The organism is Sorangium sp. So ce367 (assembly GCF_051520455.1).
GTDB lineage: Bacteria > Myxococcota_A > Polyangia > Polyangiales > Polyangiaceae > Sorangium > Sorangium cellulosum_B.
Map to the genome: position 1 here is coordinate 173,015 of NZ_CP150334.1, position 115,343 is coordinate 288,357.

The window sequence follows — 115,343 nt, forward strand, 5'->3', positions numbered from 1 at the left end:
CACACCGAACATCCGGTCGCCGGCGGGCGCGGGGCTGAAGCGGTTGAGGGCGAGGCCGCGCGCCGGTCCCGCCTCCTGAGCGGACGCTGGCGCGGCCCACGCCGCCGCGGCTAGGGCGGCGGCGCCGCAGATCCATCGAGGGGGCAAGGGGGCTCTCATGCGCAGGATCACCTTGGGTGCTTTGGGCGAGCGGCCGTCGACTGCTCCGGCGCGCAGGCAAGTTGGGGGAAACTCGGCGTACTCGACGAGGAGGATCGTCGAGTACGCCGCGTTTCCCGGGCCGTCTTATAGGCTTCGCGGGACGCTATCGGTGGACTTTTCGATGGGCGGCCGTCCGAATTCGGATCGGCCTCGACAGGGCGGCTCACCTGCGAGCCGGCCTTCGCAGCGCGGCCTATGCAAGGCGTGTGCACGCGCCGCCGTCGCGTGGGGCGGGTGGTTTGTCTGGGATCTCGCGGCTCCAGCCGGCTCTGCGGCGGGCCGATTGAGGCCTACAGACATCAGCACTGCGGCCTCGGTGCGGCGGTATCGACGGGATCGAGCCGGGGCGCGCCGGCGCGCCCGGCCGGCGGGCTCTGCGGTGCTCGCGGCCCCGGCGCTGCGTTGCCGGAGGCCCGGGTTCACCGTGGGATCAAAAGTTCGTTCGGACGGTGCCGCTGAACTGAAAGATGCCAGGGTTCGAGCCGATCTTGCCAACGGCGGTGAACCTGGATCCTGGCGTGACGGCCAGCATGGGCGAGCGGAGCGCGTCGATCGGTGAGGTCGACTCGGCCTGGCTCGTCGCGTAGGGCGAGCTCCTCGTGATCTCTGCGCGGAGATACGAGCTGCCGCTCGCCACGACGGTCCTTGCCCAAGCCGCGTTGCAGCTCGCCGAGTACCGGATCACGATCTTCCCGACCGCGGTGGTGCCCGACATGATGTCGCTCGACGCCCGCGTGACCGCGTCGGCCTCGCACCCGGTCGCGCCAGGGTCCTGCCCGGTGCACGACGCGCCGTAGCAGCTGCCGAGCGCGGCAGCGGCCTCGCCGGTTCCCGCGTCCGCGCGAGAGGACCCGTGTCAGGCGCCGCCCGGGACTCGCTACGTCAGGCGCCGCGGGCTCATCCGGGGCCGCCGGTGGCTCGCGGTGGTCGGGCGCCGCGTCCGTCCGGGTCGTGTCGACTGGCGCATTCCGCGCGGGACGCGCGTTCCAGCGCTCCATCTCGTGGGGGCATCGATTACCATCGTCTCCGAAGGGCGGCTGCCACCGGCGACTCCAGACGACGGAGGTTTCGACGATGAACCTTTTCCCGGACGAGATGCGGCGGGATCCTTATCCCCTCTATGATCAGCTGCGGACCGGCTCTCCCGTGTTCCATGTCGCTCCGCTCGATCTCTGGATGGTCTTCGATTACGACGGGGTGAAGCGGGCGCTGACCGATCATGACGCCTTCAGCTCCGCGGTGACGCCTCCCACCGGCAAGGCGCCGGACTGGATCGTCTTCTCCGACCCGCCGCGCCACACCAAGCTTCGATCCATCATCTTGCGGGCGTTCACGCCGCGCTCCATCGCGGGCCTGGAGCCGCGCATCCGGGAGCTGTCGCGCGATCTCCTGGATCCATGGATCGAGCGCGGGGAGATGGACCTCGCGGCGGACTACGCGGGGCCGCTGCCCACGATGGTGATCGCGGAGATGCTCGGCGTTCCCTCCGAGGACCGGGCGCGGCTGCTGCGCTGGAGCGAGGTGATCGTGAACCTCAGCCACGCGATCTCCGGCGGCGAGGAGGCGGCGAGGGCCGTGAGCGAGCACGCCGTGGTGAAGGAAGAGATGAAGGCGTATCTGGCGGACCTGATCGAGGCGCGCCGGAGGGCGCCTGCGGAGGACCTCTTGACCCGGCTCGTCGAGGCCGAGGTGGACGGTGAGCGGCTGACCGAGGGAGACATCCTGAACTTCTTCCAGCTCCTGCTCGCGGCGGGCACCGAGACGACAACGAACCTGATCGACAACGCGATCTTGTGCTTCCTCGAGAGCCCGGCGGAGCTCTTCCGCCTCCGGGCGGCGCCCGAGCTCTTGCCCTCGGCGATCGAGGAGGTCCTGCGCCACCGCTCGCCGCTGCAGATGGTGTTCCGCGAGACGAGGCGCGCCGTCGAGGTGCACGGCCACGTGATCCCGGCCGGGAAGCTGGTGCTGCCCGTGATCGGCTCCGCGAACCGGGATCCACATCAATTTCACGACCCTGGCCGCTTCGACATCGGGCGTGACCCCAACCCGCACGTCGCGTTCGGCCACGGCATCCACTTCTGTATCGGGGCGGCGCTGGCGCGCCTGGAGGCGCGGATCGCGCTGCCGGATCTCCTCTGCCGGCTGAAGGGCCTCCGGCTCGCGAGCGACGAGCCGTGGGAGCCGCGCAAGGCGATCATCGTGCACGGTCCGGCGCGCTTGCCTGTCCGCTTCGAGCCGGGGAGGCGCGCCGCGGTGCACGCCGCGGGGGCGCACACGCCGTGCCCCGGGTGAAGGCGGCGCCGCAGGAGGCCTGCGACCACCTCAGGTCTTGTCCGTTCCGCTTGACTGCGCCATCAAGTCGTCCACGAACCGGCGCATCAGGCGCACCAGGTCGCTGAAGTCCTCCTCACTCCACGTGGCGAGGATAGGGGCCGCAAGCCGCTGACGCGCGGCGTCCAAGGCGTCGGTCATCTGCCGCCCCTTGTCGGTGATCACCGCCTCATGGATGCGACGATCGGCCGGGCTCGGTCGGCGTTCGATCAGCCCCAGGCTCTCGAGCTTCGCGACCTGGCGGCTGACGGTCGTGTAATCGCGCCCGGCTCGGTTCGAGAGCTCGACCACGCCGATCGGCCCGAAACGCTCGATCCCCACCAGCAGCCGAAAGAGGGCTTGATCCAGGGAGACGCCTGCCTCCGCGAGCAGCGCCTGATCGCGCTGCGGCTGGTTCATGAGCGCGACCAGATCGACCATGGCTCCGTGGAGCTCGCGGAGTCTCTTTTTTGCAATGCGTGTATTTTGCACAAATTTCCTTGACGCTCCGGAGGGCGCAGTTATATGCATGATACACATATCTGAAACGCGGTCCAAGAAAGCGGAGCTCGCTGTGGAATCTACTTTTTCGACGGATGTCCTGATCGTCGGCGCAGGTGCTGCTGGGTTGACCCTCGCCATCGAGCTCGCCCGCCGGGGCGTTGCGTTCCGGCTCATCGACAGGCAGGACGGGCCCTTTCGCGGCTCGCGCGGCAAGGGGATCCAGCCGCGCAGCCAGGAGGTGTTCGAGGATCTGGGCATCCTCGACCGCGTCGTTGCGGCAGGCGGTCTGTACCCACCCCCGCGGGTATATCGCGACGACGGAGGCTACGAGGAGTCGCAGATCATGGAGCCTCAGGACCCGACGCCTGGCGAGCCCTATCGTCTGCCGCTCCTTGTGCCTCAGTTCCTGACCGAAGCCGTGATGCGCGAGCGTCTGGCGGAGCTCGGGAAATACCCGGAGTTCAGCCGCGAGCTGAAGAGCTTCGAGCAGGATGGCGAGGGGGTCAACGCCCGCATCGCCGCCCCGGCGGGCGAGGAGACCGTCCGCGTCCGCTACCTCGTCGGAGCGGACGGCGGCCGCAGCGTGGTACGGCACGCGCTCGCGATCGGCTTTCCCGGCAAGACCCTGGGGGTGCGCGCGGTCGTCGCCGACGTCGTCCTGGAGGGACTCAGCAGGGCCGCCTGGCATCGCTTCAACGAAGGGTCCATGGAAAAGCAGATGTCGCTGTGCCCGCTCGCCGGCACCGACATGTTCCAGTTGCAGGCGCCGATTCCTCTGGAGGGTGATGTCGATCTCTCCGCGGAAGGCCTCACAGCGATGGTCACGGGCCGCACGGGTCGAGGCGACATCGTGATCCGCTCGGTCTCCTGGGCCTCCGCCTACACGATGAACGCGCGCCTCGCCGACCGTTACCGGGACGGGCGCGTCTTCCTCGCCGGCGATGCCGCGCATATCCATCCGCCGACGGGTGGGCAGGGCCTCAACACGAGCGTGCAGGATGCCTACAACCTCGGCTGGAAGCTCGCCGCCGTTCTGGCAGGCGCGCCGGAGGCGCTGCTCGCGACCTACGAGGAGGAGCGCCGGCCGATCGCCGCGGAGACGCTCGGCCTGACGACGAAGCTCCTGGACGCGGCGAAGCGAGGCGACATGCGCCGCGGACGCGAGGTGCATCAGCTCGATCTCGGATACCCGGAATTATCGCTGGCGATGGAGAAGCCGAAGCGCAGCGGCGGCATCGTCGCGGGCGGCCGAGCGCCGGACGCGCCCGTCCGCGGCATTGCGGGGATGCCGACACGGCTCTTCAAGCTCTTCCAGGGTCCGCAGTGGACCTTGCTGGGTTACGGGTCGGACCGGCTCTCGGCCGTCGAGCCGCGCCCCGGACTTCACATCCACGCCGTCGGGCCGCGCGGCGACATCGTCGATGATGGCGGCCATCTCCGCGCTGCTTATGGCGTGTCGCCCGGCGACTGGGTGCTCGTCCGGCCGGACGGGTATATCGGCGCCATCGTGTCGTCCGATCATGCACCGGCCCTGGAAGCCTACCTTGCCAGCGTCGGCCTTCCATCACGCGGATGACAGGTCGGGGCCGTTCATCGCGACAACGGCGCGGCGCCTCGCGTCCGGGGAGACGGAACATCGACCAGGGCACCTGGACGCCGGTACCACGCCAAGGCATCGGCGGGCCGCAGCGGCAGCCAGCGGCCGCCGAGCTCATGGGCCCGCGCCGCGCCGGCAGACGGCGAGGGCCATCGACGCCCGGCCCAGCTTGCCCGTGCTGGCATCGCCGGCCCTTCTGGTGCAGGATCCACCCATGGGCAAGCCCGCGCTCGACCTTTCCAAGCTCAGCGCCGACGAGAAGCTCGAGCTGATCGATGACCTCTGGCGAAGCCTTTCCTCCGATGACCTCCCCCTGAGCTCCGAGCTTCGCGTCGAGCTCGACCGCCGTCTCGATCGTCTCGATCTCGAAGGCCCCGCCGGTGTCCCCTGGGAGGACGTTCGTGCCGAGATGACCACCGGCGAGTCGTGAGCCGCGTTGTCTTCGTCGCCGAAGCTCGCTCCGAAGCCCTCGAGACCTTCCGCTGGTACGAGGAGCAGCGCTCTGGGCTCGGCGCCGTCTTCCGAAGAGAGCTGGATGACGTCATCAGGCGTATTCGGAGCGCGCCGCTCGCGTACCCGCCGCTGTACCGAGACGTCCGGCGCGTGCTCGTCGAACGGTTCCCCTACGCGGTGTTCTACCGGATCCTGCCCGACGCCATCGTGGTCGTCGGTGTGATCCATGGCCGCCGACATCCTCGCGAGTGGAAGCGCCGAGCGTGAGCGATTCCGGAATGCCAGTCGCCTGCCCGACAAGGCGTTACACCTGCGAGGCTCGCCTCGGCCACGTCCTCGCTGCCACCGATTTCTCGCCGGGCGCTCTCGCGGCGATCGAGCGCGCCGCGCGCCTCCCCCTCGCGGCGGGCAGCACCTTGCACCTCGTTCACGTGCTGCCAGCGCCGGCCTCGCCCGCGGAGGGCGAGAGCGCGGAGCAGGCCGCGCGTCGCTCGCTCGACGAGATCGCGGCCCGCGCCCTCGATGTCGCCCGAGGTGCGGGGAACGCAGGTCTACAGGTCTCCCCGAGCGTGCTCGTCGGCAGAGAGTTCGTCGAGATCATCCGTCATGCGCGCAGCCGCGGCGCGGAGCTGATCGTCCTCGGCAGGCACGGGGAGCGCCCGTTCCTCGATCTCCTGCTCGGGTCGACGGCCGAGCTCACCGTCCGTCACGCGGACACTCCCGTGCTCGTCGTGCAGCGACCCCCCGCCGGCGCCTACAGGCGGCCGCTGCTCGCCGTCGAGCTCTCGGACGTCGCGCTCCGGAGCGCCGCGCTCGCGACGAAGGTTATCGACCCCGAGGTGAGCCGCATCCGGGCGATCCACGCCTATCACGTGCCCTTCGAGGACAGGATGGCGCTCGCCCTCCCCTCGATGGAGTTCGCTGCCTACAAGGCGCGATACCATGACGACGCGCGCGCCGGCCTCCGGCGCCTCCTCGACTCGTTCGACGGGCTCGGCGTGACGTGGGAGTCGTCGGTCCGGCGCGGCGACGCGAGGCGCGCGATCGTCCGCGAAGCCGCGCGATGGAAGGCCGATCTCATCGTCATGGGCACGCACGGGCGCTCGGGGATCTCGCGCGCTCTCCTGGGCAGCGTGGCCGAATCCGTCATGCGCTCGGCGCCGTGCGACGTGCTGGTCGCGCGCCCCTCCACGTTCGTGCTGGAGCTGCCCTGAGCGGCGCGGCGGCGAAGCATGCTCCGGCGGCGCCTGGACGCGCGCGCCGGCTCGACCCGCCGAGGGCAAGACGGCGTGAGCGCTGTGAGGCGGTGAGACGATAGGGGGTTGGCTCTGCGGCCCCCTCGGCTAGGCTCCGCCGTCGCATGATGCCGGAAGCTGCCCTCACGCTGGCCATCCTCGGAGCCACGATCGTCCTGTTCGTGAGCGATCGCCTGCGGCTCGACGTCGTGGCGATGATGTCCTTGCTCGCGCTCACCCTCTCCGGCGTCACCACGGTCTCGGACGCGCTCGCCGGGTTCAGCAACCCTGCCGTGCTCATGATAGCTGGCCTGTTCATCGTGGGGGCCGCGCTGACGGACACAGGGGTCGCCGACTGGCTGGGCCACCGCCTCGAGCGCGTCGCGGGATCGGGAGAGGCGAGGGTGATGGTGGTCGTGATGGGGGCGACGGCGCTCCTTTCCGCCTTCATGAGCTCCACAGGGACCGTGGCGATCCTCCTGCCGGTGGTGGGGACCCTCGCGTTGAAGCGTGGAATTGCGCCCGCGAGGCTCCTCATGCCCGTGGCGTTCGCCGCGCACCTCGGGAGCAACCTGACGCTCATCAGCACGCCGCCGAACCTGCTCGTGAGCGACGCCCTCCGTGAGGCGGGGCGCGAGCCATTCCGCTTCTTCAGCTTCATCGTTCCAGGCCTCGCCGTGCTCGTGATCGGTGTGGCCTACGTCGTGTCGTTCGGTCGTCGCCTGCTCCCTGGCAAGGCGGACGCGGCGGACGCGGGCGCGCCGCGCTCGCTCACGCTGAACGATCTCGCGATGGACTACGAGCTCGGCACGTCGCTGCGCGCCTTGCGCGTCACCGCGCGCTCGAAGCTCGCCGGCCTCACGCTCGGCGCCGCGAACCTCCGCGCCGACTTCGGCGTGACCGTGGTGGGGATCGCGCACGACGGGCCTCGTGGCCCCTTGGCCAAGCGCGTCGTTCCGCACGCGGTGTTCGTCGTGGGCGACGAGCTGCGCGTGCTCGGGAGCGACAGCGCGATCGCCGCGCTCGCGGAGCGCTTCGCGCTCGAAGCGCTCCCGGAGCGCCCCGTCTTCTCGTTGCCCGACGAAGAGTCCATGTGTGAGGTCGTGCTCCCGCGGCGCTCCCGGCTGGCGGGACAGACCCTGCGGGAAGCCAAGTTCCGCGATCGCTATCGCGCCAACGTGCTCGCCATCCGCCGAGGCGGAGGATCGCTTCCGGTGTTCCATGCGACGCCCGAGCTGCGCGATCTCAAGCTCCGCGCCGGCGATACGCTCCTCGTGAAAGGGCGGCAGAAGCACCTGAGGAACCTCCGCGACGAGCGGCGGGATCTCGTGCTCGTCGCCGAGCCCGACGCGCCGAGCGCCGTGCTCGTCGATCGCGAGCGCGCCCTTGCCGCCGTGGGGGTCACCCTGGGGATGCTCGTCATCATGGCGTTCGGGTGGCTGCCCAACGTGGTCGCCGTGCTGCTCGCCGCGGTCCTCCTGGTGCTCGCGCGGTGCGTGCGCCCGGCGGACGCCTACCGCGCCGTGAACTGGGAGAGCGTCGTGCTCATCGCGGGGATGATCCCCGTCTCCACGGCGCTGGAGCGCACCGAGGCGATGGGGGCCGCCGTGTCCGCGGTCGAGCAGCTCCTCACGGGGGCGCGGCCCACGGTGGTCCTCGGTCTGCTCGTCCTCTTCACCTCGGCCATCGGGATGGTCCTCTCCAACACCACGACGGCCTTGCTCGTGGCCCCCCTCGCGGTCCGTCTGGCCGAGGCGCTGGGCCTCGCGCCAGAGCCCTTGCTCATCGGCGTCGCGTTCGCGTCTTCCGCGGCGTTCGCCACGCCGATCGCTTCTCCGGTGAACGTCCTGGTGATCGCGCCGGGCGGCTATCGATTCAACGACTTCACGCGCGTGGGGCTGCCCCTGCAGCTCCTGGTGCTCGCGACCACCGTCATCGTCGTCCCGCTCGTGTGGGGCTTCTGACCGCGGGAGGCGCCGCTTCAGGCCGCCCGGCGGCGCCCCGGGCGCGGGACGCGGCCCTCAAGGCTCCTTCTTCTTCCACTTCTTCTTTTTTGGCGGCGGCAGCTTCGTCTTTCGATATCCTCGGCGCGATCGTCCTCTGGACCATCGCCGGCGAGCCATTCATCCATGCCTGAACCCGTCATCCGCAATCCGATCCTGCCGGGCTTCAACCCCGATCCGTCCATCGTCCGCGTCGGCGACGACTACTACGTCGCGACCTCGACCTTCGAGTGGTACCCCGGCGTGCAGATCCACCACTCGCGCGACCTCGTGCACTGGCGTCTGCTCTCGCGCCCGCTCAACCGCGCGAGCCAGTTGAACCTGCTTGGCGACGGCGATTCGTGCGGCGTCTGGGCGCCGTGCCTGACGTATGCGGATGGCCTGTTCTGGTTGATCTACACCGACGTGAAGCGCTACGGCCGGACCACCGTCGGTGGGGCGTCCGGCGCGTCGATGCGCGACTTCCACAACTACCTGGTGACCAGCCCCACCATCGACGGCGAGTGGTCGGAGCCCGTTCATCTCAACTCGAGCGGCTTCGACCCCTCGCTGTTCCACGACGACGACGGCCGCAAGTATCTGAGCAACATGCTGTGGGACCACCGGCCCGGCCGCGCTCGCTTTGCCGGCATCGTGCTCCAGGAGTACTCGCACGCCGAGCGCAAGCTCATCGGGCCTGTCACGAACATCTTCAAAGGCACGTCGATCGGCTACACCGAAGGTTCGCACATCTACAAGCGCGGCGGCTTCTACTACCTGATCACCGCCGAGGGCGGCACGTACCAGGGCCACGCCGTCACCATGGCGCGCTCCCGTGACCTCACCGGCCCGTACGAGCTGCACCCCGAGACGTACATCCTGACCTCGCGCGCTCGCGCCGACGTCGCGCTGCAGCGCGCGGGCCACGCTGACCTTTGCGAGACGCCGTCGGGCGACGTGTACATGGTCCACCTGTGCAGCCGTCCCATCCCGAACCGCGGGCGCTCGACGCTCGGCCGCGAGACCGCGATCCAGAGGATGGTCTGGTCGGACGACGGCTGGCTTCGCACGGCCGATGGTGAAGGTGTCCCGCGCGTCGAGGTCGCGGCCCCCGGCCTGCCCGCGCATCCGTTCCCCGCACGAGCCGCGCGCGAGGACTTCGATTCACCGCAGCTGCCGATCGACTTCCAGTGGCTGCGCTCGCCCTACCCCGGCGAGCTGTTCAGCCTCACCGCACGTCCCGGTCATCTCCGGCTCTACGGCCGCGAGACGCTCGGCAGCCTGTTCCGCCAGTCGCTCGTCGCACGTCGCCAGCAGGCGCACTGCTACACGGCGGTCACGTCGGTCGACTTCGCGCCCGAGCGTTATCAGCAGATGGCCGGGCTCATCTGCTACTACAACGCGAGCAAGTTCCATTACCTGCACATCTCGCACGATGAGACGGTCGGGCGCTATATCCGGATCATGTCGGCGATTCCGGATGGGGTCATGGCGGACGCCTTCACCGCACCCGTCCCCATCCCGGGCACCGCGCCCGTGCACCTGCGCGCCGAGCTCGACCACGACCGGCTCTACTTCGCTTACAGCCTCAACGGTGCGGACTGGAGCTGGTTCCCGGAGCACCTGGACGCCAGCATCCTCTCGGACGAGGCCTCCGCGCCTGGCCTTCCCAACTTCACCGGTGCGTTCGTCGGCATGGCGTGCCAGGACATGTCGGGCGCCGGGCGCCCGGCCGATTTCGACTACTTCGAGTACCGCGAGCGCGAGTACCTGATCGACCCCAGGCGCCCGTAGCGTCACTTTCCCACGAGGGAGGCGGGTAAAGAACCTCGTTGTAGACCGCGGGTCGCTGGATCTGGCGTCGTGGCGCCCGAGGGGGTCGACGACGAGCGCTTCGCCGGAGCGCGAGGCGCGATCGGGCGCGCGCTCGCTCGGCTGAGCTCTCTGCAGCCCGTCAGGGTAGTGAGCGGGCCGGGGCCCTCAAGGCTCCTTCTTCTTCTTCCACTTCTTCTTCTTGGGCGGCGGGAGCTTCGTCTTGTTCGGGTCCTTGGGCGCCCACGGAACGCGCGTGTCGATCGGCAGGATGTCCTCGTGCGGCAGGGCGCGCTCGCCCTCGCGCTTCACAGCGAACGACGCCGAGACCACGTTGATCCTGTGCGCCCCGATATCGGACAGATCGCCCTTGGCGCGGAGCCCGACAGGGATGCAGAACCTCCTCTTTCGCTCTTCTTCATCCATGTCGCCCGCCGGCGGCGCCCCGTCGCCCGGGCCGCGCAGCTGGCCGAGCCGACTCGGGTCCTCCATCGCCAGCTGGAGCTGCTCGAGCACCTCCTCGGCGCACACGAGCTCCGGCTTGGGCTTCTTCTTGCTGCCGGACGGATACTGCACCTTGGACTGGACCTTGACCGTCACGGTCACCGGCTGCCGGTCAGGCCCCATCTGCAGCGCGCTCCCCGCGAGCGCGCCCTTGGCCCCGTCCACGATGCGATCCCACGTGGGGCCGTCCCCGGCCGACGCGCTCACCAGCCGGACGCCGAGGACCTGGCCGTCGGCGCCGAGCTTGACCTCGAAGGTCGCCCGCGCGTCGAGGGGCGCGGCCGAGGAGCGCACCATGTCCGCCAGGGTGCTCGCCACAGCGCCCGCGGCGGGGACGCTGATCCCCACGCTCTTGTCCTTGCTGTGCAGCGTCTCGTTCAGCACCGTGCCCGCGATCGCCGGATCCACGGGGCGAGCGCGCGGGGCGGCCGTCGGGGCGGCGCGCGGCGCGTCGGGGCCGGGGAGCACGCCGGGCACGCTCCAGAGGGGCGTCCCGAGCCCTGGCGCGAGCGCGATGCCCCCGCCCTCGGCGGGCGGTGCCCCGCCGTACTCGTCGCCGGGCGGCGCCGTCGCCGGGGCCCCCGGGGCCTCTGCGGTGGGCGCCGGGGCCTCTGCGGTGGGCGCGGGAGCCCCGGGCGCCTCGACGGCGGGCGCGGGGGCCTCGGCCGCAGGCCGGGCGGCGGCTCCGGCTTCGGGCGGCGCCGTCTCCGGAGGCGCCGCCTTCGGCTCGGCGGCGGGGGCGGCCGGCGCCGGCCTCGCGCGCTCCACCGAGGCGACCTTGGCCGCCGCGGCGCCCGGCGCGGGCGCCTGCGCCTTCTCGGCCGGCGCGGACTTGCCGATCTCGCCGGCCGCCTCCGGCTCGTCCGCGACCGGCTCGCCCCCGGCCGGCGCCGCGGTTGCGGCCTGGGGCGCCGGTGGTTCCAGCTCGAAATCGATGCCATCCACGATCGCGGACGGCTCGGCAGGGCCCTCCGGAGGCCGCTCCGGCGTCGGCGCGACGAGGATCGCGGCGTGCGCCGCGACCGCCATGGCCAGGGCCACGGCATCGCGCCCCCGCAGGGAGATGCTCACCGCCTCCTCGTGCCAAGGCAAGCGCGCATCGACCAGTTCTAGCACGCCCCCCGGCGCGCGGACCGGCATCCCCGGTGGTCCCCTGCCCACCGGCGTGCAAAGCACGATCGCGGCGCGGCGACCGCGAGCACGCTGCGCGGCCGGGGAGGCCGGTGTTTCGCTCCCCTCGTGTCGCTGCGCTGCGAATCGCGTGCCGGCGTGCGGTATCAGAGCACAGGCGTGCCCGGCGCGGCGTCCTCGATCGTGATGGTGCGGACTCGCCCTTCGACCTCGGCGGTCAGCAGCATGCCTTCGGACACGAGCCCTTTGCCGAAGTCGCGCGGCGGCAGGTTGCAGATGACGACGACCCGCTTGCCGACCAGCTCTTCCGGGGCGTAGCTCGCCGCGATGCCCGAGATGATGCGCCGAGGAGCGCCGTCGCCGGTGTCGACGCGCAGATCGAGCAGCCGGTCTTTCTTCTTCACGCGCTCAGCGCTCGTGACCACACCGATCCTCAGGTCCAGCCGGGCGAAATCGTCGAACGCCACAGGGCTCTTGCCCTGGCGCGCCGGCGGGGCGGCCACCTCGGCGCCGCCGCTCGCCGCGGGCGCGGCCTTCGCCTCCGGGGCGGCCTTCGCATCGGCCTTTCCCGGCTCGGCGTCCGGCCGCGGCGGGGCGAACCGGGCGAGCAGCTCGGCCTCTTTCTCCTTCTCGAGGCGCGGGAAGATGGGCGAGCCCCTGCGGAGCTTCTCGCCCGGCGCTCGCGAGGGGAGCGCCATCGGCCAGCGATCGCTGCCCTCCTCGAACGCGATCGGCGGCAGCCCGAGCTGCTCGCGCATCCTGCCCGCCACGACCGGCATCACGGGGGAGATCATCACGCTGATCGCCTCGAGCTGCTCGATCAAGGTCGCGATGATCGTCCCGAGGCGCGCCGGGTCCGTCTTCTTGGCCACCCACGGAGCGGCCTTGTCGATGTAGAGGTTCGCCGCGGCGATCACCGTCCAGATCGCGTCGAGCGCGCGCGTCGGCTGGTTCGCGTCGAACGCCGTCGCCGCGGCCGCCGCGGCCTGCCGATGCGCCCCGGCGAGCTCCTCCTCGAGCGGGCCCGAGGCCCCCTTCGCGGGCACCTCCTCGGCGAACGGGAGCACGCGATTCAGCAGGTTGCCGAGCGCGTTGCCGAGCTCCGAGCCATACCGCGACAGCACGTCCTGGAGGCTGAAGTCGCCGTCCTGACCGAACGAGATCGCGCGCATCAGGCAATACCGCACCACGTCCACCCCGACGTCCGCCGCGCCCGGGCTGCCGGGCAGGGCCGCCGCGGCCGCCTCGGAGAGGGCGGACGCCACCTCGACGGGGCTGATGGTGTTGCGGAGCGTCTTCGACATCTTCTGCCCGCTGTACGTGAGGAACCCGTGGGCGAAGACCTGGCGCGGCAGCTCCGCCTCGCCGTAGCCGGCCGAGAGCAGGAACGCAGGCCAGTAGACGGCGTGGAAGCGCAGGATGTCCTTGCCGACGAGGTGCACGTCCGCGGGCCAGAAGCGCGTGTTGTCCTCCGGCTCCCGGAGGGCGGTCATGTAGTTCGCCAGCGCGTCGAACCAGACGTACATGACGTGCTTCGGGTCGTCGGGGACGGGGATGCCCCATTCGAACGTGGTGCGGGAGACCGACAGATCCTGGAGCCCCTCGCGCACGAAGCTCACCACCTCGTTCAGTCGGCTCGCCGGCTGCACGAAGGTCGGGTTGCGCTTGTAGTAATCGAGCAGCGCGTCTCCGTACCTGGACAGGCGGAAGAAGTAGCTCTCTTCCTTGACGCTCTCGGCGGGCTTCTTGTGCAGCGGGCAGACGTTCCCGGGCTGCTCCAGGTCCTTCTCGGTGTAGTAGGCCTCGCACCCGACGCAGTAGAGCCCCTCGTAGTGGCCGAGGTAGATGTCCCCGCGCGCCTTGATCCGGCTCCACAGCTCCTGCACGGCCTTCTTGTGGCGCGGCTCGCTCGTGCGGATGAAGTCGTCGGGAGCGCAGCCGAGCTTCGGCCACGTGGCGCGGAAGACGGCGGCGATCTCGTCGGCGTGCGCGCCCGGCGCGACGCCGCGCGCCTCGGCGGCGCGCTGGATCTTGAGGCCGTGCTCGTCCGTGCCGGTGAGCATGCGGCTCTCGTGGCCGCGCAGCCGGTGGTAGCGGCACAGCACATCCGCGGCGATCGTCGTGTAGGCGGTGCCGAGGTGCGGGACGTCGTTGATGTAATAGATGGGCGTCGTGACGTAGAAGCGGCTCGCCATGGCAACGCCCTCTTAGCATGGGGCGCTCTCCCGCGGCGAGCCGGCGCGGCGCCGATCAGAGCAGCGCGTCCTCGGGGAGCTCGGCCTGGTGCAGGACTCCATCCGTGAACACCTGGCCGTCGATCTCGTAATAGAGCCGGAGCTGCACCCTGCGCGCGTCCGGCCGTGGTGACACCGAGCCGGGCGTCGCGGTGGATCCCTGGAAAATCTTGCCGGCGAAGCTGAACTGCTGGTTCGGGCCCCACCCGGTATACGAAAGCGGGATCGTCTCGGCGTGGACGAGCGCGTCGTGGCCGTCGAACACGTGGACATCGATCCATGCGCTGGCGCCCCACGCCGAATGGCTGACCCACGCGTCGAGGTCCAGGTGAATCTGGATGTCTGTCCCCGCGATCGGCCCCTGCGCGGGCCTCGGGAACGCGTAGACCTTCGAGACCCGAAAGGCCCGGACGTTCGTGATGTCGGGGCGCCGCTGCGCCCCCGCGCGGTAGAGGACCGGCTGCGCCGGGATCCGCGGCGGCGGGCCCCCCACGTCGAACCAGTAGTTGTCGCCGAAGCGCGTGTCCCACGCCTCGCACCGGCGGCTGGTCTGAGAGAAACCGTGGAACCAGATCTCCGCCTGGGTCGCGTCGTCGGGCACCGAGATCTCCAGGGCCGCGGGCCTGTGCGCGACGACGTGCCCGGGCGGGTTCCCCGGGGCCCGCACCTCCTCGACGACGCTCCCTTGCACGATCGCGCCCCGCGGGTGAAAGCGGACGTAGGCGGTGATGTCGCCGATCTCGGCGCCGCGCCACGTCGTGAAGCAGCGCGACAGGCGGCTCAGCTCATACTCGATCCTGAGCTTCCCCCCGCGCTCGATCGGACCCTGCTGCGCGTGCTGCCAGTCAGGCAGGAACTGGAGAACAGCGGTCGTTGCCATGGGACCCTCCTTGCATGGACGCGTAGCCAGGAACGGGCAGCCGATGCAAGCGGGACGACGTTTCGGCCGGCGTGAAGGCCGATCGCGCGCCGGTTGATCGCGCGGTGCGGTTTCAGGGGGGCGTGACGGCGGATCGCGTCCCCTCGGACGGCAGGGACCCGGACCGGGCCCAGCTGTCAAGCCCCGGGCCTGGGGAGCTCGCCGCCGGCGCGCGACAGGCCTGGGGACGAGACCGCTCAGGAGTTCGCCCGGAGCGCGGCGAACTCGCCTGGATCGTGGATGGTGGGGGGATTGGTCCCGCCACCGATGAAGTCTTCCGTCCGGTCGTACATGCCGAAGTGGGTCACCGGCGCCGAACCGCCCGGCGCCGGGAAACCATCCGCGCCCGCCTTGACCCCGAGGGCGTTCATCAGGCTGCAGAAGTACTTGTTGATCGGCGCGTTGGCGAGCGACGGATCGGTCCCCGTCTCCTGGGAGATCGCGTCGACCCGGTCCGACGTGCCGTCGGCACACGTGATCTCGCTGTTGCCGGTCGTGAGATCGGGCGAGCCGTCATCGACGTTCACGGCCCAGCCGGTCTTGAAATAGCCGCCGGCGCTGCCGGCCTGGATGATCGGCAGGTTGTTGAGGTTGCGGGCGCAGCCGTCCGACGCGTCCTGGAACCAGACGGCCGCGCAGCTGTCGAGGAGCGTCCCGTCGCCCTCGTCGATACCGTTCAGCTGCCCGACGAGGTGGGCGAACTTCCTCGCATAGTAGTCGTCGATCGTGAGGATCATGTCGATCACACCGGGAACGCAGGTGCCCGTCATGCCCGCGTGGTCCAGGCGACTCGCGAGACCGGCGGCCTCTTGCGTCAGGCCGAGCCCCTTGAAGCTGTAAGCCGCGGGGTACTTCAGGAAGATGACGGGGTTCGCGTTGCAGGCCGCCGCGAGCACGGCGAGGTTCGAATAGAGGTCGGCTCCGTCCAGGCTGTCCGAGATTCGCTGCGTCAGCTTCTCGGAGTACGAGACCGTGCTCGTCAGGTCGATGTTTTCTTGCGTCACGCCGAGCGCCGTGGCGAGGGACGTGTTGCACTGCGAAGGGACCACAACGTTTCCTGTCGCGTGGAGGAGCTCCTTCCAGGCTGCGAGCTTCTGCTTGTCGGAACGGCTCATGTCGAACCGCTCGAGCGTCTGCAGATCCTCCCTCACGATGTCGAGGATGCTCTTGCCGCGCATCGCCGCGTAGGTGTCCGGAGACGTCGGCTTCCCCGCCTCGAAGAGGCCCGTGAGGCTGCTGAAGGCCTGCTGCGCGTCGAGGCCCTTGAAGAGGGTCTCGGCGGCGGAGTAGGAGATCGCCGACTGAGAGTTGTCATTCCCACCGATCGTGTTCATGAGCAACGGAGTTCCTTGCGGGCTGAGCTGTCGTGCGATGACGTGGTCCAGCGAGGGACCGGTCGGCATGGCGTAGAACTTCGTCGCCGTGTTGAAGCTGAACGGGTCGTTGCTGTTGGGAGTGACCGGGTGGCAAGTGAAGTACGACCCGTTCACCTGCGTGTTTTCATCGTTCCCCTGCCCCCGAACCATCGTCGCCGTCCACTCGTTCATCGCGCGGATGCCTCGGGGCATGATGAGCTTGTCGACGTAAGGCGCGAGGTGCTTGAGCGTCGTCGACTCGAGGTCCGCGGCGGTGAGCGGGCCGTGGGACTTCTTCGGGAACCACCGCGTCGTGATGCAGCCATAGTGTGTGTACATCACGATCAGCCGCTTCGGCGGTGTGGCCGGCTGCGCCATCACGGAGCGGTCGAGGATCGAGCCGAGGAACGGCGCCGCGACGCAAGCTCCGCCCAGCCCCCGGAGGAAAATTCTTCGGCTCACGCGCTTTGTCATGGTCGTACTTTTCCTGCCTCAATGGATTGGACGCACGGTTGACACCCGGAACGCCCTCCGGATGCCCGCGTTCGCCACCTCTCCGTCAGCCCTACAATGCCCGCGGACTCGTGAACCTATTTGGATTTCGCTCGGCCGGGAGCGTTCTTCGCGCGGAAGGATGCCCCGCGCGTCACGGGCGACAGCGACGCCGGGAAAGAGCTCGTCGCGCGGCGGGGGGCGGCGGTAACTGGCGGCCAGCGCGACGCTTCGCTGCTTGCGATGCTAGGTTGAGAGCATGACGATGAGGTCGAATCGCGCCCTGTTTGCGGTTGCCGTCTCTGCGTTGCTGGGCGCATGCGGTGGGGAAACAGCGCCCTCCAGCCCGGAGGCGGGCGGGACGACGGGCTCGCCCGCCGGCGGTACGGGGGCAGGCGGCGTGGGCGCGAGCAGCAGCGCGACCGGGGGAGGGACGGGTGGCGCGGGCGCGAGCAGCAGCGCGACCGGGGGAGGGACGGGCGGCGCGGGCGCGAGCAGCAGCGCGACCGGGGGAGGGACGGGCGGCGCGGGGCCCGTGCAGCTCACGGGAGCCGTCGAGAAAGGGCCGTTCGTGGTCGGCTCGTCGGTGGTGATCTCGGTCCTCGGTCATGACCTGACCCCGACGGGACAGACGTTCATCACGGCGACGGGCGACGACCTTGGACATTTTGAAGTGGCTCTCGCTCACCCCGGTCCGGTCTCGATCGTGAGCGAAGGGTTCTATTACAACGAGGTCACCGGCCGCCTCTCGGGCGCCCCGCTGACGCTGCGCGCGCTGTTCGACGTTGCCGGCGATGCGCCGGAGCAGACCGCGTACGTCAACCTGATCACGCACCTCGGCTACGAGCGGGCCAGGCGGCTCGCCGAGGGCAGCGGGGATCTCGCGGCTGCGGTCGAGCAGGCAGAGGGTGAGCTCCGCGCAGCGCTCGGCATCGGCCCGGCAGGCTTCGACCCCCACGCGGGCGGCGTCGAGATGAACGCTCTCGGGGGCGACGGCGACGCCAATGCGTACCTCCTCGCCGTCGGCGCCGTGGTGCTCAAGGCAGCCCTCCTCGAGGCGGGTGAGCACGGCTCTGTCGACGCGACGATGCAGGAGCTCGTGAATCAGCTCTCGCTCGATCTGGCGAGCGACGGCGCGCTCGACCCCGCGCTCGTCGCTGAGCTCGCCGGCGCGGCCTCGGCGCTGGATCGCTATGAAGTGAAGGATCTCCTGGGCGAGCGGCTCGAGGAGCTGGGCTCGACCGCCGAGGTGCCGGACATCGACAGGTTCTTCGACGAGGATGGCGACGGTATCTACGACGCCGAGGATACCTGTCGCCTCGTCCCGAACCCGAGCCAATCGCCGCTGAACGCGGTCTGCTCGGTCAAGAAGGTCCGCGTCTCCGAGCCCCTCGAGGGCGGCAGCCTGACCGAGATCTTCGTCCGCGACGCCGATCAGGACGGCCGCGCCGACGTCATCCTCGGCAATGTCGGCGGGGGCTCGGGCGAGGGGCTGGGCGTGATGCGCGGCAAGGGGACGGGGCGGCTGGAAGAGCCCGTCTGGGCGCTGCCGCCCAGGGATTACTACGCCGCGGCGGTCGTCGCCGACTTCAACGAGGATGGCGATCCCGACGTCGCGGCGGAGGTGTGGGGCCTGTCGCTCGCCGTGGGGGGGCCGGGAGCGACGTTTCTGCCCGCGGTCGAGATCGATCCGGCGAGCGCGCTCTGTCTGGCGACCGCGGATTTCGACGGGGATGGGCATCAAGATCTCGCATCCGGCGGTGCTTCCGAGGTGACCATTTTCCTGGGGGACGGCGCGGGCGGGTTCGTGGCGGCAGCGACGGTGCCCGCCGACTCTCCGGTTGCGCTCGCCGTGGGGGACTTCGACGCCGACGGCAACGAGGATCTGGCGGCGGCCCACTGGGACCAGAGGAAGGTCAGCGTCTGGCTCGGCGACGGGGCGGGGGGCCTCGATTCACCGACCTCCTTCGCGATGCCTTCCAAGGCATCGTCGGTGTCCGTCGGGGACTTCGACGGCAATGGCGACCAGGACCTGGTCGTGGCCATGCTCGACGGGAGGCTGCGCGTGCTCGTCGGCGACGGCGCGGGTGGCTTCACTCAGGGGCCCGAGCACCAGGTGTCGGCGAATCACCATGCCAGGACCGCGATGGCCGACTTCACCGGCGACGGGAGAGACGATGTCGTCGCGAACTGGGCCATGGACGGCGTGATCCACCTGGTCGTGAGCGAGGGGACGGCGTTCGGCGAAGATCACACCTTCGACGAGGCGAACAGCCGGGAGGGCCTGTCTCTCGGTGTCGGCGACCTCAACGGGGACGAAAGGCCCGACGTCGTGTACGACGACGGCGAAGCCGTGACCGTGCTGGTCATCAATCTCTGAAGCCGCAGGCTGGCTGCTTCCCTCCGCGAGGCCGACGAGCTCGTGCTCTCCGCGGGCCGGGGCGCCGTGTAGAACGCGAAGGCAACGGGGAGCGTCGATCTCGTGCTCGGCGGTGAGCTCGATCCGGCGCCGCACCACCGGTCGCCCTTGCGATCCGTCCACACTCCGAAAAGCGTGTCCGGTTTGATCGTTCCTTCATCGCCGGGTCGAAGGGGCTGTCTTCACGCCGCCGCCTGCGGGGCGTAGCATGCGTATGGGCGCGTCGACTCCGGGGGCAACCTGCCTTCGAGCGCTGCGCCGCGACGTCACCCAACCCGCATCGAGAGGTCTCATGAGTTCTCCGACCGCCCAGCCCGCCGAGAGCTACAACCCCTACGAAGCACCCAAGGCAGACGCGTCCGCGGCGCTGCGACCGGAGGAGCGCTCGCGGTTGCGGCTCGCGAGCGGCGACAGGCGGCTCGTGAACCTCGTCGTCGATTACATGGGATTGATGCTGTTCACGTTCCTCGTGGGCGTGATCTTCGGGCTCGTCGGAGCCGCCGAGGTGTTCGAGCAGGCCAACGATACGTTGCTCGGCCTCGTGATGATGTTCGCGTATTATGCCTCGACCGAGGCGATCTTCGGCGCCACGCTGGGCAAGCTCGTCACGGGCACGCGGGTCGTGATGGAGGACGGCAGTCGCGCCGGCCTCGGTCGGATCGCGATCCGCACCCTGTGCCGGTTCATCCCCTTCGAGGCGTTCACGTTTCTAACGCGGCGGGGCGGCGCGCCCGTGGGTCTGCACGATCGGCTGTCGAAGACCCGCGTCATCCTCGTGCGCGGCTCTGGCGACGCACGTTGAGAGCCGGCGCGCCGAGCTCCTGTGGGGACAGACCGTGTCTTCGGGGGGCGGCGGCGTGCGTGGTGCCCGTCGCGAAAATTCAATCGTCTCGCCGTGGCCTCACGGCGTTCTCGGCGAGTGCTCTCGTCGCCTCGCGACGGGGCAGGTCAGGGGACGGCCTGCTTGCGAATGCGAGCGAGAGAACGTGAGCACTGGAGGGCCATGGCGCCGAACCCGAGAAAGCAGACACCCACGTCAGACCAGCTCCGGAGGTCGAGGGCTTCGACGCGCACAAGCAAGAGGTACGCGAAGGCGAGGTTGGCCAGCGCCCAGGCAACGTTCACCGCCGGCGGCGACAACCCCTTGAACGGCGGTGATGCGAACGGGGTCTGCAACGGTTGGCCGGAGACGCCCGCGATCAAGTGGGGGAGCGCATTGGCGAGGAACGCCCCACCGAAGAAATACGCGAAATAGACATACCAGGGCATGGAGATCTCCTCGAGCTGTTCGAGCGGAGACGGCTCTCGCACCAAGAAGTAGGTTGGGCGGCTTTCGCACGCAAGGAAGAAGACAGGGCCACCTCGGACGGAGGATCGACGACCGCTGCGTCTTGTGGCGGGGGATCCTACGGCGAGGCCACCACGACGCAGCGGCGGTGTTCACCGGCGCTGCGGGCGGAGCGCCCGGGTCAGCGCAGCGATTCCGCGGGCGCGCCACCTGTAGGCCGTGCTAACCGGCGCGTCCTGCTGCTCGGCGGCCTCCTCCATCGACATTTCGAAAACGTCGTGAGCCGCGATCACCGCGCTCTCGTGCTCAGGTAGCTGGTGCAAGGCTTCCAGGAAGGCTCGACGCATCTCCTCGCGCTCGAGGGCTTGCTCCGGAGTCGGTGCCTCGTGTGATGCGTGCGGCGGGGCCGCAACGATCTCCTCGCGCCGCATCCGGGCACTCTCGAGGTGATGGCGGACGCGATGATAGGCCAGCGCCCGCAGCCAGACACGAAGCGCTTCCGCGGGCTGCACGTCCGGGTCGGGTCGGTAGCGGCCCTCTTCGCTGGACTCCCACGCGGCGAGGAGGACGTCTTGCGCGAGGTCGTTGACATCCTCGCGTGTCGCCCGGGTACCTCGAAGGTAACGTGCGATGAGGGCGCGGACGAGGCCCGCCTGCATGCCGAGATCGGCGGACTTGAGGCGTTTTGGTGCAAAGCCTCGATCGCGAACGATGATCGCGATGAAAAAGACGATGAACTGAGCGAGCGTGAACGCTACGGCGTCCGTCGCCATACCGCCACCCCCTGGACAGGAACGATCGTGATGTACAGCGCAATCAGCATCGACTGCGCGAGATCCCAAGTCGTGAAGACGCCGAAGCGGTACGGGCCCGCGAGCATCGACAGTTCTGTGAGGATGATCAGGCCCGCAGCGACGTGGTGCACCTTCGTCCGCTCCCTCCCGACGAACCACCGGAGCAGGCATCCGACCGACACGCACAGCGCCGCGAGCTGCAGGGCGAGATAGGCCCTGCCGAGGAGCTCACCGCGGAAGGTCGGGTATCCCGCGGCGAGGACTGCGACCGCCACGACATAGCCCGCGAGCACGCCCCACGGTCGCCGCCGTCCGAAGATCCACACCGCGAGCGCCGCCACCCCGGCCATCCAGCCGACGAACAAGGCGGACTCGACGTGGCCAGCGACGCGAACCCAACCCGTGAAAGGGGCTCCCCCGAGCTCGGCCCGTGCTGGCTGCAAGACGTAGAGCCGGACGATCCGGCGCACGACGTCGGAGGCGACCCCGTACCCGAGGAGCCATGCGAGCGGGCGGTGCTCGGGGCGATGTCGCGCGACGACCAAGGCCAGGGCCGCCGACAGGACGGCAAGGCCGTACAGCGAGGGGATCACCCCGCCGACGGTATGCGGGGCTTCGTTGCGGGCCAAAAACCGCGCTCCTCCGGTCCAAGAGCACGGGAGGTGTCCGGGAGCGCTCGCGCCTCCTACGGCTTCCGAGGGCGTCGGCGCGGGCGCTGGAGGGCTCGGGGGAGCACGGCGGTCCCGAGGCCGACGAAGACGAGAAAGTGCTGGAAGAAGCGGGCGAGGTTCAGCGGGTCGGGCGGTTCGATCGGCATGGCCGGAAGGCTACCAGCGCCCCGCGACTGACGTCGTCCGCTTTCTTGGCCCGGCGGGTCGACCTGTGGCACGCGCGCGTGCGCGCGAGGGGGTCGGCGCAGTGTCAAGTGGAAGATCGCGCCCAAGCGACGGCCTTCACCGCACGCTCGTCTCGACGGCGCCGCGGCCACCGGCCGGACGAGCAGCGCGCGGAGACTACCAGGCCTTCCGGTGGATGGGTGACGATTTCGTGAGAGAAGATCGGACGCATCCGTAAGCGGCACCAGGGCGAAAAAAATTCTGAATCCTCCATGGGCCGAACGATTTCCAGCGCTCGCAGCGATGCTCCCCAGGCCCCACCTCGCCCCTGTCCCCGCCGCCAGCCCTCACGCGCGGAGCCGCGACCAGCCAGCCCTCCGGTGTGAGGCCGTCGCTGCGGTCGTTGCCACCGCGCGGCGCGCCGGTACAGGAGGATGCGATGAGACGAAGGGGCGGCGGACACGCCAGCGGCCCCGCGGTCGCCGGAGGGACGAACGGACGGGGAGCTCATTTGCGCCCTTCAGAAGGGCTAGATGCGTACTCTCGACGCGCTTATGCGCGTGTACCGCACGGATGTGCTCCGGTATGCCATGCGCGTTTGCGTCTCCCATGACGACGCCGAGGACGCCATCCAGGAGACGTTCCTTTGGCTGGCCTCCACGACGTGGGTCCCCAGTCGCCTGCCGCTCTCGCTGAGAACGGCGAATGTCGTGCTGGTGGCATGCACGTCCAATCCGATGACGCTCTTCATCGGCGCTCTCCGCGTGCCGTCCCGGGTGTCCGGATCGCAGAACGGACGCGACCGGTGGTATGCTCGCCAGGATGTCGGAGCCGCCTCCCCAGCAGGAACCTAAGGGCAAGGCGTTCGAGCGCCTGGTAGCGGCCGTTCAGAAGGCTATCGGCCCAGATGCCCAGCGGATCGAGTGGGATCGTCGGCTAAAAGCGAAGAGCGGTGTGCGTCGTCAGATCGACGTGGTTGTGCACGTCGGCAACGAGACGACCAGCGCTCTTATCGCCCTGGAGGCAAAGGACCGAGCAACACCGGTCAGCATCGGCATGGTGGGCAACTTCTACACGGCCGTGGATGGCGTGGGGGCCACGAAGGGCATCCTCGTGTCCAGGATGGGGTACACGAAAGATGCTCTGCTGGAAGCACATTATCGGAATATTGATGCCTATGAGCTAAGGCCGGTCGAAGAAAAGGATTGGGAAGGGCACGCCAGAGAGATTCGCTTCATCGTACAAGCGAAGAAGCTCATCTACGATCAAGCTGAGATTGTGCTCGCCAACGGAGAGCGCCACCCGGCAAGCCCTGGTGGAATGACCATCCTAACCAGAGAAGACGGGGGCAACGCGTTCTTTAATCGTGTGGTCAACACATGGCTACTGAAAAATGCGTGGCGGGAGGACGAACCCATCGAGGTGGTTCCCCGGCAGCACCTTACCTATTACATGAGTGCTGAACCGTCACAGGTCGTTTCCCTGCGATGCATTCCGACATACATCGCTGGCATGCAGGTCGAGAGCATCTTGACTAACCCTGCAGATTGGGTGCTCTGCAAGTGCTTCCCAAACGGTGAAGTCGAACCGGAATTCTTCTTCGAGTACGCGGAGCTCCAACAGGTGGCTGATGAATTCAAGCGGCAACCCAGGACGTCGCGCATCACCACAGAGCCAAGAAAGCGGAAGCCTGACTCGTCGGACTCCTGAGCCTTAGCCTCGCGGCGATTCGCGGCAGTTTCGCCCTCCCAGTCGCCAGGCGATGCCCCGGGGCCAGATCCACGGGGTCCGACGTAGATCGCCGTTGGGCCGGGACGGGCCTCGTCTGCCTGCATTGGCACGGCGTCGCTGGTCGCGCTCAGCCACGTCCGCCCGGCCGACCTTGAGAAGAGGCCCACCCCGCTCCTCGACGAGCGGTCGGTAAACCTAGGGCGTGAGATCGATCATCGATTCGGTGCCCTTCAGGGTCACGGAGATCTCCGCACCCAGGCCCGCCCCGCCGGCGAACGCCGGCGCATCGACGCGCACCGCGCACGTCCCGTCGGCGATGACCTCCGCGGAGCGGGTCAGCATAACCCCGCGAGGGACCTCGCTGCTCTCGCAGAACTGGCCATCGACGCAGGCCTCCGGCGTGGAGGACCTCACCTCGAAATCCTCGGTCCTCGCCTCGCTGCACAGCGGAACACCGCCGGACGCGAGCCCGGAGATCACGGCGACCACCCGGTTCCCCCTGCGGTGGAACCCGTCGAGCGTCTCGCCGTCCACGAGGGCCCTTTCGCCCCCCGCGACGCCCGGGATCGCGAACACCACGTCCATGGCGTCGATGCGGGCGGCAGGGATCACCGAGATCTCGCGCGATGCGCCGCCGTCGGCCGCGGTGATCACGACGCTGCCGTCCCCTGTCGCGACGATATCGGAGGGCGCGCCCCCCTCGCGCACCCGGAGCCCCACGCCGGTCCCCACCACGTCGACCGCCGGGCGCTCGACGTTCTGTGGAGAGAAGCGCAGGCCCGCCGCGTCGAACGCCGCCGTGGTGATCGGGAGAGGCCGGTTCGACTGGATGACGGCGCTCGCGCCGCAGTGGGCCGGTGTCTCGATCTGCCAGCGCGGGCGCGCCGCCTGGACGGTCATCAACAGCGTGACGGGGAGCTCGCGGGTGTCGTCGTACGCGGAGCACGCGTCGAGGCCGCCCTCCGGCACCGCGAGCACGCCCGAGACCTCGAAGGTCGATGTCCCCTCCTCGCTCACGCGGACGGAGAACGTCGTGGGCCCCGTCTGCTCGACGGCGATCGCACCCTGGATGGCGCCTATCTGGTCAATGGTGATCGCGCCCGGGATCGGACTGCAGCAGCAGCGCGGGTCGACGACCGAATCCAGCGCCATCGTCACGGAGCTCGGATAGTCGGGCCCGATCGCCAGCGCGGCCTGGCCCTCCACGACCACGCGCGTCCGCGTCGAGCGCTGGTCGCTCGCGATGTAAGCGCCGGACAGCGTCGATACCGTGCGCGCCGGGAGCGAGAGCGCCGCGACCTCGCTGGTGTCCGGCTCGACGGGGCCGGGGCAGAGCGGGTTGGGGTTGTCACCATCGTCAGGGAGCGGCTCCTCGACGCCCGTGTCCGACCCGGAGGGCACCGGCTGGCACGCGAGGCCAGCGCTCATGAACAAGAGAACCTGGAGTAAGCCTCTTCGCATGCCGTAGAAGTAACAGACGTAACCTGCGGAGAGAGGCAGCGGCAAGGTTGCGACCGGGCGATCTGTGAACGGCATTCACAGATCTTCGTCTCCGCAGGTGGATTGTCCGTCGCGCCGCCGAGGGTCACCTTGCGGCGCGTGACGGGGCCTCTTGCCGGTCCCGCAGAGGAGCAACACCATGCATGCCGTAGGAGTCCACCGCTACCTTCCCATCGAGCACCCCGAGAGCCTGCTCGATCTCCAGCTGCCGGAGCCGGCGCCGAGGCCGCGCGATCTGCGCGTGCGGGTGTGCGCGGTGGCCGTGAACCCGGTCGACGTGAAGGTCCGCGCGCCGAAGCCCCGGGTCGAGAACCCGCCGCGCGTCCTCGGCTGGGACGCCGCCGGCATCGTCGAGTCGGTCGGCGCGGACGTCACCGTGTTTCGGCCGGGAGACAAGGTCTATTACGCCGGCAGCATCGCGCGGCCGGGCAGCAACGCGGAGGTGCACCTCGTCGACGAGCGCATCGCCGCGCCGATGCCGCGGTCGCTCGGGTTCGCCGACGCGGCGGCGCTGCCGCTCACCTCGCTGACCGCGTGGGAGGGGCTCTTCGAGCGCCTCAACGTCGACCCCGAGGGGCGCGACGCGGGGAGCGCCGTGCTCGTCCTCGGCGGCGCCGGCGGCGTGGGCTCGATGGTGGTGCAGCTCGCCAAGGCCGCAGGGCTGCGGGTCGTCGCGACCGCCTCGCGCGAGGAGAGCCGGGCGTGGGCGCGCTCCCTCGGCGCGGACGTCCTCGTCGACCACCGGGCGCCGCTCCGTCCGCAGCTCGAGGCCGCGGGGATACAGCACGTGGAGCTCATCTTCAACACGCAGAGCACCGAGGCGTGGTGGGACACGATGGCGGACCTCGTGGCGCCGCGCGGGCGCATCGTGGGGATCGTCGAGGCGAAGGCGCCGCTCGATCTCGGGAAGCTCATGTCGAAGAGCGCGACCTTCGCGTGGGAGCTGATGTTCACGCGGTCCCTCTACGAGACCGCGGACATGGCCGCGCAGCGGGCGATCCTCACGCGCGTGGCGGCGTGGGTCGACGAGGGGCGGGTCCGCACGACGCGCCGCGAGCACTTCGGCCGGATCAGCGCGGCGAACCTGCGCGCCGCGCACGCCCGCATCGAGTCGGGGCAGGCGGTGGGCAAGCTGGTGCTGGAGGGGTGGGGCTGACCGCGAGGCGCGCCGGGCCGCTGGCTCACCTGCCACAGGGTGTCACGTGACACCCTCGTGGCGATGTGTCACCCGCGGCGCTCCTGGCCAGCGGCGCGTGCAGGCGCCCGAGGGCGCGGCGCGAGCACCTCCGCGCAGCGGAGGCGGGCGGCGCGCGGCCGAGACGAGGCTCAATCTTCGCGGTTCGGCGCGAGTTCGCCTCTGGCCTGCCCGTTGCTGAGGTCCCTGCGCGAGCGAGCCGTCGAGAGGAATCGACGGCCGCGCCACCCCAGGAGAACTCGCCATGATGTTCGAACGACATGTGCTCATTCGCCGGACCTTGATCGCCGCTGCCCTCGCGTTGCCCATCGGCGCCGCGATCGCCGCGAGCGCGCCGAACGACGCGGTGGCCGGCTGCCAGATCACGGTGCGCGTGCACAACTCCGGCAGTCGGCCGTTCACGGTCGACTGGGACGAGAGCAAGGTGAAGGTGTCCGGCGGCACGTGGGACAAGCTCGCGAAGACCTCGTCCGAGTCGGTCGGCGCCGGTCAGACGAAATCGGTCGTCTATGGGGCGCTCTTCAACTGCGGAGCGAATCGCCGGTATCAGATCCACACGACCCGGGGCGGCGACGAGGAGACGACCTACTTCCCGGGCGTCAGCGACTGGACGACGAGCCAGTCGCCCACGATCAACATCTCGATGTGACGCTGCCTCGAGCGCGGTCCGTGCCTCTCGCGCCGTGGGTCGACGTCAGCGGGCGAGGAGCGCGATCGCGTCCTGGATCCCGGCGTGGGTCAGCCGCACGCGGACGTCGACGCGGGCCGCGCCGGATCCGAGCACCTCGGAGGTGACGGCGAGCGGGACGGCGACCCCGCCGCGCGCCGGCAGCGCCGCGAGCGCGGCGAGATCCCTGGCGGCCTCGTCCAGCGCCTCGGGCGTGTCGCCGTTCGCCGCGAGCAGCGTCAAGCCGACCAGCGAGAAGAGCCCGCCGGCCAGCGTCCCGCGCCTCCGCAGCACCTCCATGTCCGGCGCCGCGCCGAGCGTGCCCTCGTCGCGCCCCGGATCCACCGCGACGCGCAGCCGAGCCACAAGGGCGGCGTCGTCCTCGCTGATCCCGAGCCACGTCCGCTGGCCGGCGGGGACGACATAGAGGTGGGTCGTGTGCGCGGGCGGGGCGTCCTTCGTGAGCGGCTTGGAGCGGAGCTCGACGTGGAGCGTCCCCGCGGGCAGCGAGGCGGGCGCGCGGACGATCGCGTGCGTCGTGCTCTGCTTGTCCTCGTCGTCCTTCTTCGGCTTGCCCGAGGCCTGAGCGGTGTTTCCGTCCTTCGGCGCGCTCCTCTTGAACCTGTCGAGCTCATCGCCGCGCTGGAGGAGCTCCTTCACCCCCGAGATCCAGGTTTGCGCCGGCTCCTCGACCGAGGCCAGCACCCACCCCTGGAGCGCGAGGCGCGCCGCCTTTCGCGCGCGCGGCGCGCCCTTGTCGCGCTGGTAGGCCGCGAGCGCCTTCTCCGCCGCCGCGCCGTTTACGCCCGCGCCGACGACGAGGGGGCCGCCCGTGAGGGCCAGGGTCTCGAGGCGAGCGAGGACCTGATCGAGCCGCGGCCCGTCGTAGCCGTCGTCGATCATGTCGTCGCGCAGCGCCTTGAAGACGGCCTCCCGCAGCGGGGTGAGCTCGGCGCGCGACGCGCCCTGCGTGTGGAAGGCGACCGCCGTGTCGGCCGGGAGGCGGAAGAACGCCGGCGGCGGCGCGGCGTCCTGCGCCGTGGCCGGCGCGAGGGCCAGCGTGAGGGGCGAGCGCCGGCCCGCGAAGCGCAGCGTGAGGCCGACCTCGACGTCCGCGCGGCCCCACGTGAGGTCGACGTTCAACCGCTCGATGTCGCGCAGGAACCCCGCGGCGAGCTCCTCGCCCAGCGCCCCGGCGCGGCCGTCGTCCTCGTCCGCGTCGCCCGCGGCGCTCGCCTCCTCCACGGCCTGGCGGAGGGTCCGATCCGAGAGCTCGATCCGCGCGTCCGCGTCGAGCGGCTCCCGGGCCACGACCTGGACGAGGTAGGCCGCGGCGGCCTCGATGTCCTCCACGTCCTCGCCGCAGAGCAGGCGCGCGCCGTCCCGCCGCTCGCCCGGATCGAAGGCGCAGGCCCAGGGCGGCGCCTCCTCGTCGGGATCGGCGTCACGCGCGCGCTCGACGCGCAACAGGCCCGGGTGCTCCTCGAGCTCCTTGAGCACGAAGCGATCGGCCAGCCGCGGCACCTCCTGCTCCGCGACCGACAGGGAGGCAACGGCGTGAGCGCCCGTGGTGCCCAGGAAGGCGACGTCGATCGGCCTGTCGAGATCGACGATCCCGGCGAGGTCCGGGCCCACCGCTCCCTCGAGCACGCTCGTGGGTTCCGTCGAGCCCATGGTGAACACGAGCGCGCTGCTCGGCACGAGCTGCGCGGCGTTGGCCCAGGTCCGCTTCGGATGGGCGATCCTCAGCACGAAGGTGAGCTCTGCCGGCGCGCTCGCGGGCTGCGCCGCCACGACCGCGGGCGCGGCGACGGCGGGGCGCGGCGCCGCGGGCAGCGGCGCGACGGGAGCACGCTGGGGAGCCGAGGGGCCGGCGCACGCGGTGAGGAGGGCGATCGGGAGGAGGGCGGCGCGCTTCATGGCGGCGCCGATCGTCGCGCTCGAACCGGGCCCCTGGCAAGCGGGGTGTCACTTCGGGAGCTTCATCACCGTACCTGCGGCGCTGTTCGTCCAGTAGACGCTTGTCGCGTCCACGGTGATGCCCAGCGGATGATCTTGCCCCGTCGCGAGCGTCTCGGGATCGCCGCCTCCGATGGGCACCTTCTTCACGGTGCCGTCGTCGTTCGTCCAGTAGACGCTCTCGGCGTCGATCGCGAGCTTCCGCGGGTTGCGCTGCCCCTCCGCGAGCGCGAAGGGGGGGCCGCCCTCGAGCGGAGCCTTCATCACGGTGCCTCCGTCATTGGTCCAGTAGACGGCGGCGGCGTCCACGGCGATGTCCTGCGGCTTGACCTGCCCGTCCGCGATCGCGCTGGGGGCGCCGCCCGCGACAGGCACCTTCATCACCGTGCCTCCTTCGTTCACCCAGTAGACGTGGGTCGCGTCGACCGCGATGCCGAGCGGCGAGTCTTGCCCCTCCGCGAGCGCGACCGGGGCGCCTCCCGCGACGGGCACCTTCATGACGGTGCCCTGGTCGGCGCTCGTCCAGTAGACGTTCTCGGCGTCGACCGCGATGCCCATGGGGTATGTCTGTCCGTCCGCGAGGATCGTGGAATCGCCCTCGTACGTCGCCATCATGATGATCTCGAGGCCTGAGTCGGTGAAATAGATCTGGCCGGAGGGGTCGAGCGTGATGCTCTGGGGGGCGAAGGGGGGGTCTCCCATGAAGAGGAACTCCGCATTGCCGCCGCGGACAGGCACCGTCATCACCTGTCGAGCGACGGGATCGACCCAGTACGCCGTGGTGTCGTCGACCACGATGTCCGTCGGCTCGACGCCGCCCGACGCCAGGAGGAGGGGCTGGCAGCGCGACGCCACGCACGGCGCTCCCAGGCAATAATGGCCGCAAGCGCCGCAGTGCTCCGGATCGGAGGTCTTGTCCGCGCAGGCGCCGCCGCAGAAGGACAGGCCATCCTGGCAGCCGGGCGCGTCGTCGCCTCCGGTCCCCGCCGCGGCCACGGCGACGCCTCCGCCCCCGCCGGAGGTCCCCGAGCTCGCGGCGTCGGAGCTCCCAGGAGCGAAGTCCCGAGCTTCGGGGCTACACGCGGACAAAGCAAGCACACTCATCAGCAGGAAGCGGTTCATGGCGCATAGTGTACACGGAACGCGGGAGCACGTCGGCAAGCCTCCCTCGGAGCGCTCGTGCTGTTCGCTGCTGTCGGGCGCTGTCGTATCAGCGGGCCAGCGCGACGAGCGACTCGGGCATGCCGAGGTCGACAAGGGCCGGCCGCACGAGGGAGAAGAGCTCGAGCCAGACGCGATCGAACGCCGCCTCGAGCGGCGTCGCGGCCCGCCTCGATACCGACCGGCGACGTTCGATGAGCCCATCTCCGGCGCGGCACCGGATGCGCCGGACAGGAGCGTCGTCGAGCGCCCACCGCTGGAGCTCCTCGGGGAGCTCGCTGAGCGCGCCGCTGAGCCTCTCGAAGGCTTCCGGGGTCAGCGAGAGATCGTGGCGTGTCCCGGTTCGCTCCTCGGGGCCCGACGGCCCGATCCAGTGGCACCTCACCGCGCCATGGCCGCTCACGCGCAGCGTGGCCTCCCAGCCGGCGAGCGACGCGGAGAAGCCGGGGACGAACGCGAGGTCGATCTCCATGATAGAGCGGGCGGGTGCCGTGAGGCGCGGGCCTCAGCGCGCCGGAGTCATGCCCGTGTCGTCGAGCGCCGGCCAGGCTGGCCGGAGCGGGAGGACGAGCGCATCGAACGGCGCGGGCAGCGATACGGAGGTCGCCGCGTGCAAGCAGAACTCCCGGCCGGGCCCGAGCACCATCTGGCGCATCCACAGGCCGGCGCTCGCTTGCTCCAGGATCGGCGTGAGCCGGGCGAACAGCTCACCGTAGGACACGCCGTCGGGCTTGCCGAACCAGTGGGCGTAGCCGGGCGCGTTCAGCGCAACCCCGCCCCGCAGGCGATACAGGCCCCCGGCCCCGCCGCCGGCGACCGCGGCCGCCGCGTCGTGCGGCGCCGAGCGGCTGGCGGAGACCGCGGCCTCGTTCAAGGCGCCGAGCGCACCGAAATCGTGCACGAGGTACCAGTCCTCGTAGACGTCGCCGCCGCCGGCCGCCCACGGGGCCCCGGAGAGCCCGACGCTGAACGACCGGAGAAAGTCCGGCGCGGGCGCTCGGGCGAGCGCCGCGTGGAAGGCGCGCTGCCGGCGCTCGTACTCGCCCGCGGCGGCCTGCGGTTGCCTCCAGTGCCAGAACACATAGGCCAACATGGACTCGCTGTTCCCTTCCGCGGGATAGCTCACGTCTTCTCCGATGCCGGATGCTTCATGTTCATGTAAACACCGCCGGCTTCAAGCTCATCCAGCATCTGGCGGAGGCGCTTCTCCCTGGTCTCCTGCCGCTTCGCTTGATTGATCCACCCGACATAATCGTTCTGCTGGTAGGCAGGGCGCGCCCTGTAAGCATTCATCAGGCCACGCTCGTTCAGCGCGGTCTTGACGAAGTCGGGGATCGGGTGCCTGGGCCGTCTCAGGCCTGACGGGTCGGCGCTCATGGCTTCCTCGTTATACCGATGCACGGCGTGGAGGTGAAGCGGAGGGCCGTGCCCCTCGCCGCTCGGGGCTCGCCCCGGGCGATCACGGGCTGGGCGCGGCCCTCGTGGTCGATGAAACTTTCACCGCCGTGGGGCGTCTCAGCTCCCCGGAGGTTCCGCCCGATGCCCAGACGTCGTGGTCTCTTCCTTGCGTTCTCCCTTCTTTGTCCGGCGCTGCTCTCCGCCGGGTGTGCCCAGCCGATCGACGCTCCGGACACGACCGCGTACGTGCTGCTCGATCCCGCGGCGCGCGCTCGCTGGACCGTGGCCAGCGACGGCTGGCAAGGGGCGCCGATCCTGCCGGTCGCCCTCGACGTGGAAGAGACGGCCGTGCTGCGCGGCCCGGAGGGCGCGCAGCGGATCGCGCTGCGCGCGGGCATGCTCGCGCACGTCCGCGGCGTCGAGGGCGAGATCCGATGGCTCGCGCTGGGGGAGGAGGCGCGGGACGACCGCCTGACGCTGCACGCGAGCAAAGCGGCCGCGGCGGCGCTCGCGGCGCTCGTCGGCGGCGAGATCTCCCCGCGCCGCGACGGCATGTGGACGCTCACAGCGCCGGATCTGCTGGAGCGCGGCTCCTTCCTCGATCCGCCCGAGGGCGTGATCGAGGCCCTGCCGGACGCGCAGCGCGAGCCGGGCGATCCCGCCGCGTTCGCGCCCTCGGCGGCGCAGGACGCCCTGGACGCGCTCGCCGCGGTGCCTGCGGCCGCCAGAGGCGGCGCGCTGGAGCCTGGCAGCGCGGAGGCAGAGCTGGTCGGCCTCTACGCCGCGGGGCTGCGGACGCTCCTCCTGGACGCGTCCGGGGGCTTCACGCTCGAGGACCGCTGCTCCGGCGAGGTGGTTGCGACGGGCGAGTACTCGGCCGCGGGCGATCACGTGGTGCTGCGATCCGCGGGGGCGGCGCCGATCGTGCTGCGCCGGCACCAGGATAGGCTGGTGCGGCCGGGCTGGGAGGCCTTCGCGCCGCTCGCGCCCGAGCCCTCGGGGCGCGGCGAGGCGGAGAGCGAGCTGCTCGGGAACGGCGGTGAGGAGTGACCATGAAGCGCAGGCATTTGCTGGGAGCGACTGCAGCAGGGCTCGCGGCCACCGCGTGGCCCACGTTCATCCGCGACGCGTTCGGCGATGGCGCCGCGTGCGACGAGACGGGCAAGCCGGCGGCCGCCGCGGGGTCGCTGGTCCAGGTGTCGGCCGCGTTCCGCCGCGCCCGGCAGGCGAGCAGGGCGCTGCTCGTCTTCGTCATCCCCGCCGACGACAGCGCCAAGTGGGAGCGCGGCCACGCGTTCGGCGAGCTGCTCAACTTCGGCGCGGACGGGGATCTCGCCCCGCTCGCGGGCGTCGAGGTCGTCTGCGCGACCATGGCCGATCTGAAGAAGCTCGTGCCCGGCGCCGGCACCGGGGAGCCGCTCATGGTGGCTGTCAGGACCGACAAGGTGCCTGTCGTCGCGACGCAGCTCGACGTCGCGCTCCCGAGCTACGACGGAATGCGCCGCATGGCGTCCGGGGGCCGGGAGGAGCAGCTGAAGCACGACGACACGATCGCCGCGCAGCGGATCGGCGCGCTCGGGGCGCTGCTCCGGAAGGGCCTTGGCGCCGGCGCGGGCAACGTGGAGGCCCGGGCCGCGAGCGTGCGCGCGCGGCTCGTGAAGGCGCCGCCGGCGGGCGCGCACTGGGCGATCGCCAGCGGCTGCGGGATCGACGTCGAGGGGGCCAAGGACAGCGGGCTCATGGCCTGCGGCATGGGGCACGTGCCCTCCAAGTCACGGCGCTTCCTGTACTTCTTCTCGGTCGACGGGCGCGGGGCATCCACGCGTTGATCCCGGTCGGCCTCACGCTCCAGCCCGACGCGGCGTTCCTCGACCTGCTGGCCGAGGTGATCCTGCGCGACGCCGACTACTACGAGGTGGCGCCCGAGACGCTCTGGCGCGTGCCGGACGCCGCCGAGGCCGATCTCCAGGAGAACGGCTTTCACCGACGCTTCGCCGAGCTCGCGCGCCGGTCGGACCGGCCGTTCGTCGCCCACGGCGTCGGCTGGTCGCTCGGCGGCGCCTCGGCCGCCGACGCGGGCCGGCGCGCCCGCTGGCGCGCGGCCCTCCGGCGCGACCACGCGATCTTCCGGTTCCGCTGGTACACCGATCATCTCGGGATCAGCGCGCCCGCCGGGCTCTCGACCGGGCTGCCGCTCCCGATGCCCATGAGCGCGCACGGCGCCGCGGTCGCCCGCCGCGCGCTCCGGGCGATGCAGGACGTCGTGGAGGACGTCGGCGTCGAGAACAGCGTCAGCTACTTCGTGCTCGGCGACCCGCTGGACGAGCCGCGCTTCCTCGAGCGCATCCTGAGGGCGCCGCGGACGCACCTGCTGCTCGACCTGCACAACGTCCACACCATGGCGGAGAACTTCGGCTTCGATCCGGCCGAGTACGTGGCGCGGCTCGATCTCGCCCGGGTGATCGAGATCCACCTCTCCGGCGGCGGCCCGAGCGATCCGGGCTGGCTGCCTTCGGGCCGGGTGTTGCGGCTCGACGGCCACGACGACGCCGTGCCGGAGCCGGTGTGGCGCCTCCTGGACGAGGTCGCGCCTCGCTGCCCGAACCTGCGCGGGGTGACGCTGGAGCGCATGGAGGGCACGGTGCATGGCGCGGACGACGCGGCCGCCGTGCGGGAGGAGCTCCGCCGCGCGCGGCGCGCGCTCGGCCGGCGCGGGAGGCGCGGGTGACGCGCGCGGCCGGCGGCGGGGCCGCGGGGCGCGCGGCGCGTGGCAGGGCAGGGGAGGCCCGCGGCGGGGCAGGGGAGGCCCGCGGCGGGGCAGCGGAGGCCCGCGGCGGGGCAGCGGAGGGCGCGGCGGCGCGGCCGGCGCGGCTGAGCGGGGCGCAGGCGCACGCGCGTTACGAAGCGCTCGTGGCCCGCGCGATGACCGCCGAGGATCCCGTGGCCGCGCTGCGCGCCGCGGCCGAGGATCCGGCGCTGCCGCCCGCGCTCCGGAAGGCGCTGCTCGGCGCGGACGAGGACGGCGTGAGGATGTCGGCGCTGCTCGTGGCGCGGCTGCGCTTCGAGCGGCTCCTGCGCGGCTCGCCCGAGGCCGAGGCGTGGTTCGACCGCGATCCTGCGGAGTTCAGCGCCGCGTTCCGGCGCTACCACGCCGAGGTGCCGCCCACCGCGTTCTTCCCGCCGGGCGAGGCCCGCCTGTTCCGCCGCTGGATCGAGGCGCCCTCCGCGCCTGCGCGCGCCCGACGGCCCCGATGACCCGTGGGCGTCAGCAGCGCTTCCTCGCACCTCTGCCGGGCGTCAGCAGCGCTGCCTCGTCGGAGATGGTGAAGTTGACCCGGTGGATGCCGACGGGGTCAGCCGCCTCGTCGGCGCAGCTCGGCCTCGAGCTCGGCGATGCGCCGCTCCGCTGTCGCGCGGGCGGCCTGCTCGGCCTCGGCGCGGCGTCGCTCCGCCTCCTCAGGGGTCAGGACGAGCTCCGCCCCGTCGGGGGTGCGGGCGAGACGGAGCGCCGCCGGCTGGCCTGCGGCAGGGACGATGACCCAGTGCAGATTGAGCACGGTGCACGGGCTGCGTTCCCCTTCGACGACGCGCTCGATCAGATCGTCGTCGATGCGATCCCAGACCCGCAGCCGCTCTCCTGGCGCGGCGTCAGGATCGAACGCGACGAGCTCCAGCACGCCGAGCTCGTGGTACTTGCGGAGCTTGTCGGCCCACGTCTGCGGATCCGAGTCGTGCTCGCTCACGATCTCGACGGCGAGCTCAGGGGCACCACGCTCCCACGTCTTCCAGGAGCCGAACGGCGTGTCAGGGGTGTCGAGCCGGACAAAGGCGTCCGGCGCCAGACACCGGCTCGGATCCGACGCGGACCAGTAGACGAACTGGTCGGATCCGATCGACGCGCGATCCGCGAAGGTCTTGAGCACCACATAGAGCAGGGTCCTGATCTCGAGGTGGCGCTTGGTCTCCGGCACGAGGGCCTCTTCCGGGAAGTGGAGCGGGGAAGGCGCGCGAACGTGGCGGAGCCGGCGCGCGAGCGCGGCGTGCTGCATGGGGAACAGTATCCACACGCCGTGTGTGTACGTCGACCGCGACCCGGCTCGGTTTGCTCGCTTCGTCAAGATCGCCTCGAGATCGTCGCGGCGCGCGCCGGTGTAGCCTGGCAGCGTGCGCCCCCGCCGCCTCCGTCACGCCCTCGCCCTCGCCGCGCTGGTGGCCAGCGCCGGCATCGCCGGGTGCTCGTGGTGGCCATCCGAGGGGCCCTCCGCGGCGCGCCAGGATGTCGGGAGGGCAGGGGGGCGGCCGCCCGCCGCGCCGCCCTCTCCGGCCGCTTCCGGCGGCTTCGCCGCGGGAGGGCCGCCGCCCACCGCCGCGCCGCAGGGAACCCCGCCGCAAGCGCGGCCTCTCCTGCTCCTCACGGACCCTGCCGTGCTCGCCGAGCTCGAGGCCGCGGGCCTCGACTTCGGCACGGTGCTCACGGGCGCGCCGCGCGCGCCGGCCTCGCTCTCCGCGCTCTCCCGCACCGCCGAGCTCGGCTCGATCGCGCGCGTGCTCGCCGACGACCTGCGGCAGGTCTAGCGCGCCGATCCGAGGAGCGGGACGAGCATCGCGCGCCACGCGCACCGCCTCTTCGACGAGCGGTGGCTCTCGGCCGAGGGCGCCCGCTTCGAGCTCATCGGCGTGGTGAACCGGATGGATCGCCGCCCGTTCGACGCCTCCGCCTGTGGAGAGACCCGCCTCGTGTACCGGCTGGCCTACGCCGCGAAGACCCCGGCCGGCGCGGCAGGCAGCGCGGCAGGCGCCACGTCCGCTGCGGGCGCCTCCGTCGCCACGCCGGCCCCCGCCGCCTCCTCGCGCCTCCCGATGACCGTGTCGTTCGAGCTGCTCGCCCCCGCCGGCGATGCTCGCGCGTGCCGCCGGCTCGCGCAGGCCTGGTCGCGCGCCGGCGCGCTCTCCGGGCCGGATCTCGTCCGCTTTCTCACCTCGCCCGAGGGCCCGCTCGCCCCGGGCGCCGCCGATCGCGCGCACCTCGCGCGGCTCGTTGTGAACCTGCAGAGCGTCCGCTGGCCCTCGACCGTGCGCCCGGATCTCGGCGGGCACGCGGAGTACGTGCTCCGCGCCTTCCGCTGGGACGCCCGCGCCGGGCGCTACGCGCCGCTCGCCCTCGAGAACACGCCCGACGTCGCCAGGCTCTCGCGCGACCCGGCGCGGCGCGAGCGGCTCCGCGCCTGGCTATCGGCCCCCGAGAACCTCGCGCGCCTCGACGAGGGCACGGCGCTCCTGCCCGAGGAGTTCCTCGCCACGAAGGCGCTGTCGGCGACGCCCCACGGGCTCGCGCGCCGCGCCAACCGGCCCTTCCGCGTCCTGTTCGAGCCCCGCGACTTCGCCGGCGTCGACTTCGGCGGCCTCTCGCGCGTCCGCTCGCCGGAGGGGCTGCTCCGGCGTCTCGATCAGATGACCTGCCCCGGGTGCCACCAGAGCGGGTCCGTCGCCGGCTTCCACCTGCTCGGGCAGGAGCCCCCGGGCCGCGTCCACGACGCGCTGTTCACCGTCGAGTCCGCGCACCTCGCGGGTGATCTCCCGCGCCGGCGGGCGGTGGTCGAGGCCGTCGCGCGGGGCGCCGCCCCGGACGACGAGGTGCCGTATCCGGAGCGAGGCGACGGCGCGCGCGGCGGGTATGGCGCGCGTTGCGGGCTGGGCGACCCGAGCTTCGCGGGCTGGACCTGCGCGGAAGGGCTCGTGTGCTCCGCGTACGACGCCCCTCAGGAGGACCGCGCGACCGTCGGCGTCTGCCTGCCGGCGGCGCCGGAGGTCGGCGACCCGTGCCAGGTCGGCGCCGTCGTCCCCCACGCCGACCCGCACCGCGATCGCGCCGCGGCGGCGCAGCCCGGGGCGTGCCCGCTCGCGGCGGTGTGCAACACGAGCCCCGTCGGGTTCCCCGGCGGCATGTGCACGAGCAGCTGCGTCGCGCTCCCGGAGGAGGGCGTCTGCGGCGCCATCGCCGTGCTCGACCCGTTCAACCGCTGCCTCGCCCGCGGGACGGTGTTCACCGAGTGCCTGAGCCGCCACGTCACGCCCGCGGGCCTGCGGCGCTGCTCGAGCGAGGCGCCCTGCCGCGAGGACTACGTGTGCGCCAGGACGAGCTCGGGCGAGGGCGCCTGCATCCCGCCGTACTTCCTGTTCCAGCTCCGGGTCGACGGCCACGCGGTGCCGTGACCCGCCCGGCGCTCCACGGCGCCGCCGGCGGGGGGAACGGCGCGTCTTCGGGCTGGAGATCTCGATAGAGCCCCAGGACCCCCGGAAGATCCCCTGCCTGCGCCCCACGGACGATGCCGTCCAGCATTGCCGAGTCCGTCCGCTCATCGCCGCCCCGCCGCATCTTCATTCGATATCACCGGGCCCCGGACGACAGAAGTCCTGCCGGTGCGCTGCGAAACAAAGTCCTTGCTCGAGTCTATCCGTTATAGTAGACGTTTGTCCTATAAAACGGACGCAGCGAATTGAAGCCGCTGTCCGCTCCTTTCCTGGCCTCGTCGGCGCTCGAAGCGCGCGCGTCGCCGGAAGCTCGACCTCACCGTCTCCGCTTCCGGGGCGATCCGCCGCGATCTGAGCGCACAGGCCGATTCTCACGGGTGCCTGACCGCGAACGCCGCGGCGGGCGGACGCGAAGGTCCACGCAACGAACGGAGCTGAACGCCATGACCATTGATTCTCATGACAGCGATCCCAGGAGCGATGCTTCGACTCCCGACGCCCCGAAGCCCGTGGGCTCCGAGGGCGCCGCAGGGCGGCCGGGGGCCGAGAAGGTCGCAGGCCGGCGCGCCTTCATGAGTGTCGCCGGCTCGCTCGCCGTGGGAGGCGTCCTCGCCGCGAGCCCCGGTGTTGCCAATGCGGCGCGGGGCAGGGGCATCGACGATCTGCTCGACGGCATCGATTCGTCGCGCCGCGATCCGCGCGTCTCGCCGCTCGATCATGAGCTCCGCCTGCGCGCGTTGCGCGTGCGCGTGGAGGCCGCGGTCGACGATTTCGAGGAGCCGATCGCGCCGCACCCGGACAACGGCGACGAGGCGCGCTATCGGAACAAGATCGGGACGGACACGCGCGGCCTGCCGCACGACGCGCGAGGCGAGGTGGATCTGGCCGCGTACCGCGTCGCGGCGAGGGCCCACGCGTCGCGCGAATGGGACGATTTCGAGGCCATCCCGCTCGGCGGCACGCGCAAGTTCGTCAATCCGATCGGCACGCTCGCCGTCAGCCTGATCGGAAAGACCCCGGCCCAGATCGGCGTGCCCCCGGCCCCCGCGCTGGCGAGCGCGCAGAAGGCCTCCGAGGCGGTCGAGGTCTACTGGAAGGCGCTCCTGCGGGACGTGCCGTTCGAGAGTTATGCCGACAGCAGCGACGTGGAGGACGCGCTCGAGGAGATCGACCGCCTGTCGGGCTACACCGGCCCACGGGTCGGCGGCCGCGTCACGCTGGACACGCTGTTCCGCGGCAGCGTCACCTACGTCGATCCCCGGGATCGCTCGGGCAGGACGGCCAGGCACGTGGTTCCTCCCGGCGTGCTCGACGGCCCTTACATCTCGCAGTTCCTCCTGCGGGACATCCCCTATGGCCCGCAGGTGATCGGGGGCGCGATCCGCACGGCGCTGCCGGGCAACGACTTCCAGACCGATCACGCCGAGTGGCTCGCGGTGCAGAATGGGCGCGCTCCCACCCGGTCGATCGCCTTTGACCCGGTGCGCCGCTACATCTCGACCGGGCGCGATCTGGCGGAGTACGTGCATGGCGGCGCGTCCAGCTTCTGGGGCGCAGCGTTGCTCCTCGGCGCGGCGCGCAGCGCGAACCCGAACGCCCCGGGGGGCATCGCGGCCCCCCTGAGCCCCACGAACCCCTATCTCACGTCGGAGACGCAGGCCACCGCGGCCGCGACCTTCGCGCTCGCCTACCTGCAGGGCCTGCTCCCCTTCGGCACGTCGCGCGCGATCCGCGCCGCCTACTGGCAGAAGTGGTTCGTGCACCGCAGCATCCGCCCCGAGGCGTACGGCGGGCTTGTCCACCGCCGGCTCGCGAACGACGCGCGAGAGTACCCGCTGCACGACGACATTCTGAGCTCGCTGGCGGTCGAGCTGACATTCGACACGTTCGGGAGCTACCTGCTTCCGCAGGCCTTCCCGGAGGGCGCCCCGATCCACGGGTCCTATCCGGGCGGCGCCGCCGCCATCGCGGGCGTCAATGTGACGCTCCTGAAGGCCTTCTTCGACGAGGACCATGTCATCGAGGATCCGTTCGTCCCCGATCCGGCCGACCCGACCCGGCTCGTTCCGTACAGCGGGCCGCCGCTGACCGTCGGCGGTGAGCTGAACAAGCTGGCGACCAACGCCGCCTTCGGGCGCAACTGGGCGGGCATCCACTGGCGCACGGACGCGGCGGCGTCGCTGGCGCTCGGCGAGGAGGTGGCGATCAGCCTGCTCCGGGACGAGCGACGGACCTTCCGCGAGCCGTTCGAGGGCTTCACGTTCACCCGGTTCGACGGCACGCGGGTCACTGTATGAATCGACCCCTCGCCGGCGTCTGAGCCCGAGGAGGCCAGCGGCAGCTCAGGGGCAGAACACGATGTCGTAGTCTTCCCCGGCGCAGGCGGCCATCGACTCCTGATCATCGCCGGACCACGAATACGCGTCCTTGCATTGCTCTTCGAAGTACGTGGCCACGGGGTTCGCGGAATCGTCCCGGTCAGGGCTCACGCAGGAGATCGTCGCGCCGCCCGCGTCCTTGTAGCGACCCACCTCAGGGCACGCTGCGAGCAGGCTCGTCGGGCACGACAGCGTCCGGCAGTCCGGCAGGCCGACGGGCACGATCGCCATCGGGAGGTTGTGCGCGTCCACGTGGCTGATGTTGTACCAATCGAAGTCGTTGAAATCGGTGTTGAGGGTCATCTCGGCCAGCGTGTGTCGGCCGCCGCCGGGGTCCGACCCGGCGTATGCCCAGTAGCGCAGGGACGACAGCGGCTCCTTGCTGGTGCCCACGTCGCGGCACGCGAACTGTCCCGGACCGAGCTCCCCGCCGTCGATGAGGCTCCCCAGGAACTGGAGCGGCTGGTCGCACTTGTTGACGAAGGCCAGGGTGGTCTTCCCGTCACCGGGGGTGCGGCAGTCGACCTCGCCCGGAGTGACGGGCGGCTGGCCTGTCGACGCGCTGCTGGCTTCGCTCGACGAGGCTCCGCCGCTCGCGCTGGACGCGGCGCTGACCGAGGTGGATCCGCCGCCCGTCGCGCCGGAGGACGTGTCCTGCTCGGGGGACGCGCAGCCGGCATCGAGCAGCGCCATGGCGAGCAGCGCGGCCGCAGCCTTCCTGTGTTGCGACATGATGGTCCTCCTTGCGGACTCGGTGGTGGAAGGAGGATGAGGATACCGAAAGCCTCGTTCACCGAGAAGCCGTGTCCTCATCGCGCCGCGAGCAACGACCAGCCCGGACTCGGCACCTCGGGTGCCATTCAGGGCGCCTGGCAGGACACGCGGTGGATCGGCTCCTCTTTCCCTTCACCGACCGTCACGTAGTCCCATCCACCGGGAACCCACGTGATCGCCTCGGCCTGCTCCTCGTCGGGCGACGGCAGCACGCAGGGCGGTTCGGCCAGCGCCTGCGCCACCGTCTGATCCGGTGTCATGGGGTAGTAGAACACGTGGGATGAGGTGCGCAGCAGCACGCCCGTGCCGTCCGGGTGGACGTCGCCGCTGGTGAAGCGCGCGCTCCCGGCGGGCGGCTCGATGGAGCCCGTCCGGACGAGCGTCGCCGGCGCGCCCGCGGCGGGCAGCGCAGGCAGCTCGTAGACGCTCGAGGTGCCCTTGTTGACCTTCGTCACGATGGTGAGCGCTCCGGTGGCGGGGTGGATGAGCAGCGTCTCCGCGTCGTGGTCTCCGTCGGGGTACGAGAGCACGAACACCTCGGCGGTCGAGGCGAGCGGCCCTCCTCCGAGCGTGTCCGGCTCCGGCACGCCGTAGATCGTGTAGCTGTCGCGCTCGCCGTCGTTGTCGCCGATGTCCGCGAGGAAGAGGCAGCTGCCCACGCCCGAACGGCAGGGTCCGCGCGCGATGTCCTCCCAGTCGACCGCGGCCGCGCCGGCCACGGTCACCTCGGCCCGCAGCGCGCCGCCGAACCCGATCGCGAAGAACCTGGGGTCATCGCCGTGGTCGTTGTGAACATAGAGCGTGTCCGGGTGCAGCCCGCTGGCGATGACACCGGAGCACTCGTCGATGTCGCCCGGCGGGAGCGCGCCGATTCGCGCGGCCCCGGTGCAACGAGGGCAGCCCGTCTCCCGCACCTGCGGTGGATCCGAGGCCCCGCAAGCCGACAGGAGCAGCGAGAGCGCGAGCGCCGCCGAGCGCCATGCCAAGGCACCTGGCGCATTTCCGCCAGGCGGACGGGACGCCCGAATGCGAGGCGGCAGCGGCCGCGGGGCGCGGAGGATCTCGATCGCGGACGTCGGTGACAGGCGCATCGCGGTTCGGTGCAGAGAGAGAGTTGAACGCAAAGGCGCCAAGAGCGCAAAGACGCAAAAATGCTCTGTACTCATTTTTTTCTTTTTGCGCCTTTGCGCCTTTGCGTTCACTCTCTCTCTCCGGATTCCCGGCGCGCGGAGCTAGGGCGCCGCGTTCTCCGCCCCGGGGGTCGGCGCCGTGGTCGCGCCGTCGCCGGTCAGGTCGGGCAACCTGCCCCACGTCTCTCCATCGGCTGCCGCCTCGATCGGGTACTCGAGCCGGGCGAGCACCTCGTCGCTCTCGGAGATGAGGTAGACGGTCTCGCCCCTGGAGGCGCTCACCTTCCAGGTCGCATAGAAGCAGCTGCTCGGTCCGCCGTCCGGCAGGCATGCGGTGTGGGGCCCAGGGCCGTCCTCGGGCAGCTGGTCGCCGAGGATGAGCAGGTACGCTCCCGGGGCGAGCTGCGTGCCTTCGGGGAACCTGAGCGCGTCGGCCGTGTTGCACTCCCCGCTCTCGTCGGAGTCGCACAGGCCGAGCCCGCCGAGGTCGGCCGAGCCCGGGCCCGGGTTGCCGAGCTCGATCCAGTCGCCGCCCTTGGCCGAGATCTCGTTCACCACGACGGTCGTCGTCGCGGTCCCGCCGCCCGTGCCCCCTTGGCCGTCGCCGCCTGCGCCGCTCGAGCTCGAGCTCGAGCTCTGGGAGGTGGTGGTCGCGCCCGCGCCGCCCGTGCCGCCCGTGCCCGGCGTGCCCGTGTCCCCGGGCTCTTCGCTCGAACCGCAGCCTCCCGCGCAGAGCGCAGCGAGGCAGAGCGCGGCATATCGAAATTGTCCCATCACGATGTTCTCCTCGGCCCCAGCACACGGCGATCCCGGCGGTGTGTCAACGGTGTGTCGACGGGCGGCGCGCGCGGGCTCCCGTTTGCGACCGCCCCCGCCGTGGACGCGCGCGTCTGCACAGCGCGCCGCCGCGCCCCTCAGCGCGCGCGTGCCCCGTGGTCCGCGATCACGCTCGCCACGCAGCAGGTCAGCTTCTTCCCCATGCCGAGGTGCAGGAACTCGTTCGGACCGTGCGCGTTCGATTGCGGCCCGAGCACGCCGGTGATCAGGAACTGCGCCTCCGGGAACTTCTCTCCCAGCATCGCCATGAACGGGATCGTCCCGCCCTCGCCGATCCCCATCGCCGGCCGGTCGAAGAACGTCTTCGACGCCTTGCGCACCGCAGCCTCGAGCCAGGGCGCCGTCGCCGGCGCGTCCCATCCGGCCGACGGCTCGCTCACGTGGAACCGGACCTCCGCGCCGTAGGGCGGGTCCTTCTCCAGGGCCTCCTTCAGGGCCGCCGCCGCCTTCCGCGGGTCGAGGCGCGGCGGCAGGCGCATCGAGAGCTTCGCCCTCGTGAACGGGCGCAGCACGTTGCCCGCGCCCGCGATGGGCGGCAGCCCGTCGGCGCCCGTCACCGAGAGCGCGGGGCGCCAGGTGCGGTTCAGGAGGAGCTCCGCCGTGTCGCCGGTCACCGGGCACGCGCCCTTCACCCACGGCAGCTCGCACACGACCGACTCGCCCAGCACGTCGGCCGCGGCCCGCGCCTGCGCCGCGCGCTCCTCCGGGATCTGCACGTGCAGCGCGTCCACGAGGACGCGCCCGGTCCGCTCGTCCTCGATGCGCGACAGGAGCTGCCGCAGGATCCGGAAGCTCGAGGGCACCACGCCGCTGCCCACGCCCGAGTGGACGCCCTCGCGCAGGATGTTCACGTCGAGCGTGCCCTGGAGCAGCCCGCGGAGCGACGTCGTGGTCCAGAGCTGGTCGTAGTTGCCGCAGCCGGAGTCGAGGCACACGACGAGGCTCGGCTTGCCGATGCGCCCCGCGAGCGCGTCGATGTAGGCCGGCAGGTCCGGGCTGCCGCTCTCCTCGCAGCCCTCGATGAGGATCACGCAGCGCGCGTGCGGGATCCCCTGCTCGTGCAGCAGGCGCAGCGCCGCGAGCGACGCGAAGGCCGAGTAGCCGTCGTCGGCGCCGCCTCGGCCGTAGAGCTTGTCGCCCTCGCGCACGGGCTCCCAGGGGCCGAGCCCCTCGCGCCACCCCGTCATCTCGGGCTGCTTGTCGAGGTGCCCGTAGAGCAGCACCGTGTCGTCGCGCGTGCCCGGCACCTCCATCAGGATCACCGGCGTGCGGTTCCCGATGCGCACCACCTCCACCGTGAGCCCGGGGATCGGCTGCGCCTCGCACCAGGCCGCGATGAGCGACGCCGCCCTGTCCATGTGGCCGTTCTCGCGCCAGGCGGGGTCGAAGGCGGGCGACTTGTTGGGGATGCGGATGTAGTCGTGCAGCGCGGGGACGATCTCCTGCTCCCAGCAGCGCTCGCAAGACGCGACGGCTTCACGCTCGTTGAGCTTCGTCAGCATGAACCTCTCCAGGGGCTTGAGGACGGCGGCGATCTCCGGGGATCGACTCTACAGCGCCCACGACGTGGGTGTACCGCGGACATGGGGGGTTGACATCCTCGACGTTCCAGAGCGCCCAGGCGAGGAGCGCGGGGCCGGCGAGCGGGCGCGGCGCATGGACGGGCGGACTCAGCAGGCTCTTCCGGTGTCAGGGCCGCTTCTCGAAGGTCACTTCCGGGTACTCCGGTGAGGGACCGTCGAGCAGCGGGGCCGCTTCGCCGCGCACGTGCGCCTGGACGAAGGCCCGCGTGTACGCGTTCGTGATCTCGACCGCGCGGGCCGGATCGAGCGTGCCCAGCAGCTCCGGGAGGACGCCTTCGCCAAGGAAGTGCTCGACGACGACCGGCAGGTCCGAGAACGTGAGGTGGGCGGCGTCTTCGACCCGCGCCCGGTAGCCTTGGCCGTTCAGCGCGTTGTAGGTCTCGTCGATGCTCGGATCGTCGGGGTGGTCCGCCGCGAGCATGATGAAGAAGGGCTGCGCGAGGCCCCTGCCGCCGGCGCCGTCCTGCGGCCCGAAGAGCCTGCCGTCGATGTCGAGGCCGGCGTCGAAGCGGTCGTCGCGGGCGCATACCTCGGCGGCCATCGCGCCGCCGTAGGAGTGGCCGAGCACGCCGATCCGCTCGAGGTCGAGCCGGCCCGTGAGCAGGCCGCCCGGGTCGTCCTGCGCGGCGGCCGTGAGCTCGTCGAGCACGAAGAGCGCGTCGTCGGCCCAGACCGCGACGTGCTCGCCCATCGCCTGAGTAAAGGCCTCGATCTCCTCCTCCGACGCGTCCATCGCCGGCGTCAGGACGACCGAGCCGAAGGGCACGGCGCGGCCGTCGGGGAACACCGTGAGCTCGCTGTCGTAGGTGTGGCTGATGGCGGCCACCACGAACCCGTGGCTCGCCAGGTCCTCGAGGAGGCTCGTGTAGTCGGCGCGGAGCATCCCGAACCCGTGCGAGAAGAGGAGCACCGGGTGCGGCGCGCCGTCCTCGGCGACCGGCACGCCCATGCGCGCGTGCGTGAGGATGCGCGCCTCGAAGCCGTCCTCGGCCGGGAGGCCGCCGGTCGTGCGCCGGCTGTCGCCTTCCTCCGGCGACAGGTACGGCGCGAGCTGCCCTGTGCCGCAAGGATCGGCCGGGTAGAAGAGCTGCACCATGAGCTCCCGGCGGTCGTCGGGATCTTCCGTCGCCTCTTCTCCACGCGCGCTGTCGGTGAGGGCGCGGATCTGCGTGCCGACCGGGTGCGGGCCGGTCGGGCGGGGCAGCTCGAGGACGCCGTCGGCGGGCGCCTCGTCGCCCCAGCCGGCGCAGACCGGATCGCCCTCGTGCGGAGGCACGGCCTCGTCATCGGCGCAGCCGGCGACGAGCGTCGAGGCGGAGAAGGCTGCGAGCAGGCAGAGGGCATGTCGAGAGACGTCGCTGTGGAGCATGCGCGCATCGTTCTCACGCCCTGGCCAAGACCGGCGCGGCGAGCACGATCGTGGCGCGGAAGGACCGCGCTCGGCAGATGCAAGGCTCGGCCTGACAGAAGCCGCAGACCCCTGTAGTATCGGTTACGTGCGGGCAGCTCTGGAGGCGTGGCGCGGCCGAGTCGCGGCGCCATGCGGACCAAGACAGCGGAGCGGGTGAACGAAGATGGAAGAGCTCGAAGAAATAGCGCTCGCCAGGAGTGAAGACGCGCACGACATCCTTCCGTTGATGGTCGCCTTCAACGAGGCCGAGGGCATTCCCTGGAGGCCCGAGGCCATGATTCCCGCTCTGCACCGTGTGCTCAACGACAAGGACCTCGGGCTGATCCTGGTTGCGCGTGTCGGCGCGCGTCGCCCCCTCGTCGGTTATAGCCTGGCCACGTTCGGGTATGATCTCGAGTTCGCGGGGCGTGATGCCTTCGTGACAGAAATCTTCGTGGAGCCTGGGTCCCGACGGCGGGGCCTCGGGCGGACCCTGCTGGAATCGACCGTACAACACCTGCGGGAGCGCAGCGTGAACGCCGTCCATCTCATGGTCCGACCGGACAATCAGCGAGCGATCGCTTTGTATGAGGGGCAGGGGTTCAAGGTCTCGCCGCGGATCATGATGACCAGGGAGCTGACCCCCTGACCGAAGACGCAGTTCAACAAGGTGTTCCATCGGGCAGCGCTTCGCGCCCCCGCTGAGCGCCAGATCATTCGCCGGAGCCTTCCAGATGCTCGAACACAGCCCCGCATGGCCGCATGGCGAGATACAGGACGCATTCCCAGAGGTCTTTTACGTCGTGGGTACGAACAGGACTCACCACGCCGGGATCGATCTCCAGACGAGCCGCACGATGACCGTGCTCCGACAGGACCGAGACCTCACGCTCGTGAACACCGTGCGCCTGACCGAGGAAGGGTTGCGCCAGCTCGACGCCCTCGGCCAGGTCCGCCACCTCGTGCGGCTCGGCGCATTCCACGGCCGAGATGATCCCTTCTATCGCGATCGTTACGGCGCCGCCCTGTGGGCGCTCCCCGCGGCGGTGGCGGCCGACGGCCGACCTGCCGACCGAGCGCTCGCAGCAGGGGGCCCGTTCCCGGCTCACGGAGGCATTGTATTCGTGTTCACGACCGCGCGGTTCCCTGAAGCCGCCGTTTTGCTCCCGCGGGAGGGCGGAATCCTCATCACGTGTGATGCCGTCCAGAACTGGTCACACGTCGATCGCTTCTTCTCCGAAGAAACGGGCGCGCTGTTCGTCGCTCAAGGGTTGATCGGCGCGGCGAACATCCCCGCGACCTGGCGAGAGGCGTGCGCCCCCGATATTTCAGATTTTCGCCGCCTGGCCGATCTGCCGTTCCGCCATCTCATCAGCGCTCATGGTGAGCCGCTTCGGGACGACGCCAAGAGGCTACTCCAGGCCCGCATGGACGAAGTATTTGGCCCGCGAGAACAGGAGCCTACGTGAGGCCGGTGACGCTGCCGACAAGCCGTCGCGGATGACGCCCTCCGACGCCACGCTCGGCCTGGCACCGGCACCTGAACGACAGTATCGCCAGAGGCATCAAGGAACGCAATGCACAGCGCACAAGCATGCTACCGTGAGCTCTATGACTCGCTCCTCGAGTACGACGGTGGCTCGCTCTACCCGGACGTGCTCGCGCCCTGGCTCGAGGCGAACGCCGGCGAGCGGACCTGGCTCTGCTCCTTCGCTTCCCGGCGCGGAGGCCCCATCCCGTCCGTGGACGTCGAGGACCTGTGGCGGCTGTATGCCTTGAGTCGCGTCAATGACACGTTGCTGCTGCGGTTTCAGCGCGGGACGGCGGACGGATCGGACTGGCCGGGGCCGCTGATCTCGCAGGCCGAGTATGTCGCGTTCGCGGAGGCGCTGGGGCTCACCATCGTCCAGACGTCCTCGTTCTCGCCGTTCCATCACGAGATCGTCGCGGTCGAGTACGCCGACGACCGCCGTCAGCCGGTATCGCTCGTCAGCTGCTCCTGGCCGTGCCTGATGCTCGGTGACATGCTCTTTTCTCGGGCCGGAGCGCGCGTGTGCGGCGGCAGCGATGTCATCCGCAAGGACATCGCGGAATCATCTACCATGTACTGGGCGTACCGGCGGAAGAACCGCCCCCAGCAGGACCTCTCCCATGGCTGGGGCAGCAACTCGCAGTGGCGCACCGCCTTCCGCAGGGACTATCACTCGGGCCAAACATTGTACTACAACGTCGATGGCAAGCGCGATCTGAGCACGCTGGCGTCAACGGTCGAAGATGACGATGGCCTGACGCGGGAGGAGCGCGTCGAGCTGCTCACCAACCGCTGTTTCATCTTCACGATGAAGCCGCACGATGATCTGTGGCCCTATGATGACAGGCTACAGCTCGAGGGGTGATGAGAGCTTGTTCGCATGTCGGGCATCTGGATCAAGCTGTCGGACAGGGTGGTGGCCTCGGGGCCGAGAGCGTGACGGACAGGCTGCATGGGGCTCGCTCGGTGGACCGATCCGCCAGGGCTGTGCGCCGAGGACCCGGAATAGCTGATTTCCTTCGCGCACACGGCGATGCTGGTGGAGAGACATCCGTGATCAGTTAGCCAAACTAAGCGTCATGGGACTATTTGACATCGTCATCGCCCGAGCGGACTGCCCCAGCTGTGGATATTTCCAGGAGTGGCGCGTCCAGTACAAGTATGGCTACTGCTGGCAGCACGAGTACAGGATCGGTGACCGAATCTGTTGGTTCGATCCGCCGGGGCGCCCGGCGCCGCTCAGCGATGATGGAGAGAACGTGGGCGGGCTCGTCACAGTCCCCGGGCTCGTCGAGAGCGGCTGCTCGAAATGCGGCCTTGGCGACGGCGCGGCCCTCTGGTTCCGGGACAATGTTGTTCATGCGATAGAGATCACGCTCTCGGAAGTCGGCGGCGAGCCCGAGCGGCTCGAACCTTCCTCTGCCTGGATGCGCTTCTGGTCACGCCGCGTGGCAGGCAGTGCGAACGAGGATCGCCTCGAGCTGAGCTGCCGTGGCGATCGGTGGACCGTGGTCATCGCCGACGGGGCGGGCGGGCTCTCGGGCGGTGCGGCCGCCGCCCGCTCGGCGACGAGCGCGATGGCGGCGCTCGGCGCCGAGACGGAGCTCGACCCGGACGGCTGGTGCGAGCGCCTCAGCCTGCTCGACCGTGAGCTGGAAGCGGAGCCCAGATGTGGCGAGACGACGCTCGTCGTGGTCCAGGTGAGCCGAGGCGAGCTCTGGGGCGCCAGCGTGGGGGACTCTGGTGCGCTCCTCGTCACGCCCGACGGACCGATCGAGCTGACGGCGGGGCAGCGCCGCAAGCCGCTGGTCGGCAGCGGCGCGTGCAGGCCTGCGATCATTCCCCGCCAGCCGCTCTCGGGACGCCTCCTGGTCGCCACCGACGGCCTGCTGAAGTACACGTCGCTTGCGACCATCAACGCTCTTGCGCGTACGGGCGACGTGACTACGGCGGTCGAGGCGTTGATCCAGGCGGTGACTCTTCCGTCCGGCAACCTGCAGGACGATGTGGCGGTGGTGCTGGGCGAGCGCGTCGGCTAACCCGGCGCCGCTTCGCTGCGCTGCAGAATCGCGGTAGCTGAGCGGAGGGGCACCCTATCATGGCTCGGCGTCTCGCACGTCGGCGCGCCGCCATGGCACCTGCGTCGTCGGAGCGCGGTGTCCACGGGCAGCGCGCCCGGTTGTCCGGCCGGCGCTCAGCCCTGCTTGCGGGGGGCCTTGAGCGAGAGCTTCAGCAGCACGTCGTCGCGGATCAGGTCGTCCTGCTTGCCCGGATAGACGATGCCGAAGTCCTTGCGGTTGATCACGAACTCCGCGCTGCCCGAGACGGCATCGGCGCCCTCGGTGATGGTCGCGGGGAAGGTGAGCGTCTTCTTCACGCCGTGCAGATCGAGCTCGCCGGTGATGGTGTGCGTCGCGCCCTTCTCGCCGCCGGCCTTGATCTCGGTCGAGGTGAACGTCGCCTTCGGGTACTTCTCGACGTCGAAGAAGTCCGGCGACTTGAGGTGGCCGTCGAGCTTCTCGGCGTCGCTCTTCACCGACGACGCGTCGGCCTCGACGGTGAGCTTGCCGCCCGCGGCCTTGCCGCCGGCGAGCGTGATCGAGCCCGAGATCTTCTCGAATTTGCCCTCGTGTTTGCCCGTGACCTTCGAGCCGACGAAGCCGATGGTCGAGGCGGCCGCGTCGAGGGGCAGCGTCTCGGCGGGGCCCGAGGGCGCGGCGGCGGCCTGGGTCTGCGCGGGCGCGGCGGTCGAGATGGTCGCCTTGGGCTTGTCCTTGGTCGGATCTTCGCACCCTACGAGCGAGAGCAAGAGGGCGGCGGGGAGGGCGATGCGAGCGAAACGAGCGGTGAACATGAGAGACAATCTCCTTATTGGTCAGCCAAACTGCACAGAACGTTTCGTGAACGAGCCATAGGTGAGCCCCGTGATGGGGAACTGCACAGGCTCGCTCACGTCGATCGACGCCCCCATGGCGGCGACGACCGGCACGAAATGCTCGTGGGTCGGGAGCGCCATCCGCACGCCCGGCGCGCGGGCGCGGTACTCGATGAGCGCGCCCACGTCGCGCTGCGAGAGGACCTCGGCGCACCATGCGTCGAACTCCGTGGCCCAGGGCTGCGCGACCGCATCTCCGCGCCAGTCTGCCGCGCGGAGGTTATGGGTCAAGAAACCGCTGCCGACGATCAACACCCCCTCGTCGCGGAGCGGCGCGAGCGCTCGCCCCATCTCGAGGAGCGGAGCTGGAGAGAGCGTCGGCAAAGAGATCTGGAGCACCGGGACGTCCGCGCCCGGGTACATGCAGACGAGCGGCACATAAGCGCCGTGATCGAGCCCGCGGCGAGGAGCCTCGGCGACCGGACCCAGCGGGCCGAGCAGCTCCCGGACGCGCCGCGCGAGCGCGGGGGCGCCGGGCGCGGGGTACGTCACCTGATAGTACTTCTCGGGGAAGTTGTAGAAGTCGTAGACGAGGGGCACGGCCTCGGTGGCGCCGAGCGTGACCGGCGCGTCCACCCAGTGGGCCGAGATCATGAGGATCGCCGTGGGGCGCGGCACCGCCTGCGCCCAGGCGGCGAGCTCGGCGACCCACGCGCGATCGTCGAGCAGGAAGGGAGAGCCGTGCGCGAGGAACAGGGCCGGCATGCGCCCCTCGCGCGCCTTGTGCTGGGTGTCGGACATCGAACCTCTCTCGGCCGCGGTGGACGTGGCGCTCGACGCCGGAGCCGCGCCGGGCGCGGTCGACGTCGAGCGCCCGCAGGCGCCGGCGATCGGTGCGGCCCCGCCCGCGGCAAGGAGGAGCCTTAATGCAGCCCGGCGATCCATGATGAGTTCACCCTAGGTCGTTTCCGGGAGTGGTACAATGACCCTGAAATGAAACGCCAGGTTGCAGAAGCGGAAACGATCGACGCGAATGTGAGCGATTTGCGGGCCTTCTGCCTGGTGGTCGACCTCGGATCGATCACGGCGGCCGCGAGGACGCTGGGCGAGACGAAGGGCAGCGTCAGCCGCCGCATCACGCGCCTGGAGCACGCGCTCGGGGTGGAGCTGCTCCGCCGCAGCCCGCGGCTCGTGCAGGCCACCGAGGACGGCCTCGCCTACCGGATGCGCGTCGGCCGGGCGCTCGAGCTGCTGGAGGACGCGAACGTGGCGGTGCAGCAGGCGCGCTCGAGGCCGCGCGGGCACCTGCGCGTGACGGCGCCGTTCGATCTCGGGCTGAGCATCCTGGCGCCGCTCTCGGCCGGCTTCGCGGAGCGCTTCCCCGAGATCTCGCTGGAGCTGCTGCTCACCGAGGCGCTCCTCGACTTCGACGCCCACCAGGTCGACGTGGCCCTGCGCGCGACCTCGAGCCTCCCGGACTCGTCGCTCATCGCCCACAAGCTGCAGCACATCGAGGTCGGCCTGTTCGCGGCGCCCTCCTACCTCCGCAAGCACGGGGCGGTGCGCCGCCCGGAGGACCTCGCGGGGCACCGGCTGCTGCTCGCCCAGACGGCGCGCGGGCACGCGACGATCGCGCTCTCGGCGCGCGACGGCCGCGATCGCGCGGAGCTCCGGGTGCGCGCGGCGATCTCGGCCTCCGATTTCTCGTTCTGCCGCGAGGTCGCGCTGGCCGGGGGCGGGATCGCGCTGGTCCCCGCGATCAACGTGCGGGGCGACCTCGACGCGAAGCGGCTCGTGCCCGTGCTCAAGGACTACGCGATCCACGGCGCCGCCTCCCTGTACCTCGTCCACCCGGGGACGCGCTTCCTGCCGTCCAAGATCCGCGCCTTCCGCGACTATCTGCTCGACGCGTTCGGCGTCCAGGGGCGGCGCGAGGCCCCCGCCGCGGCGCGGTAGCGGGCCGCCCCCTCCGCGCCTGCCCCCGCCGGAGGGAGGCTGGCCGTGCTCGCGCCGGAGCAGCGGATCACCACCGGCTGTTGCTGGGGAAGCAACGCGGCCTTGGCCCGGCCGCCACGCGGCCGGCGGGCGCCGCGCGAACGCGGGCGCGGGCCGCTGGACGGCGCCGTCCACGGGCGAGCGGCGCGGCGGCATGGGCGTTGCTGGTCATGGCGAGACGATCCCGAGGAGGGGCCGCGAGCCATCGGCTCGGAGAGGCCCATCCCGGCGTCTCCCGAGCGCTCCTCTCCCCCGCCGGCTGGGCGGCGGGCGGGGCGGCGCCTGGGCATCCGCGAAACGGCACCGCTTCCAGCCGCGCACCGAGGTCCATCTGCGCTCGTTCATCGACAGGATTCGCTCACTCGCGACGTTCGCGGCGCTCTCCGCGCTTCCTGCGCTGATTGCCTCGTCCGGGTGCAAGCGCGACGGCGAGGCGAGCGCCGCTGTCACGCTCGCCCCGGACGCCCCGATCCCGGCCGAGATCCCGCGCGAGACGCGGCTCAGCATCGGTGATCCGACGGTGCAGAAGCAACTCCAGCTCTCCGGCGACATCGACAGGCTGCCGTTCCGCGTCGACTGGCAGAACATCAGCGGAGGACCGCAGACCATCGAGGCGTTCCGCGCCGGGGTGCTCGACGCGGGCGCGGTCGGCGACACGCCGCCCATCCACGCCACCTTCACCGGGGTCGACGTGAAGATCCTCACCGTGCAGGTCCGGGAGAAGCCCATCTACGAGCTGGCCACCGCGCCGGGCGCGCAGGTCGCGTCCATCGACGACCTCCGCGGCAAGAAGATCGCGTATTCGCCGGGGCAGGCGCAGGGCGCGCTCGTGCTGCGCGTGCTGAAGAAGGCCGGGCTGTCGCAGAAGGACGTGACGCTCGTCCAGCTCGGGAGCACCGAGTTCAAGGAGGCGCTCACCAGCCGCCAGGTCGACGTCGCGCCGCTGTCCGGCGTCACCCTGCTGCGTTATCTCAACGAGTACCGCGCCGAGGGCGCCTCGTCGATCGCGCACGGCGTCCGCGACAACCTGGGCTTCCTTCATGTGCGCGCCGAGGTGCTCAAGGACGCTCACAAGGCGGCCGCGCTGGTCGACTATGCGAAGTGGCGGGCCAGGGCCCAGCTGTGGGCCTATGCGCACCCCGAGGCCTGGATCGAGGCGTATTACGTCAAGGATCAGGGCCTCTCGGCGAAGGAAGGGCGATTCCTTATCGAGGCCGCCGGCAAGCCGCAGGTTCCGCGCGACTGGTCCGAGGCGATCGCGCTGACCCAGGAGACCGCCGATCTGCTCGCCGAGGCCTCCGGCCAGAAGCGGTTCGAGGCCAGGACGATCTTCGACCTTCGATTCCAGACGATCGGAGCGGAGGTGGCCGGCGCCGCCGAGGGCGCCGGACCGACGGACCGGCCGGCGACGGCCGACAGGAGCACTCCATGACGACCGCACTGCCCACGAGCGCCGCCTCGCCGCGCCTCGCCAGCTTCCCGGATCTCACCGCGACCGCGGACGTCTCCGCGCCGCCGTCGGGCGCCCCGACCGGCCGCCGCGTGTCCGGCCGCCGCTTGCGGCGCCGCCTGGGCCCGGGGCGGCGCATCCCGTACGGCCTCGCGCTCGGCCCGGCGCTGCTGCTCGCGCTCTGGGCCGCCGCCTCCGCGACGGGCGCGCTCGACGCGCGCGTGCTCTCCGCGCCGTGGACCGTTGTGACCACGGCCCACGAGCTCATCGCCGACGGGCGGCTCCTGTCCAACCTGCTCACGTCGGCGCAGCGGGCCTTCCTGGGGCTCGCGCTCGGGGCCGGCCTGGGCACGGTGCTGGCGCTCCTTGCCGGGCTGACGCGCGTCGGCGAGGCGCTGCTCGACGGGCCGGTGCAGATCAAGCGCGCGATCCCGACGCTGGCGCTCATCCCGCTGCTGATCCTCTGGTTCGGCATCGGCGAGCAGATGAAGGTGCTCACCATCGCCCTCGGCGTCGTCATCCCGGTCTACGTCCACACCCACGCGGCGCTGCGCACCATCGACGCGCGCTACGTGGAGCTGGCCGAGACGGTCCGCCTGACGAGGTGGCAGTTCATCCGTAAGGTGGCGTTGCCGGGGGCGCTGCCGGGCTTCCTGATGGGCCTGCGGCTGGCGGTGACCGGCGCGTGGCTGGCGCTCGTCGTGGTCGAGCAGATCAACGCCACGAGCGGCATCGGCTACATGATGTCGCTGGCGCGCTCGTACGGGCAGACGGAGATCATCCTCCTCGGCCTTGTCGTGTACGGGCTGTTCGGCCTGGCCTCCGACTCGGCCGTGCGGCTCATCGAGCGAAAGGCCCTGTCATGGCGCCGCATCCTGGCCGGCTGACGGCGGCCCCGCCCGCGGTGCGGATCCGCGGCCTGGTCCGCCGCTTCGGCGCCCGCGTGGTGCTCGACGGGATCGACCTCACGATCGAGCGGGGCGAGTTCGTGGCGCTGCTCGGCCGCAGCGGATCGGGCAAGAGCACCCTGCTGCGGGCGATCGCCGAGCTGGACGACGAGGTGACCGGCTCGGGCGAGCTGCACGTGCCGGACAACCGGGCGGTCGTGTTCCAGGACACGCGGCTCCTGCCGTGGGCGCGGGTGCTCGACAACGTGATCCTCGGGCTCGATGTACCGCAGGCCCGGGAGCGCGGCCTGGACGCGCTCGCGGAGGTGGGGCTCGCCGGGCGGGAGCGCGCGTGGCCCGTCGAGCTGTCCGGCGGCGAGCAGCAGCGGGTGGCGCTGGCGCGGTCGCTTGTGCGCGATCCGGAGCTCGTGCTGGCCGACGAGCCGTTCGGCGCGCTCGACGCGCTGACCCGCGCGCGCATGCACGACCTCCTGCGCGAGCTGTGCGCGCGGCACCGGCCGGCCGTGCTGCTGGTCACCCACGACGTCGACGAGGCGATCGCGCTCGCCGATCGGGTGCTTGTGCTCGAGGGCGGCCGCATCGCCGAGGAGCGGCGGATCGATCTGCCGGCGCCGCGCCCGCTGCGCGATCCGCGGTTCCTCGCCCACCGCGAGTCGCTGCTTTCGGCGCTGGGGGTCGCGCCGGGCGCGGCCGCTGCCGGAGATCCTGACGCGAACCCTGAACTGGAACGGAGTTCCCCGTGACCCAACGACCCGGACAGCTGCATCTCAACGCGTTTCTCATGAGCGTCGGCCACCACGAGGCCTCGTGGCGCTTGCCGGAGAGCGATCCGTTCGCGAACACGAGCGTCGCGCACTTCAAGAACCTGGCCCGCATCGCGGAGCGGGGGAAGCTCGACTCGGTGTTCCTCGCCGACAGCCCGGTGCTGTGGAACAACGTCGGCCGCAGGCCGGCCGGGACGCTCGAGCCGACGGTGCTGCTCGCGGCGCTCGCCGGGGTGACCGAGCACATCGGGCTGATCGCGACCGCCTCGACGACGTACAACGAGCCGTTCAACCTGGCCCGGAGGTTCGCCTCGCTGGACCACCTCAGCGGGGGTCGGGCGGGCTGGAACATCGTCACGACGGCGGGCGTGGACGCGGCGCGCAACTTCAACCTGGATGAGCTGCCGGCGCACAGCGACCGGTACGCGCGGGCGGCGGAGTTCATCGATGTGTCGCTGAAGCTGTGGGACAGCTGGGGCGACGACGCGCCCCTCGGCGACAAGGAGAACGGCGTCTGGGGCGATGACCGCAAGATTTACCCGCCGCGGCACGTGGGGCGGTACTTCAAGGTCGAGGGGGCGCTCAACGTGCCTCGCTCGCCGCAGGGGTATCCGCTGCTCGTGCAGGCCGGCTCGTCGGACGACGGCAAGGAGCTGGCGGCGCGGTACGCGGAGGCGGTGTTCACGGCGCAGCAGACGCTGGAGGACGCGCAGCGGTTCTATGTCGATCTGAAGGGGCGTGCGCGCGCGCTGGGGCGCGATCCGGGGTCGATCAAGATCTTGCCGGGGATCGTGCCGGTCATCGGCGCCACGGAGGCCGAGGCGCACGCGCTCGACGCCGAGCTCGAGCGGCTCATCAAGCCGGAGTACGCGAAGCGCCAGCTGGCGCAGACGCTGCGGGTGAAGCCGGAGGAGCTCGACCTCGACGCGGAGCTGCCGCGGGATCTTCCGAGCGAGGATCAGATCGAGGGGGCGAAGAGCCGGTACACGCTGATCGTGAGCCTGGCGCGGCGGGAGCGGCTGACGGTGCGCCAGCTGATCGGGCGGCTGGGCGGCGGCCGCGGCCACCGGACGTTCGCTGGCGCGCCCGAGCAGGTGGCGGACGCGATCCAGCACTGGTGGGAGCAGGGGGCGGCCGATGGCTTCAACGTGATGCCGCCGGTGCTGCCGTCGGGGCTCGAGGCGTTCGTCGAGCACGTGGTCCCGATCCTGCAGAAGCGAGGGCTGTTCCGGACGGAATATGCGGGGAAGACGTTGCGAGACAACTATGGGCTGCCGAGGCCGGCAAACCTCAACCCCGGTCGGGATCTGGTCGCGGCGGCAGAGTGATTTGTATTACAATAAGCCTCAACCTCGGTCGGATAAACCTCAACCTCGGTCGGGAAACGGACCGGGCAAACCTCAACCTCCGTCGGGATCTGGTCGAGGCGCAGAGTGAGATAGGCCACAATTGGCAGCGGCGCCGGTCGGGGAATGAACCGCGGCTGAACCCAACCCCGGTCGGGTCGAACCGCCCCGGTCGGTGAACCCAACCCCGGTCGGGTCGAACCGCCAACCCAACCCTCTTCAGGGGCCAACCTCGGTCGGGGATCGACCCGCAACCCCGCTCGGGCTGCCGGCAAACCCAACCCCGGTCGGGGCGAACCGCCAACCCAACCCCGTTGCTCGCCCTTTCCCTTTCGTGGTGTGCTGAGGCGCATGCTCGCCTCGAAGCTCGTCGCGGTCCTCTCCGCATGCACCCTCGCGCTGGCCGCCGCCGCGACGGGAGGCTGCACCGCCTCGGACGGTGACGCAGAGCCAAAGGCAGACTGCTCGCTGCAGGGACAGAACCAGTTCCTGTTCGAGCTGATGAAGGACGCCTATCTCTGGTACGACGGCGTACCCGACCTGGACTACCGGGCGTATCCCTCGCCCGAGGCGCTGCTCGTGGATCTCGTCACCGAGCCGCGAGACCGCTGGAGCTACATCTCGACCAAGAGCGTCGACGACGCCTTCTTCCGGGAAGGGCAGACCCTCGGGTTCGGCATGCGGTGGAGCTTCGACGAGGAGGACAGCCTCCGGCTCGCGCTGATCCAGCCGGGCTCGCCTGCCGGAGAGGCCGGCCTCCGGCGGGGCGACGCGGTGGTGGCGATCAACGGGATCGACGTCGAGCAGGTCGTGAGCGACGACCTCTGGGAGGAGCTCGCGGGCCCCGACGAGGAAGGGTACGAGATGTCGCTGACGATCGAACGCGCGGACGCCGAGGCCTTCACGGTCGCGCTCCGGAAGGCGTGGTATGGCATCACCACGGTCGTGAGCCCGCGTGTCCTGCAAACAGGGTCCGCGACCGTCGGATATCTCATGCTCACCACCTTCATCGAGCCTTCGGTGAGCGAGCTCGACAGCGCCTTCGCGCTGTTCAGGGAGAGCCAGGTCGACGAGCTGGTGCTCGACCTGCGCTACAACGGCGGTGGGCGCCTCTCCGTCGAGAGGCACCTCGCGAGCCTGATCCACCGTCCGGCGGAGGCCGGCGCGCTGCTCGACATCACCGCGCACAACGACAGGCACCTCGACTGGGACAAGCGGGAGACGTTCGACGACCTCGACCAGCCGCCGCTCCCCCTGTCCCGGCTGGTCGTCATCACGTCCGGCGGGACGGCCTCCGCGAGCGAGTCGCTGATCAACAGCCTGCGCGCCTACATGGACGTGAAGATCGTCGGCTCGACCACGCATGGCAAGCCCGTCGGCATGTACGGATGGGACAACTGCGACATGGTCGTGCACCCGATCGCGTTCCGGGTGCTCAACGCGAAGGAAGAGGGCGATTTCTACGATGGCCTCCCCCCCGACTGCGCCGCCGACGACACGCTCGGCGCAGAGCTCGGCGACGCGGGCGAGACGTGCCTCGCCGAGGCCCTGCACCTGCTGGAGCACGGCGCGTGCTCGACCGCGGCGCAGCCGGACGGGGCGGGCGAGCGCCGCGCCTCGCCGCCGCGGGAGATCCCGTGGCGCGGCCTCCACCGCGAGGTCGGCGCGCTCTGAGGCGCGGCCGCGCCTCAGAGCGCGGCGCGGTGCGGTCGAGCGCGCCGGCCGCGTCCCGGCGCGAAACACCGCCGCTCCCGGCTTGACACCCTGAGCGGCTTGACGGAGATTCCTCCGCCATAGCGGAGACTGGGCCGCGGCCAGGAGGGAATGTCATGAGCCTGCAACTCGGAAGCATCGCGCCTGATTTCGAGCAAGAGTCCACGCACGGGACCATCCGATTCCACGAGTGGGCCGGGAGCTCGTGGGTGATCCTGTTCTCCCACCCGAAGGATTTCACCCCGGTTTGCACGACCGAGCTCGGCGCGGTCGCCAATCTCAAGGCGGAGTTCGACAAGCGCGGCGTGAAGCCCATCGCGCTCAGCGTCGACGACGTCGACTCGCACAGGCGCTGGTCGGTGGATATCGAGGAGACGCAGCGAACGAAGCTGAACTACCCGATCCTCGCCGACGTGGACCGGAAGGTGTCGGGCCTTTACGGGATGATCCACCCGCAGGCGAGCGACACGCTCACGGTGCGCTCGGTGTTCGTCATCGATCCGAACAAGAAGATCCGCGCGACGTTCACGTACCCGGCGAGCACGGGGCGCAACTTCGACGAGATCCTGCGCCTCATCGACTCGCTCCAGCTCACGGACAGCCACTCCGTGGCGACGCCCGCGAACTGGAAGGACGGCGATGAGGTGGTGATCGTCCCCTCGCTCCAGGACCCCGCCGTCCTCGCGCAGAAGTTCCCCAAGGGGTACAACGCCGTCCGCCCGTACCTGCGCCTCACCCCGCAGCCCAACCGCTGATGCGGCGTGGCGCCGCCCGCGCGCGGCGAGGCGTCGACGCGTCGACGCGACGCCTCGCCGCGCTCGCGCTCGTGTTGCCGGCGGCGTGCTCGGGCGCGCCCGCGCCCGAGGCGCTCGGGGCGAGCGGCGGCGGGCCGAAGCCGGCGGCGCGGGCCGCCGGCGCCGGCTGGAAGCTCGTCCACCACGAGACCTTCGATGCGCCGTTCCAGGAGCCCGCGGCGTGGACCGAGGATCGGTATGGCGACGAGAGCCCCTATCACGTCGATGTCTTCGACGAAGATGGTGAGTTCTTCTCCGCGCGGGGCGGCGAGGTGTTCCGGGAAGGCCTGCGGAGGTTCCGATCGTTCCGGAAGTCCTTCACCTATGGCGAGGGCGGCTGGCTCACGGTCGAGCTGTATGGCCGCGACAGCGACCGCGACGGCGTCCCCGAGACAGGCGGCCGCTTCGAGGCGGCGGGCGGCAAGGCGAGGCTCGTCTCCACCCGCCATTACGACGGCGCGATCCTCCGCTCGACCGCGCCGCTGCCCGCGCGGTACCGCGTGGAGGTGACGGTCTCGAACATCGACTTCGGCGGCCTGCGCGAGGGCAGCTGGACGCACGGGGGCAAGACCAACGGCTACGACGGGGACGAGCTGGCCGACCCGTGGCGGTTCAGCGATCGCAGCACCGCGCCGCGGTCGGCGACATTCGATAACGGTGTTTACTTTCTCTGCATCACCGATTACCCGCGGCCGGCCCCTCACAACAACGTCTTCATCCATCACCACCGGAAGGTCGTGATGGACACGGACAGCAACTTCGGCGAGGACGGCCCCTGGTCGCAGGTCTGGAACCCCTCGACCGGCCGGGCCGAGCAGGACGGATCACGTTATGTGAGCATGATCTGGCTCCGCGGCGACGCGTTCGGGAGCCCGTGGACCGGAAATGGGTTCACGTCGTACACCGCGGGCGGGTGGAAGGACGGCCCCATCTTCGTGGACAAGTACCTCGACAGGGAGGCTTACGTGGTCACCGTCGAGCGCGACGGCCGGGGTTATGCGATGTCCGCGGCGGGCAGGTTCCACCACGGCGGCAGCACGACGTACGCCGCGCGGAGGGAGTTCCGCGAGCCGCCGGTGACGTGGCACTACAACCAGCGCCCCGACGAGATCGAGGCGGAACACCCCAACGAGACCGTCGATTTCGGCAAGACCTTCGAGACCTGGCCGGCGGGGTCGGCCTACCCGGATCACTTCTTCTTCGGTGATCCGCACATCAACTATTACGAGGGCACCGCCGAGTTCGACGACGTGAAGCTCTACCTGCCGGATGACGGGTAGCGCCCGCTCCGGCGGGCGGCGCTGGCCGGGCGCGGCTCCAGCAGCGGCGGTCTCCCCCAGACGAGCCGACCCGGAGCCTCCGGTCGAGCGCGTTCACTTGGGCGTGCACCCCGGCGAGAGCTTCAGGAGCGGTCCCGATGTGCAGGAGTCCAGGCCGAGCCGGAGGTCGGCCACCAGGTGATCGAGCGCCGACAGCGGTGCAGGCGCTCCAGCGTACTCGTAGAGGTGCGACGTCTCGAGACCACCGCGGCGCAGGCGCACCGATGTTGCGCCGCCGTCGGCGCAGTCAGGGCAGCCGTAGCGGCCGTCGAGGGCGACGCCCGAGAGCGCGTCCTCGATCTCGTCGAGCTTTCGCGCGCCTTCGTCCGTCAGCGTCGCCAGGTTCGAGCGGGGACAGCCCTGGTTGCGCGTGCAGGCCGTGAGCGAGAGCTCGACGCCGTCGCGGGACACCGTCGTGACGCACTCGCCGGCGCAGAGACCGAAGGAGTATTTCGTGGAGAGCCAGATCCCCTCGGCCTCGGACGAAGCGCCGAGCGACTGTTGCTCAGGCGCTGCCTCCTCCTCGGAGCCGAGAGCGCAGCCGGCGGCGAACGGAAAGCTAGCGACCAGCGCAAGGACCTTGAAGAGCGTGTTCGGTTTCATGCCGGCGCCAGACGGCAACCGCTGTGCCACGAGCCAGGACGCCGCGTGTGGCTCCGGTGCGGGCAGCGTCCTGCGGCCGGGCAGAACAAGACTGCACGCCCGCCCGGTTGCCCGAGGCAGGCGAGCTCGCCGGAACGCGGCGTGCGGCCTGACTCAGCCTGCGCAGCGACATGAACGTCAGACCTCGCACTTCTCGCGAGCGAAGCGGTGCTGATCCCACGGCAGCTCGATGCGCTCGCCGGCAGGCGTCTCCACGGTGACCGGCGCTGCGCCGAGCGCGGCGACGACGTGCATCTCTTCCTCACCCGTGTTCGCGATCTGGTGCGGGACGCCCGCCGGCACGATGAGCGTCGAGCCCGGGCCGAACGTGAGGGCCGCTCCATCGATCTCGCATGTCCCGGAACCGCGGAGGACGACGATCACCTCCTCACATGCGTGCCGGTGACGCGGCGTTTGCGCGCCCGGCGCAACGGTCTGCATCCACACCTCGAGCGTCCGGAGGCCGTCGCGAGGGCCGGCGAGGGTCTGGTGGGCGAGCCCGGGCAGGCTGAGCTTCTCGATCGAGGCGATGTTCAGGACAGTCATGGCTTGATCCTCCACGGCAGCGTCGGGCGCGGGTCTGCCCAGCGCGACAGGCCGTCGCGACAGGCCGCCCTGCTCGCTGGATACGGCAGCCCTCCGCCTCCGTTTCGCTGGCCGAGCCGAAATGTCGATGCGGCTCCGGGGGCCGGGCGCGGGCGATGGCCGCCCCGACGTCGCCGCGCGCCGGCGTCGGCTCAGCCGGCCGCGGCCGCGACGATGTCGCGCACGAGCGCGGCCACCTCGTCCGGCTGCGACAGGAACGGAGAGTGGCCCGCGTCGAGTCGCCGCACGTCCCTCGCGCGCCGCGACATCGCCTCCTGCGCGAACACCGGGATGGCGTTGTCGCGCTCGCAGATCACGTAGGTGGAGGGCAGCTCCTGCCAGGCCGCGGCCCCCAGCGGCTCCGCGAAGGACGCCCTGGACTGGGGCCGCAGCGCCGCTGCCGCGGCGGCCGCGACCTCGTCGCTGCAGTCGTTGTAGAAGATGTCGCGCGCGCGGTCGGGCATCATCGTCCGGCCATCCGCGGAGGTGATCCACCATGGCGGCTCCTGGCCTCCGATCGCCGAGAGCAGGGATTCCCCCGGGCCGAGCATGAACGCGCACACGTAAACGAGGTGGGCGACGTTGCCCGCGCGGGCCGCCACCTCCGTGACCGGCAATCCCCCGTAGGAGTGCGCGACCACGACGGTCTCGCCGGGCGCCTCGGCCAGCGCCGCCCGCACCGCCTCCGCGTCCCCCGCGAGGCCGCCCGCGGCGGGCCCGACGCTCTGCAGCTCTGGCACCCGGACGTCGAGCCCGCTGGCGAGCAGCCGACACGCGACCTGGGACCAGCAGGACGGGCTGTGCCAGGCGCCGTGGACGAGTACGACCGATGAGATCTTGCGCATGTGCTCCTCTCCTCCGCAGCTCACGGCGGGACCGAAGACGCTATCCGACCCCCTCGAGCGACACCAGCGCGCGTCGCCCGCAGCGCTGAGCCCGCTCCCCCCGCGTCTCCGCCTGCCCCCGCGCGCCGACGTCCGCCACGCCGCGGGGATCCCGCGGCGCCGCGCCGCGCCGCGCCCTCGACCGAGGCACGGGATGGAGCTATACCAATAATCGGAACGTCATTCCGAATAGTGGAACGAGCATGGAGCGATCCGGGACGGTCGACAAGGCGGTGCGCGCCCTCGAGGCGCTGGGCGAGGGCGGCGGGAGCGCTTCGCTCTCGGAGCTCGCGGGGCGGCTCCGCATGCCGAAGGCGACGCTGCACCGGCTGCTCGCGTCGCTCGCCGCGCACGCGCTGGTGGAGCAGGACGGGGAGGGGCGCTACCGGCTCGGCGTCGGCCTGATCCGGCTCGGGCTCGGGGCGCAGGGGCTCGACGCGGTCGCGCGCGTCGCGAGGCCCGAGCTGGAGCGGGCGGCGCGCGCCTTCGGCGAGACGTTCTTCCTCGTCGCCGCGCGCGCCGGCAGGCTCGTCGTGCTCGACAAGGCGGAGGGCACGGGGCTCCTGCGCGCGGCGCCCACCGTCGGGGCCGAGGTGCCGGTCGACGTCACCGCGAGCGGCCGGCTCTACCTCGCGCACGCGCCGGAGCTCGTGGGCGCCGCGGGCGCGGACCCGGCCATGCTCCGCGCCGCGCGGCGCGCCGCGAAGCGCGGCTACGACGTCAACGAGGGCGCGTGGATCGACGGGCTCACCGTCATCGCGGCCCCGGTGCTCGCGCGCGGCGGCCTGCACGGCTGCGTCGCCTGCGCCGCGGCCGCCCAGAGCCTGCGCGGCGATCGTCGTGACGCCGCGGTGAATCACACGCGCGACGCCGCCGAGCGGGTCGCGCGCGCCCTCCAGGGCGAGGGCAGGAGGTGAACGGCATGAAGACATGGATCGATGGGCGGATCGTCGACGCTGCGGACGCGACCGTGAACGTGACCGATCACGGGTTGCTCTACGGCGACGGCGTGTTCGAGGGCATGCGCGTCGCGGCGGGGCGCGTCTTCCGGATCGAGCGCCACCTCGCGCGGCTCGAGATCGGCGCGAGGGCGCTCGGCATCGCGCTCCCGCGCTCGCTCGACGGGCTCCGCGCCATCGTCGAGGAGACGGCGCGCGCGCACGGCCAGCCCGAGGCCTACGTGCGCCTCGTGGTGACGCGCGGCGTGGGCCCGCTCGGCGTCGACCCGACGACCTGCGAGCGGCCGGGGCTGTTCTGCATCGTGGGGGCCATCCGCCTCTTCGACGACGAGCAGCGGCGGCGCGGCCTCGAGCTCATCACGTCGAGCCACAGGAGGCCCAACGCGGACGCGCTCGACATGCGGATCAAGAGCCTGAACTACCTCGGCTCCGCGCTCGCGAAGCTCGAGGCGAGGCAGCGCGGCGCCGACGACGCGCTGCTCCTGAACGCGCGGGGCCACGTGGCCGAGGCCTCCGTGGCCAACGTGTTCGCGCTCCGCGGCGACGTGCTCGCGACGCCGCCGGCGACCGACGGGTGCCTCGAGGGCATCAACCGCGCGGCCGTCATGGAGCTCGCGCGCGGCATCGGGCTCACGGTCGTGGAGCGCTCGATCGGGCGGCTCGACCTCTTCGCCGCCGACGAGGCGTTCCTGACCGGCACCGGCGCCGGGGTGATCGCCGTCCGGAGCCTCGACGGGCGCACCATCGGCCGCGGCGAGCGCGGCCCCGTCACGGCCCGCCTGACCTCGCTCCACCGGCAGCTCGCCGAGACCGAGGGCACCCCGTTCATCGCCGCGCCCGGCGACCCCGGTTGAACGAAGGCGCCGGTTAACCGGTTCATTTTTGCATTAATCGGCATGCCGGCTCGCCCCTGATCCTGCGAGCCCTGGCCGCCGCGCGGGAGAGCGCGTCAGCTGTCGCGGGCGATCTCCGCGAAGACGCCGCGCAGCCAGGTGTGCGCCGGGTCCTTCGCGTGCCGCTCGTGCCACACCTGATCCACCGAGAACCCGCCGAGCTCCACGGGCGGCTTCATGACGTGCAGCTCCTCCATCTCCGCGAACACGCGCGCGATGCGCTCCGGCACGGTCAGCACGAGATCGGTCTGGGCCACGATGTGGGCCGCCACGAGAAAATGCGGGATCTGCAGCGCCACGCGGCGCGAGAGCCCTCGTTCGGCGAGGACCTCGTCCACCCGGCCTCCGCCCTCGCCGCGCGGGCTGATGAGCGCGTGCGGCAAGCTCGTGTACGTCTTGAGCGTGAGCTTGCCCCGGACCGCGGGGTGGCTCCTCCGCACGACGCACATGTAGCGCTCCTCGATGAGCCTTTGCCGGTAAAACCCCGCGGGCAAGGCGGGGAGCAGGCCGATCGCGAGATCGACCTTGCCTGTCTCCATGGAGCTCCACATCTCGCTGTCGTAGGGGCGCGCGACGAGGTCGATGAAGGGCGCCTCGGAGACGAGCTTCTGCACGAGCCGCGGCAGCAGGATGAGCTCCACGTAATCGACGGTGGCGACGGTGAACGAGCGGCGCGCCGTCGCGGGCTCGAAGCGCGGGCTGCGCGCGACCGTCGCCTCGATCTTGGCGAGCGCCTCGCGGATGGGGCCGATGAGCTCCTGCGCGCGCGGCGTCGGGATCATCCCCCGCGGCGTGCGCACGAGGACGGGATCGTCGATCAACACGCGGAGGCGCCCGAGGGCGTGGCTCATCGCCGACTGGCTCAGCCCGACGCGCGCCGCCGCGCGCGTGACGCTCCCCTCCGCCAGCAGGGCGTCGAGGACGACGAGCAGGTTCAGGTCGATGGAAGCGAGATGCACGGGATGCATGGGGCCCATGCTACTAATGAGTTGGAAGGGCGCCATCGGCTGACCTAAAGGTTGGCCATTGAGCCGGCACGGTCACTGACCTCACCGAGAGCGGTGGGGGGATGCCGCCGGCCTCCGCGCCCATGTCCCGCTTCGATCTCCCGAGCACGCCCGCGGAGCCGGGCTCACGGCTCCTCCTCGCGCCCGCTCCGCCCGCCGTCATGGCGATACCCGGCGATGCCGCAGGCCGATCCGCCGGGGGATGTCGTCTCGTGGTCCTGTTTGTAAAGGTTCGTTAAGAAGTCAGATTTGTGCTGCGAACGTTTGTGAACGTTGCCATGTCTGGTCCGGTCCGCTAAGTAGTCGCCGCCTGAGATCGCCTGTGGCGCGATCCCCGTAAGGGGTCGTATCGAGGCGGAGCGGCCCGAGCGCGCTTGTCGCATGGAGCGCGCGAGGACCGGGCCTCGAGCACTCCGGAGTGCCTCCAAAGCCGCGCGGATGGCCTGGATCGGCCATCTCGCCCGCAGCGCCGGCTGCCGGCCATCGGCGTGGCGTCAGGTCGGTTTCATCTGTGTTTCCGCGGCGCTGCCGCCGAACGGCGCGCCGCATCCATGAACGCCGTGGTTCGAGATCGGTGTCGAACAACCGTAACAGGAAGAGAGAGCGTCATGCCAAGTCCGAGATTGAGTTCCTTGATCCTCGCTCCCATCGTCTCTGTTTCTCTCCTCGCCTCGTGCGCGCCGTCCGCGCCGGAGTCCGCGCCGGAGGGCGAGGGCGAGGTAGAAACCCTCGGCGCGGCGTCGAGCGCGCTCACGGCTCAGCAGCGGCTCGCGGCGTGCGACCAGGATCCTCGCGTGATCGCCGGGCTCGTCACGAGGGAGATCTGCGCGGGCGCCGACATCTTCTTTCGCGAGACCTTCGAGGGCAACGGCCGCTCCTGCGGGACGTGCCATCCTGTCGGAAACAACTTCACGATTGACATCCCCTTCATCGACGCTCTGCTCGTCGATAACCCGCTCGACCCGCTGTTCGTCTTCGAGCAGGACCCGGGGCTGACCGATCTCGAGACGCCCGAGCTGAAGACGCTCGGCCTGATCCGCGAGAACATCGACGGCTTCGACGATCTCGACAACAAGTTCTCGATGCGCGCGGTCCCCCACACGCTCTCGCTGGCGACGAGCATCACGCCGGACCCGGTGGACGGGATAACGAGCCCGCCGGTCCATCGCACGGGCTGGTCGGGCGACGGCGCCCCGGGCACCGGCTCGATGCGCGAGTTCCTCACCGGGGCGGTCACGCAGCACTACCCGACGGATCTCGGCCGCGAGCCGGGGGTGGCCTTCCGGCTCCCGACGGAGCAGGAGCTCGATCTGACGCTCGCCTACCAGATGAGCCTCGGCCGGACCAACGAGCTCAACCTCACGCAGGTGAACCTCGCCGATCCCGAGGCGAACGAGGGGCGGCAGGCGTTCCTCGACCCGGCGCGGGGCCGCTGCAACGTGTGCCACTCCAACGCGGGCGCGAACCACCTGGACACGGGGCGCAACCGCAACCTGGACACCGGCACCCGGAAGGCCCCCGCGACCGGCACCATCGGCGCGTTCGACGGCGGCTTCGGCGGCTCCGGGCTGGCCTCGCCCAACATCGATGTGCTGGACATCGGCTTTCTCAACGGGTTCGGCGACGGCACGTTCAGCACCCCGCCCCTCATCGAGGCCGTGGACACGCCGCCGTTCTTCCATACCAACGCCTTCGGGAACCAGATCGAGGGCGCGGTGGCGTTCTACCTGTCGAACTTCTTCAGGGATTCGCCGGCCGGTCTGGAGCTCGAGGCGCGGTTCGGCAGCCCCGTCCAGTTCCCCAATACCGACATCAACAAGATCGGGCGGTTCCTTCGCGTGCTGAACGCGGCGTTCAACCTCGACATCGCAAGGCAGCGCCTGAACGCCGCCCAGGTGCTCGTCCAGCAGTTCCACGACACGCGCGCCGACGTCCAGAAGCGCCTGATGGAGCTGGCCGAGGCCGAGATCGACGACGCGCTGGAGGTCCTCGACGCCGGCGGCACGCCGCTGCACCCCGTCTCCACCGATCGCCTCCAGCTGGCGAAGACCGAGATCGCGGCGGGCCTCTCGGCGGCGACCTGGTCGCAGCGCCAGGGCCGGATCTCGAACGCGATCTCGCGCGTCCAGAACGCGCGCGATCAGTTCGGATCGAACATCAACTTCCAGCTCGGCACGGGCAACCTGATGTACTAGCGGAGCGCCAGGAGCCCTGTCAGGGCGCTGGCCCGGCGGTCCAGGCGACACGCGGGCCGCGCCCCGGGGTTCGTGTCCCCGCGGCTGGCGAACGCCGCACAAATCGGTAGCTTACGGGCCCCGGCATGGCCGGAATGCCAGGTGCCCTGCGCTGATGTTGTCCGGTTCACGTCCTGATGTCGTTTCCCTCGCTTCTCCTGAAACAGGGCGCTCCCGCGAGGGCGGCTCGCTCCTGCTGCGGCTCCTCGGGCTGAGCTGGGCCTACCGGGGGCGCGTCCTCCGTGTCCTCGGCTACCAGATCATCCTGCTCTCGCTGGGGCTCGCCGGGCTCGGCCTGACCGGGCTCGCCATCGACATCCTCCGCCACCGGCTCGATCCGTCGATCCACCTCCCCGAGCTGCCGGCCGGCCTCGGCACGCTGGTCGACGCCGAGCGTGAGCCCATGCGCGCGGTCCTCTCGATCGGCGCCGCCATCCTCGCGATGGCGGCCGCGCGCGCGGTGATCAACTACGGTTACGCGCTCTCGGTGGGCTACCTCGTCCACATGGAGATCGTCCCGGATCTCCGGGCGCGGGTGTACGACAAGCTCCAGCGGCTGAGCTTCCGGTTCTTCGACGCCAACAAGAGCGGCTCGCTCATCAACCGCGTCACCGGCGATGTGCAGCTCGTGCGCTCCTTCGTGGACGGGGTGCTGCTCCCGAGCGTCATCATGGTCCTGTCGCTCGGCGTGTACGTCGCGTACATGCTCCGCGCGCACGTCCTGCTGACGCTCGCGTGCCTCGCCCCGACGCCGCTCCTCTGGATCGCGAGCACGCTCTTCGCCCGGTGGGCGCAGCCCGCCTACCTGCGCAACCGGGAGCTCGTGGACCGCATGGTCCTGAGCTTCACGGAGGGGCTGCAGGGCATCCAGGTCATCAAGGGGCTCGGGCGAGAGCGCGAGGCCCATCGCCGCTTCGACGAGCGCAGCCGCGAGGTGCGCGAGCAGCAGCAGGAGACGTTCCGGACCGTCAGCGTGCTCAGCCCGACCATCGATCTGCTCGGGCAGATCAACATCGTGATCCTGCTCGGCATGGGCGGGCTGCTCGTCACGCGCGACCGGCTGACGCTCGGGCAGCTCGTCGTGTTCGCCGGCATCCTGCAGCAATTCTCGGGGCAGATCGCGAGCATGGCGACGATCGTCAACACCGCGCAGCAGAGCTTCATCGGGGCGAAGCGCGTCTTCGAGGTGCTCGACACCCCCGTCGAGATCACGAGCCCCGAGGCGCCGGCGCGCCCCGCGCGGGTGGAGGGGCGCCTCGTGTTCGAGCGCGTCACGTTCGGGTACGATCCGGAGAGGCCCGTCCTCCACGACGTCCACCTCGACGTCGCGCCCGGGCAGTTCGTCGCGGTGATCGGCCCGACCGGCGCGGGCAAGAGCACGCTGCTCAGCCTGATCCCGCGCTTCTACGATCCGACGTCGGGGCGCGTCCTCCTCGACGGCATCGACCTCCGGCGCCACGACCTGGACCAGATCCGGCGGCGCATGGGGGTCGTCTTCCAGGATAACTTCCTCTTCAGCAACACGGTGGCGGCGAACATCGCGTTCGGCGCCCCGCACGCGACGCGCGAGCAGATCGAGCGCGCCGCGGTCATCGCCTGCGCCCACGAGTTCATCCGGGAGCTGCCCGAGGGCTACGACACCGAGCTCGGCGAGGCGGCGGCCAACCTCTCGGGCGGCCAGCGGCAGCGGCTCGCCATCGCGCGCGCGGTGCTGCTCGATCCGCCGCTGCTCCTGCTCGACGACCCGACAGCGGCGGTGGACGCGAGCACCGAGCGCGAGATCCTCGACGCGATCCTCAGCGCGACGCGGGGGCGGACGACGATCATGGCGACGCACAGGGCGCACCTGCTCCGCCGCGCGCACCAGGTGATCGTGCTCGACCGGGGCCGCATCGCCGAGCGGGGGACCCACGAGGAGCTGCTCCGGCGGCGCGGCCACTACGCGAGCGCCCTCGCGCTGCACGACGCCCACGCCTCCGGGGCGCGGGCGGACGACACCCCCTCGCGCCGCGCCGCCGCGGCTGCGCGCCCCGCCGAGGACCCGGCGTGAGCCGCGGGGTCGACGCGCCGAGCCGCCCCGCGACGGCGTCGAGGACGGCCCGCTCCGCGGCCGAGGCGGCGCCGATCGACGCGCGCCTCGGCCTCGCGCGCGTGGCGCTCGAGGACGAGGCGGACCAGCACCACCGCACGCTCGATCTCGGGCTCGCGCGGCGGGTGTTCGCCTTCACCCGCCCGTACGCGCGCAAGCGGAACGCGCTCTTCGCCCTCGTGGTGGTCCGGTCGATCCAGCTCCCGATCCTGACCTGGGCGGTCGGCGCCATCATCAGCGGCCCGGTGGCCCGGCGCGACGAGCGCGCCACGCTGCTCGCCGTCCTCGGCTTCGCGGCGCTCGTGCTCTTCACCGAGATCGTCTTCCACTACCGCGCGCGGCTCGCGCTCGAGCTCGGCGAGGCGGTGGTGTTCGACATGCGCGATCGGCTGGAGAGCCACCTCCTGCGCATGCCGATGCGCTTCTTCGTGAAGACGAAGGTGGGGCGCCTCATCGGCCGCATGACGTCCGACATCGACGCGCTCCGGGTGGCCGTGCAGGACGTCGTGTTCGTGAGCACGGTGAACCTCGGCACCATGGCGGTCGCGATGGCGCTGATGGCCCACGCGCACTGGCAGCTCTTCCTCGTGGTGGTCGCGATGGTCCCCGTCTTCTGGGGGCTGATCGTCTATTTCCACAAGCGCCTCGGGGCCGCCCACCAGCGCGCGCAGGAGAGCTTCACCCGCGTGACCGCGACGCTCGCCGAGTCGGTCACGGGGGTGCGCGTGACGCAGGGCTTCGTGCGGCAGGACATCAACGGCGGGCTGTTCCGCGCGCTGATCTTGGACCACTCCCGCTACAACATGGATGCGGCGCGCCACTCGGCGACGTTCCTCCCGCTCCTCGAGTTCAACGGGCAGCTGTTCCTGGCCGTCCTCGTGGTCGTCGGCGGCTATCAGGCCCTTCACGGCGCGATCGAGCTGCACGTGCTCGTGGAGTTCTTCTTCCTCGCGAACCTCCTGTTCAACCCGATCCCCGTCCTGGGCAACCAGTACAACCAGGCCCTCACGGCGATGGCGGGCGCCGAACGGCTCTTCCGCGTGCTCGACACGGCGCCCGACTGGCCCGACGAGCGCGGCCTCCCGGCGCTGCCCCCCGTGCGCGGCCGGGTCGCGTTCGAGGGGGTCCACTTCGCCTACGATCCGGGCAAGCCGGTGCTCCACGGCGTCGATCTCGTCGCCGAGCCGGGGCAGATGATCGCGCTGGTCGGGCACACGGGCAGCGGCAAGACGTCGATCCTGAACCTGCTCGCGAAGCTCTACCTGCCGACGGCGGGGTCGATCACCGTCGACGGGCACGATCTTGCGGCGACCTCGTCCGCCTCGCTGCGCGCGCAGCTCGGGCTGGTGCTGCAGAGCAACTTCCTCTTCAGCGGGACGGTGCTCGACAACGTGCGCCTGGGCAACCCCGCCGCGACCGACGTGGAGATCCGCGACGCGGCGCGGGGCCTCGACGTGCTCGACATGCTCGACGCGCTGCCGGACGGCCTGGGCACCGAGGTCGGCGAGCGCGGGACGGCGCTGTCGCTCGGGCAGCGGCAGATCGTGTGCTTCCTGCGCGCCATGGTCGCCAATCCGCGCATCGTGCTGCTCGACGAGGCGACGAGCGCCGTGGACGCGCTCACCGAGGCCCGGCTGCAGGCGGCGCTCGGGAGGCTCTTGCGAGGGCGGACGAGCTTCGTTGTGGCCCACCGGCTGAGCACGATCCGGCACGCCGATCGCGTCGTCGTGCTCGACCACGGTCGGGTCGTCGAGCAGGGGACCCACGCGGAGCTGCTCGCGCGCGGGGGAGCGTTCGCGGCGCTCCACCGGGAGCTCGTGAATGAGGGGCCGGCCCCCGTGGAGGGGGCGCGCGGCGTCAGAAGGTCAGGCGACCTCTAGACGGACGGGGACGTTGTTGCGGGTGGCGTTCGAGTAGGGGCAAACCTGGTGCGCCTTCTCGACAAGCTGCTCGGCTTGCGACCGCTCCAGGCCCGGCAGCGCGATCCGAAGGCCGATGTCGAGGCCAAACCCGCCCTCGGAGCGCGGGCCGATGCCGACGGTCGCCGTCACGGTGGCCTCGGCCGGAATGCGGGCCTTCTCCTGCGCGGCCACGAACTTGAGAGCGCCCAGGAAGCAGGCCGCGTAACCCGCCGCGAACAGCTGCTCCGGGTTGTTCCCCTCGCCGCCAGCGCCGCCGAGCTCCTTCGGAGTCGAGAGCTTGACCTTGAGAGCACCGTCGGCAGTGGCAGCGTGGCCATCGCGGCCGCCATTGGCCGTGGCTTGTGTCGTGTACTTCACGTCAACAGGCATTGGAGCGTTCCTTTCGTGGCGATGAGCCCGGTCACGGGCAGCGCGTCCCCGCCGGGCACGGCCCGACCGGGCAGCGCCGTTCGGGTACGCTCCCATAGTGCCCACGCTCCTCCCGGGCAACCGCGGGAGGAGACGCCACCCGGAAATCACGTCCGGCATCGACCGCGCGGCGTCATCCGCCTGTCATCCGCTTGCAGTCAGCTGGCAGTCCGCTGACTGCAAGCTTGCAGCTCACCGGCCAGCCCAGGTGTAGCTCAGCGCGGAGACGTCGGGCGCCCCGACCGGTATCTCCCCTGTGAAGCCGAGCGTGACGAGCTCGAGGCGGTTGCCGAATGGATCGTTGAAATAGAGCGACGCCTGGCCCGGTGGACCGAGCCGCGTCGGGCCGTACGTCGGCACCGAAGCGGCATTCAAGCGCTCCTTCCACGCGAGCAGCTTCCCAGGCGCGACCCAGAGCGCGCAGTGCGGATGATCCGCCTCGCGGGGCGGCTGCCCGATCGGCGACTCGAAGAGGTCGAACCGCGGGCCCCCGGCGAACACGACCGAGAGGTGGACCCCCCGCGCGATCTCGTCTGCAGGACGCCCCATCCGCTCGAGGAACGGGACGTCGACCCGCATCACCACGCGCGCGCCGAGCAGCCCGACATAGAACCGCTCGGCCACCTCGAGATCGGCGCACGGCAGCGTGAGATGATCGACCGCGCGCAGCTTGCCGCCCCACGGCGGAAGCAGGCGATACGCAAGGTGCGACCAGGCGAAGAAGAGACGCATCCCCACGCCTATCGCCTTTCGCTGGACCCGGGCGGCGAGCGGCGCGGTGGTGAGCTCGAAGGACATCATGCATTTCCTCCATGCGATGGAAGTCAATCAATCAGTTGATTGACAATACGGGACGGCGGCCGGACGGTCAAGGCGCGCGCCGCGGGCGCTTGCTGGGACCGGAGAAAACCTGTAGCTTTGCGCGGGCTTGGCGAAGACGAGACACGCCGCCTCGGCCAGCAAGACCTCGGCCACGGAGCTCGGTGCAGCGCGGCGGCGCGACCTGCTCGACGCGGCGTATACGCTCATCGCCGAGAAGGGCCTCGAGGGGCTGCGGACGCGCGACATCGCGGCGCGCGCAGGGGTCAACATCTCGACGCTGCACTACTATTTCGGGACGAAGGACGAGCTCCTCGCGGCCATCGTCACGCACGTGACGGACAAATTCGTGGAGGCGCAGCGCCGCCCGGCAGGCCAGGGCGCCGCAGGGCCGGCGGACGCGCGCGCGATCCTGAGAGCGCACCTCGAGAGCGCATGGCGCACCTTCCAGGACACTCCGCACCTCACGGCCGTGCTGCAAGAGCTCTCCGTGCGCGCGCAGCGCGACCCGGCGGCGCGGACCGCGCTGAGCGCCGTCCACCAGGAGTGGAACCTCGCTGTCGAGCACCTCGTGCGGCAAGGCGTGCGCGGCGGACAGCTGCGCTCCGATCTGGATCCTCGCGCCGCGGCCCGCGTGGTCACGTCCTTCATCATCGGCGCCATGACCCAGCTCGGGATCAACGCCGAAGCGTTCGACTTTCACCTCGTCTCGGGCGAGCTCGAGCGATGGCTCGCACCCGCAGAGGGCAAGCGGGCGCGCAGCCGCGGGTGAGCGGCTCGACAGCCGTCGAGCGACGCAGAGGCGCTCCCCGCCTCCTCACGTCAGCTCGAGCGCGCGTCGATGCGCGCGTCCGCGCGGCTCACCGCGCGCCCTCGGCGCCGCAGCGCGAGAGCGCGTAGCGCAAGGCGCTCTGGAGCACGCCGAAGGTCTTGAACCCTCCATCCGCCGCGCCGAGCTCCGTCATCGTCCGCGCGATCTCGGGCGAGATCCCGGAGACGAGGCAGCTGCTGCCGAGGAGGTTCGCCGCGCGCACCACGGCGAGGAGGTGCGCCACGGTCGCGGCGTCCACGGCATTCACGCCGGTCAGGTCGAGGATGGCGAAGCGCGCGCTCGTCCGCACGATCTCGGTGAGGAGCCGCTCCATGATGTCATTCGCCCGCCCGGTCTCCACGGTCCCGATGATCGGCAGCACGAGGACCCCCTCCCACGCCTGGATGATGGGCGTGGACATGGCGCGCATCGTCTCCTGCTGCCGCCGCATCAGCGCCTCGGCGCGCTCGCGCTCGGTGTTCTCCGCCGCGAGCAGGCGGTTCTTCTCCTCGAGCTCCTCCGCGTGGATCGCCCGGCGCTGGAGCGCCTCCCTGAGCTCGGCCTCCAGCTGCTTGAAGGGCGTGATGTCCCTGATCGTGATCGCGACACCGTCGCTCAGCGGGATGACCTGATGCTGGAACCACCGATCCTTGTGCGCTGGACTCTCGCTCTGCTCCTCCTCGAGGAGCCGCTCGCCGGTCCGAACGACGCGCGCGTACTTGTCCAGCTGCTGGCGCGCGGCGGGCGAGAGCTCGCTGAGCCGCTTGCCGACGATCTCCTCGCGGAGCATCGACATCCCCGCGAGGGCCCTCTGGTTGGCGTCGGTGATCACGAAATCAACGAGTGTCCCGGCCTCGTCGAACACGCTCCGGAGCACGAAGAAGGCGTCCAGGCTCCCTTCGACCGCCGCCCGGAACCGGGACTCGGCCTCGAGCAGCGACTCCTCCGCGCGCTTGCGATCCGTGATATCGCGAGCGACGAAATAGACGAGCTCCTCCTCCGGGTGAACCGACGAGTTCCACTCGATCCACCGGTAAGAGCCGTCGCGACACCGGTAGCGGTTCGTGAACGTCACGCTGCCGCTGCCGCCGAACACCTGCGCCGACTCGGCCAGCGTGCGCTCTCGATCGTCGGGGTGCACGAAGTCGATGAACGGCGTCGACAGGAGCTCTTCGCGCGAGAACCCGAGCGTGCGCTCCCACGCCTGGCCAACCCGCTTGAAATGCCCGTCAAAACCGGCGGTGCCGATCAGATCCACGGACATCTCGAAGAAGCGGCCCAGCTCGTCCGTTTGCCACGCTTGATTCATGGTAAATTCCACCGCTACCAGATCCGGGGGCCATGATCGAGCCTCTGGCGCGACGCGAGGCCCAGCGCTGCGGACGAGCCTGCCAACGGTCGGGGGGCGCCTTGGATGACCGCTCCTGGTCAGTCGCCCTCAACGCCTGAAGGAGAGAGCCCCCGATGAAGCACAGTGCCATGCTGGTTTACCCGGGCTTCACGGCGCTTGAGATATCGCGCTAGCCCGACCGGGCAGGTCAGCTCGTCCGGTAGGCGCGGTAGAGCTCGTCGCGCCACGCGACAAGGTCGTCGTAGCGATCGCGCAGTTCGGGGTCGGAGAAGCACCGGCGGCTGGCGGCGCCGAGCTTCAGCTGGGCGGGCGGCGCGACGTTCACGAGGACCTGGCTCATCGCGATATCCGCGAACGTGAAGCGGCCGAGGAGCGTCCGCGGCGCGTCTCCGGACGGCGCCGCCCGCGCGAGGGTCTCGCGGATCTCCTCCAGCACGGCGACCTGCGTCTGCCGGTGCGCCTCGCCGTCGGTCTTGTCGCCTTCGTACTTGCGGAGGGTGCGGGCGACCCCCAGCGCTCCCAGCCGTGAGGCGAGGGGGCGGAGCGCGCGGCGGATCGGCCTCGGCGCCATCTCGGCGAGCGCCTCGTCGTCGGCCAGCATGCGCGTCAGCGCGCGGGCGCGCCCGGCGGAGAGGCCGCGCTCCGATAGGTCGATGAGCCGCGCGATGTCGGCCTCGTGCTCGACAGGGAACAGGGTCGGTCCCGCGCCGCGCCCGTCTGCCCAGCGCGCGATGTCGGCCGAGTCCCCGAACACGCGCCCGTCGTCGGTGGTGAGCACCGGCACCGAGACACGGCCCGTGAGCCGGCGGAGCTTCACCCGGAGCGCCGGCTCACCGACGAGCGGCTGGTAGTGCCGGAAGGTGTAGGGGACGCGCCGGACGTCGAGCGCCCAGCGGGCCTTCTCCGTCCACGGCGAGAAAACGAGGCCAAGTAGCTCGGTCATGGCGCCGGCAGGCTACCACACACGGCCGCGCGCCTCCGGCCGATCGCTCGCGGGCAGAGGGCGCGGCCCGTCGGTGGGCCCTTGGCTCACCGAGAGCGATCTCACGGGCAGGCGTCGGTCTCGTCGGTCCCGTCGGTCTCCACCCAGATCGACTCGAGATCGTCGAACCCCTTGAGCCGGAACGCGCCCGCTCGGCGGAAGTCCGCGCGCGACGGGTCGGGGAGCGCGGCGGCCGCGGAGCGCGAGAGCGTCACGCGGCCGGGGCGCGGCAGGCCGATCCCGGAGCTCGGCTCGTCCGCGCGATCTTCCTCGGTGACCGCCTCGATCCGGAAGAGCCGGTGGACCTCCCTGCCGATGACGTCGTGATCGCTCATGCGCACCCAGCCCCAGTGGACGACGAGGCGCAGCTGGGCAGGGTCGTCGACGGTGCCACGGAGCATGCGGGCCGCGTCGACGGCGCGGGCCACCGTGGGATAGACCGCGAGGTACCCATCGCCGGTCCCCTTCAGCAGGCGCGGGTTCGTCGCCCCTCGGAGGGAGCCGCGGAGCCGGTGAAGGTGGTCGACGAAGCCGGTGTCGCCGATGCTGCGGATCATGTGGGTCGACCGGACGATGTCGATGAGCAGCATCGCCACCTCCGCCCGGTCGGTCGGCTCCGTCTCCTCCCGCCGCTCGTCGGGGAAGAGCTCGAGGAGCGTGAGGTGGAGATCGTCCCAGTGGATTCGCTCGAGGTGCGCGCTGAGGCGGGCGAAGGTGGGGGAGGCGGCGATCGCCCGCCGCGCGGCGTCAGGGCCCTCGCCGTCAGCGACCTCTGTCGAGAGGCGGTCGAGGAGGGAGAACACCGCCCCGCCGATCTCCTCGTCGGCGTCCGGGCGCCGGAAGAGCTCGCGCTGGACGTCGACAACGAGATCCCAGTGGCGGGGCCAGGGCTCCCCGTGGCCGATGATCACGTGGCGGATCGCGTGGAACCGGCCGCCGCCGGGGAGCGGCTCGATCAACGCGCGGAGGGAAGGGTGGAGCAGGTAATACCGCGAGCGCGGCAGCTCGTGGCGCGAGCCGGCGACGGCGTCGTGCGGCTGGCGAAAGCGCTGGACCTGGCGCTCGGCCCCCGGATCGGCGCCGAGCACCCCGAGGAGGCCGCACTCGAAGAGCTCGCGGAAAGGGTGGTAGACGTCGTCGGCGTTCCTGCCGTGGGCGTCGTAGAACGCGCGGTCGACCTCATGAAACCTGCACCAGACCTCGACCACCTCGTCGTGGGTGAGGACGTCGCAGGGGAGGAGGCCGAGGAAGCGAGCCCGCTTGTCTCGGTGACAGAGCACCTCGAGGAAGACCCGCATCTCGTCGAAGATGTTGGCCACGAGGAGGCCGGCGCTCGTGCGCTGCACGATCTGCGTGAAGGTCCGCTCGTCGAGCGCCTGTCGGTTGCGCGAGATCTCGGAGGCGAGGATCACGAGGTCGCGCGGCCGCCCGAGGGTGTGGCGGTGGAGGAAGTCGAAGGTCGACTCGCCGCGGGCCGAGCGCCCCGCGCTCACCACGTCGAGGTGGATGAACTCGCGGAGCGGCAGCCGCTCGTAATAATACGTGAGCATCTCGAGCAGCTCGAAGAGCTCGTGCTTGGCGTAGCGGAGCGTCGACGTCGCGCCGTAGAGGTTGGTCTTGATGTCGGACTCGTAGGCGGAGAACGCCTCCTCGCGGATGGCGGCGAAGATCTTGACGTGCCGGTTGGCGTTCATCAGATCCCACGCGGCCTCGATCATGCCCGCTTGCATGTGGATCCACGCGGCCCGCGGGAGCCGCCGGAGCGCCTGATCGAGCTTGTCGATGAAGATGAAGACGCCGCTGTGGAGCGAGCGGAGCCGCCGCTCGAGCGGGCGCTCCATCGCGTCGACGACCTGGTTGATCTGGCGAACGGTCAGCGAGAGCAGCTCCTTCAGCACGATCGTCGGCTCGACAGGCCGGCCCTCCAGGAGCCCGCGCAGGCTCCGGGGGAGCGGGGCCAGATCCGCGGGATCGCCGGCGCCGGCGGCCGCGGACTGGTAGGAGACGATCGACATGCGGAAGCTGAAGCTCCAGAGCCGCTTGCACTCGTGGAGGCCCGACATGAGGTCGCGCCGGGTCTGATCGACGCTGGGCAGATCGCCCATCAGATCGAGGTACGGCCGCCCTTCCGGGATGAACTGCACGGCGGCGTGGCGGCGCTCGCGGCCGGTCGCCGCCAGGTAGATCTCGCTGAGGACCGAGCGCTTGTACGTGAGGAGGAGGGTCTTGCCGAGCCCCTTGCTCCCCGAGACAAAGTGCTTGTTGGCGCTGTCGAGGAACTCGCGGACCACGGCGTTCTTGAAGGTCAGGTCCTTGAGGGCGCCGATATCGATCTGGTTGGCGTCCGAGGCCCAGCTCTGGTTCGTGGGGAGATCGGTCGGCGCGGGCCGGGGCTGGGGCGGCTCCGGCGGGCGCTCGGCGAGCGCCCGGAGGGCCTCGATGAGCTCGCGGGCGGAGGTGAACCGGCGGTCGAGGTCGCGGTGGGTCGCCCGGGCGAACCAGGCGTCAAAGCCGCTCGGGACGTCCGCCAGCCGCGACGGCGGGGCCGGGACATCGAAGCAGATCTTGTGGACGAGCTCGAAGAGCGACTCGCCGCGGAAGGGCCGTTGCCCGGTCATGCACTCGTAGGCGATGACGCCGAGCGACCACAGGTCCGCGCGGAGGTCGACCCCACGGGCGTCGGCGATCTGCTCCGGGCTCATGTAGCTCACCGTGCCCAGGGTGGCGCCGGCGTCCGTCTGCGGCGCTCCCTGGGGGTCGAGCCCGAGGTCACCGAGCTTGACGATCCCGAAGTCGAGGACCTTGCAGAGCGGTCCATCGTCGTCCTCGACGAGGAAGACGTTGGCCGGCTTGATGTCGCGATGGATGATGTCCATGCGGTGGGCCTTGGCGATCGCGCTGCAGACATCGCCCAGGATCGCCTTCGTCTCTTCATAGGAGAGCGGCCCGCGGGCGATCCGCTGGGCCAGGTCCTCGCCGCGAAGGAGCTCCATGGCGATGTAGGGCACCTGCGTGGCTGCATCGACGTTGAAGTCGAGGAGCTGCACGACGTTCTTGCTCCGCAGCTTCGCCGCTGTCTGCGCCTCGCGGAAGAAGCGGGCGCGCGCCCGCTCCGTGCCGACGATCGCCGGATCCATCAGCTTGAGCGCGACCGGCTCGCCGAGGCGAAGATCGGTTGCCCGGTAGACCCGGCCCATGCCTCCCTTCTTCAGGAGCTCGTCGATCCGGAAGTGCTGGCCGACGACATCCCCCGGGCCAACGCTCCTGGCCCCTGTCGAGTCGCTCCCGCGAGCGGATGGCTTGGTGGCCTGGTGCGGACGGCGGGCACTCTCATCCGACATGTCGCCCAGCGTACCAGCCTTGGCGCCTCAGGAGAACCTGCGCGCCCGCGCCGCCCGTTTTTCCGTCGTTTACGCCGTCCGGGGCCCGGAGATCGGCATACCCCGTGCAGTCCCAGCGCCCCATGCGCTCCGGTGAGGCCTGGCTCCGGTCTTGTGATCTCCGGCGCGCGGGTCGCGATGAGCAGTTCGAGCGCATACCGCGCCGTGGGCCCGCGTCGGCGCCAGCGCGTCGAGCGGTCGTCGCGGGAGCAGGGTAGCCGCGAAGGGGGAGGTGCGTCCGTGCGAATCCATCATCTCAACTGCATCTCGACCTGTCCGGTCGGCGGCGCGCTGATGGACGGGCGGACCCTGGGGCTCCGCGGGAGGCTGACGTGCCATTGCCTGCTCCTCGAGACGGAGAGCGGCCTGGTCCTCGTGGACACCGGGCTTGGGCTGCTGGACGTCTCGATGGCGAGGAAGCGGCTCAGCCGGTTCTTCCTCTTCCTCGTGCGACCGGAGCTTCGCGCCGAGATGACCGCGCGCCGGCAGATCGAGCGCCTCGGCCTTCGACCCGAGGAGGTCCGCCATATCGTGCTCACCCACCTCGATTTCGACCATGCCGGAGGCCTCGACGACTTTCCTGGAGCGCAGGTCCATCTGCTCGCCGACGAGCGTGACGCCGCGGTCGCGCGGCGGACGCTCCTCGACCGGATGCGCTACCGGCCGGCTCAGTGGTCGACGCAGCCGAGCTGGATTGCCTACCCCTCGGGCGGTGGCGAGCGCTGGTTTGGCTTCGAGGGCGCGCGGCCGGTGGGTGGTTTGAAGGACGAGGTGCTCTTCGTCCCGCTCATCGGTCACACGCTGGGCCACGCTGGCGTGGCTATCCGGAGCGACGGCGGCTGGCTGCTCCTCGCCGGCGACGCCTACTTCTATCACCGAGAGATGGACCCGGTTCGGCCGGCGTGCACGCCGGGTCTGCGTCTCTATCAGTTCATGATGGAGAAGGACCGCGGCGCGCGGCTCGAGAACCAGCGGCGGCTGCGCGCGCTGCGCGAGGAGCGCGGCCACGAGGTAAGGCTCGTGTGCTCTCACGACGTCGTGGAGTTCGAGCGCATCACCGGACGAAGCCATGCTGTGCCGGCCGGAGCGGGGAGGGGCGTGTCGGAGCCGCCGCTGTGGATCCCCGCTCCGGTCGCGGGCGCGCGCTGACCGCGCACAGCAGGCCATCTCCTCTCGGTAGGCCGCCTCCGAGGGCCGGGCGGCTCGTGGCTACGTTGCATCCCGGCGCGGCGCCGCGCCCACCGGAAGCGTGAAATGGAACGTCGTGTGGCCCTCCTCGGGGCTCTCGACCCAGATTTTGCCGTCGTGGGCCTCGACCAGCCCCTTCGCGATGTACAGGCCGAGGCCGAGGCCGACCACGCGCTCCTCCTTCGCCTTTCCCCGGAAGAAGCGTTCGAACAGGAGCGGGAGGTCCTGGGCCGGGATCCCGCGGCCGCTGTTGCGGATGGAGATCTGCACCGCGTCGTCGCGCCGCTCCAGCGCCACCTGTATCGGCGTCTCTGGATCACCGTATTTGACGGCGTTGGAGATGAGATTGCTGAGCACCTGCTCGACGCGCCCGGCGTCCGCGTGCACGATCGGGATCTCCCCGCGGCTCTCGACGTCGACAGCGCGCTTCTCGGTCTCGCTCTCCATCCGCTCGACGACCGCCTCCACGAGCGCGCGCGGGTCGATGGGGGCGCGCTCGATCGCGAGGCGACGCGACTCGATCTGGGAGATGTCCGTGAGATCGGAGACCATCCGCCCGAGCCGCTTGGCGCTCGCCAGGATGTGTCCCGCCCTCGTCTTCACCTCGGTCGTGACCTGGGGCTTCCGTTCGAGCTGGGTCGCGTAGCCGATGATCGTCGTCACGGGCTGCTTCAGGTCGTGCGCGACGACCGACGTCCACTCTTCCTTGAGCCGCTCGAGCTCCTTGAGCCGGGTGATGTCGTCGAAGACGACGACCGCGCCGAGCAGCTTGCCGTTCCCGTCGACGATGGGGCCGGCGCTCGCGAGCACCGCCAGCATGCTGCCGTCGGCGCGCCGGAGCGACAGCTCCCTCGAGCTCGTGACCTCGCCTCGCAGCGCGCCCGCCGACGGCTGCTCCTCGTCCGTGAGGGGCTCCCCGTCGGGGAGGCACAGGCACCATGCGCCCGGGAGCCCGGGCGGCGAGTCTGTCCCGGCGAGCTCCTGGGCGCGGCGATTCCGGGCGATCTGCGCGCCGGAATGGTCGAGGAGGAGGATGCCGACAGGCGAGCGCTCGATGACCGCGTGGAGCCAGCGCCGCTCGGCAGCGAGCTGTCCGAGGAGCTGGTCGCGCTCCTCGTCGGCGAGCTTCTCCGTGGTGACGTCGCGCGAGATGCCGATCCCGGCGATCGGGTTTCCGTGCTCGTCGTGCTGGATCGTGATGTGGGTCGAGACCCAGCGGGTCCGGCCGCTCCTGTCGATGATCCGGAAGGTGAGCCGGCCGCCGGCCGCGGCCATGTGCTCGACGAACGCATGATAGCGCCCGACGTCCTCGGGATGGATCAGGGTGACGAACAGCTCAGGGTTCTCGTACCAGGCCGCGGGCGGATAGCCGGTGTGCTCGAGGACGGCGGGGTTGATGTACTCGTAGCCCCCCTCCGGGCCGAGCCGTATATGGAAGATGACGTCGCTCGCGTGCTCCGCGATCAGCCGCAGGCGCTCCTCGCTGAGCCGCAAGGCGCGATCGGCGCGCCGCTGCTCGGTGACGTCGAGGGCCGTGCCGATCATCCGCAGCGGAGAGCCGTCCTCGGCGCGGATCACGTCCGCCTCGGTGTGGAGGCAGCGCTCTTCGCCGTTCGGGCGGACGATCCGGTAATCGACGCAATAGGGCAGGGTGCCCTGGAGCGCGAGGTCGACGGAGCGTATCACACCCTCGCGGTCCTCCGGGTGGATGCAGGCGAGGAACCGCTCGTACGTGAGCGCGCCGGCGTCGCGGGACAGGCCCAGCATCCGATAACACTCGTCGGACCAGAGCAGCTCGTCGCTCGGAATGCGCCAGTCCCAGTTGCCCAGCTTCGCCAACCTCTGCGCGCGGGCGAGGCTGTCCTCGCTCAGCCGGAGCGCGGCCTCCGTCTGCCTGGCTTCCGCGAGCGTTGCGTGGAGCTGCTCGCGCGCGCGCTCGAGCTCGTGGTTCTCCCGCTCGAGCTCGTCGATCCGTGCGCGCTGGGCGTGGAGCTCGGGGGCGGCGAGCGCCATCCCGAAGAGGCTCGACAGGGCGCCCGCGATCTCGACCAGCTCGGCCTGCGGGGGGGTGGGCTGCGCCGTGGCGCAGAGCAGCACCGCGCGCAGGGTGCCGGCGAAGGCGATGGGGATCGCGAACGCGCGGGTGCAGCCGCAGCGTCGGCGCAGATGGCCGGCGTCCAGGAGCGCGTCGGCGCTCTCGTCCTCGGGCGCGACCTGCGCGACGTTCGAGCGGGCGGCGGCGCCGGCGAGGCTCGGGGCGTCGAGCGGCAGGCGCCGGAGGGCGTCCAGCGAGCCCGCGCTGCCGCCCGCGGAGGCGACGAGCCCGAGCGTGTGCGGCATCTGCGCGACATCGTAGAGGCAGGCGATGTCGACGTGGAGGAGGCGCGCCGCCGCCGCCACGAGCGCTTGCTGCGGACTGTCATCGCCGGCGCGCGAGGGGGCCATCGACGCGTCGGTCACGGCGCGGGCGAGCGTGTCGTCCGACGCCGGCGGATCCCCGCGGTGTCGCTCCCTGGACGGTCCACCCCGTTCGGCTCCGCGCCCTCTGTCGTCGCTGTTCAATCCGCCCCTCGCGCCTTCTACCCGGATCCTGGTGGGCGCGAGGCGAGACTATCACGAGCCTTCGCGCCGCAACCTGGTTCACGAGCCTTCGCGCCGCAACCTGGTTCACGCGGCCGTCCAGGGCCCGGGCCGGTGCAGACCGGCGGCGGCTGTGCCGCGCCCGCGCTGGCTGAGGACGCCGGGGAGGAGATGCGGCGCGCCGGGAGGCGGCTACCGGGCAGCGTCGCTTTCTCGTGGCGAAGGCCAAGCACCCTCGCACCTCTCGAAGTGCGTGGGCGATTTGCATACTGACGGTAACCTCTCACCGTCGCTGTAGGGGCCGAACGCCGTCGCGCGCACCCGGGCGTGCGGAGGTGGCATACCTCGGTTGCGCCGCACAGGCGCGCGGGCTCTGGCTCTGTGATGGCCAATCACACCGGGACAGGGGCATTCCGGTGAACCATCGAACCGAGAGCCGCGCTTCCACGCGGGGGTGCGGAGGCGCAACCCATGATTCACGCGATGCAGGAAGACCCCGGCGTTTGCGCGGCGAGGTTTCAGGTGGCTTTCATCCTCCCCCACTCAGAAGGGTCTTCGCGACCCGTCGATGCCATACGGCCGGGCGACATAGATGCGCAAGAGAAAACGTGAATTACAGTGTGAGCGTTGGGCGGACCCGACCCAGGTTGGCGGCCCGGCTCCTGTGGACCGACCAGGTGCAGCGGATCCGATACCGGTTGGCGGCGGTGGTAGTGGTCTCGACCAGGTTGCAGCCGGACTAACCGCAACCCAGGTTGGGCTAGGAGAGGAGGGCTAGGAGTAGCAACGGCTCCCGCTCGGGTGGCGGACCGCCAGGCGGCCGCCACCCACGAAGCTTGATCGAGCAGCGAAATGATTGACGAAAATCCCTGGCACGGCGCTTGTCTTATTGCGCCTGTCATGAGCCAGCCCCGCGAGATCGCTGCCGGAGCCACCTACCTCATCACCCGTCGCGTCCTGCGCCGGCACCTGCTCTTCCGCCCCGATGTGGCAATCACCCAGCTCCTGGTCTACGTCCTCGCGGTGTCGACCCGCCGTTACGGCATCGAGGTCCATGCGCTCTGCGCCATGTCAACGCATCTGCACCTGGTCGTGACCGACTCGAGGGGCGTCCTGCCGCGGTTCTTGCAATTCTTCCATCGCATCGTCGCGCTCGGCACGAAGGTGCTTCGCGGGTGGGAAGGCCCGGTGTGGGACCACGAGGCCACGAGCGTGGTGCGGCTGCTGACGCGCGCGGCGGTGGTGGAGAAAATTGCTTATGTCATGGCGAATCCTGTCGCCGCTGGCCTGGTGCAGCATGCTCGCGAGTGGCCGGGCGCCAAGGTGGACGTGGACGACCTCGGTCGCGGCGTGCTGCGCGCGGCACGGCCTTCGGTGTATCTCGACCCGGAAAACCCGCAGTGGCCCGAGGAGGTGACGGTCTCGCTCGCGCTGCCGCCGGCCATCGAGGAGGACAGCGCGGAGGGCTTTCGCCAGGACGTCTCTGCCGAGCTCGAGCGACAGGAAGCCCGGGCCCGCGCGGAGGTGCAGCGGCAAGGACGTCACTTCTTGGGCGCCGAGAGAGTCAGCAAGGTGTCCCCTTACGAGCGCGTGACGAGCTTCGAGCCGCTGCGCGACGGAAATCCGACGTTTGCGGTTGGTCGCGAGCAGGGAGACGCGTGGCGAATCGCTGGTGCCGCTGTGCGTGCGTTTCGAACGTTGTACCGTGCGGCACTCGAGCGATGGCGTGCTGGCGTACGCGACGCCGTATTCCCCGCGGGGACGTGGTGGATGTGCACGTTTCACGGGGCCAGCGCGGCTGACGGCGTGCTCACGATGTAGAGCCACAGCGGCGGCGCTGCAGGAAGGCGGGCGGGACGGGCGAGGGCATCCGTGCCTTATCGTGGGGCCTTCCGTCTGGGACCGGCGGTGTGGACGGCCGAATCTCGTGCGGCGGTGTATCCGTGCCTTCGTACGTCTGCATGCGGTGCCGAACGCAGAGGAAGCGGCGTCAGGGGCAGAGTGCTGTACGCGATGGTTGGCCGAGCCGAATGATTCCTCTCGAAAGGTGGACCCATGGGATAGTCATTCCGGGGTGGGGCCGCCGCGCCCCGGTTGCAACGCAACCTGGCCGCATCGCAAGGTAGGTCGGTCGTTTTCGTCGTTTTCGGGCGCGGCGCAACCTGGGTAGGGTGGGTTATGCAGGCACGCGGACGAGGCGAATGATGATCGGACGAAGAGGCTTCATCTCCCGAAGGTGGGCGGCCGCCTCGCTGCGCATCAGGGCGCCCCTCGCCGGTGGCTGCTCGGAGGACTACCACTTCACCACGGTGCGCGTGAAGGCGCTCGAACCCGCGGCGCAGGTCGTCGCCGGTGCCTACCATACCTGCGCGATTCTCAGGAACGGTAATCCCGCGTGCTGGGGCACAACGACGCGGACCAGCTTGGCGACGTTTCTATCGGCTCGCTGAGTACCTCCCCGAGGTAGGTCTCGCTGGGCTCGTGGAGCGGACGACCCGTCGCTCGAGTTTACGTGCGTCGTGCGCGGTGCCGACACCGTGGTCTGCTGGGCGACAACCGCAGCCACCAGCTCGGCTCCGATCCCGAGGCCATCGTGAGGAGCGAGCCCGCGCTCGTCCGCCTCGTGCTCAACCTGGGTGGGTTCCCGGCGGGGTGGGTTCCCGGCGACGCGTGGTGCTGGGGAGAGGGTGCCGTCGGAGCTGCCCGCAAGGAGGGCGTGCGCGGCGCGATCGACGTTGCGGCGGGCCTTGGGCGTGCGCGGCGCGACCGACGTTGCAGCGGGGGCGTGCGCCACAGCTGCGTTGCGCTCGGCACGGGATAGGTGGCGTGCTGGGGTTGGAACCTCAACGGCCAGAGCGGCGGCGGGCCCATCGTCGACAGCGCCGACCAGGTCGTCGGCGTCACCCTCGTCGAGGGCGTCGCCGCTGCGAAGGCCGTCATCGCCGGCGGGCGCCACAGCTGCGCGCTGCTCGACGACGGCGGCGTCGTGTGCTGGGGCTCCAACCAGAGCGGCCAGCTCGGCTCCGAGGAGGCCAACCTGGTCTCCGCGCCGGTGCTGGCGGCGCTCGACGTGCGCGCGGTCGCCCTCGCTGCCGGGCGAGAGCACACCTGCGCGCTCGACGAGCAGGGCGGGGTGTTCTGCTGGGGCAGTGACAGCCAAGGTCAGATCGGGACCGGGCGACCGTGACGCGCGCCGTGTGGTTGCTCGCGGCCGTGGCAGGGATGGCCGGCACCCTCGCCCGGGCGCTGCTCTCGCCGATCCGGTGCGGTCCTTTCAGATGGATCTCGCCTTCGGCGCGCGCGCGGGCAGCGGCGTACGGGTCTTCGAGAGCAGGCTGTTTCTCGACTAGTGCGGGTAGTGCGGGTCTACCGGCCCCGACAGCGCGTCGTGGGTCCCCTACTTCTCCGCGGGCTCTCGGCTCGACCGACGTTGACAATCGCCGTGGCTTCGACGGCCAGGTGCGCGTCGCGCGCTACGCGCTCGGTCCCGAGCTCCGCGCCGGCTTTGTCGGCAAGAGCCGCACGATGAACCACCACGTCTATCTGGCCGTCGCGCCGGTCTACCTCTTCGCCGGGACGCTGAGCGACAGGCTCCCCGAGGCCGAGGGCGGCGCGCTCCGCGCGCGCCGCCCTCGGCCTCGGCCTGCCCGTGAAGTGGCGCATGATCTTCGGGAGCCGGGACGAGCGGCTGTGCGACGGCAAGGACGACTGCCTGCTCGTCGACGCCCTGCTCTTCCTCGTCCCCAACCACGTCGAGCTCGCGGTCGAGAACGCGGCCGGCTCGTCTCACTGGCTGGGCGGGGACGGTGGGGTACAGTTTCTGAAGCGCGCCGGCGCTTCCCGCGCCCTCACCCCTCGAGATAGGAGCCGAGCTCTCGCTGCCGCGAGCGCGTCCGGAGCTTCTCGAGCAGCTTCGCCTCGATCTGACGGATGCGCTCCCGCGTCAGCGAGAACGACTGCCCGATCTCCTCGAGCGTCTCGTCCTCGTTGCCGTCGAGGCCGAAGCGACGCCGCAGGAGCTCGCGCTCGCGCGGCTGCAGCGAGTCGAGCAGCTCGCGCGTCTGCTCGATCAGCCGGCGCCGGGCCAGCATGTCCGCGGGCGTGGGCTCGTCGTTGGCCAGCAGATCGCCGTACCGGGTATCTCCCTCCTCGCCGACGGGGGCGTCGAGGCTGAGCGGCTCGAGCGCGAGCTCGCTGATCACCCGCACCTTCTCCACGGTGAGGCCGCTGCGCTCCGCGATCTCCTCGACGGAAGGCTCGCGCCCCCGCTCCTGCACCAGATCTCGCCGGGCGCGCACCACCTGGCTTCGGATCGCGGTGAGGTGGACCGGCATCCGGACGGGCTTTCCCTGGTTGAGGATCGTCCGCTTGATCGCCTGCTTGATCCACCACGCGGCGTAGGTGCCGAAGCGGTGGCCGCGGCGGTACTCGAACTTGTCGGCGGCGCGGATCAGCCCGAGGTTCCCCTCCTGCACGAGGTCGAGCAGCGGGACGCCGAAGCGCTGGTGCTCCCGCGCGATGGCGACCGCGAGCCGCAGGTTCGCCTGGACGAGCTCGGACTTCGCCTGCGCGACGGCGCGCCGCCCCCGGGCGATCGCCGCGATCGTGGCCTCGATCGCGGCGCGCTCCGCCTTGTCCGCCTCGGCCGCTGCTGTGCGAAGGCTCCGCTCGATGCGCTCCTCGAAGGTCGGATCGAGGCGCAGCTCGGCGAGGCCTGCTGCGAGGCCCGCGAGGGCGGTCTCCACGCCGTCCTCGGTGATCTGCCGGCCGAGGAGCGAGCGGGCGAGAGTGAGCAGCTCCGCGAGCCGCTTCGCGGAGGCGTCCGCCTCGGGATCACCCGCGTCGGTCTCGCACAGCAGATCCCGGAGGCTCAGCGCCCCGACCTGGACGTCCTCCGCCGTCGAGGCGAGCTCGCGCAGCGCGACGGGCGATCGGACCCACGCCTCGAAGCAGGCGAGCGCGCCCGCCTCGATACGACGGCCGATCGCGACCTCGCCCTCGCGCGTCAGCGGCTGGCTGCCGGCGAGCGCCCTGAAGTAGAGCTCGGTCGCGCCGAGCGTGGCTTGCGCGCCGGCGGCCTTCGCGCGCCGAGCTGGCGCGCGCTCGCCCGCGCGTCCGCCCGCGGAAGCGATGGAAACGGGATGACTCGATTCGGACTCGCTCGTCGAGAGCGAGGGACGGAACCTCATTCAATGCGCTCCAGTGTTGCCGCTGCGTCGTACCCGACCGCGAAGGGTGTGAGGGGGCACGATCATCAATGCGCCTCGATATCCTAACCGCTGAGGACGTAAATAGGAAAACGAATCGACCGCCGACATGGCGCATTTCCACGGCGTTTTTCGGTGTTGTTGCCCCGCTCGGCGCGGCGCGTTCTCGTTGTCCTGGGATGGCGGCGCGCGCGTGTGCGTTGCCGGACGAGTGTACGTCGCCGGGCGAGCGGGCGCGTCCCGATCGAACGCGCTGTAGGGCGGAGAAGCGGGCGTTGGAGGGCGCGACGTGAGGGCGCTGGCGGAGGGCCTCGAGGGGGGGCGCTCTCGAACCGACACGAGCGGCCTCGGAGGGGGCACGGCGAGGTCGCGAGTTGCCGGGACCGCCCGGCGGGGGAGCGGGGCCGGTCGAGACCGGAGCGGGCGACCTCGGAGGGGGCGGCGCGAGGTCGCCATCTGTCCGGTGGAGCGGCCGCGACGGGGCGCATCGATCCGAGACGGCGGCGGACGGCAACGTCGGTCGGAAGAATCGACCCTTGCGCGCGGCGGCGCTGCTGCTGAGCCGCGCTTCGGGGCGATGCGCTTCGGGCACGACGCGGAGCGTCCCGCGCGCCGCTGGCCCTGCGCCGTCCGGGCAGCGGTTGCTATGCTCCACGCCCGCGCTGCCCTCCGGAGCGCGCAGTAGCCATTCCACCGAGGAGCGACGCGCATGATCCAGATCTTCGGCACGGCCAAGTGCAAGGCGACGCGGGCGGCGCAGCGGTTCTTCGCCGACCGGGGCATCAAGGTGCAGCTCGTCGATCTGCGCGAGAAGGGCCTCTCCAAGGGGGAGCTCGCGAGCGTAGCGCGCGCGGTGGGCGGCGTGCGCGCGCTTTACGACGCGGAGAGCGCGCGGGTGAGGGAGCGTGGCCTCCAGCACCTCGGCCCGAGCGATGCGCGGCTCGCGGAGCTCCTCGTCGACGATCCGCTCCTGCTCCGCACGCCCATCGTGCGCGACGGGACGCGCGCCTGCGTGGGCGCGGTCGAGGCGACCTGGAAGGCCTTCGCTGACGCCGCGAAGGGCGGGTAGCGGAAGGGCGGGCGAGGGGATCGGGGGAGGCTGGGCCCGTGCGCGGGCGGAGGCGGCCTCGAAGGGAGCGCGGTCATGCCGCGACTCGCGCCGCCGCCTCGTCGCTGGTGTAAGCGCAACGTTTGTGCCAACGCCGAGGCGGCAGTCAGCGCTCGGGGCGCCTCTCCTCGACGTGGTGCCGTCGACGCTCCACGCGATGCTTCTTCTTCGCCGGCTTCGCCGGAGTCACCGGCCTGACCGACGCCCCCGCCTTCACCGTTGCCCCCGCCCTCACCGAGGTTGCTGGCCTGACCGAGGTTGCCGGCCTGACCGAGGTTGCTGGCCTGACCGAGGTTGCCGGCCTGACCGAGGTTGCCGGCCGGACCGAGGTTGCCGGCCGGACCGAGGCCCCCGCCCGGACCGTCGCTGCCGGCCTGACCGTGGTTGTGCGGTGCACGTGGTGATGGTGATGGTGATGGTGGCCGTGTCGCTCGAAGCCGACGCGGTAGCGGACCAGGGCGCGCGGCTCGTCGCGGTAGTAGACCCAGCCGTGGTGCGACGGGTAGTACCAGCGGCCGTCCACATAGTAGACGTAGGTCCCGCGGTAGTACACGCGCGGGTAGGTCTCGACGTGGACCGGCGCCGCTGCGATGTGAACGACCGGCTCCTCGTACACCGCGAACTCCTGGTACGTGACGGTCGCATGCGCCGGCGCAGCGGCCCTGGTGTGGACTTCTGCCGCGCACCCGGTCGCGCCGAGGAGCGCGAGCGCAACGAGCGCGGCCAGCACGGCGAGCCTGCTGCTGCGCTGCTGAGCGCGCGCCGCAGCTCTGGGGGAGGAAATATCGAGGACTGGCACGTTCATCTCCATGGGGGTTCACAGGAGCAACTGCGGTGCCACCCGGCGAAGGGGGGGCGTGGCCGCGTGGCACCGCAGGGCGCCGCTCGCTGGTATAGCGCTTGCTGCCGTGCCGCGCATCGGCGCGACGGCGCCAGACTTGGATAAAGGAAGACGATCCCCATGAAACTTTCGAAGGTGCTCACCGGTCTCGCTGGCTGCGTCCTCGCCACTGCCTCGCTCGCGGGGTGCATCGTCGTCGATCATGACGATGACCACGATCACCTCATGCGCGGCTCGCTCACCGTCGCCCTGACCATCGACGGCAGCGACGACCCGTGGGCGTGCTTCGATCACGACGTGAGCGGGGTCGCGGTCAGCGTCGAGGACGAGGATGGCTTCCTCGTCCTCGACGCCGTGGGGGACTGCGATGATCTCGGCCTCACCATCGACGGCCTCTCCGAGGGGTACTATGACGTCGATGTCTGGCTCGTGGATTTCGACGGACACGCGATGAGCGACATCGTGCGCGTCGAGAGCGTCGACGTGTTCGACGGCGCCGACACGCTGGTGGAGGTCGATTTCCCGTGGACGTGGATCGACTCATGACGCGCGCGGCTCACCTGAGCGGCGGCGCGCAGGCGCCTACTCGCCCGCGATCGCGGTCACGAGATCATGGACGCCGTGATTGGATCGGGTAGGCGGGGTCGCGCTCGGGGAGCTCGGCGCTCGCGAAGGCCGCGAGCAGGCGCCGTCGCCGCCGCCCTGCGGGACATGAAGCCCTGTTACTGGGACTTCTGCGATTCCCCTTGCCGCTGCGCGTAGGCCTGGGGGCCTTGCTGCTGGCCGGGTTGCGGCTGGCCGAACTGGTCGCCTTGCTGCTGGCCGAGCTGGGCGCCTTGCCGCTGGCCGGGCTGCATCTGGCTGACCTGGCCGCGTTGCTGCTGGCCGCGTTGCTGCTGGCCGAGCTGGGCGCCTTGCCGCTGGCCGGGCTGCATCTGGCTGGCCTGGCCGCGTTGCTGCTGTCCGACCTGGGTGCCCTGCTGCTGTCCGACCTGGGTGCCCTGCTGCTGTCCGACCTGGATGCCCTGCTGCTGTCCGACCTGGATGCCCTGCTGCTGTCCGGTTTGCGCCCAGCCGAACTGCCCGCGTTGCTGCTGGCCGGGCTGGGTGCCTTCCTGCTGGCCGCGTTGCTGCTGGCCGCCTCCCTGCTGCTCGTGGAGCAGCAAGCAGAACAGCTGCTCGGCCTCGGTCAGGTGCTGCTCGACGTCCGCTCGCATCGCCTTCACGCTGGTTCGTATCCTGGCGTTCTCCGCGTTCGCGACGCCCGGCACGTCGAGGAGCTCGAGGGCGCGGCGATGGAAGGAGATCTGAGCCCAGATGAAGGCCGTGTCGAACTCGGCGCCTTCCTCCTCTTCCAGCGCTCCGCTCACCTCGGTCGAGCTCTCGTCGAGCTCCCGGCAGCGCGAGCACGACTCCATCTTCACACCTGAACCCCTCGAGCCCGCGCCGAGCTGCTCGGACTGGGCGTGCTCCTCGACGATCTGCTCGGCGTAGCGCTTCACATCCGGGGACTCGGCCTTGTCCAAGGCGATCTGCGACAGATCCACTTCCTTCTGGTGGATGAACGAGATCAGCATCGTGAGCTCCGCGTCCGACGGCTGCTGCATCCCGCTGCGCTCTCCGCTGCCTCCCTGCCTGTCGCCCTGACTGCCGATCTGTCCGCGGCCCCCTTGCCTGCCGCCTTGATGGCCGGCCTGCTCGCCGCACATCTGCCTGTCGCCCGCGCGCTGGCCGCCGCCCTGTCGGCCGCCTTGATGACCGGGCTGCTCGCGGCCTCCCTGCCTGCCGCCGGCCTGCGCTCCACCGCCCCTCCCGGCGCCTCGCGCGCCGTCTCGGCCCGTCTGTCCGTGGCTCCTGCCGTCGGGGCCCGTGCCGGTCCGCTCTTGCCCATCCCTTCCATCGCGATTCGCCTCGGCGTCATCGTCGCTGCCCATGCAGCCGCCGGCCCCCGCGAGGACAAAGCTCCCAGCGAACATGATCGCCATGAGGCGACCTGAACGATTGCCCATCATTGCTTGCTCCTTGGCCGACACCGGCGCGCTGTCGCGCTCACCTGCCGGTTATCGGCCCCGAACATCTGGGTTCGGGAAGCGAGGATGGTGAGCGAGGTGGAGCCCTAAGCCAGCATCGTCATTTCCCCGAGCGCCCCTGCGCCCCCTGCGCGATCGCGCCGAGAGTCGCAGTCCCGCTCGGCGTTGACCCAGACCCAGCCGGTGCGCAGCGGCCGGCCCGGCGATCGAGCGTGATCCCAAGGACCCGCTCGGGCACTCGGTCGCGCGAGGGCGCGCCGCCGCCGGCGCTGTCCGCCCGCGCCCGCGCCTGCGCGGCGCCGGACAAGCTGCCAGGCGGCCGGATCGCCACCAGGCAGCCGGGCATGCGCACGAGCGCCGCGCGCTGAGGAACCCGCCCGGCCGGGTCGCGCCGCCTTCCGCCGCGCCATCGATGCGCGTAAGCTCCGGCGACGTCCGACCGAGCGCCGCCTCGGCCCTCTGCCGAGGCGCCGGTCGCCGTCATCCTATGAGAACCTCCGCGCACAACGGCCCGTCTCCCGGGCCCGCCGCCCGCGTCGATACGACGGACATCGAGGCCCTGAAGCGTGAGCTCGAGCGGCTCCGCGCCGTGGGGTCCCGGGATCGCGGGTGGCTCGACGCCGTGCTCGAGCACAGCCCGCACGGGGTCATCCTCTGCGACGCCTCCGGGAAGCTCGTCCTGCACAACCGGGCGGCGGAGCGCATCTGGGCCGGCAGCGCCTCGACCGAATCGATCAACGACTGGACGCTGTATCGCGCCTTCCACGAGGACGGCCGCCCGTACGAGGCGAAGGACTGGGCCATGGCCCGCGCGATGTCCGAACGGCAGGTCATCGAGAGCGAGGAGACCCGGATTCAGCGCTTCGACGGGACGTATGGCATGGTCCTCGGGAGCGCCGCGCCCATCATCGGGCCTGGCGGCGAGCTCGAGGGCGGCATCTCGGTGTTCGCCGACATCTCGCGCCTCAAGCAGGTCGAGGCCGAGCGCGGCGAGCTCGCCGCGCAGCTCACGAGGCGGGTCGAGGAGCTCGATCGCCGCGCCCGGCTCACCCAGGCGCTGCTCGCGGTCAGCACCGCGCTGAGCGGCGCCGTGACGGTCGAGCAGGTCTCCGCCGCCGTCGTGAGCGACATCCACCGGGTGCTCGGCGCCTCGACGACGATGATGTACACGGCGGACGAGGCGGCCGGCGTCGCGGCGCTCGTCGGCCACTCGGGGCTCGAGGAGCAGCGCACGAGCCCCTACGCGAGGGTGCCCCTCGACGCCCGACTGCCGCTCTCGGACGCGCTGCGGGAGCGCCGCCCCATCTGGGTGGACACGAGGCAAAGCCTGCACGCCGCGTACCCCGAGCTCGCGGCCCTGCGGCCTGTCCGCGACGACGTGAAGGCGCTCGCCGTCCTGCCGATCGTCGCCCACGCGGCGCTGCTCGGCGGCCTCGCGTTCTCGTTCGCGAACGATCGGGCGTGGAGCCCAGAAGAGCGCGAGTTCCTCTTCAGCGTGGCGGCGCAGTGCGCGTCGGCGCTGGACAGGGCGCGCCTCCTCGAGCGGGAGCGCGAGGCCCGGGCGCGCGCGGAGATGCTCGCGGCGGAGCTCGAGCGGCAGCAGGCGACGCTCCGCCTCCTGAGCGAGGCGGGCGCCGCGCTCTCCGGCTCGCTCGACGTCGCGTCGCGGCTCACGCACCTGACCCACCTGGCGGTCCCCACCCTGGCCGACTGGTGCGCTGTCGACATGCTGAACGGCGATTCCATCGAGCGCGTGGCCGTCCACCACTGCGATCCCGCGAAGATCGAGCTCGCCGAGCGCCTCCGGGCGATGTCCCCGCCCCGGCCCGACGCCCCGGCGGGCGTGCCCGCGGTGATCCGCGCCGGTCGCTCCGAGTGGATGGCCGACATCCCGGACGCCGCCATCGAGTCCGCCGCGCTGAGCCCCGAGCACCTCCGCCTGATCCGGTCGCTCGGGCTGAGATCGTATGTCGTCGTCCCGCTCCGGGGGCGCGACCGGACCATCGGCGCGCTGACGCTGGTCCACGCGGAGTCGGGCCGCCGCTTCAGCCAGGCGGACGTCGCGCTCGCCGAGGAGCTCGCCAACCGCGTCGCCCTGCTGATCGACAACGCGAGGCGGTTCCAGGAGGCGCAATCGCTCATCCGCGCGCTGGAGCGGACCAACGCCGAGCTCGACCAGTTCGCGTACGTGACGAGCCACGATCTGAAGGCGCCCCTCCGGGGCATCGCGAGCCTCGCCCAGTGGATCGAGGAGGACCTCTCCGACAAGCTCACCGCGGACACGCGCCATCAGATGGAGCTCCTGCGCGGGCGCGTGCGGCGCATGGAGGCCTTGATCGAGGGGATCCTGGCCTACTCCCGCGCCACGAGGTTCCGCCAGAAGCCGGAGAGCGTCGACCTCGAGAGGCTGGCGAGGGAGGTGGTCGAGCTCATCGCCCCGAGGCCGCCCGCGCGGGTGACGCTCGACGTGCCGCCGGCGACCCTGCGGACGTACAGGGTGCCCTTGCAACAGGTGCTCATGAACCTCATCACGAACGGCCTCAAGCACGCGGGCCGCGAGGACGCGGCGGTCTCCGTGTCCGCCCGGGAGCAGGGCGACAGGGTCGAGGTCTCCGTGTCCGACAACGGGCCTGGGATCGCGCCTGCGTTCCAGGAGAAGGTGTGGGGGATGTTCCAGACGCTGCAGGCGAGGGACAAGGTGGAGAGCACCGGGATCGGCCTCGCCATCGTGCGAAAGATCGTGGAGAGCCGCGGCGGGCGGGCGTGGGTCGAGTCGGACGGCAAGAGCGGCGCGACGTTCCGGTTCACGTGGCCCAGGAGGGAAGAGGCGGAGGGCGCCGGGTAGTCGTCGCGCCCGCCGAGCTGCCCGGGAGCGCGCTGCCAGCGACGGAGTCGGGGGACGAGGTGCTCAGTTCGAGGGCTTCGGCATCTGGAACACCACGCCTTCCTCTTCGGCTTCCACGTTGTTGACGTTCCAGTAGATGGACCCGCAGTCGACGGCGATCTCGAAGAAGTACGGCTGCCCGGTCGTGAGGGTGATCATGTCCCCCATGCCGAGGTGCGCCCTCCGCACCTCGCCTTTCCCCTCGCTGTTCATGTAAACGGTCCAGTAGACGAACTCGTCGTCCACCGCGAGCGACTTGGCGACGGCCTGAGCGTCGACCGTGGTGGTGAAGGGCGGGGCGCTCGGCGCCGCGCTCGTCGCCTTGGACTGGACCGCGCCGTTGGTGTCGGTCACCCAGTGCACGACGCCGTTGGCGAGGACGAGCGTTGTCGGGTTGCCGTTCGTCTCCGCGAAGACCTCGGCGGTCTCGCCGAGCGGATTCCTCGTCTTGCGCAGGATCTGGCGCGACCAGTAGTTGGACCAGTAGACGTGCGTCGCGTCGACGGCGACGCCGATCGGGTGATCGTCGGGGGCGACCAGCTCGGCGACGGCCTGGCTGCCGTCGGCCTTGGCCCGCCAGATGGCTGCGGGCGTCTGCGTCGCCCAGTAGACGCTGTCGCCGAAGGCGGCGATCCGGCCGAAGGCCGTGACCGCCGGATCGCCGTTCTCCTGCAAGGGGACCTGCGCGATCTGGATCGGGCTGGAGCTCGGCGGCTCGATGGAGATCCCCAGCACGTCTCCATTGCTCCAGTTGGTCCACGAGAGCTGCCCGCCCGAGTAGGTGACCCAGGCGGTATCCCCGAAGCCGAGGGTGCCCGGGAGCGTGCGCGCGGCCCCGCCGTCCTTCGGGATGGCGACGATGGCCTGGTTGTTGGCCATGAGCACGAGATCCCGGGTGACCACCATGCCTTTCACGTTGGACCCGAGCTCCCCTTGCATCTGCGTCACCGGGCACTCCCCCACAACGCAGTTCGACGGGGGGCACGAGGGCGTGCCGCCGGCGCCATCGCCACCGTCGCCCCCCGCGCCGTCGCCCCCGTCGCCGCCTGTGCCGTCGCCCCCGTCGCCGCCCGACGTCGTCTGGGCGGAGCCTCCGTCACCAGGTCCGGTGCTCGTCGTCGAGGAAGCGGCGGAAGGCCCCTCCGTGCCAGGCTCGATGCCGAAAATGAGATTGCAGCCGGTGCCCGTCGCCGCGAGCGCGAGCAGGGCGCAGGGCAAAGCGATCTTGCTGTGCATGATGGAGTGTATACATCCCCGGCCACGCCCCCGGCGATCGCGGGCCGCCGTCTGGGGGCGACGCTTCCGTGCGACACCCGCGCTCACGCGAGCCGGCGGAGCTGCTCCAGCCGCCGCCGCGGCTCGATGTCGCGCCGCTTGATCTTCCCGGTCCTGAGCTCCTCGTAGGGCCCGCACACCGGCCGGTAATCGCACTGCGCGCACGCCCCCTCCGCCGGCATCGGCAGGAGGGCCGCCTTGTCGATCGCGTCTCCGATGATCCCCGCCACCTGGGCGGCCGCGTCGCGCGCCCGCGCGTCCAGGTAGATCGGCACCTCCGTGAACCCGCCGGCGGAGGTGCAGTAGTAGAGCCGCCCGGACTCGACCTGCGTGCCCGGGGGCATGAGCTTCTCCAGCGCGAGCGCGTAGAGGACCGGCTGGAGCGTGCCGCCGCCGCTCACGACCGCGTCGCGCGGCGCCCGCGCCTTGCCCGTCTTGTAGTCGGTCGCCCGCATCGCGCCCCACACGCTCCGCTCGACAAGGTCGATCGAGCCCCGGAGCCGGACGCCGCAGTCGAGCTCCACGGGCGCGTCCGAGCTCCCCGGATCGCGGGTGGCGAGGCGGCGCGGCAGCCCGAACGACAGCTCGAAATGGATCGGCTCCCAGTCGCGGTCCTCCGCGGCGCGCCGCAGCCACTCCCGGAGGTCGGCCCGCACCGACGCGATGCCGTCGTCCCAGACGCGCCGGATCGCCGGCGCGAGCTCGTCCGCGTAGCGCGCGGCGACGCGGTCGAGCGCCCGATCGAGCTCGGCCCGCGCCTCGTCGAGCGCTGGCAGGCCGAGCGGCAGCTTGCCCGCGTCGCGGAGGGCGACAAGCACCTCGTAGAGCACGTCGTGCACGAGCCGGCCGCGCTGGAGCGGGTCGAGCTCCTCGATCGCCTCGGGCGCCGGGCGCGGGGCGAGCTTGTGCACGGCGTAGAGGAAGAAGCGGTACGGGCACGCGGCGAAGTGCTGGAGGGCGGTCGGCGAGAACGACCTGCGCCCGAACGCGTGCTTCGCGAGCGCCTCGCGCGCCTCCGCGATCGGCTTGAACAGCCCGTCGGCGCTCGTCCAGCCGGGGATCCAGCGCCGCGCGCGGAACCGGAGCGCCCGCGCGAGGTGGGGGTTGGCGTTGAGCAGGTAGCGCGCGGTGCCGACCGTCTGCGCCTCCGGCAGGCTGAAGAGCGTCTCGAGGAGCGCGAGGTCGTGCTCGGCCGCGTCGATGGCGTCCTCGGGCCGCGCGGGCGCGGGCCAGCCGATGCGCGCGGCGCCGCCCTGCTCGGCGCGGCGCTCGAGCTCCCCGAAGCCGGGCAGCCTGCCCTCGGCCGCGCGCAGGAGCTCGAGGCCGTAGAACGAAGGCACTCGAGGGCGGGACTGATCCATGTCCACGCGCGGGTACGACACGACGAGCCGCTGTCGGGCCGCGCCGACCGCGAGCCGGAGCGCGAGGCGCTCGCGCGCCACGCGGTCGTCGCTCGTGTCGAGGCCCGAGTCGCCCCCGGCGATCGTCCGGCGGAGGGCGTCGCGGAGGATCGGGTCCTCGGTGACCTTCTGCGGGAAGATCCGCTCGGCGAGCCCGGGGACGAAGACCACGTCGAACGAGCGCCCGCGGGCGCCCTCGATGGGCGAGACGAAGAGGCGCCCGTCGCGGCGGGCGGCCGGTGGCAGCACGAGGTCGGTGAGGCGGCGCGAGAGGCAGAGGCGGATCTCGCCGAGGTCCACCGGGCCGACGTGCGCCATCGGCGCGAGCTCGGCGAGCACGGCGAGCACGCGCTCGGGCCGCCGGAGCGCGCGCGTCGCGAGGGCCGAGAGGCGGCGCTGCCACTCGCCGAAGGTCGCGCGCTCGCCCGCGCCGGGCAGCGCCGCGAGCAGCGGCAGCGCGAAGGCGCGGAGGGCCGAGAGGTCCGCGAGCGTCCGTGCGATGCGCGCGGCGTCGCGGTCCTCGGGGGCGCGGGAGAGCGAAAGCCGGAGCTCCCGCTCGAAGCCCGAGAGCCGCGCCTCCCACCGATCGAGTCCGCCGATCACCGCCGCGTCGACGAGGATGCGCTCCCAGCGCCGCGGCGCGCGCAGGGTGCCGTCGTGCACGGGCGCGTCGGGGCCCTGGGCTGTCGGATCGGGGGTCGGGGCTGTCGGATCGGGGCTCTGGCCTGTCGGATCGAGGTTTGGGGCTGTCGGATCGGGGGTCTGGGCGGCCGGACTGAAGCTTTTCGCTGGCGGATCGAACCCGAGATCTCCCCCCTCCATGTCGTCGTCCGGAGGCACCTCGTCGAAGCCGCCGCGCAGGAGCTCGGGGAAGAGGTCATCGTCCGGCGGCACCCAGCGGTCGGCCTCGGGCGCGGCCGGCGGCGGCTCGCCCGCGGGCGTCGCGTCGGGGACCTGCCCGAGCGAGAGGTACTCCGCGAAGCGCGACGCCGACAGGTGCTCGGCGGCGCACGCGAGCAGCGCGAGCAGCGCGCGGCCCGCCGGGTCGGGTTGCACCGAGCCCTGCGCGAAGTGCGCAGGGATCCCGGCCCGGCGCAGCGCCTCGACGAGGTGCGCGCGGTACTGCTCGGGCGCGCGCAGGAGGATCGCCATCCGCTCGAACGGCACGCCGCGGGCGGCCTCGCGCAGCGCGATGCGCGCGAGCTCCACGCACTCCCGGCTCTCGCCGGGCGCGGAGAGGATCTCGACCTCGTCGCCGAGCCCGGGGGCCTCGTCGGTCAGCGGGTCGAACAGGTGCTCCTGCAGGCGCGCGAGCGAGGTGCTGGGCGCGACCGGCGGCGGCTCGTCGCCCGCGCCGTCGTCTGCGCCGTCGTCCACGCCATTGCCCGCGCCGGCGCCGTCGTGCGCGGCCGAGACCGCGGTCAGCGAGACCCGCCGCGGCGGCGATCGGAGCGCCGCCTGCAGGTGGCGCAGCGACGCGGCGTCGCCGGCCGGCACGGTGGCGAGCGCGTCCGGCGAGCGCGCGGCGACGGCCTCGAGGAGCTCGCGCTCCAGCGCGAACCGCACGGGCAAGTCGAGCAGGAGCATCGGCAGCCCGAGCAGCGGGTGGCGCGAGCGGGGGTCGCCGTCGTCCGCGGCCCGGGCGCGCTCGGCCGCGAGGCGCAGGACGATCGCGCGATCGGCGAGCCCAGCGTCGTCCAGGGCGGCGTCGAACGCGTGGGCGATGCGGTCGAGATCGGCCGGCGCGAGCGCGTCCGGCGCGACGCCGGAGAGCCGCGCCTCGTCGAGCGTCCGCGCGACCGCGCGCGGCAGCCCGGGTCGATCCGCGACGCGGGCGAAGCGGCCGAGCAGCCCGTCCTGCGCGAGCCCGTCGAGGGTGCGCGCGCAGAGGGCCTCGATGGCGAGCGCGCTGGCCGGGACGAGGCCGCGCTCGGCGAGCGCCGGCATCGCGAGCGCGGCGGCGAGGCGCCCCAGGGTCAGCCGGTGCCAGCCGAAGGTGGCGCGGCGGCCGCGGATCGACGCGCGCGCGAGCTCGCTCACGGCCTCGACCGAGGCGCCGACGAGGAGCACGCGCTCCGCGGGGCGCCGGCGGCGCAGCCAGCCCACGGCCCGATCGATGCGGGCGGCGGCGCTGGGAGAGGTGATGACGGCGTGGGGCACGGGTGGCTCGGGAGGCGGCGGAGACCGCGGGGAGGTGATGAGCGACGCTTACGAGCTCGGCAGTCTGCCGTCGGCTGGCATCGCTCCGCTCAGGTCCGGGAGCACATCGGCGATCGATGCAGCGACGATGGCCCGCTCAAGCCACCGCTCCAGGAGCTCAGGATCCTTCTCGATCAGGATCCGCTTGCGCAGGATGTCCGGCACCGCGATGCCGCGAACCCGGAGCGCGGTCAGCACGGCACGCGCCGCCTCCTCGGCGCGCCCCTGGTTCCGCCCCTCGTCGCGGAGCTGCTGCGTGTACTCCTCGAACCAAGCCCGGATCGCTGCGCTCACATCGTCCTCCTCGTCGGTTGTGGGCTCCTGTTGGTCGAACCCGAAGTGTAACAGCAGCGGCACGGCGATGCTCTTCTCCCAGGCATCGCGGGGCAACGCCGCCAGATCCGCCACCGCTTCGCGAAAGCGGCGGCCCGAGCCGAGCAGCCGCAGCAGCAGGGTTGCGCGCGTCCGGGGCAGCTCCGCGAGCACCACCACGCGCATCGCCAGGCCCGGCACGGCCTGGTAGACGCCAGCCTGCACCGGCTCGCACCGGTAGGCGTCGAGCACCGTCTCGGGACGCCCCGGGCCGATGACGACCAGCGCAGGGAAGGCGACCGCCGGCTGCGGCGGCGTGTCGGTGTCCTCGTCCGGCGCGACCGAGCGGGCTGCAGAGCGGACGCGGCGCTCGAGCTCGTGATGCCACGTGAGCTGCTTGCGCAGGCAGTGCCGGACCTGACGAAGGCTCGGCGTGCCGTTGAACGGTTCGAACAGGCTCGGCTCCGCCGAGAGCTCGCCGAGCAGTCCCATGGCGGCGCGTTCGGACTCCCGCGCGGGATCAGGCACGCTGTAGACATCGATCTTCTGTGTCGCCGCCAGCACCTCGACCTCGGTCTCGGCCGCCGAGGCAAGGCTCAGTCCGTCCCGCAGCAAGCTCTTGGTGAACTGGTCGGAGCGGTTGTGCACTGGCGCGGGACTCTAATCGAACATCGCGGCATGTCCAGCCTTGTTCGATGCGAAGGGGCGAATCGGAGAGCCGCAATTTGGACTGCGAGAGTGGAGCTGTGCACGTAATGCAGCGTGCGAGAACAAGCGCTTACCGGAAGGCAGAGCAAGTCGTGTGGAAATCCTTGTCAGCCGCACGAGATTTCCGGTCGGCTGTGGGGAATGAGCACGACGCCCGGTTCAGGGCCTTCCAGGCCAGTACCTGACGACCGTGTGACAGTCGCCGACCTGCCAGCCCTTGGCGGCATCCCAGCGGAGCTTGAACACCTCCCCGCTGGCGTCGAACTCGTCATCGTATTCGCCTGCGGTGACCTGCAAGAGCTCCGCGTCCGGGCCCGTGCGGCGGAAGGCCGCCACCTGGAGCCGCGCGCTGTCGCCGGACGAGTAGCGGAGCGAGGCCTCCGAGAACGCCCCGAGCTCCGTTAACGGTACTCCCACCTTCGTGCAGCCCCGTTTCGTGAACGGCTGCAGCTCCCCTATCTCCGGGAAGCCAGCGACGCGGACGGATGGCCTGAGGAGCCATCCGAGCGCAAAAGAAACGACGGCGACACCGAGGACCAGGAGGTAGCGCATTTTTGCGGATTGGAAGGAGGTATGCACGTCGTGTCCCGATGGGCTCAAGGCGTCTCTCTCGGTGGGCTCAACCCCAGCATCGCCCCGGAACGAGGCTCGATGGGAGGTCAGCGGCGGCGGGGGGTGAAGCGGACGAACAGCCCTTCCGGCTTCATCGTGAACCCGAGGAGCTCCTTCACGGGCCGCGCCGGGTCGACAAGCGATACATCGAAGTCGCGCACGACCATGGCGCCCACCATCGCGCTCTCGACCATCGAGAGCGCGCGCCCGGGGCAGACCCGCGGGCCGCTGCCGAAGGCGAGGGCGGCGCGCGGGTCGTGCTTGCCGGCGCCCGCTGGCCGCGGGGTCAGCCAGCGCTCGGGCATGAACGAGGCCGCGTCGTGGAAGTGCTCCTCCTTCAGGGCGATCTGCCGCGTCAGCAGGATCATCCGCGTCCCCGCCGCGAGCCGCAGCGAGCCGACCACGGTGTCCGCGCACGCCTCCATGAACAGGATCGGCGCCGCGGACTTCAGCCGCAGCGTCTCCTGCGCCACCGCCCCGAGATAGCGCAGCCGCTGCGCGTGCTCCGGGCTCTCGGGCAGGTCCGCGTCGCCGAGCTCGGCGTCGACCTCGGCCCGCATCCGCGCTTGCACGTCCGGACGCAGCGCCATGAAGTGGAGCATCCAGGCCATCGTGTCGGCCGTCGTGTCCTCCCCGGCGAGCAGCAGCGTGAGCACGTTGCCGAGCACCTCCTGCTCCGATAGCCGCGCCTTCGGGTCGTCGGCGTCGCGCGCCACGAGCAATGCCTCCAGCAGCGAGCGAGGCGCCGCGGCCCGCGCCGGATCCCTGTCGAGCTCCGCGCGCGTCGTCCGGAGGATGTCCAGCATCCGCGTGCGCACCTCCGAGAGCGCCTGATCGAGGGCCCGATCGGCGGGCAGCTTGACGTGTCGCCAGTACGGAAATGGCGCGAAGATGCGGCGGTTGAGCGCGGCGAAGACCGTCTCGAGCTGGTGCGACAGGGGGTCGGTGCCGCGCTCGACGAGGTTCATGTCGAGGCCGAACGCCACCGCGGTGGTGACATCCACCGTGTAACAGGCGAGGTCTCGCCGCGCGTCGACCGGCGCCCCCCGCGCGGCCGACGCGCGCCATCGCTCCCGGAGCCGGCGGGTGATCGTGGCGAGCGTGCCGTGGCTCTCGCGCAGCTGCCCGGCGGTGAACGCGCTCATCACGAGCCGCCGCTGCCGCGTCCACTGGTCGCCCTCGGCGGAGAAGACGCCGCCGAAGCCCATCTCGTCGATGAGCTCCTGCAGCGGGCTCCAGCGACGGAACTCCTTCGGCCGCTCGCGCAGGATGCGCTGGACGAGCTCGGCGCTGCCGATGACGACGACCGGCGTGCGGCCGAGCCAGAAGGTGTAGAGATCGCCATACTTGCGGTTCCAGCCCTCGAGCGTGAGGTGGAACTGGGTCGGCCGGATCTCGAGGAGGTTGCCGAGCAGCGGCAGCCTCCGCGGTCCTGGGAGCGTCGATAGATCGCGCATGCCCGCTGAAGGGGCGACTTCTGCTGTGGCGGTCTCCATGGTCTCCTTTCGAGAGAGCGAGAGCGGTCAGCGCCGGCGCCGCCGCGGTCAAGGTGCAACGTAGCTCGTCCTTTCGTGTGCGTGGGCGCTCGCCGGCGCGCCGGCATCGCGAGCGCGGCGGCGAGGCGCCCCTGGGCGAGCCGGCGCGTGACGAAGGTGCGCGGCGGCCGCGGCTCGACGAGCGGGCGAGCTTGCCGACGGCCGCTGCCCCGCCCCCGGTCCTCCGCTGTCGTGGCATCGGTGAGCGCGCGAGGGCCGCGACCGCGGCGCCATGGGCCGCGATCGCGGCGCCATGCCCTCTCCGGAGCGGAGCGAACGTCCGCGCCGTCCCTCCAGCGGTGATCACTCCGACGAGATCCCCCCGCTCGCGCGCCATTCCAGGAGTCTCCGCCGCGCCCCGCGGCCGACTCGCGCGCTCACCGAGCATGGCGCTGGCACTGCGCTTGTTATGCCCCCCGCGCGCCCACGGGTCCGAGCGGCGCCGAACCGTGGGCGCCTCCGCAATCCGCCGCTCTGGACACCATTTCTGGACGGAAAGGTTGCAGTATGAAGAATGCCATCCCGATCGCGATCCTGTGCCTCGGCGGGCTCGGCTGCGCGGACGCACCTCTCGGGGGCGACGGCGAGCAGCCATTGCTCACGTCCCAGCAGCGCATCGTTGGAGGCGCTGTGGACACGACGCACGCCTATGTCGTGGGCGTGGGCAATCGGAACCGGGCGTACTGCAGCGGGACCGTCATCTCGCGGCGCACCGTGATCACGGCGGGACATTGCCACGGCGCGCTCACGCGCGTCTTCTTCGGCCCGACCCTCGGGCGGCGGTCGGAGAGCGTGCGGATCGAGACGTCGAGGAGGCACCCCGCCTTCGATCCCGCAAGCCTCCAGAACGACCTTACCCTCCTCCGGCTGGAGAGCGACGCGCCCGTGCAGCCCGCGCCCCTCCTGCGCGAATCGATGGAGAATACCACCTGGTACGTCGGGCCGGACTACACCTTCGTCGGTTACGGTGTCTCCGACGGGGTCGCGGGGACGGGGTTCGGCATGCGCCGCGCCGTGACGTTCCCGATCGTGGCCGTCGGCCCCGCCCAGGTCGGCGGGACGCCGGGGACGATCGACGCGACCCAGTTCTATTACCAGGTCCCCGACATGAACACCTGCGCCGGCGACTCCGGAGGTCCGGCGTTCCTCGTGCGCGGGGGCGTCGAGCGCCACGCCGGCGTGACCTCGTTCGGCGACGACCCCTGTACGCTGGACGGGGTGCAGGCGCGCACCGATCTCGACCAGATATCCCGCTTCATCCAGCCGACGATCGACGAGTTCGAGCCGGACAACCCGTGCCGCGCGGACGGCCTCTGCGAGGCGGCCTGTGACGTCGGGCCCGAGATCGTCGACCCCGATTGCGCCGATCTCCACTGCGGCCAAGATGGGGTGTGCGCCCTCGCCTGCGCGTTCCCGGCCGACCCGGACTGCGCGCTCCGCACCGGCGTGCAGGTGAGATGACGGGACCGGTGAAGGCCAGCGGGCGCCGGCCGCGCGCCGCGCCGCGAGGCGGAGATCAGGGCGTGTCGGCCGGGTCCGCCGGGTCGCTGCCGGCGCTCCGCTCGTCGCCGTCGAGGAAGCCGTCCTCGTCGCGATCGAGGCCGATGCGGTAGCCCGAGCCCGGCGGCGTACACGTGTAGGTCAGGGGTCGCCCCGTCGCGAGGGCGATCTGGCGGAGCACCGCGTCCGGGATCGGCGGCAGCGCCATCCGGTCGGCGACGAACTGCCCTGCTCCGGTGTGAAGGAAGCCGATCTCCTGCAAGGTCAGGTGGCTCTTCGCCACGAGATCACACTCGCCGGCGTCCGCCCTGGCGATCAGGAGATCGACGCGCGGATCGGCGGCGGCCTGGTTGCCCGACGCGAGCGTGACCTGCTGGCCGACGATCGGCGCGACGTTCGAGTCGAAGGCGAGCAGGAACGACTCGAGCTGCCGGCGGACCGCGTCGCCCGCAGGCGAGTCCGGCAGGCCGTTCGGGTTGTCCGGGAAGGTGCCGAACTGGTTGGTGAAGCCGGTGAACGGCGAGAAGCCCATCCCGCGGAAGAACCGGAACAGCGTGTCGAAGCTCCCGTCGTGCAGGAAGCCGAACCCCCGCACCTGGTCTCCCATGGGATCGTTGTCGCCGGGCAGGATGCCGAACAGCGGGGCGGCCATCCCGAACATCCCGACCTTCTGGTACATGTTGCGCAGGTGCGGCGTCTTGATGAGCTGCGGCTGGAAGTCGAACGTCATGTTGCCGTTCGCTCCGAAGAATCCCGGCTTGTCGACGCCGGGGTTGCCCTCCGGGTCGAGGACATGACAGCCATTGCAGATGGCGGTGCCGTCCAGGTTGCCGCTCATGAAGGTGTCGCGCCCGGCCTGCTGATCCGGCGTGAGCGCGTTGTCCAGGCGGCGGATCGGGTTGGGCGGATACGTCACCTGCAGGATGAAGTCCGCGAACGCCTCCATGGAGGCGGCCGGGATCGGGCCGCTCCGGCCGAGGAGATCGGTGAAGCCGGCCTGGAACTTCATGAACGCGGCGCGCTCGTCGAACGAGCCGCTGTCCGGCTGCGCGGTGGGCGCGTCGTTGCCGCCGGTGCGATCGCCGCGCCAGTGCATGGGGCCGTGGTTGGCCATGCCGCGCAGGCTCTGGGTCGTCGTCGGGCCCTTCATCGGGTGGAACTCCTGGGGCATCGGCTGCTGCGTGAAGAGGTTGAGCAGCGGGCCGACGAAGGGGCCCGGGTTGGTCGTGACCGGCTCGTCCGGATTGCCGAGATCCCACCCGAGGCTGTCGAAGTCGCCGAAGATATGGCAGCTCGCGCACGAGGAGTCGCCGTGCGCCGAGCTCACGCGCGCGTCGTAGAGGAAGCGCCGCCCGAGCGTGACGCTCGGCGGCTCGGGGCTGTACATCGCGACGTGCGCTGTCTCGGTCCGGGTCGCTGTGTCGACGATCGAGATGGAGTTGTCGAAGCGGGTCAGCACGAACAGCTGGCCTCGCGCCTCGTCGAGCGCGAGCCCCGACGGGCCGCCGCCGCTCACCTCGATGTGGTCGGAAGCGTCGGGCACGAACGTGTCGCTCTCGAGCGCGGCCGTGCCGAGCACGCCGACCTTGCTCGACCCGAGCGCGGCCACGTAGAGCGTCGCGCCGTCGCTCGTGACGGCCATGTCGACAGGCTGGGCCAGGCTCGCCTCGCTCTCGGCGTTCGGCGTGGGGGCGCAGCAGACCGAGTAATCGATGTGTTTGTTGAGGTGCCGCGGCGCGACGCGCGGAGGGGCGTTGCCGGGGCGGAGCACCGTGATCCGGCTCTCGTGGAGGTGGCCCCGCAGGCTCTGCCCGGCGAAGACGCCGGGGCCCTCGAACCGCTGCTCGTTCCGCGCGTCGGTGTTGGAGACGTAGACCTTCCCGTTCACCGGGTTGACGACCATGTTGAAGAGGATCGTCCCGACGCCGGTGAAATGGCCCGAGGGCCCGGCGATCGGCCGCGGGGGGTTCGCCATGGCGTTGATGGCGAACACGTCCTTGTCGGGCAGCGAGAGCCGCACCGTGTCGTCCCAGGTGCGGCCGAGCTCGTCGACCCAGTGCGCGCCGTCGAACTTCACGATGAGGCTGACCTCGGGCGCCGGGTCGCCGAACGCATTGGTCATGGGGCCCGGCGAGCCGCCGTTCACCGCGCCGCCGTCGGGCACGAGCAGCTCGGTGACGACGGTGCTCCGGTTGCCCGAGTGGAAGCCGGCCGCGTAGACGCGCGCGCCGTCGGGCGTCGCGGCGAGCGCGCGCGGCGTGTCGGTGAAGAGGGTGAGGATCGCGAGCGGCTCGCCGCCGAGCGACGAGCCCAGGTGGTTCGCGTCGAACACCCAGACGTCGGCCCGGCCCACGCCCGGCGTGGTGAGCTGCGGATCGTTCGGGTTGTTCTGGCCGCGGTGCGCCGCCGTGATGAACGCGCGGCGCCGCCCGGGGCCGGCAAACACGATGTCTCTCGGCTCATCACCCACGAGCAGCGTGCGCTCGACGCGGCCGCCGTATCCGCCAGGGGACAGCTCGACGACGCTGACGCTGTCGGACAGGTGGTTCACGACCCACACCTCGGTGTCGCTCCGCGCCGCCACGGCGACCGGATCCAGCCCGACCGGTATCGAGCTCCGGTGGACCAGCGCGCCGTGATGGACGCGGAAGACCTCTAGGCGGCCATCCGGCGTGTTGAGCGCGAAGAGCAGGTTTCCGCTGGGAGAGAGCGCGAGCGGGCGCACCTGCCCGCTCTCGAAGAGCGTGTAAGACGATTCGGCCAGGGCGGGGGCGCTGGCCGCGAGGACGAGAGACGACGCCGCGGCGGACAAAAGGCCGCCAGCGACCCTTCGCAGGGCGAACGGTGACTTCATATGACCTCCTCGAGAAAGCGACTTCAGGAGCGATCGGGGATCGAGTGATCATTCAACAACTAACACGGACACGCTCTTTGGGGATCCAGGAAAGAGCATTTATGTTTCAAATTTGAAATACGCACAGCGCGCAGTCCACAGCGCACACTGCCCCACGATCATGACCCTTTTCAGGGGTGCAGCGCGTCATGGGGCAAGCATTGAATGGCGACGCGCGCAGCCCACCGGCGCACCCGAGCGACGGGTGGTGAGCCTATGTGCGTTCCAGCGGTGCGGGAGATGAGATAAGGAGAGGGCGGGGCGCCGCCGCGCGCTACGCGGACGAGCTCGCGTCGACCCCGGGGACGCGGGGCGCGACGCTACTTCTTCGCGGTCACGTACCGGAAGTCGCACCGCTCGGCGCCCGTGCCGAGGGTGCCCGTGCGGCGGAGCTCGATGCCGTGGAGCTCTTTCACCTTGAGGTCGTCGAGGCGGCAGATCATGGGGACGATCTCCGGCGCGCCGTGCCGCCGCGCGAACGCCACGATCGGGCACGCGCGCACGTCGAAGGCCAGGAGCGCGCCGGTGCCGCTGGCCTCGTCGAAGCGGATGCCCTCCGGCTCGTCCGCGCGCAGGCTCATCATGAGCAGGCTCCGCGCTGGTTTCAGCCGGAACATCACATCCATCGCGGCGCCGAGGAGCGGGCTCCGGTTCAGCTGCTTGCGGTAGAAGGCCAGCAGGATGTCCTCGGCGAGGCGCAGGGCCGGCTCCCGGTCCACGCCGAGGTCGTGCAGGAGCGCCTGGTAGATCGCGAGCACCGGCGGGCCGAGCTCGAAGAGCTTGCGATTCATGCTGCTCCGGAACTGCGGCATCGTCGCCTCCAGCGCGAGATACCGCTCCTTGGCGCGCGTGTGGAGCTCCGCCGCACACTCTTCGCCGAGCTCGCGAGTCGCGATGACTCGGCCTTCCGCAAGGATCTGCGCGAGACGTTCGGACGGCGACGACATGCTGAAAATTTACCACATGCGGCGCCGTGGCAAGCCTCCTTGTGGGAGCTCCCGTGAGCGGAGTGGCCGGCTGAACTGGCCTGCTGGCCGGCCAATCGACTGGCCGGCCAGCAGGCCAGTCCGAACAGCGGGCGCAGCCTGTTCCAGCCGGCCTGGGCGGCCAGAGGGTCAGCGACGCTCCTGCGATCGGGGGGAGTCCGGTAGGGACGCAATATGGCTCTGCCGGGATGCGCGGAGCACCGGACAGGGCGTCTGGTGAAATGAGACAGAAACCTCTCAGCAACAGGCCCAGTCGGCTCCCGGGCGGCGATGCGCGCGCGGGCTCAGCAGGAGCCGGGCGTCCGCCTGTGCGGCGCTACGGCGCCGCCGGTCCCCACAGCCCGGGCACGCGCGTCCCGCAGGAAGGGCACGCGCCACCGGAGAGGAGGACCTCCTGCGTCTCGTAGTTGAACCGCCGCACCACGACCTCGTGGCAGGCGGGGCAGCGTGTATGCGAGAGCTCACGGACGCGGTCGGCCACGTTGCTGACGTAAACGTACTTCATCCCCCGCGCATAGGCGACGCCCGCCACGTCCACGAGGAACGCCGGGTCGGTCGTCATGCGATCGCGCATCTTGTAACGCGGGTAGAAGGCGTTGAGGTGCCAGGGGATATCGGGGTCGACGCTGGCGATCTCGGCGCCGAGGGCGCGGAGGCCGGCCGCCTTGTCGTTGAAGCCGGGGACGACGAGCGTCACGACCTCGACCCAGTAGCCGAGGCGCCGAGCCTCGCCGATCGCCGCGAGCACCGGCTCGACGCGGCCGCCGAGCGTCCGGTATTGATCCGCGCTCCACCCCTTCAGGTCGACGCGGAACACGTCGGCGACCGGGCGCATGTACGCGAGCGCCTCGGGCGTCGTGTTGCCATCCGAGATGAGCGCCGTGACGAGCCCCCGCCGCTGCGCCTCCGCGAAGACGGCGCGCGCCCACTCGGCGGTGATCATCGGCTCGTTGTAGGCGCTTGCGAGCACCCCGCAGCCCGCCGCGACGGCCACCTCGACGAGATCCGCGGCGCTGATGTCGATGGGCTCGCCGTCGCCCTCCGGCTCGCGCAGGGCCTGGGAGACCTTCCAGTTCTGGCAATAAGGACAGCGCAGGTCGCACCCGAACATGCCGAAGGTGAGGGACCTCGCGCCGGGGCGCACATGGAAGATCGTGTTCGTCTCGACCGAGCGCACGTAATGGCGCGCGACGTAGCCGAACGGGACGCGCAGCTCGCCGTCCTTCTCGAAGCGGATCCCGCACGCGCCCGCGCGACCCGGCGCGAGGACGCAGCGGTGCGCGCACGCGGTGCACCGGAGATACCCCTCCTCGGGGCCGGGCTCGTAGAGCGCGCCGGGCACGGTGCGGCGGGCGAGCTTCGCCGTGAGGGGCTCGCCCGCGGCGCCGCCCTCACCTGGCCCGGCTGCGGCGCGCTCGCACGCGGGCTCGTTCGCAGCGCCGCGCACGAGGTCCTCCACGCGGACGTGCGGGCGGACGCCCGGATCGAGCGCGTCGAGCGGAGCGTCGATCGCGGCTTTCGGGGCGCTGCGTCCGTTCGTCTCCATGGGAGAGCGGGCATCGCTAGCATCGCAGCCGCGAAAAACAAGGGGCTTGTGTTGCGGCGGTGCGGCGGTGCGGCGGTGCAGCTGGGCAGCGGGGCTGCGGCGGGCAGCGGCGCTGTGGCGGGCAGCAGCGCCGCGGCGGGCAGCGAGGTGGGCCGGCGCGGGAGCGCTTTGTCAGGCCGGGAGCGCGCCAGCGCCCTGCGCGAGGCGATCGAGCTCGTCCTGACCGAGCTCGCGCTCGCCGGCGAACGCGATCCCCACGACGGCGCGCACGCTCGCGGAGGCGTCGCGCACGGGCAGCGCCACCGCCGCCTGCGCCGCGACCGCCTTGGCCCCGGGCCGCACGTCGCCGGACGTGTCCGTCTGCAGGTTGCACGTCTGCACGGGCTGGTCGCGCTCCCAGGCGAGCCCGGCCATCCCCTTGCCCCGCGGGACGCGGCGCGTGATCTCCTGCACCTTCTCGGGGATGTTCACGGCGGCGGCCAGCGCGAGCGCATCGCCCTCGACGAGGTGCACCGTGCCAGCGATACCCCCGTTGTCGGCGACGAAGCTCCGAAGCCACGGCTCCAACGACTCTCGGCGCGCATGCATGCCCGCACCTTCGGCCGTCGCGGGGCCTGCGTCAACCCGGGGCAGCTCGCGGGACGCGCCGGATCTGTCAGGCCTCGTCCTTCACCCGCTTGGGCCAGCGCACGATGAAGGTGGCTCCTGCGCCGGGGCGCGACGAGACGGACACGCTCCCTCCGCGGCTCTGCACGATCTTCTTCACGACGGAGAGCCCTATCCCGGTGCCTTCCACCTTGTCGCGCGACTCGAGCGTATGAAAGAGATCCCAGATGCGCTCGTGGTACTCGGGCGCGATGCCGGGCCCGTTGTCGCTCACGGAGAACTCGAGGTAGGCGCCGGCGTCCTCACACGTCACCTCGACGCGCGCGTCGCTGCGGCGCGCGTGCTTCAGGGCGTTGCTGATGAGGTTCTGGAACACCTGCTGCATCGGGACGCGCTCCGCGGCGATCGTCGGCATCCCTGGCGCGATGTCGACCCGGGCGCCCGCGGGCGGCGAGAGCAGCTCGACGACCTCCGCGAGCAGATGGCCGGTGTCGACGCTGACCACGTCGCCGCGCAGGCGCCCCGCCCGCGAGTAATGGAGGATCCCGTCGATGAGCGCCTCGAGGCGGCGCACGCGCCCGCGCAGGAGGTGGATGTGCTCCTGCGTCTCGCCGTCCAGCTTCCCCGCCAGCGACTCCTCGATCCACTCGGACAGGTTCGCGATCCCCCGGAGGGGCGCCTTGAGGTCGTGCGAGGCGACGTAAGCGAACTGGTCGAGCTCCTGGTTCGTCTTCGCGAGCGCTGCGATGAGCTCCTCTCGGTGCTGGCTCAGCTGCTCGATGCGGCGCCGCGCGAGCACCTGATCGGTGATCTCGAAGCCGACGACCATGACGCCCGAGACGGCGCCGGAGGGGTCGCGGATGGGCTGAGCGACGTAGTTGAAGACGGCCTCGTGCACCGCGTCGCCGCGCTGGACGGGGATGCTCAGCTCGGTCATGCGCAGCGGCTGGCCGGCTTTCCGCGCGCGGTCCAGCATCGCGATCGCCTCGTGCTCGCCGAGCTCCGGGAACACCTCGCGCACGCTCTTCCCGACGAGGTCCCGCCGGCCGACCATCTCGCAGTACGGCGGGTTCGCCACCTCGAAGCGGTGCTCGGGGCCGGCGAACACCGCGATGGGGACCGGCGCCTGCATGAAGAGATCGTGCAGCTTCTCGCGCTCGCGCTCGGCCGCTGCCCGCAATCGGGCGAGCTGGAGGTGCGTGGCGACGCGGGCGACGAGCTCGCGCGCGGAGAACGGCTTGGGGAGGTAGTCGTCCGCGCCCGCCTCGAGCCCCTCGACGCGCGACTCCTCCCCGGCGCGCGCGGAGAGCATCACGACCGGGACACCCCTCGTGCGCTCGTCCGCGCGCAGCGCGCGGAGCAGACCGAAGCCGTCGAGGTTCGGCATCATCACGTCGGTGAGCACGAGATCGGGCGGGCTGCGGCGCGCCGACCCGAGCGCCTCGGCCCCGTCGGCGACGGCCTCGACCGTCCAGCGCTCGCGCAGCACCCGCCCGACGTACTCGCGCATATCGGCGTTGTCGTCCGCGAGCAGGACGCGCCCCGCCGGCCCGGCCTGGATCGCAGCGCCGTCGGACGACGTCCACGCCGCCGGGGAGAGGTGCTCGACGGCGTCATCACGCTCTGCGCCGGCGGGTGAGTCACCCTCTGCGCCGGCGGGTGAGTCACCGTCTGCGCCGGGGGGCGAGTCACCCTCTGCGCCGGGGGGCGAGTCGCTCTCCGCGCGGGGCAGCCAGCGGAGCGCCTCCTGCACATAAGGCGCTGCGCCCGTCGTCGTCGACGCCAGCGTCCGCGCGGCGTTCACGCGGTCCTTCGGCAGGTGCCCGGCCCCGCGAGGCAGGGAGACCGTGAACGACGTCCCCACGGAGAGCTCGCTCGTGACGTGGATGGTCCCGCCGTGGAGGCGGACGAGCTCGTGGACGAGCGCGAGCCCGATCCCGGACCCCTCGTGCGTGCGGGATCGCGCGCCCTGGACCCGATGGAACCGCTTGAACAGGTGCGAGAGCTCGCGATCCGGGATGCCCGTCCCGGTGTCCCGCACGGTGAGGTCGGCGCGATCGCCGTGCGCGCGGAGCGAGATCGAGACCGTCCCCTCGAACGTGAACTTGAGCGCGTTCGAGAGGAGATTGAGCACGATCTTCTCCCACATGTCGTGATCGACGTAGACGGGCTCGGGCAGCGGCGGGCAATCGACCTCGAAGGCGAGCCCCGCGCGCTCCATCGCCGAGCGGAAGGCGCTCGCGAGATCCGCGGTGAGCGCGGAGAGATCGGTCGGCTCATACGACGCCTGGATCCGGCCCGCCTCGATGCGCGAGAAGTCGAGCAGCGCGTTGACCAGCTTGAGGAGCCGGCCCGCGTTGCGGTGCGCGGTCTCGAGAGCCGCGCCCGACAGGCTCCGCTCCGCCGACGCGAGGGCGTCCTCGAGCGGCCCGAGCATCAGCGTGAGGGGCGTGCGGAACTCGTGGCTCACGTTGCTGAAGAACGTGGTCTTCGCGCGATCGAGCTCGGCGAGGGCCTCCGCCCGCCGCTTCTCCTCCTCGTACGCCTGCGCGTTGGCGATGCTGGCGGAGATCTGGCCGGCGACGAGGTGGAGGAAGCCGCGGTAATCGTCGTCGAAGAGGCGGAATGGATTCAGCCCGACGATCAGGACCCCGGCGCGCCCCGTCTCGCCCGAAGGGGAGATCGCGAGCGCGGCCGCCCGCGTCGGCGGCCTTTGCCATGCGCCGGTCGGGAGATCGCGGAGGTGAGTCGGTATCTCGACGACGCGGCAGGACTCGTGCTCTCGCAGCACCGCGGCGAGCGGCCACGGCGACGCGTCCGTGAGCGCGATCGTCTCGGGGGCCGCGGCGTGCCCCCGCTCGAACCCCGCGCTGCCGGCGAGCTGCACGCGCCGCCGGTCCGGGTCGACGACGTAGAGGAGCGCGAACGGGAGATCCTTCGTGTTGGTCGCGAGCGAGCTCGCGCTGCGCGCGCACACGTCTTCCCACGAGCGCCCGTGCGCGGTCCGCGCCGCGAGGTCGCGGAGGAGCGAGAGCTGCCGCTCTCCGATGATTCGCCGGGTGTCGTCGGTGTTGGCGCAGAGGATGCCGCCCGTGCCGCCCTGATCGTTCGGCACAGGGCTGTAGGAGAACGTGTAATACGTCTCTTCCTGGTAGCCGTTCCGCTCCATGATGAGGAGGAGCGCCTCGTCGTAGGTGCCCTCGTCGCGGCGCATCGCGGACGCGGCGCGCGGCTCGATCTGGCCCCAGATCTCGCGCCACACGACGGACGCGGGCTGTCCGAGCGCCTCGGGGTGCTTGCCGCCGACGATCGACTTGTAGGCGTCGTTGTACAGATTGATGAACGAGTCGCCCCACCAGACGAACATCGGCTGGCGCGACGTCAGGACGATGCGCACGCACGTCTTGAGGCTCTGCGGCCACGACGAGACCGGCCCGAGCGGCGTCTTCGACCAGTCGATCGCGCGCATGCGCGCGCCCATCTCGCCTCCGCCGGCGAGGACCGCGCGAACGTCCGCGCGAGCGTCCGCGCGATCCGGCGGCGGGCCATCCAGCTCGAGCGACATGGACCCTTTGTAGCGTGCTGTAGGTGGCGGGAGAAGGGCAGAAAAACAACGTGTTTTGGTTGCCCGGGTGATCCGCCGCACCGCGGAGGGGCCGGCGCGCCGGCGCCGCTCACGGCGGCGCGTCGAGCACCGCGCGCAGCGCCCGGCGCGCCACGTCGGGCGAATAGCCCTGGCGCGCGAGGAAAGCATAGAGCTTCTGCCGTTGCTCCGCAGGAGCGAGCCCCGAGAGCGAGCGGAGCTTCTTGCGCGCCGCCCGCTCGGCCACGGCGGACTCGTCCGTTCCCTCCTCGGTCATGACCTGCCGTATGGCCGCGTCCGCCACGTCGCGCGAGACGCCTTTGCGGGCGAGGTCCTGCTCGATCCTGCGGCGCGACCGGGGCTTGCCCACGATGCCGGAGCGCGCCTTGGCCTCCGCGAAGCGCGCGTCGTCGAGCAGCCCGCTCGAGGTGAGGCGCTCGATCGCGGTCGTCACGTGCTCCCTGGGCTCGCCCTTCTCGATCAGGCGCTTCTCCAGCTCCCTGGCCGATCGCGCCCGGAACGACAGGAGCCGCAGCGCCCGCTCGTAGGTCTTCTGCTCGCCCGCGGCGGTCTTCCCGGGCGGCTCCGCCGCGGCCCCGGGGCTGTCCTGGCCGGGGGTCAGGCCGGCGGCGGCCTGCTCGGGCACCGTGGCGAAGGGGACCCCATCC

At 71.1% G+C, this 115,343-nt stretch carries 96 protein-coding genes and 1 pseudogene (2 of these 97 running past the window's edge); 47 read left to right on the plus strand and 50 right to left on the minus strand.

The features are described 5' to 3' along the window. Both WME97_RS00655 and WME97_RS00660 read right to left on the minus strand, forming a co-directional pair. Nucleotides 1–159, minus strand: partial view of an OmpA family protein gene (locus tag WME97_RS00655; RefSeq protein ID WP_437548607.1) — the 5' portion only. It extends 1,695 nt beyond the left edge of the window; the window shows 159 of its 1,854 coding nt (coding positions 1–159); its start codon is at nt 157–159; its stop codon lies off the left edge, out of view. A gap of 718 nt (nt 160–877) precedes the next feature. After that, nucleotides 878–928 (minus strand): annotated as a pseudogene (locus WME97_RS00660) (hypothetical protein); the annotation flags it as partial. A 347-nt stretch (nt 929–1,275) separates the two neighbouring features. On the opposite strand from WME97_RS00660, the gene WME97_RS00665 reads away from it, so the two are divergent. Continuing rightward, nucleotides 1,276–2,493, plus strand: coding sequence for a cytochrome P450 (locus WME97_RS00665; RefSeq protein ID WP_437548609.1), 1,218 nt, complete (start codon nt 1,276–1,278; stop codon nt 2,491–2,493). Between the two features lie 30 nt (nt 2,494–2,523). On the opposite strand, the gene WME97_RS00670 is transcribed toward WME97_RS00665, so the two are convergent. Next, complete coding sequence (locus tag WME97_RS00670) at nt 2,524–3,042, minus strand: MarR family winged helix-turn-helix transcriptional regulator (RefSeq protein WP_437548610.1); 519 nt, start codon at nt 3,040–3,042, stop codon at nt 2,524–2,526. Here WME97_RS00670 and WME97_RS00675 point away from each other — a divergent pair. The 6 genes from WME97_RS00675 (at nt 3,041) to WME97_RS00700 (ending at nt 10,076) form a co-directional block, all read left to right on the plus strand. Beyond that, nucleotides 3,041–4,591 (plus strand): FAD-dependent oxidoreductase, encoded by a 1,551-nt coding sequence (locus WME97_RS00675; RefSeq protein WP_437548612.1) that lies wholly within the window; start codon nt 3,041–3,043, stop codon nt 4,589–4,591. The genes WME97_RS00670 and WME97_RS00675 overlap by 2 nt on opposite strands. 235 nt (nt 4,592–4,826) lie before the next feature. After that, on the plus strand, nt 4,827–5,042 hold the full coding sequence (locus WME97_RS00680) for an addiction module protein (RefSeq protein ID WP_437548614.1): 216 nt from the start codon (nt 4,827–4,829) through the stop codon (nt 5,040–5,042). Continuing rightward, nucleotides 5,039–5,332, plus strand: a complete 294-nt coding sequence (locus WME97_RS00685) for a type II toxin-antitoxin system RelE/ParE family toxin (protein ID WP_437548616.1) — start codon at nt 5,039–5,041, stop codon at nt 5,330–5,332. The genes WME97_RS00680 and WME97_RS00685 overlap by 4 nt, the downstream gene beginning before the upstream one ends. Continuing rightward, nucleotides 5,329–6,279, plus strand: a complete 951-nt coding sequence (locus WME97_RS00690) for a universal stress protein (RefSeq protein ID WP_437548618.1) — start codon at nt 5,329–5,331, stop codon at nt 6,277–6,279. Before WME97_RS00685 ends, WME97_RS00690 begins: the two co-directional genes overlap by 4 nt. A gap of 146 nt (nt 6,280–6,425) precedes the next feature. Beyond that, nucleotides 6,426–8,264, plus strand: coding sequence for an SLC13 family permease (locus WME97_RS00695; protein ID WP_437548620.1), 1,839 nt, complete (start codon nt 6,426–6,428; stop codon nt 8,262–8,264). A gap of 165 nt (nt 8,265–8,429) precedes the next feature. Further along, nucleotides 8,430–10,076 carry a glycoside hydrolase family 43 protein gene (locus WME97_RS00700; RefSeq protein ID WP_437548622.1) on the plus strand — a complete coding sequence of 549 codons (1,647 nt, stop codon included), beginning with the start codon at nt 8,430–8,432 and terminating at the stop codon, nt 10,074–10,076. A 186-nt stretch (nt 10,077–10,262) separates the two neighbouring features. Here WME97_RS00700 and WME97_RS00705 read toward each other — a convergent pair whose 3' ends face one another. The 4 genes from WME97_RS00705 to WME97_RS00720 form a co-directional block, all read right to left on the minus strand. Then, complete coding sequence (locus WME97_RS00705) at nt 10,263–11,669, minus strand: hypothetical protein (protein WP_437548623.1); 1,407 nt, start codon at nt 11,667–11,669, stop codon at nt 10,263–10,265. A 206-nt stretch (nt 11,670–11,875) separates the two neighbouring features. Continuing rightward, entirely contained in the window at nt 11,876–13,924 is a 2,049-nt protein-coding gene (gene metG / locus WME97_RS00710; RefSeq protein ID WP_437548625.1) for a methionine--tRNA ligase, read from the minus strand. A gap of 55 nt (nt 13,925–13,979) precedes the next feature. Continuing rightward, nucleotides 13,980–14,843: a DUF6209 family protein gene (locus tag WME97_RS00715; RefSeq protein ID WP_437548626.1), complete on the minus strand. Its 864-nt coding sequence runs from the start codon at nt 14,841–14,843 to the stop codon at nt 13,980–13,982. Nucleotides 14,844–15,079: 236 nt separating this feature from the next. After that, on the minus strand, nt 15,080–16,699 hold the full coding sequence (locus WME97_RS00720; RefSeq protein ID WP_437548628.1) for a DUF1552 domain-containing protein: 1,620 nt from the start codon (nt 16,697–16,699) through the stop codon (nt 15,080–15,082). A gap of 295 nt (nt 16,700–16,994) precedes the next feature. Between WME97_RS00720 and WME97_RS00725 the strand changes: the two genes are divergently transcribed. Continuing rightward, on the plus strand, nt 16,995–19,109 hold the full coding sequence (locus WME97_RS00725; protein ID WP_437548630.1) for an FG-GAP repeat domain-containing protein: 2,115 nt from the start codon (nt 16,995–16,997) through the stop codon (nt 19,107–19,109). A 331-nt stretch (nt 19,110–19,440) separates the two neighbouring features. Next, the gene (locus WME97_RS00730; RefSeq protein ID WP_437548632.1) at nt 19,441–19,950 is read left to right on the plus strand and encodes an RDD family protein; all 510 of its coding nucleotides are present in this window, start codon (nt 19,441–19,443) and stop codon (nt 19,948–19,950) included. A 146-nt stretch (nt 19,951–20,096) separates the two neighbouring features. Here WME97_RS00730 and WME97_RS00735 read toward each other — a convergent pair whose 3' ends face one another. The 4 genes from WME97_RS00735 to WME97_RS00750 all read right to left on the minus strand — a co-directional run bounded on the left by WME97_RS00735 (nt 20,097) and on the right by WME97_RS00750 (nt 22,047). Continuing rightward, nucleotides 20,097–20,417 carry a hypothetical protein gene (locus WME97_RS00735; RefSeq protein WP_437548633.1) on the minus strand — a complete coding sequence of 107 codons (321 nt, stop codon included), beginning with the start codon at nt 20,415–20,417 and terminating at the stop codon, nt 20,097–20,099. A gap of 171 nt (nt 20,418–20,588) precedes the next feature. Next, nucleotides 20,589–21,209, minus strand: a complete 621-nt coding sequence (locus WME97_RS00740; RefSeq protein ID WP_437548635.1) for an RNA polymerase sigma factor — start codon at nt 21,207–21,209, stop codon at nt 20,589–20,591. Then, nucleotides 21,191–21,859 (minus strand): hypothetical protein, encoded by a 669-nt coding sequence (locus WME97_RS00745; protein WP_437548637.1) that lies wholly within the window; start codon nt 21,857–21,859, stop codon nt 21,191–21,193. The genes WME97_RS00740 and WME97_RS00745 overlap by 19 nt, the downstream gene beginning before the upstream one ends. A 56-nt stretch (nt 21,860–21,915) precedes the next feature. Beyond that, nucleotides 21,916–22,047: a hypothetical protein gene (locus WME97_RS00750; RefSeq protein ID WP_437548638.1), complete on the minus strand. Its 132-nt coding sequence runs from the start codon at nt 22,045–22,047 to the stop codon at nt 21,916–21,918. 573 nt (nt 22,048–22,620) lie between these two features. Between WME97_RS00750 and WME97_RS00755 the strand changes: the two genes are divergently transcribed. Next, nucleotides 22,621–22,920, plus strand: a complete 300-nt coding sequence (locus tag WME97_RS00755) for a sigma factor (protein WP_437555678.1) — start codon at nt 22,621–22,623, stop codon at nt 22,918–22,920. After that, a complete protein-coding gene (locus tag WME97_RS00760) occupies nt 22,889–23,776 on the plus strand; it encodes a restriction endonuclease (RefSeq protein ID WP_437548640.1) in 888 nt (295 codons plus the stop codon). The genes WME97_RS00755 and WME97_RS00760 overlap by 32 nt, the downstream gene beginning before the upstream one ends. A gap of 216 nt (nt 23,777–23,992) precedes the next feature. Here WME97_RS00760 and WME97_RS00765 read toward each other — a convergent pair whose 3' ends face one another. After that, on the minus strand, nt 23,993–25,225 hold the full coding sequence (locus WME97_RS00765; protein WP_437548642.1) for a hypothetical protein: 1,233 nt from the start codon (nt 25,223–25,225) through the stop codon (nt 23,993–23,995). Nucleotides 25,226–25,436: 211 nt separating this feature from the next. Here WME97_RS00765 and WME97_RS00770 point away from each other — a divergent pair, with 211 nt between their 5' ends. Beyond that, a complete protein-coding gene (locus WME97_RS00770; RefSeq protein ID WP_437548644.1) occupies nt 25,437–26,453 on the plus strand; it encodes a zinc-binding alcohol dehydrogenase family protein in 1,017 nt (338 codons plus the stop codon). 283 nt (nt 26,454–26,736) lie between these two features. After that, nucleotides 26,737–27,141: a hypothetical protein gene (locus tag WME97_RS00775; protein ID WP_437548645.1), complete on the plus strand. Its 405-nt coding sequence runs from the start codon at nt 26,737–26,739 to the stop codon at nt 27,139–27,141. A 45-nt stretch (nt 27,142–27,186) separates the two neighbouring features. On the opposite strand, the gene WME97_RS00780 is transcribed toward WME97_RS00775, so the two are convergent. The 5 genes from WME97_RS00780 to WME97_RS00800 form a co-directional block, all read right to left on the minus strand. Further along, entirely contained in the window at nt 27,187–29,079 is a 1,893-nt protein-coding gene (locus WME97_RS00780; RefSeq protein WP_437548647.1) for a hypothetical protein, read from the minus strand. Nucleotides 29,080–29,127: 48 nt separating this feature from the next. Further along, on the minus strand, nt 29,128–30,240 hold the full coding sequence (locus WME97_RS00785; protein WP_437548649.1) for a hypothetical protein: 1,113 nt from the start codon (nt 30,238–30,240) through the stop codon (nt 29,128–29,130). Nucleotides 30,241–30,328: 88 nt separating this feature from the next. Continuing rightward, a complete protein-coding gene (locus tag WME97_RS00790) occupies nt 30,329–30,751 on the minus strand; it encodes a hypothetical protein (protein WP_437548651.1) in 423 nt (140 codons plus the stop codon). 33 nt (nt 30,752–30,784) lie between these two features. Continuing rightward, nucleotides 30,785–31,405, minus strand: a complete 621-nt coding sequence (locus WME97_RS00795) for a hypothetical protein (RefSeq protein ID WP_437548653.1) — start codon at nt 31,403–31,405, stop codon at nt 30,785–30,787. Then, entirely contained in the window at nt 31,402–31,656 is a 255-nt protein-coding gene (locus WME97_RS00800; protein WP_437548655.1) for a YdeI/OmpD-associated family protein, read from the minus strand. Before WME97_RS00800 ends, WME97_RS00795 begins: the two co-directional genes overlap by 4 nt. Before the next feature lie 162 nt (nt 31,657–31,818). Here WME97_RS00800 and WME97_RS00805 point away from each other — a divergent pair, with 162 nt between their 5' ends. From WME97_RS00805 to WME97_RS00820, 4 genes are read left to right on the plus strand one after another with little or no spacing between them, the layout of a single operon-like run. After that, on the plus strand, nt 31,819–32,727 hold the full coding sequence (locus WME97_RS00805) for a hypothetical protein (RefSeq protein WP_437548657.1): 909 nt from the start codon (nt 31,819–31,821) through the stop codon (nt 32,725–32,727). 2 nt (nt 32,728–32,729) lie between these two features. Further along, nucleotides 32,730–33,506 carry a hypothetical protein gene (locus WME97_RS00810; protein WP_437548658.1) on the plus strand — a complete coding sequence of 259 codons (777 nt, stop codon included), beginning with the start codon at nt 32,730–32,732 and terminating at the stop codon, nt 33,504–33,506. Further along, on the plus strand, nt 33,503–34,405 hold the full coding sequence (locus WME97_RS00815) for a DUF692 domain-containing protein (protein WP_437548660.1): 903 nt from the start codon (nt 33,503–33,505) through the stop codon (nt 34,403–34,405). The genes WME97_RS00810 and WME97_RS00815 overlap by 4 nt, the downstream gene beginning before the upstream one ends. Then, nucleotides 34,402–34,932, plus strand: a complete 531-nt coding sequence (locus tag WME97_RS00820) for a hypothetical protein (protein WP_437548661.1) — start codon at nt 34,402–34,404, stop codon at nt 34,930–34,932. The genes WME97_RS00815 and WME97_RS00820 overlap by 4 nt, the downstream gene beginning before the upstream one ends. Nucleotides 34,933–35,030: 98 nt before the next feature. Here WME97_RS00820 and WME97_RS00825 read toward each other — a convergent pair whose 3' ends face one another. Next, nucleotides 35,031–35,726, minus strand: a complete 696-nt coding sequence (locus WME97_RS00825) for a Uma2 family endonuclease (RefSeq protein WP_437548663.1) — start codon at nt 35,724–35,726, stop codon at nt 35,031–35,033. 115 nt (nt 35,727–35,841) lie between these two features. Here WME97_RS00825 and WME97_RS00830 point away from each other — a divergent pair, with 115 nt between their 5' ends. The 3 genes from WME97_RS00830 to WME97_RS00840 all read left to right on the plus strand — a co-directional run bounded on the left by WME97_RS00830 (nt 35,842) and on the right by WME97_RS00840 (nt 40,226). After that, entirely contained in the window at nt 35,842–36,252 is a 411-nt protein-coding gene (locus tag WME97_RS00830) for a hypothetical protein (RefSeq protein WP_437548665.1), read from the plus strand. Nucleotides 36,253–36,366: 114 nt separating this feature from the next. After that, nucleotides 36,367–37,890 carry a hypothetical protein gene (locus WME97_RS00835; protein ID WP_437548667.1) on the plus strand — a complete coding sequence of 508 codons (1,524 nt, stop codon included), beginning with the start codon at nt 36,367–36,369 and terminating at the stop codon, nt 37,888–37,890. Between the two features lie 482 nt (nt 37,891–38,372). Next, the gene (locus WME97_RS00840) at nt 38,373–40,226 is read left to right on the plus strand and encodes a vanadium-dependent haloperoxidase (RefSeq protein ID WP_437548669.1); all 1,854 of its coding nucleotides are present in this window, start codon (nt 38,373–38,375) and stop codon (nt 40,224–40,226) included. A gap of 45 nt (nt 40,227–40,271) precedes the next feature. Here the strand turns inward: WME97_RS00840 and WME97_RS00845 are convergent, their stop codons facing one another. From WME97_RS00845 to WME97_RS00865, 5 genes are all read right to left on the minus strand, one after another. After that, entirely contained in the window at nt 40,272–41,039 is a 768-nt protein-coding gene (locus WME97_RS00845) for a thaumatin family protein (RefSeq protein ID WP_437548670.1), read from the minus strand. Between the two features lie 128 nt (nt 41,040–41,167). After that, the gene (locus WME97_RS00850) at nt 41,168–42,067 is read right to left on the minus strand and encodes a hypothetical protein (protein ID WP_437548672.1); all 900 of its coding nucleotides are present in this window, start codon (nt 42,065–42,067) and stop codon (nt 41,168–41,170) included. Nucleotides 42,068–42,313: 246 nt separating this feature from the next. Then, nucleotides 42,314–42,985: a lamin tail domain-containing protein gene (locus WME97_RS00855; RefSeq protein WP_437548674.1), complete on the minus strand. Its 672-nt coding sequence runs from the start codon at nt 42,983–42,985 to the stop codon at nt 42,314–42,316. Between the two features lie 140 nt (nt 42,986–43,125). Further along, complete coding sequence (locus WME97_RS00860; RefSeq protein WP_437548676.1) at nt 43,126–44,550, minus strand: M20 family metallopeptidase; 1,425 nt, start codon at nt 44,548–44,550, stop codon at nt 43,126–43,128. 187 nt (nt 44,551–44,737) lie between these two features. After that, nucleotides 44,738–46,000 (minus strand): alpha/beta hydrolase family protein, encoded by a 1,263-nt coding sequence (locus WME97_RS00865; RefSeq protein ID WP_437548678.1) that lies wholly within the window; start codon nt 45,998–46,000, stop codon nt 44,738–44,740. A gap of 205 nt (nt 46,001–46,205) precedes the next feature. On the opposite strand from WME97_RS00865, the gene WME97_RS00870 reads away from it, so the two are divergent. Beyond that, complete coding sequence (locus WME97_RS00870; RefSeq protein ID WP_437548680.1) at nt 46,206–46,670, plus strand: GNAT family N-acetyltransferase; 465 nt, start codon at nt 46,206–46,208, stop codon at nt 46,668–46,670. 64 nt (nt 46,671–46,734) lie between these two features. Here WME97_RS00870 and WME97_RS00875 read toward each other — a convergent pair whose 3' ends face one another. Continuing rightward, a complete protein-coding gene (locus tag WME97_RS00875) occupies nt 46,735–47,004 on the minus strand; it encodes a hypothetical protein (RefSeq protein ID WP_437548682.1) in 270 nt (89 codons plus the stop codon). 141 nt (nt 47,005–47,145) lie between these two features. On the opposite strand from WME97_RS00875, the gene WME97_RS00880 reads away from it, so the two are divergent. The 3 genes from WME97_RS00880 (at nt 47,146) to WME97_RS00890 (ending at nt 49,591) form a co-directional block, all read left to right on the plus strand. Then, the gene (locus tag WME97_RS00880; RefSeq protein ID WP_437548684.1) at nt 47,146–47,490 is read left to right on the plus strand and encodes a hypothetical protein; all 345 of its coding nucleotides are present in this window, start codon (nt 47,146–47,148) and stop codon (nt 47,488–47,490) included. Nucleotides 47,491–47,598: 108 nt separating this feature from the next. Next, nucleotides 47,599–48,417 (plus strand): hypothetical protein, encoded by an 819-nt coding sequence (locus WME97_RS00885; protein WP_437548686.1) that lies wholly within the window; start codon nt 47,599–47,601, stop codon nt 48,415–48,417. A gap of 214 nt (nt 48,418–48,631) precedes the next feature. Further along, nucleotides 48,632–49,591, plus strand: coding sequence for a protein phosphatase 2C domain-containing protein (locus WME97_RS00890; protein WP_437548688.1), 960 nt, complete (start codon nt 48,632–48,634; stop codon nt 49,589–49,591). A 155-nt stretch (nt 49,592–49,746) separates the two neighbouring features. Here WME97_RS00890 and WME97_RS00895 read toward each other — a convergent pair whose 3' ends face one another. Both WME97_RS00895 and WME97_RS00900 read right to left on the minus strand, forming a co-directional pair. After that, nucleotides 49,747–50,406 carry a YceI family protein gene (locus WME97_RS00895; protein ID WP_437548690.1) on the minus strand — a complete coding sequence of 220 codons (660 nt, stop codon included), beginning with the start codon at nt 50,404–50,406 and terminating at the stop codon, nt 49,747–49,749. Nucleotides 50,407–50,427: 21 nt separating this feature from the next. Beyond that, the gene (locus WME97_RS00900) at nt 50,428–51,228 is read right to left on the minus strand and encodes a dioxygenase family protein (RefSeq protein ID WP_437548692.1); all 801 of its coding nucleotides are present in this window, start codon (nt 51,226–51,228) and stop codon (nt 50,428–50,430) included. Between the two features lie 234 nt (nt 51,229–51,462). Here WME97_RS00900 and WME97_RS00905 point away from each other — a divergent pair, with 234 nt between their 5' ends. The 8 genes from WME97_RS00905 to WME97_RS00940 all read left to right on the plus strand — a co-directional run bounded on the left by WME97_RS00905 (nt 51,463) and on the right by WME97_RS00940 (nt 60,677). Continuing rightward, complete coding sequence (locus WME97_RS00905) at nt 51,463–52,383, plus strand: LysR family transcriptional regulator (protein WP_437548694.1); 921 nt, start codon at nt 51,463–51,465, stop codon at nt 52,381–52,383. 559 nt (nt 52,384–52,942) lie between these two features. Beyond that, nucleotides 52,943–53,854 (plus strand): ABC transporter substrate-binding protein, encoded by a 912-nt coding sequence (locus tag WME97_RS00910; protein WP_437548695.1) that lies wholly within the window; start codon nt 52,943–52,945, stop codon nt 53,852–53,854. Continuing rightward, nucleotides 53,851–54,759 carry an ABC transporter permease gene (locus WME97_RS00915; RefSeq protein WP_437548697.1) on the plus strand — a complete coding sequence of 303 codons (909 nt, stop codon included), beginning with the start codon at nt 53,851–53,853 and terminating at the stop codon, nt 54,757–54,759. The genes WME97_RS00910 and WME97_RS00915 overlap by 4 nt, the downstream gene beginning before the upstream one ends. Further along, the gene (locus WME97_RS00920; RefSeq protein ID WP_437548699.1) at nt 54,735–55,523 is read left to right on the plus strand and encodes an ABC transporter ATP-binding protein; all 789 of its coding nucleotides are present in this window, start codon (nt 54,735–54,737) and stop codon (nt 55,521–55,523) included. Before WME97_RS00915 ends, WME97_RS00920 begins: the two co-directional genes overlap by 25 nt. After that, nucleotides 55,520–56,872: an LLM class flavin-dependent oxidoreductase gene (locus WME97_RS00925; protein ID WP_437548701.1), complete on the plus strand. Its 1,353-nt coding sequence runs from the start codon at nt 55,520–55,522 to the stop codon at nt 56,870–56,872. Before WME97_RS00920 ends, WME97_RS00925 begins: the two co-directional genes overlap by 4 nt. 369 nt (nt 56,873–57,241) lie before the next feature. Continuing rightward, entirely contained in the window at nt 57,242–58,564 is a 1,323-nt protein-coding gene (locus WME97_RS00930) for a S41 family peptidase (protein ID WP_437548703.1), read from the plus strand. A gap of 155 nt (nt 58,565–58,719) precedes the next feature. Further along, nucleotides 58,720–59,358: a peroxiredoxin gene (locus WME97_RS00935; RefSeq protein WP_437548705.1), complete on the plus strand. Its 639-nt coding sequence runs from the start codon at nt 58,720–58,722 to the stop codon at nt 59,356–59,358. Beyond that, nucleotides 59,358–60,677 carry a hypothetical protein gene (locus tag WME97_RS00940; RefSeq protein WP_437548707.1) on the plus strand — a complete coding sequence of 440 codons (1,320 nt, stop codon included), beginning with the start codon at nt 59,358–59,360 and terminating at the stop codon, nt 60,675–60,677. Before WME97_RS00935 ends, WME97_RS00940 begins: the two co-directional genes overlap by 1 nt. 93 nt (nt 60,678–60,770) lie before the next feature. Here WME97_RS00940 and WME97_RS00945 read toward each other — a convergent pair whose 3' ends face one another. The 3 genes from WME97_RS00945 to WME97_RS00955 form a co-directional block, all read right to left on the minus strand. Further along, a complete protein-coding gene (locus tag WME97_RS00945) occupies nt 60,771–61,319 on the minus strand; it encodes a hypothetical protein (protein ID WP_437548708.1) in 549 nt (182 codons plus the stop codon). A 177-nt stretch (nt 61,320–61,496) separates the two neighbouring features. After that, the gene (locus WME97_RS00950; protein ID WP_437548710.1) at nt 61,497–61,904 is read right to left on the minus strand and encodes a dimethylsulfonioproprionate lyase family protein; all 408 of its coding nucleotides are present in this window, start codon (nt 61,902–61,904) and stop codon (nt 61,497–61,499) included. 191 nt (nt 61,905–62,095) lie between these two features. Beyond that, the gene (locus WME97_RS00955; protein WP_437548712.1) at nt 62,096–62,788 is read right to left on the minus strand and encodes an alpha/beta fold hydrolase; all 693 of its coding nucleotides are present in this window, start codon (nt 62,786–62,788) and stop codon (nt 62,096–62,098) included. 242 nt (nt 62,789–63,030) lie between these two features. Here WME97_RS00955 and WME97_RS00960 point away from each other — a divergent pair, with 242 nt between their 5' ends. Next, a complete protein-coding gene (locus WME97_RS00960) occupies nt 63,031–63,744 on the plus strand; it encodes an IclR family transcriptional regulator (protein WP_437548713.1) in 714 nt (237 codons plus the stop codon). Between the two features lie 5 nt (nt 63,745–63,749). Next, entirely contained in the window at nt 63,750–64,640 is an 891-nt protein-coding gene (ilvE, locus tag WME97_RS00965) for a branched-chain-amino-acid transaminase (RefSeq protein WP_437548714.1), read from the plus strand. Between the two features lie 95 nt (nt 64,641–64,735). On the opposite strand, the gene WME97_RS00970 is transcribed toward ilvE, so the two are convergent. Continuing rightward, a complete protein-coding gene (locus tag WME97_RS00970; RefSeq protein WP_437548716.1) occupies nt 64,736–65,647 on the minus strand; it encodes a LysR family transcriptional regulator in 912 nt (303 codons plus the stop codon). Nucleotides 65,648–66,318: 671 nt separating this feature from the next. Between WME97_RS00970 and WME97_RS00975 the strand changes: the two genes are divergently transcribed. The 3 genes from WME97_RS00975 (at nt 66,319) to WME97_RS00985 (ending at nt 71,889) form a co-directional block, all read left to right on the plus strand. Further along, nucleotides 66,319–67,881 (plus strand): hypothetical protein, encoded by a 1,563-nt coding sequence (locus WME97_RS00975; protein ID WP_437548718.1) that lies wholly within the window; start codon nt 66,319–66,321, stop codon nt 67,879–67,881. Between the two features lie 154 nt (nt 67,882–68,035). After that, nucleotides 68,036–69,970 (plus strand): ABC transporter ATP-binding protein, encoded by a 1,935-nt coding sequence (locus WME97_RS00980; RefSeq protein ID WP_437548719.1) that lies wholly within the window; start codon nt 68,036–68,038, stop codon nt 69,968–69,970. Continuing rightward, on the plus strand, nt 69,967–71,889 hold the full coding sequence (locus WME97_RS00985) for an ABC transporter ATP-binding protein (RefSeq protein WP_437548721.1): 1,923 nt from the start codon (nt 69,967–69,969) through the stop codon (nt 71,887–71,889). The genes WME97_RS00980 and WME97_RS00985 overlap by 4 nt, the downstream gene beginning before the upstream one ends. Here the strand turns inward: WME97_RS00985 and WME97_RS00990 are convergent. Together WME97_RS00990 and WME97_RS00995 are read right to left on the minus strand one after the other, a co-directional pair. Then, on the minus strand, nt 71,875–72,300 hold the full coding sequence (locus tag WME97_RS00990) for an organic hydroperoxide resistance protein (RefSeq protein WP_437548723.1): 426 nt from the start codon (nt 72,298–72,300) through the stop codon (nt 71,875–71,877). The genes WME97_RS00985 and WME97_RS00990 overlap by 15 nt on opposite strands. Before the next feature lie 231 nt (nt 72,301–72,531). Beyond that, nucleotides 72,532–73,140: a VOC family protein gene (locus WME97_RS00995; RefSeq protein WP_437548725.1), complete on the minus strand. Its 609-nt coding sequence runs from the start codon at nt 73,138–73,140 to the stop codon at nt 72,532–72,534. Nucleotides 73,141–73,267: 127 nt separating this feature from the next. Here WME97_RS00995 and WME97_RS01000 point away from each other — a divergent pair, with 127 nt between their 5' ends. Next, on the plus strand, nt 73,268–73,930 hold the full coding sequence (locus WME97_RS01000; RefSeq protein ID WP_437548727.1) for a TetR/AcrR family transcriptional regulator: 663 nt from the start codon (nt 73,268–73,270) through the stop codon (nt 73,928–73,930). Nucleotides 73,931–74,018: 88 nt separating this feature from the next. Here WME97_RS01000 and WME97_RS01005 read toward each other — a convergent pair whose 3' ends face one another. The 3 genes from WME97_RS01005 to WME97_RS01015 all read right to left on the minus strand — a co-directional run bounded on the left by WME97_RS01005 (nt 74,019) and on the right by WME97_RS01015 (nt 79,643). Beyond that, entirely contained in the window at nt 74,019–75,278 is a 1,260-nt protein-coding gene (locus tag WME97_RS01005) for a PAS domain S-box protein (protein WP_437548729.1), read from the minus strand. Nucleotides 75,279–75,507: 229 nt separating this feature from the next. Then, nucleotides 75,508–76,263, minus strand: a complete 756-nt coding sequence (locus tag WME97_RS01010) for a glutathione S-transferase (protein ID WP_437548731.1) — start codon at nt 76,261–76,263, stop codon at nt 75,508–75,510. A 101-nt stretch (nt 76,264–76,364) separates the two neighbouring features. Next, complete coding sequence (locus WME97_RS01015) at nt 76,365–79,643, minus strand: protein kinase domain-containing protein (protein ID WP_437548733.1); 3,279 nt, start codon at nt 79,641–79,643, stop codon at nt 76,365–76,367. A 279-nt stretch (nt 79,644–79,922) separates the two neighbouring features. Between WME97_RS01015 and WME97_RS01020 the strand changes: the two genes are divergently transcribed. Then, nucleotides 79,923–80,831, plus strand: a complete 909-nt coding sequence (locus WME97_RS01020; protein ID WP_437548734.1) for an MBL fold metallo-hydrolase — start codon at nt 79,923–79,925, stop codon at nt 80,829–80,831. 60 nt (nt 80,832–80,891) lie between these two features. Here the strand turns inward: WME97_RS01020 and WME97_RS01025 are convergent, their stop codons facing one another. After that, nucleotides 80,892–83,330 (minus strand): PAS domain-containing protein, encoded by a 2,439-nt coding sequence (locus WME97_RS01025; protein ID WP_437548736.1) that lies wholly within the window; start codon nt 83,328–83,330, stop codon nt 80,892–80,894. A gap of 1,020 nt (nt 83,331–84,350) precedes the next feature. On the opposite strand from WME97_RS01025, the gene WME97_RS01030 reads away from it, so the two are divergent. From WME97_RS01030 to WME97_RS01040, 3 genes are all read left to right on the plus strand, one after another. Next, on the plus strand, nt 84,351–85,271 hold the full coding sequence (locus tag WME97_RS01030; protein ID WP_437548738.1) for a transposase: 921 nt from the start codon (nt 84,351–84,353) through the stop codon (nt 85,269–85,271). Nucleotides 85,272–85,654: 383 nt separating this feature from the next. Beyond that, the gene (locus WME97_RS01035) at nt 85,655–85,900 is read left to right on the plus strand and encodes a hypothetical protein (protein ID WP_437555680.1); all 246 of its coding nucleotides are present in this window, start codon (nt 85,655–85,657) and stop codon (nt 85,898–85,900) included. Nucleotides 85,901–86,271: 371 nt separating this feature from the next. After that, a complete protein-coding gene (locus tag WME97_RS01040; RefSeq protein ID WP_437548740.1) occupies nt 86,272–86,637 on the plus strand; it encodes an RCC1 domain-containing protein in 366 nt (121 codons plus the stop codon). Between the two features lie 661 nt (nt 86,638–87,298). On the opposite strand, the gene WME97_RS01045 is transcribed toward WME97_RS01040, so the two are convergent. After that, on the minus strand, nt 87,299–88,639 hold the full coding sequence (locus WME97_RS01045) for a sigma-70 family RNA polymerase sigma factor (RefSeq protein WP_437548742.1): 1,341 nt from the start codon (nt 88,637–88,639) through the stop codon (nt 87,299–87,301). Nucleotides 88,640–89,366: 727 nt separating this feature from the next. Here WME97_RS01045 and WME97_RS01050 point away from each other — a divergent pair. Beyond that, the gene (locus WME97_RS01050; protein WP_437548744.1) at nt 89,367–89,726 is read left to right on the plus strand and encodes an arsenate reductase family protein; all 360 of its coding nucleotides are present in this window, start codon (nt 89,367–89,369) and stop codon (nt 89,724–89,726) included. Nucleotides 89,727–89,871: 145 nt separating this feature from the next. Here WME97_RS01050 and WME97_RS01055 read toward each other — a convergent pair whose 3' ends face one another. Further along, entirely contained in the window at nt 89,872–90,564 is a 693-nt protein-coding gene (locus WME97_RS01055) for a hypothetical protein (RefSeq protein ID WP_437548745.1), read from the minus strand. 162 nt (nt 90,565–90,726) lie between these two features. Here WME97_RS01055 and WME97_RS01060 point away from each other — a divergent pair, with 162 nt between their 5' ends. Continuing rightward, nucleotides 90,727–91,152, plus strand: coding sequence for a hypothetical protein (locus tag WME97_RS01060; protein ID WP_437548747.1), 426 nt, complete (start codon nt 90,727–90,729; stop codon nt 91,150–91,152). 176 nt (nt 91,153–91,328) lie between these two features. Here WME97_RS01060 and WME97_RS01065 read toward each other — a convergent pair whose 3' ends face one another. Further along, nucleotides 91,329–92,183 (minus strand): DUF4142 domain-containing protein, encoded by an 855-nt coding sequence (locus WME97_RS01065; protein ID WP_437548748.1) that lies wholly within the window; start codon nt 92,181–92,183, stop codon nt 91,329–91,331. On the opposite strand from WME97_RS01065, the gene WME97_RS01070 reads away from it, so the two are divergent. After that, the gene (locus WME97_RS01070; protein ID WP_437548750.1) at nt 92,163–92,603 is read left to right on the plus strand and encodes a hypothetical protein; all 441 of its coding nucleotides are present in this window, start codon (nt 92,163–92,165) and stop codon (nt 92,601–92,603) included. The two genes, WME97_RS01065 and WME97_RS01070, sit on opposite strands and share 21 nt — an antisense overlap. A gap of 520 nt (nt 92,604–93,123) precedes the next feature. Continuing rightward, a complete protein-coding gene (locus WME97_RS01075; RefSeq protein WP_437548752.1) occupies nt 93,124–95,481 on the plus strand; it encodes an ATP-binding protein in 2,358 nt (785 codons plus the stop codon). Nucleotides 95,482–95,544: 63 nt separating this feature from the next. On the opposite strand, the gene WME97_RS01080 is transcribed toward WME97_RS01075, so the two are convergent. From WME97_RS01080 to WME97_RS01100, 5 genes are all read right to left on the minus strand, one after another. Further along, a complete protein-coding gene (locus WME97_RS01080; RefSeq protein WP_437548754.1) occupies nt 95,545–96,756 on the minus strand; it encodes an ABC transporter permease in 1,212 nt (403 codons plus the stop codon). A gap of 83 nt (nt 96,757–96,839) precedes the next feature. After that, entirely contained in the window at nt 96,840–100,355 is a 3,516-nt protein-coding gene (locus tag WME97_RS01085) for a PD-(D/E)XK nuclease family protein (RefSeq protein ID WP_437548756.1), read from the minus strand. Between the two features lie 48 nt (nt 100,356–100,403). Continuing rightward, nucleotides 100,404–101,354 carry a hypothetical protein gene (locus WME97_RS01090; RefSeq protein ID WP_437548758.1) on the minus strand — a complete coding sequence of 317 codons (951 nt, stop codon included), beginning with the start codon at nt 101,352–101,354 and terminating at the stop codon, nt 100,404–100,406. A 219-nt stretch (nt 101,355–101,573) separates the two neighbouring features. Next, on the minus strand, nt 101,574–101,831 hold the full coding sequence (locus WME97_RS01095; protein WP_437548759.1) for a hypothetical protein: 258 nt from the start codon (nt 101,829–101,831) through the stop codon (nt 101,574–101,576). Nucleotides 101,832–102,073: 242 nt separating this feature from the next. Further along, nucleotides 102,074–103,522, minus strand: coding sequence for a cytochrome P450 (locus tag WME97_RS01100; protein ID WP_437548761.1), 1,449 nt, complete (start codon nt 103,520–103,522; stop codon nt 102,074–102,076). 546 nt (nt 103,523–104,068) lie between these two features. On the opposite strand from WME97_RS01100, the gene WME97_RS01105 reads away from it, so the two are divergent. Beyond that, the gene (locus tag WME97_RS01105; RefSeq protein WP_437548763.1) at nt 104,069–105,022 is read left to right on the plus strand and encodes a S1 family peptidase; all 954 of its coding nucleotides are present in this window, start codon (nt 104,069–104,071) and stop codon (nt 105,020–105,022) included. Between the two features lie 55 nt (nt 105,023–105,077). Here the strand turns inward: WME97_RS01105 and WME97_RS01110 are convergent, their stop codons facing one another. The 6 genes from WME97_RS01110 to WME97_RS01135 form a co-directional block, all read right to left on the minus strand. Then, entirely contained in the window at nt 105,078–107,915 is a 2,838-nt protein-coding gene (locus WME97_RS01110) for a hypothetical protein (RefSeq protein ID WP_437548765.1), read from the minus strand. Between the two features lie 359 nt (nt 107,916–108,274). Then, nucleotides 108,275–108,901 carry an L-2-amino-thiazoline-4-carboxylic acid hydrolase gene (locus tag WME97_RS01115; protein ID WP_437548767.1) on the minus strand — a complete coding sequence of 209 codons (627 nt, stop codon included), beginning with the start codon at nt 108,899–108,901 and terminating at the stop codon, nt 108,275–108,277. A 355-nt stretch (nt 108,902–109,256) separates the two neighbouring features. Continuing rightward, complete coding sequence (locus WME97_RS01120) at nt 109,257–110,486, minus strand: radical SAM protein (RefSeq protein WP_437548768.1); 1,230 nt, start codon at nt 110,484–110,486, stop codon at nt 109,257–109,259. A gap of 171 nt (nt 110,487–110,657) precedes the next feature. Further along, nucleotides 110,658–111,074 (minus strand): GAF domain-containing protein, encoded by a 417-nt coding sequence (locus WME97_RS01125; protein ID WP_437548770.1) that lies wholly within the window; start codon nt 111,072–111,074, stop codon nt 110,658–110,660. Between the two features lie 67 nt (nt 111,075–111,141). After that, nucleotides 111,142–114,657, minus strand: coding sequence for an ATP-binding protein (locus WME97_RS01130; protein WP_437548772.1), 3,516 nt, complete (start codon nt 114,655–114,657; stop codon nt 111,142–111,144). A gap of 109 nt (nt 114,658–114,766) precedes the next feature. Beyond that, nucleotides 114,767–115,343 carry the 3' portion of a regulatory protein RecX gene (locus tag WME97_RS01135; protein WP_437548774.1) on the minus strand. Its footprint extends 62 nt past the window's final position, so 577 of the gene's 639 nt are visible here — the last part of the coding sequence; its start codon lies off the right edge, out of view — the gene reads right to left on this strand; its stop codon occupies nt 114,767–114,769.

Bases quoted from the DNA above. Each gene is read 5' to 3' on its own strand.
- WME97_RS01050 (WP_437548744.1), top strand. From the start codon at position 89,367: ATGATCCAGATCTTCGGCACGGCCAAGTGCAAGGCGACGCGGGCGGCG.
- WME97_RS00665 (WP_437548609.1), top strand. From the start codon at position 1,276: ATGAACCTTTTCCCGGACGAGATGCGGCGGGATCCTTATCCCCTCTAT.
- WME97_RS00670 (WP_437548610.1), bottom strand. From the start codon at position 3,042: ATGCATATAACTGCGCCCTCCGGAGCGTCAAGGAAATTTGTGCAAAAT.
- WME97_RS00700 (WP_437548622.1), top strand. From the start codon at position 8,430: ATGCCTGAACCCGTCATCCGCAATCCGATCCTGCCGGGCTTCAACCCC.
- WME97_RS00915 (WP_437548697.1), top strand. From the start codon at position 53,851: ATGACGACCGCACTGCCCACGAGCGCCGCCTCGCCGCGCCTCGCCAGC.
- WME97_RS00940 (WP_437548707.1), top strand. From the start codon at position 59,358: ATGCGGCGTGGCGCCGCCCGCGCGCGGCGAGGCGTCGACGCGTCGACG.
- WME97_RS00995 (WP_437548725.1), bottom strand. From the start codon at position 73,140: ATGATGTCCTTCGAGCTCACCACCGCGCCGCTCGCCGCCCGGGTCCAG.
- WME97_RS00960 (WP_437548713.1), top strand. From the start codon at position 63,031: ATGGAGCGATCCGGGACGGTCGACAAGGCGGTGCGCGCCCTCGAGGCG.
- WME97_RS00785 (WP_437548649.1), bottom strand. From the start codon at position 30,240: ATGAACCGCTTCCTGCTGATGAGTGTGCTTGCTTTGTCCGCGTGTAGC.
- WME97_RS01110 (WP_437548765.1), bottom strand. From the start codon at position 107,915: ATGAAGTCACCGTTCGCCCTGCGAAGGGTCGCTGGCGGCCTTTTGTCC.
- WME97_RS00950 (WP_437548710.1), bottom strand. From the start codon at position 61,904: ATGACTGTCCTGAACATCGCCTCGATCGAGAAGCTCAGCCTGCCCGGG.
- WME97_RS00855 (WP_437548674.1), bottom strand. From the start codon at position 42,985: ATGGGACAATTTCGATATGCCGCGCTCTGCCTCGCTGCGCTCTGCGCG.
- WME97_RS00920 (WP_437548699.1), top strand. From the start codon at position 54,735: ATGGCGCCGCATCCTGGCCGGCTGACGGCGGCCCCGCCCGCGGTGCGG.
- WME97_RS01065 (WP_437548748.1), bottom strand. From the start codon at position 92,183: ATGCTGATCTCGTTCATCCACCAGAAGGAAGTGGATCTGTCGCAGATC.
- WME97_RS01100 (WP_437548761.1), bottom strand. From the start codon at position 103,522: ATGGAGACCGCCACAGCAGAAGTCGCCCCTTCAGCGGGCATGCGCGAT.
- WME97_RS00890 (WP_437548688.1), top strand. From the start codon at position 48,632: ATGGGACTATTTGACATCGTCATCGCCCGAGCGGACTGCCCCAGCTGT.
- WME97_RS01115 (WP_437548767.1), bottom strand. From the start codon at position 108,901: ATGTCGTCGCCGTCCGAACGTCTCGCGCAGATCCTTGCGGAAGGCCGA.
- WME97_RS00840 (WP_437548669.1), top strand. From the start codon at position 38,373: ATGACCATTGATTCTCATGACAGCGATCCCAGGAGCGATGCTTCGACT.
- WME97_RS00970 (WP_437548716.1), bottom strand. From the start codon at position 65,647: ATGCATCCCGTGCATCTCGCTTCCATCGACCTGAACCTGCTCGTCGTC.
- WME97_RS00980 (WP_437548719.1), top strand. From the start codon at position 68,036: ATGTTGTCCGGTTCACGTCCTGATGTCGTTTCCCTCGCTTCTCCTGAA.
- WME97_RS01130 (WP_437548772.1), bottom strand. From the start codon at position 114,657: ATGTCGCTCGAGCTGGATGGCCCGCCGCCGGATCGCGCGGACGCTCGC.
- WME97_RS00865 (WP_437548678.1), bottom strand. From the start codon at position 46,000: ATGCTCCACAGCGACGTCTCTCGACATGCCCTCTGCCTGCTCGCAGCC.
- WME97_RS01005 (WP_437548729.1), bottom strand. From the start codon at position 75,278: ATGAATCAAGCGTGGCAAACGGACGAGCTGGGCCGCTTCTTCGAGATG.
- WME97_RS00885 (WP_437548686.1), top strand. From the start codon at position 47,599: ATGCACAGCGCACAAGCATGCTACCGTGAGCTCTATGACTCGCTCCTC.
- WME97_RS00790 (WP_437548651.1), bottom strand. From the start codon at position 30,751: ATGGAGATCGACCTCGCGTTCGTCCCCGGCTTCTCCGCGTCGCTCGCC.
- WME97_RS00735 (WP_437548633.1), bottom strand. From the start codon at position 20,417: ATGCCCTGGTATGTCTATTTCGCGTATTTCTTCGGTGGGGCGTTCCTC.
- WME97_RS00715 (WP_437548626.1), bottom strand. From the start codon at position 14,843: ATGGCAACGACCGCTGTTCTCCAGTTCCTGCCTGACTGGCAGCACGCG.
- WME97_RS01015 (WP_437548733.1), bottom strand. From the start codon at position 79,643: ATGTCGGATGAGAGTGCCCGCCGTCCGCACCAGGCCACCAAGCCATCC.
- WME97_RS01035 (WP_437555680.1), top strand. From the start codon at position 85,655: ATGATCGGACGAAGAGGCTTCATCTCCCGAAGGTGGGCGGCCGCCTCG.
- metG (WP_437548625.1), bottom strand. From the start codon at position 13,924: ATGGCGAGCCGCTTCTACGTCACGACGCCCATCTATTACATCAACGAC.
- WME97_RS00990 (WP_437548723.1), bottom strand. From the start codon at position 72,300: ATGCCTGTTGACGTGAAGTACACGACACAAGCCACGGCCAATGGCGGC.
- WME97_RS00805 (WP_437548657.1), top strand. From the start codon at position 31,819: ATGCCCAGACGTCGTGGTCTCTTCCTTGCGTTCTCCCTTCTTTGTCCG.
- WME97_RS00765 (WP_437548642.1), bottom strand. From the start codon at position 25,225: ATGAGCGCTGGCCTCGCGTGCCAGCCGGTGCCCTCCGGGTCGGACACG.
- WME97_RS00900 (WP_437548692.1), bottom strand. From the start codon at position 51,228: ATGTCCGACACCCAGCACAAGGCGCGCGAGGGGCGCATGCCGGCCCTG.
- WME97_RS00755 (WP_437555678.1), top strand. From the start codon at position 22,621: ATGCGCGTGTACCGCACGGATGTGCTCCGGTATGCCATGCGCGTTTGC.
- WME97_RS00750 (WP_437548638.1), bottom strand. From the start codon at position 22,047: ATGCCGATCGAACCGCCCGACCCGCTGAACCTCGCCCGCTTCTTCCAG.
- WME97_RS00945 (WP_437548708.1), bottom strand. From the start codon at position 61,319: ATGAAACCGAACACGCTCTTCAAGGTCCTTGCGCTGGTCGCTAGCTTT.
- WME97_RS00825 (WP_437548663.1), bottom strand. From the start codon at position 35,726: ATGCAGCACGCCGCGCTCGCGCGCCGGCTCCGCCACGTTCGCGCGCCT.
- WME97_RS01030 (WP_437548738.1), top strand. From the start codon at position 84,351: ATGAGCCAGCCCCGCGAGATCGCTGCCGGAGCCACCTACCTCATCACC.
- WME97_RS00680 (WP_437548614.1), top strand. From the start codon at position 4,827: ATGGGCAAGCCCGCGCTCGACCTTTCCAAGCTCAGCGCCGACGAGAAG.
- WME97_RS00740 (WP_437548635.1), bottom strand. From the start codon at position 21,209: ATGGCGACGGACGCCGTAGCGTTCACGCTCGCTCAGTTCATCGTCTTT.
- WME97_RS00725 (WP_437548630.1), top strand. From the start codon at position 16,995: ATGAGGTCGAATCGCGCCCTGTTTGCGGTTGCCGTCTCTGCGTTGCTG.
- WME97_RS00730 (WP_437548632.1), top strand. From the start codon at position 19,441: ATGAGTTCTCCGACCGCCCAGCCCGCCGAGAGCTACAACCCCTACGAA.
- WME97_RS00770 (WP_437548644.1), top strand. From the start codon at position 25,437: ATGCATGCCGTAGGAGTCCACCGCTACCTTCCCATCGAGCACCCCGAG.
- WME97_RS00935 (WP_437548705.1), top strand. From the start codon at position 58,720: ATGAGCCTGCAACTCGGAAGCATCGCGCCTGATTTCGAGCAAGAGTCC.
- WME97_RS00870 (WP_437548680.1), top strand. From the start codon at position 46,206: ATGGAAGAGCTCGAAGAAATAGCGCTCGCCAGGAGTGAAGACGCGCAC.
- ilvE (WP_437548714.1), top strand. From the start codon at position 63,750: ATGAAGACATGGATCGATGGGCGGATCGTCGACGCTGCGGACGCGACC.
- WME97_RS00675 (WP_437548612.1), top strand. From the start codon at position 3,041: ATGATACACATATCTGAAACGCGGTCCAAGAAAGCGGAGCTCGCTGTG.
- WME97_RS00895 (WP_437548690.1), bottom strand. From the start codon at position 50,406: ATGTTCACCGCTCGTTTCGCTCGCATCGCCCTCCCCGCCGCCCTCTTG.
- WME97_RS00845 (WP_437548670.1), bottom strand. From the start codon at position 41,039: ATGTCGCAACACAGGAAGGCTGCGGCCGCGCTGCTCGCCATGGCGCTG.
- WME97_RS00780 (WP_437548647.1), bottom strand. From the start codon at position 29,079: ATGAAGCGCGCCGCCCTCCTCCCGATCGCCCTCCTCACCGCGTGCGCC.
- WME97_RS01080 (WP_437548754.1), bottom strand. From the start codon at position 96,756: ATGCACAGCAAGATCGCTTTGCCCTGCGCCCTGCTCGCGCTCGCGGCG.
- WME97_RS00860 (WP_437548676.1), bottom strand. From the start codon at position 44,550: ATGCTGACGAAGCTCAACGAGCGTGAAGCCGTCGCGTCTTGCGAGCGC.
- WME97_RS00760 (WP_437548640.1), top strand. From the start codon at position 22,889: ATGTCGGAGCCGCCTCCCCAGCAGGAACCTAAGGGCAAGGCGTTCGAG.
- WME97_RS00800 (WP_437548655.1), bottom strand. From the start codon at position 31,656: ATGAGCGCCGACCCGTCAGGCCTGAGACGGCCCAGGCACCCGATCCCC.
- WME97_RS00835 (WP_437548667.1), top strand. From the start codon at position 36,367: ATGGATCGCCGCCCGTTCGACGCCTCCGCCTGTGGAGAGACCCGCCTC.
- WME97_RS01105 (WP_437548763.1), top strand. From the start codon at position 104,069: ATGAAGAATGCCATCCCGATCGCGATCCTGTGCCTCGGCGGGCTCGGC.
- WME97_RS00810 (WP_437548658.1), top strand. From the start codon at position 32,730: ATGAAGCGCAGGCATTTGCTGGGAGCGACTGCAGCAGGGCTCGCGGCC.
- WME97_RS01010 (WP_437548731.1), bottom strand. From the start codon at position 76,263: ATGACCGAGCTACTTGGCCTCGTTTTCTCGCCGTGGACGGAGAAGGCC.
- WME97_RS01125 (WP_437548770.1), bottom strand. From the start codon at position 111,074: ATGCATGCGCGCCGAGAGTCGTTGGAGCCGTGGCTTCGGAGCTTCGTC.
- WME97_RS01045 (WP_437548742.1), bottom strand. From the start codon at position 88,639: ATGAGGTTCCGTCCCTCGCTCTCGACGAGCGAGTCCGAATCGAGTCAT.
- WME97_RS00930 (WP_437548703.1), top strand. From the start codon at position 57,242: ATGCTCGCCTCGAAGCTCGTCGCGGTCCTCTCCGCATGCACCCTCGCG.
- WME97_RS00695 (WP_437548620.1), top strand. From the start codon at position 6,426: ATGATGCCGGAAGCTGCCCTCACGCTGGCCATCCTCGGAGCCACGATC.
- WME97_RS00955 (WP_437548712.1), bottom strand. From the start codon at position 62,788: ATGCGCAAGATCTCATCGGTCGTACTCGTCCACGGCGCCTGGCACAGC.
- WME97_RS01120 (WP_437548768.1), bottom strand. From the start codon at position 110,486: ATGGAGACGAACGGACGCAGCGCCCCGAAAGCCGCGATCGACGCTCCG.
- WME97_RS01060 (WP_437548747.1), top strand. From the start codon at position 90,727: ATGAAACTTTCGAAGGTGCTCACCGGTCTCGCTGGCTGCGTCCTCGCC.
- WME97_RS01075 (WP_437548752.1), top strand. From the start codon at position 93,124: ATGAGAACCTCCGCGCACAACGGCCCGTCTCCCGGGCCCGCCGCCCGC.
- WME97_RS00775 (WP_437548645.1), top strand. From the start codon at position 26,737: ATGATGTTCGAACGACATGTGCTCATTCGCCGGACCTTGATCGCCGCT.